The 95,647-nt window shown below is 71.6% G+C and carries 75 protein-coding genes, 2 tRNA genes and 1 pseudogene (1 of these 78 running past the window's edge); 37 read left to right on the top strand and 41 right to left on the bottom strand.

From position 1 onward, the window contains the following. Positions 1 to 146 precede the first annotated feature (146 nt). The 4 genes from HHX40_RS09420 to HHX40_RS09405 form a co-directional block, all read right to left on the bottom strand. Complete coding sequence (locus HHX40_RS09420) at positions 147 to 3,314, bottom strand: LamG-like jellyroll fold domain-containing protein (protein ID WP_310738027.1); 3,168 nt, start codon at positions 3,312 to 3,314, stop codon at positions 147 to 149. A gap of 18 nt (positions 3,315 to 3,332) precedes the next feature. Then, a complete protein-coding gene (locus tag HHX40_RS09415) occupies positions 3,333 to 5,189 on the bottom strand; it encodes a DNRLRE domain-containing protein (protein ID WP_182880210.1) in 1,857 nt (618 codons plus the stop codon). 441 nt (positions 5,190 to 5,630) lie between these two features. Beyond that, entirely contained in the window at positions 5,631 to 5,996 is a 366-nt protein-coding gene (locus tag HHX40_RS38140) for a DJ-1/PfpI family protein (RefSeq protein ID WP_396787740.1), read from the bottom strand. Between the two features lie 509 nt (positions 5,997 to 6,505). Then, positions 6,506 to 7,069, bottom strand: a complete 564-nt coding sequence (locus HHX40_RS09405; RefSeq protein WP_182880209.1) for a DJ-1/PfpI family protein — start codon at positions 7,067 to 7,069, stop codon at positions 6,506 to 6,508. Positions 7,070 to 7,262: 193 nt separating this feature from the next. Here HHX40_RS09405 and HHX40_RS09400 point away from each other — a divergent pair. Both HHX40_RS09400 and HHX40_RS09395 read left to right on the top strand, forming a co-directional pair. After that, a tRNA-Gly gene (locus HHX40_RS09400) sits at positions 7,263 to 7,334 on the top strand. Positions 7,335 to 7,359: 25 nt separating this feature from the next. Continuing rightward, positions 7,360 to 7,434 (top strand) — tRNA-Val (locus tag HHX40_RS09395). Positions 7,435 to 8,050: 616 nt separating this feature from the next. On the opposite strand, the gene HHX40_RS09390 is transcribed toward HHX40_RS09395, so the two are convergent. The 6 genes from HHX40_RS09390 to HHX40_RS09365 all read right to left on the bottom strand — a co-directional run bounded on the left by HHX40_RS09390 (position 8,051) and on the right by HHX40_RS09365 (position 14,741). Beyond that, positions 8,051 to 8,638, bottom strand: a complete 588-nt coding sequence (locus tag HHX40_RS09390) for a hypothetical protein (protein ID WP_182880208.1) — start codon at positions 8,636 to 8,638, stop codon at positions 8,051 to 8,053. Positions 8,639 to 8,728: 90 nt separating this feature from the next. Beyond that, positions 8,729 to 11,143 (bottom strand): molybdopterin oxidoreductase family protein, encoded by a 2,415-nt coding sequence (locus tag HHX40_RS09385; protein ID WP_182880207.1) that lies wholly within the window; start codon positions 11,141 to 11,143, stop codon positions 8,729 to 8,731. A gap of 126 nt (positions 11,144 to 11,269) precedes the next feature. Further along, positions 11,270 to 12,289 (bottom strand): phosphotransferase enzyme family protein, encoded by a 1,020-nt coding sequence (locus tag HHX40_RS09380; RefSeq protein ID WP_182880206.1) that lies wholly within the window; start codon positions 12,287 to 12,289, stop codon positions 11,270 to 11,272. 110 nt (positions 12,290 to 12,399) lie between these two features. Then, positions 12,400 to 12,654, bottom strand: coding sequence for a hypothetical protein (locus HHX40_RS09375; protein WP_133305992.1), 255 nt, complete (start codon positions 12,652 to 12,654; stop codon positions 12,400 to 12,402). Between the two features lie 78 nt (positions 12,655 to 12,732). Continuing rightward, on the bottom strand, positions 12,733 to 13,665 hold the full coding sequence (locus tag HHX40_RS09370) for a ribokinase (RefSeq protein ID WP_182880205.1): 933 nt from the start codon (positions 13,663 to 13,665) through the stop codon (positions 12,733 to 12,735). Further along, positions 13,662 to 14,741 carry a LacI family DNA-binding transcriptional regulator gene (locus HHX40_RS09365; RefSeq protein ID WP_111700681.1) on the bottom strand — a complete coding sequence of 360 codons (1,080 nt, stop codon included), beginning with the start codon at positions 14,739 to 14,741 and terminating at the stop codon, positions 13,662 to 13,664. The genes HHX40_RS09370 and HHX40_RS09365 overlap by 4 nt, the downstream gene beginning before the upstream one ends. 212 nt (positions 14,742 to 14,953) lie before the next feature. Between HHX40_RS09365 and HHX40_RS09360 the strand changes: the two genes are divergently transcribed. Continuing rightward, entirely contained in the window at positions 14,954 to 15,826 is an 873-nt protein-coding gene (locus tag HHX40_RS09360; protein WP_165900667.1) for a sirohydrochlorin chelatase, read from the top strand. 37 nt (positions 15,827 to 15,863) lie between these two features. On the opposite strand, the gene HHX40_RS09355 is transcribed toward HHX40_RS09360, so the two are convergent. Genes HHX40_RS09355 through HHX40_RS09345 form a run of 3 tightly spaced genes read right to left on the bottom strand, consistent with a single transcriptional unit; the run spans position 15,864 to position 17,530 of the window. Next, positions 15,864 to 16,226 carry a DUF2203 domain-containing protein gene (locus HHX40_RS09355; RefSeq protein ID WP_244301765.1) on the bottom strand — a complete coding sequence of 121 codons (363 nt, stop codon included), beginning with the start codon at positions 16,224 to 16,226 and terminating at the stop codon, positions 15,864 to 15,866. Positions 16,227 to 16,260: 34 nt separating this feature from the next. Next, the gene (locus HHX40_RS09350) at positions 16,261 to 16,632 is read right to left on the bottom strand and encodes a VOC family protein (protein ID WP_182880204.1); all 372 of its coding nucleotides are present in this window, start codon (positions 16,630 to 16,632) and stop codon (positions 16,261 to 16,263) included. A gap of 10 nt (positions 16,633 to 16,642) precedes the next feature. Continuing rightward, complete coding sequence (locus tag HHX40_RS09345; RefSeq protein ID WP_182880203.1) at positions 16,643 to 17,530, bottom strand: helix-turn-helix transcriptional regulator; 888 nt, start codon at positions 17,528 to 17,530, stop codon at positions 16,643 to 16,645. A gap of 102 nt (positions 17,531 to 17,632) precedes the next feature. Here HHX40_RS09345 and HHX40_RS09340 point away from each other — a divergent pair, with 102 nt between their 5' ends. Next, a complete protein-coding gene (locus HHX40_RS09340; protein WP_182880202.1) occupies positions 17,633 to 19,030 on the top strand; it encodes an MFS transporter in 1,398 nt (465 codons plus the stop codon). Between the two features lie 15 nt (positions 19,031 to 19,045). Here the strand turns inward: HHX40_RS09340 and gdhA are convergent, their stop codons facing one another. Both gdhA and HHX40_RS09330 read right to left on the bottom strand, forming a co-directional pair. Beyond that, positions 19,046 to 20,389, bottom strand: coding sequence for an NADP-specific glutamate dehydrogenase (gene gdhA / locus HHX40_RS09335; RefSeq protein ID WP_182880201.1), 1,344 nt, complete (start codon positions 20,387 to 20,389; stop codon positions 19,046 to 19,048). Positions 20,390 to 20,462: 73 nt separating this feature from the next. Then, complete coding sequence (locus HHX40_RS09330; protein ID WP_310738007.1) at positions 20,463 to 21,395, bottom strand: GNAT family N-acetyltransferase; 933 nt, start codon at positions 21,393 to 21,395, stop codon at positions 20,463 to 20,465. A gap of 268 nt (positions 21,396 to 21,663) precedes the next feature. On the opposite strand from HHX40_RS09330, the gene HHX40_RS09325 reads away from it, so the two are divergent. Continuing rightward, a complete protein-coding gene (locus HHX40_RS09325) occupies positions 21,664 to 23,196 on the top strand; it encodes a PQQ-dependent sugar dehydrogenase (RefSeq protein ID WP_182880199.1) in 1,533 nt (510 codons plus the stop codon). A gap of 46 nt (positions 23,197 to 23,242) precedes the next feature. Here HHX40_RS09325 and HHX40_RS09320 read toward each other — a convergent pair whose 3' ends face one another. Continuing rightward, complete coding sequence (locus tag HHX40_RS09320; protein WP_182880198.1) at positions 23,243 to 25,108, bottom strand: hypothetical protein; 1,866 nt, start codon at positions 25,106 to 25,108, stop codon at positions 23,243 to 23,245. 312 nt (positions 25,109 to 25,420) lie between these two features. On the opposite strand from HHX40_RS09320, the gene HHX40_RS09315 reads away from it, so the two are divergent. Then, entirely contained in the window at positions 25,421 to 26,197 is a 777-nt protein-coding gene (locus HHX40_RS09315) for a sensor histidine kinase (protein WP_182880197.1), read from the top strand. Between the two features lie 311 nt (positions 26,198 to 26,508). Here HHX40_RS09315 and HHX40_RS36440 read toward each other — a convergent pair whose 3' ends face one another. Beyond that, entirely contained in the window at positions 26,509 to 26,691 is a 183-nt protein-coding gene (locus HHX40_RS36440; protein ID WP_182880196.1) for a hypothetical protein, read from the bottom strand. On the opposite strand from HHX40_RS36440, the gene HHX40_RS09305 reads away from it, so the two are divergent. From HHX40_RS09305 to HHX40_RS09255, 11 genes are all read left to right on the top strand, one after another. Further along, positions 26,684 to 28,198 carry a sensor histidine kinase gene (locus HHX40_RS09305; RefSeq protein ID WP_259403394.1) on the top strand — a complete coding sequence of 505 codons (1,515 nt, stop codon included), beginning with the start codon at positions 26,684 to 26,686 and terminating at the stop codon, positions 28,196 to 28,198. The genes HHX40_RS36440 and HHX40_RS09305 overlap by 8 nt on opposite strands. Before the next feature lie 92 nt (positions 28,199 to 28,290). After that, positions 28,291 to 28,725: a roadblock/LC7 domain-containing protein gene (locus HHX40_RS09300; protein WP_182880195.1), complete on the top strand. Its 435-nt coding sequence runs from the start codon at positions 28,291 to 28,293 to the stop codon at positions 28,723 to 28,725. Beyond that, positions 28,722 to 29,078, top strand: coding sequence for a DUF742 domain-containing protein (locus tag HHX40_RS09295; RefSeq protein ID WP_117409594.1), 357 nt, complete (start codon positions 28,722 to 28,724; stop codon positions 29,076 to 29,078). The genes HHX40_RS09300 and HHX40_RS09295 overlap by 4 nt, the downstream gene beginning before the upstream one ends. A gap of 4 nt (positions 29,079 to 29,082) precedes the next feature. Continuing rightward, positions 29,083 to 29,682: a GTP-binding protein gene (locus tag HHX40_RS09290; protein ID WP_220498882.1), complete on the top strand. Its 600-nt coding sequence runs from the start codon at positions 29,083 to 29,085 to the stop codon at positions 29,680 to 29,682. Beyond that, positions 29,679 to 31,004, top strand: coding sequence for a cytochrome P450 (locus HHX40_RS09285; RefSeq protein ID WP_310738006.1), 1,326 nt, complete (start codon positions 29,679 to 29,681; stop codon positions 31,002 to 31,004). The genes HHX40_RS09290 and HHX40_RS09285 overlap by 4 nt, the downstream gene beginning before the upstream one ends. 9 nt (positions 31,005 to 31,013) lie before the next feature. Next, entirely contained in the window at positions 31,014 to 31,988 is a 975-nt protein-coding gene (locus tag HHX40_RS09280) for an aldo/keto reductase (RefSeq protein ID WP_182880193.1), read from the top strand. A gap of 82 nt (positions 31,989 to 32,070) precedes the next feature. Then, a complete protein-coding gene (locus tag HHX40_RS09275; protein ID WP_182880192.1) occupies positions 32,071 to 32,604 on the top strand; it encodes a GNAT family N-acetyltransferase in 534 nt (177 codons plus the stop codon). Positions 32,605 to 32,679: 75 nt separating this feature from the next. Continuing rightward, entirely contained in the window at positions 32,680 to 34,365 is a 1,686-nt protein-coding gene (gene polX / locus HHX40_RS09270) for a DNA polymerase/3'-5' exonuclease PolX (RefSeq protein WP_182880191.1), read from the top strand. A gap of 141 nt (positions 34,366 to 34,506) precedes the next feature. Beyond that, positions 34,507 to 35,967: a ComEC/Rec2 family competence protein gene (locus HHX40_RS09265; RefSeq protein WP_182880190.1), complete on the top strand. Its 1,461-nt coding sequence runs from the start codon at positions 34,507 to 34,509 to the stop codon at positions 35,965 to 35,967. An 18-nt stretch (positions 35,968 to 35,985) separates the two neighbouring features. Further along, positions 35,986 to 37,347: a hypothetical protein gene (locus HHX40_RS09260; protein WP_182880189.1), complete on the top strand. Its 1,362-nt coding sequence runs from the start codon at positions 35,986 to 35,988 to the stop codon at positions 37,345 to 37,347. A 12-nt stretch (positions 37,348 to 37,359) separates the two neighbouring features. Beyond that, complete coding sequence (locus HHX40_RS09255) at positions 37,360 to 42,810, top strand: hypothetical protein (protein WP_182880188.1); 5,451 nt, start codon at positions 37,360 to 37,362, stop codon at positions 42,808 to 42,810. A gap of 124 nt (positions 42,811 to 42,934) precedes the next feature. Here the strand turns inward: HHX40_RS09255 and HHX40_RS09250 are convergent, their stop codons facing one another. Further along, positions 42,935 to 43,837, bottom strand: coding sequence for a helix-turn-helix domain-containing protein (locus HHX40_RS09250; RefSeq protein ID WP_182880187.1), 903 nt, complete (start codon positions 43,835 to 43,837; stop codon positions 42,935 to 42,937). A 290-nt stretch (positions 43,838 to 44,127) separates the two neighbouring features. Between HHX40_RS09250 and HHX40_RS09245 the strand changes: the two genes are divergently transcribed. Continuing rightward, the gene (locus tag HHX40_RS09245; protein WP_182880186.1) at positions 44,128 to 45,711 is read left to right on the top strand and encodes a wax ester/triacylglycerol synthase family O-acyltransferase; all 1,584 of its coding nucleotides are present in this window, start codon (positions 44,128 to 44,130) and stop codon (positions 45,709 to 45,711) included. Between the two features lie 124 nt (positions 45,712 to 45,835). Here HHX40_RS09245 and HHX40_RS09240 read toward each other — a convergent pair whose 3' ends face one another. The 7 genes from HHX40_RS09240 to HHX40_RS09210 all read right to left on the bottom strand — a co-directional run bounded on the left by HHX40_RS09240 (position 45,836) and on the right by HHX40_RS09210 (position 52,698). After that, positions 45,836 to 46,435 (bottom strand): TetR/AcrR family transcriptional regulator, encoded by a 600-nt coding sequence (locus HHX40_RS09240; RefSeq protein WP_117409587.1) that lies wholly within the window; start codon positions 46,433 to 46,435, stop codon positions 45,836 to 45,838. Between the two features lie 199 nt (positions 46,436 to 46,634). Then, a complete protein-coding gene (locus tag HHX40_RS09235; RefSeq protein ID WP_182880185.1) occupies positions 46,635 to 48,233 on the bottom strand; it encodes a cation acetate symporter in 1,599 nt (532 codons plus the stop codon). Next, complete coding sequence (locus HHX40_RS09230) at positions 48,230 to 48,574, bottom strand: DUF485 domain-containing protein (protein ID WP_138460110.1); 345 nt, start codon at positions 48,572 to 48,574, stop codon at positions 48,230 to 48,232. Before HHX40_RS09230 ends, HHX40_RS09235 begins: the two co-directional genes overlap by 4 nt. 178 nt (positions 48,575 to 48,752) lie before the next feature. Then, complete coding sequence (locus tag HHX40_RS09225; RefSeq protein ID WP_244301762.1) at positions 48,753 to 50,228, bottom strand: cation acetate symporter; 1,476 nt, start codon at positions 50,226 to 50,228, stop codon at positions 48,753 to 48,755. 85 nt (positions 50,229 to 50,313) lie between these two features. Then, a complete protein-coding gene (locus tag HHX40_RS09220; protein WP_182876239.1) occupies positions 50,314 to 50,685 on the bottom strand; it encodes a hypothetical protein in 372 nt (123 codons plus the stop codon). Then, positions 50,682 to 51,431 carry a LytR/AlgR family response regulator transcription factor gene (locus HHX40_RS09215; protein WP_117409605.1) on the bottom strand — a complete coding sequence of 250 codons (750 nt, stop codon included), beginning with the start codon at positions 51,429 to 51,431 and terminating at the stop codon, positions 50,682 to 50,684. The genes HHX40_RS09220 and HHX40_RS09215 overlap by 4 nt, the downstream gene beginning before the upstream one ends. 85 nt (positions 51,432 to 51,516) lie before the next feature. Beyond that, a complete protein-coding gene (locus HHX40_RS09210) occupies positions 51,517 to 52,698 on the bottom strand; it encodes a sensor histidine kinase (RefSeq protein ID WP_117409583.1) in 1,182 nt (393 codons plus the stop codon). A gap of 141 nt (positions 52,699 to 52,839) precedes the next feature. Here HHX40_RS09210 and HHX40_RS09205 point away from each other — a divergent pair, with 141 nt between their 5' ends. Next, positions 52,840 to 53,301 carry a hypothetical protein gene (locus tag HHX40_RS09205; RefSeq protein WP_182880184.1) on the top strand — a complete coding sequence of 154 codons (462 nt, stop codon included), beginning with the start codon at positions 52,840 to 52,842 and terminating at the stop codon, positions 53,299 to 53,301. A 125-nt stretch (positions 53,302 to 53,426) separates the two neighbouring features. Beyond that, positions 53,427 to 53,639 carry a hypothetical protein gene (locus HHX40_RS35630; RefSeq protein ID WP_208758863.1) on the top strand — a complete coding sequence of 71 codons (213 nt, stop codon included), beginning with the start codon at positions 53,427 to 53,429 and terminating at the stop codon, positions 53,637 to 53,639. 121 nt (positions 53,640 to 53,760) lie between these two features. Here the strand turns inward: HHX40_RS35630 and HHX40_RS09195 are convergent, their stop codons facing one another. The 6 genes from HHX40_RS09195 to HHX40_RS09170 all read right to left on the bottom strand — a co-directional run bounded on the left by HHX40_RS09195 (position 53,761) and on the right by HHX40_RS09170 (position 57,973). After that, complete coding sequence (locus HHX40_RS09195) at positions 53,761 to 54,183, bottom strand: HIT family protein (RefSeq protein WP_396774917.1); 423 nt, start codon at positions 54,181 to 54,183, stop codon at positions 53,761 to 53,763. Positions 54,184 to 54,288: 105 nt separating this feature from the next. Then, on the bottom strand, positions 54,289 to 54,810 hold the full coding sequence (locus tag HHX40_RS09190) for a phospholipase (RefSeq protein WP_138460107.1): 522 nt from the start codon (positions 54,808 to 54,810) through the stop codon (positions 54,289 to 54,291). A gap of 245 nt (positions 54,811 to 55,055) precedes the next feature. Beyond that, positions 55,056 to 55,484, bottom strand: coding sequence for a YkvA family protein (locus HHX40_RS09185; protein ID WP_182880182.1), 429 nt, complete (start codon positions 55,482 to 55,484; stop codon positions 55,056 to 55,058). Positions 55,485 to 55,602: 118 nt separating this feature from the next. After that, positions 55,603 to 56,574, bottom strand: coding sequence for a YihY/virulence factor BrkB family protein (locus HHX40_RS09180; protein WP_182880181.1), 972 nt, complete (start codon positions 56,572 to 56,574; stop codon positions 55,603 to 55,605). Further along, complete coding sequence (locus tag HHX40_RS35625; RefSeq protein ID WP_220498880.1) at positions 56,571 to 57,578, bottom strand: DUF3618 domain-containing protein; 1,008 nt, start codon at positions 57,576 to 57,578, stop codon at positions 56,571 to 56,573. Before HHX40_RS35625 ends, HHX40_RS09180 begins: the two co-directional genes overlap by 4 nt. Next, complete coding sequence (locus HHX40_RS09170) at positions 57,575 to 57,973, bottom strand: phage holin family protein (protein ID WP_117409578.1); 399 nt, start codon at positions 57,971 to 57,973, stop codon at positions 57,575 to 57,577. Before HHX40_RS09170 ends, HHX40_RS35625 begins: the two co-directional genes overlap by 4 nt. A gap of 440 nt (positions 57,974 to 58,413) precedes the next feature. Between HHX40_RS09170 and HHX40_RS09165 the strand changes: the two genes are divergently transcribed. The 3 genes from HHX40_RS09165 (at position 58,414) to HHX40_RS09155 (ending at position 63,908) form a co-directional block, all read left to right on the top strand. Then, complete coding sequence (locus tag HHX40_RS09165) at positions 58,414 to 60,810, top strand: glycoside hydrolase family 48 protein (protein WP_310738005.1); 2,397 nt, start codon at positions 58,414 to 58,416, stop codon at positions 60,808 to 60,810. 126 nt (positions 60,811 to 60,936) lie between these two features. Next, a complete protein-coding gene (locus tag HHX40_RS09160; protein WP_182880179.1) occupies positions 60,937 to 63,366 on the top strand; it encodes a glycoside hydrolase family 9 protein in 2,430 nt (809 codons plus the stop codon). A 131-nt stretch (positions 63,367 to 63,497) separates the two neighbouring features. Continuing rightward, positions 63,498 to 63,908 carry a cellulose binding domain-containing protein gene (locus tag HHX40_RS09155; RefSeq protein WP_117409575.1) on the top strand — a complete coding sequence of 137 codons (411 nt, stop codon included), beginning with the start codon at positions 63,498 to 63,500 and terminating at the stop codon, positions 63,906 to 63,908. A gap of 127 nt (positions 63,909 to 64,035) precedes the next feature. Here HHX40_RS09155 and HHX40_RS09150 read toward each other — a convergent pair whose 3' ends face one another. From HHX40_RS09150 to HHX40_RS09140, 3 genes are all read right to left on the bottom strand, one after another. After that, a complete protein-coding gene (locus tag HHX40_RS09150) occupies positions 64,036 to 64,299 on the bottom strand; it encodes a hypothetical protein (RefSeq protein ID WP_117409574.1) in 264 nt (87 codons plus the stop codon). Positions 64,300 to 64,430: 131 nt separating this feature from the next. Further along, the gene (locus HHX40_RS09145; protein WP_182880178.1) at positions 64,431 to 65,939 is read right to left on the bottom strand and encodes a sensor histidine kinase; all 1,509 of its coding nucleotides are present in this window, start codon (positions 65,937 to 65,939) and stop codon (positions 64,431 to 64,433) included. Further along, positions 65,936 to 66,664: a response regulator transcription factor gene (locus HHX40_RS09140; RefSeq protein ID WP_117409572.1), complete on the bottom strand. Its 729-nt coding sequence runs from the start codon at positions 66,662 to 66,664 to the stop codon at positions 65,936 to 65,938. The genes HHX40_RS09145 and HHX40_RS09140 overlap by 4 nt, the downstream gene beginning before the upstream one ends. A 148-nt stretch (positions 66,665 to 66,812) precedes the next feature. Between HHX40_RS09140 and HHX40_RS09135 the strand changes: the two genes are divergently transcribed. Genes HHX40_RS09135 through HHX40_RS09125 form a run of 3 tightly spaced genes read left to right on the top strand, consistent with a single transcriptional unit; the run spans position 66,813 to position 69,561 of the window. Next, positions 66,813 to 68,186, top strand: a complete 1,374-nt coding sequence (locus tag HHX40_RS09135) for a ferric reductase-like transmembrane domain-containing protein (RefSeq protein WP_182880177.1) — start codon at positions 66,813 to 66,815, stop codon at positions 68,184 to 68,186. Positions 68,187 to 68,209: 23 nt separating this feature from the next. Further along, on the top strand, positions 68,210 to 68,782 hold the full coding sequence (locus HHX40_RS09130) for an FMN-binding protein (protein ID WP_182880176.1): 573 nt from the start codon (positions 68,210 to 68,212) through the stop codon (positions 68,780 to 68,782). Further along, positions 68,782 to 69,561 carry an FAD:protein FMN transferase gene (locus HHX40_RS09125; protein WP_220498879.1) on the top strand — a complete coding sequence of 260 codons (780 nt, stop codon included), beginning with the start codon at positions 68,782 to 68,784 and terminating at the stop codon, positions 69,559 to 69,561. Before HHX40_RS09130 ends, HHX40_RS09125 begins: the two co-directional genes overlap by 1 nt. A gap of 68 nt (positions 69,562 to 69,629) precedes the next feature. On the opposite strand, the gene HHX40_RS09120 is transcribed toward HHX40_RS09125, so the two are convergent. Together HHX40_RS09120 and HHX40_RS09115 are read right to left on the bottom strand one after the other, a co-directional pair. Then, complete coding sequence (locus HHX40_RS09120; protein WP_182880175.1) at positions 69,630 to 70,091, bottom strand: hypothetical protein; 462 nt, start codon at positions 70,089 to 70,091, stop codon at positions 69,630 to 69,632. Between the two features lie 583 nt (positions 70,092 to 70,674). Continuing rightward, positions 70,675 to 71,814 carry an FAD-dependent monooxygenase gene (locus tag HHX40_RS09115; RefSeq protein ID WP_182880174.1) on the bottom strand — a complete coding sequence of 380 codons (1,140 nt, stop codon included), beginning with the start codon at positions 71,812 to 71,814 and terminating at the stop codon, positions 70,675 to 70,677. A gap of 81 nt (positions 71,815 to 71,895) precedes the next feature. Here HHX40_RS09115 and HHX40_RS09110 point away from each other — a divergent pair, with 81 nt between their 5' ends. From HHX40_RS09110 to HHX40_RS09100, 3 genes are all read left to right on the top strand, one after another. Further along, entirely contained in the window at positions 71,896 to 72,546 is a 651-nt protein-coding gene (locus HHX40_RS09110; protein WP_182880173.1) for a TetR/AcrR family transcriptional regulator, read from the top strand. Positions 72,547 to 72,694: 148 nt separating this feature from the next. Then, positions 72,695 to 75,910 (top strand): DEAD/DEAH box helicase, encoded by a 3,216-nt coding sequence (locus HHX40_RS09105; protein ID WP_310738004.1) that lies wholly within the window; start codon positions 72,695 to 72,697, stop codon positions 75,908 to 75,910. After that, complete coding sequence (locus HHX40_RS09100) at positions 75,911 to 76,756, top strand: SWIM zinc finger family protein (RefSeq protein ID WP_182880172.1); 846 nt, start codon at positions 75,911 to 75,913, stop codon at positions 76,754 to 76,756. It begins immediately after the preceding gene. Between the two features lie 4 nt (positions 76,757 to 76,760). Here the strand turns inward: HHX40_RS09100 and HHX40_RS37590 are convergent, their stop codons facing one another. Both HHX40_RS37590 and HHX40_RS09090 read right to left on the bottom strand, forming a co-directional pair. Then, entirely contained in the window at positions 76,761 to 77,690 is a 930-nt protein-coding gene (locus tag HHX40_RS37590) for a diacylglycerol/lipid kinase family protein (RefSeq protein ID WP_117409566.1), read from the bottom strand. A gap of 260 nt (positions 77,691 to 77,950) precedes the next feature. After that, positions 77,951 to 80,704, bottom strand: coding sequence for an immune inhibitor A (locus tag HHX40_RS09090; protein WP_259403393.1), 2,754 nt, complete (start codon positions 80,702 to 80,704; stop codon positions 77,951 to 77,953). 196 nt (positions 80,705 to 80,900) lie between these two features. Here HHX40_RS09090 and HHX40_RS09085 point away from each other — a divergent pair, with 196 nt between their 5' ends. The 7 genes and pseudogenes from HHX40_RS09085 to HHX40_RS09055 all read left to right on the top strand — a co-directional run bounded on the left by HHX40_RS09085 (position 80,901) and on the right by HHX40_RS09055 (position 91,766). Then, the gene (locus HHX40_RS09085; protein WP_310738003.1) at positions 80,901 to 82,265 is read left to right on the top strand and encodes an FAD-binding oxidoreductase; all 1,365 of its coding nucleotides are present in this window, start codon (positions 80,901 to 80,903) and stop codon (positions 82,263 to 82,265) included. Positions 82,266 to 82,328: 63 nt separating this feature from the next. Next, positions 82,329 to 84,011, top strand: coding sequence for a serine/threonine protein kinase (locus tag HHX40_RS09080; protein WP_220498878.1), 1,683 nt, complete (start codon positions 82,329 to 82,331; stop codon positions 84,009 to 84,011). Between the two features lie 163 nt (positions 84,012 to 84,174). Further along, the gene (locus tag HHX40_RS09075) at positions 84,175 to 85,773 is read left to right on the top strand and encodes an acyl-CoA carboxylase subunit beta (RefSeq protein ID WP_182880170.1); all 1,599 of its coding nucleotides are present in this window, start codon (positions 84,175 to 84,177) and stop codon (positions 85,771 to 85,773) included. Between the two features lie 40 nt (positions 85,774 to 85,813). Further along, positions 85,814 to 87,760: pseudogene (locus HHX40_RS09070) on the top strand (acetyl/propionyl/methylcrotonyl-CoA carboxylase subunit alpha); the annotation flags it as partial. 518 nt (positions 87,761 to 88,278) lie between these two features. Continuing rightward, the gene (locus HHX40_RS09065; RefSeq protein ID WP_182880169.1) at positions 88,279 to 89,085 is read left to right on the top strand and encodes an enoyl-CoA hydratase-related protein; all 807 of its coding nucleotides are present in this window, start codon (positions 88,279 to 88,281) and stop codon (positions 89,083 to 89,085) included. Continuing rightward, the gene (locus HHX40_RS09060) at positions 89,082 to 90,848 is read left to right on the top strand and encodes an acyclic terpene utilization AtuA family protein (RefSeq protein ID WP_182880168.1); all 1,767 of its coding nucleotides are present in this window, start codon (positions 89,082 to 89,084) and stop codon (positions 90,846 to 90,848) included. Before HHX40_RS09065 ends, HHX40_RS09060 begins: the two co-directional genes overlap by 4 nt. Before the next feature lie 90 nt (positions 90,849 to 90,938). Continuing rightward, positions 90,939 to 91,766 carry a helix-turn-helix domain-containing protein gene (locus tag HHX40_RS09055; RefSeq protein ID WP_220498876.1) on the top strand — a complete coding sequence of 276 codons (828 nt, stop codon included), beginning with the start codon at positions 90,939 to 90,941 and terminating at the stop codon, positions 91,764 to 91,766. 134 nt (positions 91,767 to 91,900) lie between these two features. Here the strand turns inward: HHX40_RS09055 and HHX40_RS09050 are convergent, their stop codons facing one another. Then, positions 91,901 to 92,392, bottom strand: coding sequence for a TetR/AcrR family transcriptional regulator (locus tag HHX40_RS09050; RefSeq protein ID WP_182880166.1), 492 nt, complete (start codon positions 92,390 to 92,392; stop codon positions 91,901 to 91,903). Positions 92,393 to 92,476: 84 nt separating this feature from the next. Here HHX40_RS09050 and HHX40_RS09045 point away from each other — a divergent pair, with 84 nt between their 5' ends. Beyond that, a complete protein-coding gene (locus HHX40_RS09045) occupies positions 92,477 to 93,562 on the top strand; it encodes an FAD-dependent monooxygenase (RefSeq protein ID WP_182880165.1) in 1,086 nt (361 codons plus the stop codon). A gap of 105 nt (positions 93,563 to 93,667) precedes the next feature. On the opposite strand, the gene HHX40_RS09040 is transcribed toward HHX40_RS09045, so the two are convergent. Next, the gene (locus HHX40_RS09040) at positions 93,668 to 94,084 is read right to left on the bottom strand and encodes a ferritin-like domain-containing protein (protein ID WP_182880164.1); all 417 of its coding nucleotides are present in this window, start codon (positions 94,082 to 94,084) and stop codon (positions 93,668 to 93,670) included. Positions 94,085 to 94,191: 107 nt separating this feature from the next. Continuing rightward, a protein-coding gene (locus tag HHX40_RS09035; RefSeq protein WP_182880163.1) for a glycosyltransferase family 39 protein crosses the window boundary here: on the bottom strand, positions 94,192 to 95,647 show its 3' portion. It continues 659 nt past the right edge of the window; 1,456 of the gene's 2,115 nt are visible here — the last part of the coding sequence; the start codon falls outside the window, past its right edge; it ends in the stop codon at positions 94,192 to 94,194.

The raw sequence follows: 95,647 nt of genomic DNA, 5'->3' as shown, positions 1-95,647 counted from the left end.
ACCTCGCATGAGGCTCACAAATCGTTCAAAATTGCGCTTCGGAGTCCTAATCCGGTGCCACCACGACTAGTGACTCACGGGGGCGACACGAGAGAACGGGCCTCGCTCAGACTCCGCCGTGTCGTGGGCCACCGCACCATCCCAAACTATGCAAAACACGTTTTGTACAACGTGTCGCAACGATAGGCGTAATCCAGCCAGGGAGTGGTCGGGGACAGCTTGAGGTGCGCGTCCACCCCCTTGCTTTTTGCGAAGTTGAAGGTTCCTGTGGTGCTCTGGCGATATCGCGTGACGTCACACCACTGGCCTGCAGCTGTAAGACATGTGGCAATCGCAGAATGGTTAGGCCCCCACATGGAGGTACGGAAGGCGACGCTGCTGTTAGAGCCACCTACTCTGCCAAGGGCCTGAGCGGTCGGCTCACAGTCCTTCGTGGCGCTTGCGGCTATCGTCGCACTGACCGCGCCTGAGACGCTCAGGGCGATCACGTCTCCGAACTCTCCACCCACCCCTACTTCTGCACCCGCCTGCACCTGAGTCTGCTTCACTTGGAAGCAGGGGGTGGTGGTTACCTCTACGTTGGACCATTTGCGGATGTAGTCGTTGCTTTTCTTTGCGGCTTTATCCGCGACAAGCTCTCCGTTCTTCTTGACCTTCGGATTACGGAACGAGGAATTAGTGTAGAGAGTAGTGACGGCGCCGATCTGGTCGACATCCCATTCGTGGCTGTCGAGCCGGGGATCGCACACAACCCAGCGGGAACCGCCGACGACCTCGAGTTGCATGCCCTTCGCAAGGCCCTTACTGACCTTGCTACTGATCTTGTACCCTGTCCAACGACGGTAGCAGGGCGCTGCCGCGGCCCAAGAGGTGGACTTCACCCTCGGGGCTGGGGCGGCGGCGGCCAGAGACGCTCCCGACGACACACCGAAGTACTTGCCAAGCACATCAGCCCCATCTCCCACGGAAGAACCAGTGCCGGCATCGATGTAATCACTGGAGTCTTCGTTCTGATCCGACGTCTCGATGAGGACATCCAGACGTTTACATGGATCGAAGGTGTAGGTGACATTCGCGCTGCTGCCGCGCGGTTCGACCTGACCTGGCGTACCGGCGTCATCCTGCGACTTAACGGATGCGGCACCGGACGACGGCACCGAAATCGTTTCCTTCCAGGTTCGTTCCACCGTAGCCGATACGTGAACCTTACCGTCTGGCCAAGGCGACACTACGACGTTTTTCAACGTCACCCCAGAGTCGCTCCGGGTGATTCCTGCGTCGGCAAGCGACTGAAACTCCCGGGTCAGCGGAGTGTTCAGGACCGAGACGGCGCCCGCGACCCTGGAGTTCGGAGTCATCCCCGAAGCGCTCCACACGTCTGGCGCCTGGCCCTCAAGGACCGCATCCTGGGCCTTGTAGTAGTTCTCGATCTCATCGGCATACGTGGCAGCACCACAGCCCGGAGGAGCCTTCGGGGTCACCGTCGTGGTTGACCAAGCGCTTTCACCAAACCGCGTCGAGGCACGCACGCGCACTGTATATGTGGCGTCGTTCGTGAGACCGTCGATCCCGAGAGTTGCGTCCTCAGTCGCCTCGCTGTCCACGACCGTTCCGGCGGCGTCGAGGACTTCCACGTCATAAGCTTCCAGCACCGACATCGACCCGTTCGACTCCGGTAATCCCCAGCTCACGGTGGCGGAACCGTCACCGGGAACGGCAACGAGGTTCAGGACCGGCGTGGGCGGCCCCGAGGGCACATAACTGATCTTGACCGACATCGGTGCGTTCGCACCCGGCGCTCCGAAGGTCATGCGGCCCGCCCTGCTGGTCTCTACCAAGAACCATGCGTAGGCATCGTCCCCGACCTCTAGCTGTGGATTGGCTAGGGTGGCCTGATAGGTCGCCGTAAGAGCCATGCCTGCCAGTTCCGAGGCCTTCGTCTCAGAGGTCACCGAGCCAGAGAGGGGACGGAGCGACACAGTGGCGTCCGCTGGGCAGGCACCCTCCTCACACGTAGCTGATCCCAGGCTCAACAAGGCACCATCGATCATGGATCCGTCTGGGATATCGGAGAGGTTGATAGCAAGTGCCGTCACGGTAGCGTTGCCCACCGTGCCGTCCACCGTGATCGCGCTTGCGTCCGTAAGGGCACACGGCGCGCCGCCGCAGCCGGTCGGATTGCTCTTGCCGGATTTCAGATACAGATGATCCTGCGCAAGGACCACCGATTGCGTGGAGGGCGCCGTGTTGTCTTCGCCCTCAACCGGGTCAACTGTGAAGGTCTCAGGCTCGCTCTTCGACGAGCAGATCTCCTGGATACACGTTTGAGCCTGCCAGGAATACGTCTGTCCGGCCTGCACGACTCCCTCGGGGACTTCGATGGATACGCGCTCCCTGCCAGGAACAGTTCGCTGTACCAGCGGTACGGATCCGACGGGCTGTCCGAGGCTGTTCAGGAGGAAGAACTTGGCGGTGACGGCGCCGCCGGACGGTCGGGCTACCACCGCCGAAAGGCTGGGAACCTGGGGATCGCCCAGGCCTGTTCCGGTGTCGGTCGGGGCATACGGCGCGTCCGTGGTGATGCGGTAGTAAGGGGTCTCGTTGCAGATACGGACCGGGATGCCGCTCAGGCAGGCCTTGATCTTGAATTTGAAGCTGTCGGGGCTGCCCAGCTGGAACTCGTTGCTCACCACCTGACCCGAAGGCGACCCCGTGACAGGCGGGAAGAGTTGCGCGGAGGTCCTTGCCGCGACCTCGTTGGACGCCGGGCCCATTTGGCCGGCGCTGTCAACCGCCACGATCCGGTAGTAGTACTGGCCCTGGACCATGCCGCTGTCGCTGTAGGTCAGGCCGTTCACCGTGGCGACGCGGGTGGCCGCCGACGGGGTGAAGCCGGCGGTCGTCGAGCGGTGCACCTGGTAGGTGACCGTGCCTCGGTCGTCGGTGGCCGCGGCCCAGGACAGGTCGACGGTGTCGGGACCGGCGACCGCGTTAAGCGTCCCCGGAGCGGTCGGCGGATTGTCCACCGTCGCCGTGTTGCCGACGGCGGTGTTCATGTCGGACTGGACCTGCCCTTGGGTGAGAGCGACGTTGTAGACCCTGACCTCGTCGATCAACCCGCTGAAGTACTCACCGTAGATGCTGTTGCCTCCGATGCGCAGAGGCGCGGTGCTGGACGCGAGGTTGCCGCTGACAGTGCTCTGGGCGACCACGGTGCCGTTGACGTAGGTCTTGATGACTGTGCCGTCGTAGGTGCTGGCGATATGGCTCCAGGTATTCGTCGGCAGCGCGGTCGGGCCGGTGACGCTGGCGATGCTTCCGCCGATCTGCAGCTAACTCGTGGGTCCCGACATCCCCATTCCGGGGAAGAAGCCACCGTTGATGCTGGAGTAAAGGGCGTAGGACGCATCGCTCGACGCCTCCTTCATGATGACCGTGCGGTATCCGCTGACGCTGGAGGGCTTGACCCACGCCTCGATGGTCATCTTGTTCGTGAGCTGCAGTGAGGCGGAGTTGTTCACATTCACCCTGCTGGAGGTGCCGTTGAACGACAATGCCTGGCCGAACTTGCCGACCGCCCAGGCCGTGCCGCTCGCCGTGCCCGCGTTGCCGGTGCCGGACTGGTCCGCCACCGCCGTTCCCGTGCCCTCGTTCATCCCGTACGCGGCGACCAGCCCGGGAACGGCGGTGCCCGCCGGGGACGGAGACGGAGTCGGCGACGGACTGGGGCTCGGCGACGGTGTTGTGGTGGGAACCGGGATGGGCGTAGTCGGGTCGGAGATCGAGACCAGGTAGTCCAGCTTCTTGCCGTCTATGGAGGTCGAGGAGTAGTTGACCTTCACGTCGCTGGTGCGGGAGATGGCGTCGGTACCGGCGATCGAGTCGATCGACTCCCCCGTCACCGTGGGAATCTCCGGTGGCAGCAGGTAGTTGACGCTCAGCTTCGGCGGCGACTGGCCGGACTCGACGGAGTAGAACGACCAGTACTGGGCCGAGATCGGGTTCGACTCGTCGGGCCAGCTGGACCGGGTGTCCTCCGTCGACTTGAGTTCCACCCCGTAGAACCCGCCTCCGGCCGACCAGTTCCTGGCCATCTGGGTGACGTTGAGACTGGTGACCGTGTCGGAGCCGCAGCTGGGGGTGATCGTGACCGCCCCCGTGCTCGTGGTGGACGGCCGCAGGTTCCACGACAGCGAGTCCGTGTCCCAGGAGGAAGTGACCGGCGACGCGGTGAGCGTACGACCCACGCATGAGCCGGCGTAGGAGCCGAGCAACTGCAGCGTCGCCGACTCCACGTACTTGCCGGCGACGCCGCCGGCATCGTCGCCGAAGCCCACATAGCCCCGAAGGAAGTTCGGGTAGATCTTGTTGGTGTAGGAGCACACGCTGCCCGAGCAGCGGCGCTCGGACTGGTAGTACGTGCCGGTGCCGACGTTCAGGACCGAGTCGGTCGCGTCCGCGGCACCCGTCCTGGACTGTATCCAGGCATCCATCGTCGCGGTCAGCGAGACGGTCGGATCGACGGTGACGGGGTACGTCGTGTCCTTGTCCGCCAGGAACTTGGGATCCGGTTTGATGACGAGCGTCTGGTCACCGGCCTTGCCGACCACTTGCGTGTCGATCTGGCCGCGCATGTTCGGCGCGGACTTCGCGTCTGTGCTCGGCGCCTCCATCATGAACGGCTCGGCCGCAGAGGCCACGACCTTGCCCTTGGCGTCGGTCAGTTTCAGCCCGCCCGCCTTGGTCTCGCTCAGCTTCAGGCCCTCCGTCCGCACCGGGAGACGGAACTCCACAGGGCCGGTGGGCCGCTCGCGCAGCACCACGTCGTGCCGGAAGCCGGTGGCCAGCGCGGTGACGACCAGATCCGCCTTGAGATCAGATGTGGAGATGTCGTAGATCGCCTTGTTGCCCTCGATCCGCGGCTTGGGCAGTTTCGCAGGCCAGTCCACTGCGAACGACTGGCCCTTCTCGGCACGTTCCAGAGTTGCGAGGTGGGTGTCACCGCCATCGCCGATCCGCACGCCCACCTTCGCGACCTTGGGATAGAGCGCGCCGTCGCGCTCCTCAAGCGTTGTGTCGACCCAGCGGAACGTGCCATCCGGCTGCTTGACGCGAGCGGGTCCCGCCCAGGTCTCCGTGGTGAGATGGGAGTCGGGATATGCCCAGGTCCAGCTCGTCTCGCTGTCCATGGACCGCACCTGCACCGGCTTGCCTTGTTTTTTCGCCTCCGCGATCGCCTGCCGTAAAAGGGCGTCCGCATCCCTTGGTTTCGGAAATTGCGTCAGCGGTGGCGGCACCGGTTGCGGAACCGCGCCGGACGCCTGGGAGGCGTCCTCTGCCATCGCCGGTAAGCCCGTCGCGAGTACCGCCAGGACCAGAGCCGCCACCAGGGTTTTCCTCCTCCCCGACGACCGCATGGAAACTCCCCGTAAAACAGGGAGAACGCGCCGCAACTTTCTCACAAATTCCCCTTCGTAAGAGGTGGGTTGCCACGCGCTTTTGTATCAGCCATGCGGACACATGCACAACATGCGACAAGCGGGGAACTTGGTCAGAAAAAAATATATTTTTTCTGGATGCCACTAAAATGCATATAGAAAATTTCCATTTCCCGCAAAAATCAACAAAGATCATCGTGCTATCACACGGCGGGCGCTTCGCGCACGGCACCGGGTGGGTGATCGCCACCAACAGCAGGGCCGGACGCGGCCGGGAGGTTCTATCTGGCCGACACGGTTCGTACGAGGACGAACCCGGTGTTCAAGGCGGCGCATCCACGCGGGGTGGTCCGGCCAGGCCCTCCCGGTCACGAGGTTCTGGTCGACGTGCACCTCGCTGTCCACCCACGTGCTACCGCCGATCTCGACGTCCAGGGCACAGGCCGGATACGCGCTTCTCTCCCGGCCCTTCAGCACCCCCGCCGCCGCCAGCACCAGCGGGCCGTGGCACAGCGCCGCAATCGGACCTGCCCGCCCAGGCAGAAGCCGACCACGCATACGCGGCCGGCGTGGTCTTCGCCGAAGTGAACCGCGGGGAGTGGTCGCGCTGGTGATCCCCGGCGGCCGTGCGCGAGTATGCCGGGGCGACCGCGACGCCCAGGAGATCGTGCGGCGCGGCCGCGTCATGGGTGCCAGAGGCGACAGGATGAGGCCCAACGACATCAGGGCGGTCGTCTTCTTGAGCTCCTCCATGCCCATGGGCCGTTTCAGTTCGACGACCGTCACGACGACGTTGCTCGGCAGCCGGTCGAGAAGCAGCAAGGCATCATGTGACACCTCGGGCGCGACACCGAAGAGGAGCGGCATCATGTCCGTGTAAGGCAGATCCGGCCGCCCTCTTCACGCGGTCGCTTACGCTCTCAGTAACGGCTGCCGTTTCGCCGCAAGAATCCGGGGTCCGCCACACCCCAGTGCAGCACTCTCGTCTTCTCACAGCCGTTGAACTTTTCGGGTTCACAGGATGACAGCCCCGATAGCGGATCCGTCCCCGAAAGTAGGTGTCGTGATCAGCCCGCCGGGACGGCGGCCCTCAGCACCTTCATGAACGCGCGCATCCAGGCGGGGTGGTCGGGCCAGGCCCGCCCGGTCACCAGGTTCCGGTCGACGTGCGCCTCGCTGTCGACCCAGGTGCCGCCGCCGTTCTCGACGTCCGTGGCGCAGGCGGGGTACGCGCTGCTCTCCCGGCCCTTGAGCACCCCGGCCGCGGCCAGGATCAGCGGACCGTGACAGAGCGCGGCGATCGGCTTGCCCGCGCCGGCGAAGTGCCGCACGATCTCCTGGACGTCGCGGTCGCCGCGGAGGTACTCGGGCGCGCGCCCGCCGGGGATCACCAGCGCATCGTACTCCGCCGGGTCCACGTCGGCGAAGGCCACGTCGGCCGCCCAGGTGTGGCCCGGCTTCTCGGTGTAGGTGTCGAAGCCCTCGACGAAGTCGTGCACGACGAACTGGAGCTTCTTCGCCGAAGGCGCCGCGATGTGCGTCTTGTAGCCCTCCTCCAGAAGCCGCTGGTATGGATACATCACCTCCAGGTCCTCGGCCGCGTCGCCCGTGATGATGAGCACTTTCGCCATGGCGGGTAACTCCCTTCGCGTACGGTTGCGCCTCATCCTGCGCACGTCCTCTCCGGCGGGTCAACGGCTCACCGCGACGCCGAGCCCCCCGGTCGCTCTCGGATCGCTCTCCGGATGGGAACAGTTGGCACCGGCACCCCCGGGGATCCGCTAGAGTTGAGCACGCGTCGCCGGGGAAACCCGAGCGATGGCTGCGGAAGTGGCTCAGTGGTAGAGCATCACCTTGCCAAGGTGAGGGTCGCGGGTTCGAATCCCGTCTTCCGCTCGGAGCCCGGACGACATCCGGGCACGGGCGATTAGCTCAGCGGGAGAGCGCTTCCCTGACACGGAAGAGGTCACTGGTTCAATCCCAGTATCGCCCACCACCCATATCCTGGCACCCCTGCGGCGGTACCGCCGAGGCCTGGCAGGCCGTCCTTCCGCCTCATCGGCAATCGAATCCCAGGTGGCGACGTCTCCGGTGCGGCTACTTCCCGCACCGGCATCACCCAGGACATTCGCGCAGCGACGTCCTCGACGGTGACGCCCGCGCGCATCCGCGCACGCACATGGCGGCGCCAGGCCGTCGACACGGACAGCGGGACGGACATCGGTGGTGCCGACGCCTGCCGCGGCAGGCGTCGGCACCGATATATATGAAACGACCGCGGTGCCGGACGCGCTTTCCCCGGCGTTCCGCACCGCCGGTGCGGCCCCCGCCATGAGCACCGGCGTCGTCTGTGGGCACGCCCATCCGTACCGGCCTGTGCGACGCGCCTCGTCGTAATCATTTTCTACCAATTATCACCATCTGAGCGCAATCTATTTTCTGCAACGATCCCGAGACATGGTCTTGATAATCCCTACATGACGACATTTGTCGGCGAATCAGCCCTGCCTGAGCCCTGTCGTGAATTGCGACAATGGCGACAGACGAGAACGAGACCGCGCCCTCCGGACGATTCTTCTCCGCGTTTGTATGAATCCGCGCGATATGCGGGCTCACCAGGACGCCACGACGAGGGCCTGCGGCGCGGCCCGGCGCATCCGGGTCCGCAGCCAGAGCAATTGAACGGCCGTCTCGGGGGTGCAGCGACCGGCCAGGTCGAGGAGATCGTCGTCCTTGAGCCCGCGGGCGACCAGTGCGACCACGCTCCAGGAAAGCTCGCATTCGGTCGCGAGAAGGTACAACCGGTGCAGCTCGCGCAGCAGGACCAGACCGCCGCCGTCCCCGCCGTTACCGCCTTTTCCTCCGGCCGCGCGTGCGGGCGTCAGCCGCAGGCGTACCGCCGTCACGAGACCCACCCCCTCGGGGCCCGCCCGCTGGAGCTCCGTCCTCGTCGCGTCCAGAATCGCCGGATCCGGCGCCCACGGCTCCATCCGATGCTCCATCTGCTGAGGGCCCCGGTATCGCCGCTGGAACGGCTCGAGCCGCTCGGCGTGCGCCCGGCACTGCGCGGCCAGGCGCTCGCACACGCCGCACAGGTCGGGCTCCCGGGGATGGCCGCGCCACAGCGCGTGGAACCCGCCGGACAGCTCGTGCTCCGTCAGTAGCAGGAGCTCCAGATAGTCCGCCAGGTGGACGGTCACCGATCGGCCCACCCGGAGACGGCCTTCCCGCCGGCCGTACGCGCGGTGTCAGTGCCCATGGCCCCCACCCTTCTCCGGTGATCGCGGACGTCAGACCTCCTCGTAGCGTTCGCGTACGGCGACGCCGTGCCCGAGGGGCGCGGCGGCGGAGCAGACGCCCTCCACGGCCGTGAGCGCTCCGGCGGGCTCCCCCGGCCTGGGGGCGACCCGCACCAGGCGCACCGCCACCGCGGTGCGCAGCGGCTGCCGCGACACCGGGTCCCACGAGGTGAGCGTGAGCTCGGCCGCCGCCCGCGCCACCGCCTCGGACCGGCCATCGAGCCGGAGGACGACGGCTCCCGGCCGCACACCCGACAGCCGGGCGACGGCCTCCAGCGCGCCCCGGGGCGACTCGGCCCGCACGAGGTCGCCCTCCTCCACGCCGTACGCCGCGGCGTCGCCCGGATGGACCTCCAGGTGCGGCGGGGCCGGAGATCGGCGCGGCGCCCGGCAGACGAGGAGAACCAGCGGATGCTCGTCGTCGGCCACCTCCGGAGACGGCTCGTAGTCGGCGGCGTGGAGGAACGCCCGCCCCCGGGGGTCGTCGGCGCGGTACCGCTCCTCGCCGTACTCCGCGCCCGTGGCCAGGTCCGCGCCGAACGCCTGGCAGCGCCCCGGCTCGGTGGCGAACCTCCCCCCGGCGTACAGGCGTTCCGCGCCGTAGGAGCCGGCCGGCGTGCAGGGCCACTGCACGCCGCCGGTCCGCAGCCGGTCGTACGTGATGCCGGTGTGGTCGCAGGGGCGGCCCCCCGAGCAGGCCTTCCACGCCTCGAACGCCGACTCGGCGTCGGTCCAGCCGACGAGCGGCAGGCCGTCGCGGTCGCGCAGGTCCATCCGCCGCGCGTAGTCGAGCAGGACGGCGAGGTCCGCCCTCGCCTCCCCCGGTGGCTCCACCGCCTTCTCGCACAGGTGCACCGTCCGGTCGGCGCCGGTCACCGTCCCGGTCTTCTCTCCCCAGGCGGCTACGGGGAACACGACGTCGGCGAGCCGCGCGGTCTCGGTGAGGTACGGATCCTGGACGACGACGAACAGGTCCTCGCGGGCGAGGACCTGTTCGAGCCCTGGAGTCGCGCTCACGGGGTCGGACGCGGTGATCCACAGCAGCCCGACGGAGCCCTCCTCGGCGTACCCGAGGATCTGGGTCGCGTGGGTGGCCGGCCCCCAGTGCGGAATGACGGCGGGGTCGACGTTCCAGAGCCCGGCCAGTTCGCGGACGTGTCCCGGGTCGGCCCAGTTGCGCAGGCCGGGCAGGTCTCCCGCCGAGCCCGTCTCCAGCGCGTCGCAGCCCGGGCCGCCGAGCTGGAACAGCCCCGCCCCGGGCCGGCCCAGCATGCCCAGCAGCAGGTGGAGGTTGTCGACCTGGCAGGCCGCGGCCGTCGCCTGGTTGGAGCCGAGGAAGGCCGGGCCGACGGTCGACACCAGCCGTTCGGCGGCGCCCAGGATCTCGGCGGCCTGCTCGATCCGGGCGACCGGCACCCCGCAGATCTCGGCCGCCCGCTTGGCCGGGTAGGCCTCGACGGTCCGCCACAGCCGTTCGACGCCGACGGTGTGCGCGGCGACGTAGGCCGCGTCGTGCCAGCCGTTCGCGAGGAGTTCGTGCAGCAGGCCGTTCAGCAGGGCCACGTTGGTGCCGCGGCGCACGGCGAGGTGGACGTCAGCCTCCCTGGCCGCGGGCGTCCGGTCCGGATCGGCCACGATCATCGCGGGCGGCCCGGGGCCGAGCCTCCGGTCGAGCATCCGCTCCCACAGCACGGGGTGGCAGGCCGCGCAGTCGTGGCCCCACAGCGCGAGCGCGTCGCAGTGGTCCACGTCGGTGTACGAACCGGGCTGGCCGTCGGTGCCGAAGCTCGCCGCGAGGGCGGCCGCTGCCGCCGCCGCGCACCCCCGGGTGTCGCCGTCCATGTGCGGGGTGCCGATGCCCGCCTTGCCGATCACGGCGAGCGTGTAGTGCTCCTCCAGGAACAGCCGGGGCCCCGTGTGGAACGCGATCCGGCCCCAGCCGCCGGGCGCGGCGAGCAGCCGCCTCGACCGCGTCACGACGCGGTCCATCGCGGCGTCCCACGTCGACTCGACCAGCCGCCCGCCCTCGCGTACGAGCGGGCGGGTCAGCCGTCCCGGGCGCGGCCGCCAGGCGGGCCACTCGCGCGGATCCAGCCTCCCGTGGTTGACCCGGTCACCGGCCCGGCCGCGTACGCCCACCACCCGCCCGCCGCGCACCGCCAGGTCGACGGCGTCCCCGTGGGAGCCGGCCGCCGACGCCGCGGGTACCCAGCGCTCGACCTCGTCCTCGGTGACGCCGTCCTCCAGGAACACGTCGACCCGCACCGGCCACGGGCTGCCCAGGCGGATGACCGGGGGAAGCGCGTCGCGCATGCGCCCCGGCAGGGCCGCGGCCAGCCGTTCCACCGCGTCGGGAGGTCCGTACGGCGTGCGCCGCCCCCTGGGATCGGCGATCCGGTCCAGCACCTGGCACCTCCGCGGTGACGATGTGTGAACGACGCTCCCCGTACCCGGCGCAATGTCCTTCTGATCCCGGATTCGCCCGAACTGACCGGTTCCTTTTCGAATACTTTCCTCGGCGTGATCGCGGAGTCACCCGGCCGGTGAGCCGCCCAGTGAGCCGTTCAGATAGCGCTCGGCCAGCTCGCAGCTGTCGCGTGTGTAGCCGGCGCCGAGCCGGGCGGCCACCTCGGCGGCCTGGTGGGAGCCGATCCAGGCGACGAGCAGGAGACGGCGGAACATGATGAACGTCCAGATCTCGGCCTCGTCCTCCTTCGGGAGGTCGAGCACGGTGCGGTAGCCGCGCACCCACGACTCCGCCATGTGCGGCACCTCGGGCCGGTGCTCGATGAAGCTGACGGCGGCGGCGAGGTCGTAGAGGTACCAGCCGAGGCCGCAGTCGTCGAAGTCGATGACGCTCGCCTCCGCCTCGCCGTCCACCAGCAGGTTGGCCAGGCGGAGGTCGGCGTGGATGAGCCCGTACCGGTCCGGGCCCCTGCCGTACCGCCCCAGCCTGCGGCGCAGCTCGGCCTCAAGGCGGGCGAGCACGGCGTGCGCCTCCCGGTCCACCCCCACACCGTCCTGCCACCTGCCCCAGCGGGGCGAGGGCCCGAAAGCGGCGTCGAGGTCCCAGTGGAAGCGGGTGAAGGAGGCAGGCCTCGCCCAGCCGCGCGCGTGCCGGTGCATGCGGGCGGTCAGCGCGCCCAGCCGCTCGAACTCCTCCACCAGCCGGTCCTCGGCCGGTTCTGCGCCGGGCAGGAACTCGAACATCACACAGCGGCGGGGCTCGGCGCCCGGATCCTCGACCGTGACGACGCGGGACCCGTCGCGGGCCGGCAGCACTCGCGGCGTGACGACGCCCGCCTCCTCGCGCAGCGCCTCCAGCCAGGCGAGCTCGCTGGCGATGGCGGCCGGGGACTGGTAGCCGAGCCGGTGGACCCGGAGGATCGCCCGTGTCTCCCCGTCGTCCACGGTGAAGGTCGCGTTCTCCGACACGTTCAGCAACGTCACGACGGCGTCCGGGGGCAGCCCGTACCGCTCCAGGGCACGGCGGGCGACCCCCTCGACGCGGGCGAGGACGTCTCCGCCACCGGACAGGTCGTGGACCTGCATGCGCACTCCTAACGAATCAGTCGGCCGGTCGCCCCTCATCCTCCCCTGTGATCTCCGCTCTGGTGATCCGGCCCCGGCGGACGGGTGCCGGGGCCGGGTCGCGTCTCAGCTCAGCGGTTGGTCCACAGATGCCAGAACCAGTCACCCTCGGAGCAGGTGTAGTGCTCCCAGTGGCCGCGGTCGATCCCGCCCTGGCCCGCCGCCACGCACCGCGAGTGGCTCGTGAACCAGGTGCGGTACACGTCGTCCCCGGCCGGTCGTCCGGCGGCGGCGTGGGCGGCGGGCGCCGCGAGAACCAGCGGGGCCGCGAACAGGGCGGCGGTCACGAGCGCCGCGATCCCGGCGCGCTCCAACGATCTGATCAACGGATACCTCTTCTCTGCGAAGCACTGACACATGACAACGCAGAGCTACCCGTCAATCACGCTCCGTATTCGGAGAATTTACGTTCGGTCCCGCACGAGCCGGTCGATCTCGGGCCGGTGCGGCATCGAGGTGCTCGCGCCCTCGCGCCGGACCGACAGCGCCGCCGCCGCCGAGGCGAAGCGCAGCGCCCCCTCGGGGCCGAGCCCCTCGGTCCTGGCCACCGCGAGCGCGCCGGCGAAGGTGTCCCCCGCCGCCGTGGTGTCCACCGCCCGAACCGGTACAGCGGGCTCGTGGAGGCGGACGCCGTCGCGGGAGCCGTACAACGCGCCCCGGGCGCCGAGCGTCACGACCACCTCGGGAACCAGGTCGAGCAGCGCCTCCAGCGCGTCGCGCGGGTCGTCCCGCCCGGTGAGGACCGCCGCCTCGTGCTCGTTCGGCACGATGACGCCGACCGCGTCCAGCAGTTCGGTGGGCAGCGGCACGGCCGGGGCGGGGGTGAGGATCACCTCCGTGCCCGTCACGGCGCCCGCCACGGCGCCCGTCACGGCGCCCGTCACGGCGCCCGCCAGGCACGCGGCGGCGACCACGGCCTCCATCGGCAGTTCCAGTTGCAGGAGCAGGGCGCGGGACCGCCCGATCGTCTCCGCGTCCTCCGCCGAGGGACCGGTGAGGGTGCCGTTCGCCCCCGGCACGACGATGATCGAGTTGTCGCCGCCGTCCTGCACGACGATGTGGGCGACACCGGAGGGGCCGGGGACGGTCCGCACTCCGCGCGTGTCGACGCCCGCCCCGGCGAGCGCCGCGCGCAGCCCCGGCCCGAACGCGTCGTCGCCCACCGCCCCGAGGAACGCGACCCGCCCGCCCGCCCGCGCGGCGGCGATCGCCTGGTTGGCCCCCTTGCCTCCGGGGATCGTGCGGAAGGCGCGGCCCGTGATGGTCTCCCCTGGCTTGGGGGCCTGCGCCACGTACGCCACGAGGTCCATGTTGGCGCTGCCGAACACCGAGATCACGGCCGGTCTCCCCCGGCGAGCGCGAGCGCACGGACACGGGCGCGGGCACGGGTGGCGAACGCGGTCGCCGGCCCGCCTCCGGTCGAGCACCGGACCATCAGGCCCGGCTCCACGGTCACCACGCGCGGCGGCAGCGAGCCGTCCCGCAGACGGTCGAGCAGCAGCCTCGCGGCGGCCCTGCCACGCTCGGCCCAGCCGAGCGAGACGCTGGTCAGCGACGGCCACGCGACCGAGGCGAGGTCGGTGTCGTCCATACCGACCACGGCGACGTCGCGGGGGACGTCCCTGCCCTGCTCCCGCAGCACGTCGAGGGCGCCGAGCGCGATCAGATCGCTGGCGCACATCAGCGCGTCGAGACCGGGAGCGCGCGCCAGCAGCGCCCGCGCGGCCCGGGCGCCGCGGTCGCGCGTGAAGTCGCCCACCTCGACCAGGTTCTCGTCGTACGGCAGGCCCAGCAGTTCCAGCGCCTCCCGGTAGGCGGCGGCGCGGGCCGCGCCGGGCGCGGTGCCGAGCGGGCCGTTGAGCAGGCCGATCCGCCTCCGGCCGAGGCCGTGCAGGTGGTTCATGGCGAGCAGGACGCCGGTCCGCGAGTCGCCCCGCACGTTGTCCACCGGCGTGCCCTCCGGCACCGGGCCGACGACGACCACGGGGACCCGCGCCGTGGTGACGGCCTCGATGTGCTCCGCCCCGACGCCGCGCAGCGGGCTGATGATGAGGCCGTCCACGTAGCGCTCCCGCAGCCCGCGCAGCACGCACACCTCGTCCTCCGGGTCGCCCTCGGTCGAGTGGAGCAGCAGGCGGTATCCGGCCGCCTTCAGCACGGCCTGGATCTCCCGCACCATCGCCACGTAGACGGGGTTGCCGATGTCGGACAGCGCGAAGGCGATCTGGTGGGTGCGGCGGTTGCGCAGCGAACGGGCCACCGAGTTGGGCACGTAGCCGAGTTCGTCGGCCGCGCGCATGACCCGGCGCACCGTGTCCTCGCGGGTGGGCAGCCCGTTGAGCACCCGCGACACCGATGCGATCGACAGGCCGGCGCGTTGCGCGATCGTGGTGATCGTGGGACCCTCGGTCACGGCCACCTCACTCTGGGGAGACTCTCGGGTACTCGTCCACGCGTGGCAGCGCGCGGGGAGCTGTAATCGTTTTCGGCGTGGACGGCCCTTATCAAAGCGACGGCCACCAGCAGCGTCAAGTAACCGAGACGTAAAACGTCTAGATCACCAAGCCGCAACAAGCCGCGCGTTGGTTCTGCTCTTCGACCGGTTTCGCCCTAGAATCCGCCGATGTGAACGAAGGTCACGAGGACCCGCCCAAGCTCCCCACCCGGGAGCGATCCTCCCGGCCCGGGACCGGCCGCCACCGACGGCCGCTGCCGGCCGACCTGCCGGCCGACGCGCCCGCCCTGGTCCTGGCCGTGCCGGGCAGGGCCGGAGATCCGGCGGGCCAGGGCGACGTGGCCGCCGAGGTCGCCTCCATCGTCCGGATCGACAATCCGCAACTCGACCTTCGCATCGTCTCACTGGCCGACGGCGGCACCGATCTCGTCAAGGAGTTCTCCGACATCGCGGCCAAGCGGCCGGCCGGCGGACCGGCGGCGGTGGTGGTGCCGCTCGTCACCGGACCCCATCCCCGCGTCCGGCGCGCCGTGCGGGACGCCGTGACGCAGAGCGGGGCCGCGGTGCGGATCACCGAGCCGCTCGGCCCGCATCCGCTGCTGGCCGAGGCCCTGCACGTACGGCTGTCCGAGGCGGGCCTGGCCCGCGCCGACCGCATGCGGCTGTTCAACGTCTCCTCGCCCGTCGACGGCATCATCGTCGCGACCGCCGGGGGCGACGAGGCCGCGCGCGGGGCCGACGCGACGGCCGTCCTGCTGGCCGCCCGCCTGACGCTTCCCGTCGTCCCCGCCGCGCTGGACGGCGTGCCGACGGTGCGCGACGCCGCCGAGCGGCTGCGCAAGATCGGGGCCAACCGCCTCGCCATGGTGCCGTACGTCATCGGTCCCGAGACCGACAGCGAGCGGATCACGACGGCGGCCGAGGCCATCGGCGCCGGCTGCGCCGAGCCTCTCGGCGCCCACGAGTCGGTGGCCCGCATGGTCTGCGTCCGGTACGGCGCCGCCTTCGGCGGTTTCGACGGCTTCGACGACTTGTCGGACTGAGCCTCCCCGGCCCTCCCCGCCCGCCTCACCCCTGGGGTCAGGGCAGCGGGCGGCGGCCGGGGAAGCCGAGGTCGCTGCGGTGGTACCAGCCGAGGGCGGTCTCCCCCTCCAGCCAGCACAGCCGTACGGACACGCCGCCGAGCACGGCGGGGAAGTCGACGAGCAGCGGGGCGACGCCCTTGATCTCGATCTCCTCGGCGTCGAACCAGCTCAGGATCTCGTCCATCCGCGCCTCCAGGCCCTTGGCCTCGGCGAGGCCGCCCAGAGCGGAGGTCCCGGCCTGCCGCAGGTCGTGGGTGAGCTCCGCGAGGTCGGCGCGGACGGCGACGAACGCGCGGGCGTGCTCCAGCACCTCCGGCATCAGCGACCCGGCCTCGTCCAGCGTGAAGATCCTCGCCACGCTCCGGACGCTACCGCATCGGCCCGCCGGAAGGTCACAGGCGGCGGCGCAGCAGGCAGAACTCGTTGCCCTCGGGGTCGGCGAGCACATGCCACCGCTCCTCGCCGGTCTGGCCCACGTCGGCCCGTACGGCGCCGAGCTTCAGCAGGCGCTCCAGCTCGTCCTCCTGGTCGCGGTCGGTGGGGTTGACGTCGATGTGCAGGCGTAGCTTGCCGCGCTTGCACTCCGGCACGGGCGCGAAGACGAGCGTCGGCTGGAGGCCGCCGAAGCCCACGCCCGGCGGGCCGATCTCGATCCACCCGTCCGTGCGCTGGAGGACCTCGAAGCCGAGCACCTCGCACCAGAACGCGGCGAGCCGCTCGGGGTCGTGACAGTCGACGACGAGTTCGCTGATGCGACAGGCCATGACTGCGGCTTTACCCGCGGACGGGCTCCCCATGCAGCGGGCAGTGGGCGACCTCCGGATGGGCCGCCAGCCATTCGATCCGCTGCCCGCTCTCGTCGTCCATGGGCGTGTAGACCACGATGCGGGTCTCCGGCGGCGCGGCCAGCGCCATGCTGGTGGACGTCAGGCGGATCAGGCCCACCGACGAGTGCTTGAACAGCTTCATCCGGACGCCCGGTCTGGCCACCTCATGCATCGCCCACATTCGGGCGAACTCCGGGCTGGCCACCGACAGCCGGGTGACGAAGCCCGTCCAAGCCGGCTCTCCCACATGCCTGCCGAAGGCCGCCCGCAACGTCGCGACCATCTGCGGGAGTTCCTCGTCCTTGTTCACGAGCGGGCAGCAGCAGTCCGGCATGGTGAACACCCGCCACAGGACGTTACGCTCGAGCCGTGGCCGATCGACCACGGACGCGAAGATCGTGCCGTAGGCGGCGTTCCAGGCGAGCAGGTCGTAACGCCCGCTGTAGACGCACGCGGGCAGCGGGTCGAGCCGGCGCAGGATCGTGTGCACCTCGGCGTCGAGGCCCTCCCCGTCGCCCGCCGGATCGGCGATCTCCGGCAGGTCCGCCAGCCGGTAGAGGTGCTCCCGCTCGGCCGCGTCCAGCCGCAGCGTACGGGCGATGGCGTCGAGCACCTGCACCGACGCGTTGATGGGGCGGCCCTGCTCCAGCCAGGTGTACCAGGTCACGCCCACACCCGCGAGCTGGGCGACCTCCTCCCGCCGCAGGCCCGGTGTACGGCGGCGCAGGCCGGGCGGCAAGCCGACATCCTCGGGCCGGATCCGCTCGCGCCTGCTGCGCAGGAAGGCCGCGAGCTCCTCACGCCTGGTGTTCCTGGTGCGAATCCCCGTCGTCACCTCCCCATCTTGGCGAGTGCGCGACCGCGTTGCCAGGTGGTGTCAGTACCAGTATCGGCAGGCTCTCGTTACCGGTATCGCGACGGCCGCATCGTTGCCGCCATGACCACTGTCACCACCCGCGCGCCGGCCGCGCGGCGAACCTCGCCGAGTCTGCTGCTCACCGTCATCCTGGCGGGGCAGTTCATGGCCGTCCTCGACGCCACCATCGTCAACGTCGCCGCGCCCACGATGCGCGCCGACCTCGGGGCCACCGGCTCCGGACTGCAACTCGTCATCTCCGGCTACACCGTGGCGTACGCGATGCTGCTGATCACCGGGGCACGCCTCGGCGGGCTGCTCGGCTACCGGCGGCTGTTCCTCACCGGGCTCGCGGTGTTCACGGCCGCGTCGCTGATGTGCGGGCTCGCCCCGTCGACCGGCGTGCTGATCGCCTTCCGGCTGGTGCAGGGCGCGGGAGCCGCCCTGATGGTGCCCCAGGTGCTCAGCCTGATCCAGATCACCTTCGACGGCGCCACACGGGGGCGGGCGCTCGGCGTCTACGCCACGGTCATCTCGGTCGGCGCGGTCGTCGGCCAGGTGCTCGGTGGGCTGCTGGTGACCGCCGACCTGTTCGGCACGGCCTGGCGGCCGGTCTTCCTGGTCAACGTGCCGATCGGGCTCGCGCTGCTGGCCGTCGGCGCCCGGACGCTGCCCGCCGCACACGTGCGGCGTGAACAGGGGCTCGACGTGCCCGGCCTGGTCACCCTGTCGCTCGCGGTCTGCCTGCTGGTCGTGCCGCTCGTGCTCGGCCACGAGGAGGACTGGCCGCTGTGGGGGTGGGTCGCGATGGGCCTGTCGGTTCTCGCGTTCTGCGCGTTCCTGCTTGTGGAGCGGCGTGCGGCGCATCCGCTCGTCCCCGGCCGCCTGCTGCGCGCCCCCGGGGTGGCCGTCGCCGCGTCCGGCATCTTCCTCGTCATGGCGGCGTACGGCGGCTGGCTGTTCGCCATGGCCCTCCACCTGCAGGGCGACCTCGGCGACAGCGCCCTGCGGGCGGGCTGCCTGTTCATCCCCGCGGCCGCCGCCTTCGGACTGACCAGCCTCAACTGGAAGCGGCTGCCGGCCGGCCTGCACCGGCCGATGATCGTCGCGTCCGCCGTCGTCACCGCCGCAGGCGAGCTGGCCCTGGCGGCGGCGCTGGCCGGCGGCGGCCACGGCGAGCCGCTGCTGGAGATCAGCTTCGTGGCCATCGGGGCCGGCATGGCGGGCACGTTCAGCCCGCTCATGGCGGTGGCGCTGGCCCGGGTCGCGCCCGCCGACGCGGCCGACGCCAGCGGCCTGCTGGCGATGATGCTCCAGCTCGGCCAGGTCGTCGGCGTGGCCGTCTTCGGCACGCTGTTCCTCAGCCTCGCCCCGTCCACGCACGCCGCCACGGTGACATCGCTGTGGCTGGCCGCGGTGTCGCTGGCTGCGGGCGGGTTCGCGCTTCCCCTCCTGCGCACCCGCCGGGTCAACCGATGAGCACTCGGTGAGTGCTCAGATGAGGCCGAGGGCGAGCATCGCGTCCGCCACTCTCCTGAAGCCGTCGATGTTGGCGCCGGCCACGTAGTCGCCCGGCATGCCGTACGCGTCGGCCGTCTCCAGGCAGCGGGCGTGGATGTCGCTCATGATCTCCTGGAGCCGCCGCTCGGAGAACTCGAACGTCCATGAATCGCGGCTGGCGTTCTGCTGCATCTCCAGGGCGCTGGTGGCCACGCCGCCCGCGTTGGCGGCCTTGCCGGGGCCGAAGGCCACTCCGGCCTCCTGGAACACCCGGATGCCCTCGGGCGTGGTGGGCATGTTGGCGCCCTCGCCGACCGCGACGCACCCGGCCCGCACCAGCGCCTCGGCGTCCTTGCCGGTGATCTCGTTATGCGTGGCCGACGGCAGCGCCACCTCGCAGGGCACCTCCCACACGCTGCGCCCGGCGACGTACGCCGCATCGGCGCCACGACGCTCGGCGTAGTCGCTGAGACGGCGCCGCTCGACCTGCTTGACCTGCTTGAGGAGATCGAGGTCGAGGCCCTTCTCGTCCACCACGTAGCCGGAGGAGTCGGAGCAGGCCACGACGACGCCGCCCATCTCGCGCACCTTCTCGATCGCGTGGACGGCGACGTTGCCCGAGCCCGAGACGACCACGCGCCTGCCCTCGAACGACGTGCCCTTCGCCTTGAGCATCTCCTCGACGAAGAAGGCGCAGCCGTAGCCGGTGGCCTCGGTGCGCACCTGCACGCCGCCGTAACTCAGCCCCTTGCCGGTGATGACGCCGGACTCGTACCGGTTGGTGATGCGCTTGTACTGGCCGAACAGGTAGCCGACCTCCCGCTGCCCGACGCCGATGTCCCCCGCGGGCACATCGGTGTACTCGCCCAGGTGCCGGTACAGCTCGGTCATGAAGCTCTGGCAGAAGCGCATGATCTCCCGGTCGGAGCGGCCCTTCGGGTCGAAGTCCGCGCCTCCCTTGCCCGCGCCGATCGGCAGGCCGGTCAGGCTGTTCTTGAAGATCTGCTCCACCGCGAGGAACTTGACGATGCCGAGGTAGACCGAGGGGTGGAAGCGCAGCCCGCCCTTGTACGGCCCGAGCGCGCTGTTGAACTCGACCCGGAAGCCGCGGTTGATGTGCACCTCACCCCGGTCGTCCTCCCAGGGCACGCGGAAGATGATCTGCCGCTCGGGCTCGAAGATGCGCTCGATGATCTTCTGCTCCGCGTATTCCGGATGCTTGCCCAGCGCGGGACCGATGCTCTCCAGGACCTCGCGCGCGGCCTGGTGGAACTCCGCCTCCCCCGGGTTGCGGCGCAGAATGTTGTCGTAAACGCCCTCGAGCCTTTCGTGCAGCACTCGATCGCTCCTAGCTTCTGCCTGATTTCTCCCAATTCACTGTATCGATGACGAGGTTGTGAGAAGGACCGTCTCACCGGCCGGGACGGACGACGGCCCGCCAGACGTCGATGACCAGGACCGGCCGCATGCCGACCGACTCGTACAGGCCGAGCGCCGGGGTGACGTTGTTGGAGTCGACGTGCAGGATCGTCCCCACCCGCCCCCGCCGCTCGTCGGCGGCGAAGGCTCTGCTGAGCAGCAGCTTCCCGAGGCCGTAGCCGCGGAAACCGGGCCGCACCGCGAGCGTGCGGACATATCCGCAGTTCTCGTCGGACACGAAATGGTCGGTCCCGAGCAGCATCGCCGCCGGCTCCCCGTGGACGCGGGCCAGCAGAAGCTGCCCCCAGTCGTTCGCGCTGGACGACTCCATCTCGGCGGTCCACTCCTCGAACGTCTTCGGCACGAACCCGAAGTGCTCGGCGAAGCCCTCCTGGTGCACCCGATGGGCTGTCCGGAGCACCGCCTCGCACCCGGGGGCGCCGGCCTCGACCCCGACCCCGGGCAGGAACACCGGCCGTACGCCGGAGTGGTCGGCCCGCATGCGGTGGAAGCTGGTGGCGGGGGCGAAGCCGCGCCGCTCGGCGGCCTCGCGCATGGCCTTGTCCTGCTCGTAGAGGCTGATGTCCACCACCGCGTGGTCGTGCCCCGCCTCGCGGGCGAGATCGGCGGCCCGGCCGAGCGCCAGGTCCCACAGGAGGGCGGCCGCACCGGGCTCCCGCGCCTGCACGTCGATGTCGACGTTCTCGCTGGCGCCGTTGCGCCTGGCGTAGCCCCAGCCGAGGAGCCGCCCGTCGGAGCGGACCAGCCAGCTGTCGTGGTCCAGGTCGAGCTCCTTCAGGGTGTCGGCGATGTCATCGAGCGTCCAGTCGGGCCTGCCGGTCACCTCGATGTCGTGCTCAGCGACCAGTTCGTGCACGGTCACCGCGTCGGCGACCACCGGCCGCCGGATTTCGTAGTCGTTCACGTCGCATTTGTACGTTGAGTGACTTGTGAGGGACTTGCCGGAGCCTTGTGCCGCCATGAAAGTTTCCCGCACCCCGGGGCGCCCCGCGTGCGGGCGCCCGTCGTAGGCGCTGATCAGAGGGGGCGATACCGAAAGACATCCGCCTCGCGGTTGATCCGGGCGCGACGGTGTGGATTCCATGGTCCCGCAGTGGCAGGCGGCTGCACGCGATCGAAGGCAGCCGCGGGGTTCACGAGCCGCACGGCGGCCCGCCGTCCCGGGAGCATCGATGTCCAAGCGTCTCACCGAGCGTCTCAGCGCGTGTCTCAGGGCACGTCCCAGCGTGGCGCTCGCGACCGCCGTCACCGCGCTGGCCGCCGGCGCCGCGTTCGTCACGGCCGGCCCGACGGCGGCGGTGGCCGCGACCGGCGGGTTCGACTTCACGCGGGCCCAGGTCGCCGCCACCGGCCTGCAGACGCCCTGGGGACTGACCTTCCTCCCGGACGGCAGCGCCCTCGTCTCCGAACGCGACACGGCGAACATCATGCAGGTGCGTCCCGGTTCGTCGCCCGTACGGGTGGCGACCGTCCCGAACGTGTCGCCCGGCGGAGAGGCGGGCCTGCTCGGCATCGCGGTCTCCCCCACCTACGCCGAGGACCAGTGGGTCTACGCCTACTTCACCGCCGCGTCCGACAACCGGCTGGTCAGGTTCAGTCTGAACGCCCCGCAGACGCAGCAGGTGCTCCTCTCCGGCGTGCCGAAGGCCCAGTTCCACGACGGCGGGCGGATCGCGTTCGGCCCCGACGGCATGCTGTACCTCTCCACGGGCGACGCCGGCACCTCCGCCAACGCGCAGAACCTGAACAGCCTGGGCGGCAAGATCCTGCGGATGCGGCCCGACGGCAGCGTGCCGCCGGACAACCCGTACGGCTCGCGCGTGTACAGCTACGGCCACCGCAACGTCCAGGGGCTCGCCTGGGACGAGGGCGGACGGCTGTACGCCAGCGAGTTCGGCCAGAACACCTGGGACGAGCTCAACTACATCGTCCCCGGCGGCAACTACGGCTGGCCCACCTGTGAGGGCGTCTGCACCGACTCGCGCTTCCGCAACCCCATCGTCACCTGGAGCACGTCCGAGGCGTCGCCCAGCGGCCTGGCGTACGCCAACGGCACGCTCTTCGCCGGGGCCCTGGCCGGGAAGCGGCTGTGGACGGTGCCGGTCAGCGGCGGCAGCAGGACCGGCAACCCGGTGGCCGAGTTCCAGGGCACGTACGGCCGGCTGCGCGCCGTGGCCGTCGGGCCGGACGGGTGGCTCTGGGTCGGCACGAGCAACCGCGACGGCAGGGGGACCCCCGCGGCGAACGACGACCGGATCCTCCGCGTCCCGCCCGCCGGCGGCTCGTCGCCCAGCCCCTCTCCCAGCCCTTCGGCCTCGCCGTCGCGCAGCCCCTCCCCGTCGCGGAGCCCGTCGGTCAGCCCGTCCGTCAGCCCGTCCGCGAGCCCGTCGGCCGGTCCGCGCGCGTGCTCCGCGACGTACCGGATCGTGAACCAGTGGCAGGGCGGGTTCCAGGGCGAGCTCGCGGTGCGCAACTCGGGGACGGCGGCCATCACGTCGTGGACCGTCACCTTCGCCTTCCCCGACGGCCAGCGCGTCACGCAGTCCTGGAGCGGCCGCTTCACCCAGTCGGGCGCCGCGGTGACGGTCGCCAACGAGACGTACAACGGCGCGCTGGCACCGAACGCCTCGACGACAGCCGGCTTCAACGCGAGCTGGTCCGGCGCCAACCGGGTCCCGTCCCCGATCAGCTGCACCGCCGGGTGACCGGCACGCTCATCGGTCTTCCTGACGCACGGCGTTCGGACGGCGATCACTCCTCGTAGTCGTCGTCCCAGTCCGGCCAGGGGAGACCGAGCCTCTCGGCGAACTCCGGGCTGCCGCCGACGATCCTGGCGTGCGGCCTGGGGTCGTTGCCGCGCAGCCAGTCCACCAGACGCGCCGCCTGGTCACCCGCGTCCGTGTCGTCGATGAGGACGGTCCACTGGAGCTGCACCCACGGCTCGTCGTCCGGCCGATCTCCCCCGGCGGACGACGGTTCGCGCGGATGCCAGAAGACGACCTGGATCTCGTCCCGCCGGTCGGCCTCCGCGTAGGTTCCGCCCGCTTCGCACTCCCACGCCGCCAGGAGGCCGGGATCCTCGCGCAGCGAGCGGCGCACCTCACGGGCGACCGTACGGGCGGGCCACTCCCAGCCGTGATCGTCCACGGCCCGGGCGACGACCTCGTCGTAGGAACCGGCGGCGAAGCGGAACGGCTCCAGCTCGACCGCCAGCGAATCGGGGTCGCGCCAGCCGCGCCAGACGACCGTGTCACCGTCACGGACGATCGTGACATAGAGGGCTCCACAGCACCCCTCGGTGCAGTACGCCTCGGCCAGCCGTACCTCCCGGCCCTCCTCGGTCGCCTCAAGCCCGCCCAGCAGGTGCTCCGGCTCGTACGGCCGGCCCTTACGGAACGCCCGCGCGACGACCGGCCGGCCGTTGACCAGCGGCCTCGTCTCCACGCGGCCCGGCAGCGCCGGATCGGGGACGACGACATGCACCGCCAGCCGGTCTCCCCCGTCCCCCGCAGGCCACGAGGGGAATCGTGGCACGACCGGCAGGGCGGCGATCGCCCGGCGCGCCCAGGCCGCCCGCCGGCGGGTCACCGGGTCGGGCGACCGTGCCGCCCCGGCGAGCGCCTCCGCCGCGCGCGCCGAGGTGAGCAGGCGGCGCAGCCGCTCCAGCGTCGCCTCCCGGACGCCGGGCCGCCACGGCAGGCACGCGGCGTGGCCGCTGGTCAGGTCCTCCGCGAGAGCGGCGGCCGAGGCCAGCGAGTCCAGCTCCGGGGGCACGGCCGCCGCGCGTACGGCGAAGGCCGCGAGGGCCCGGCAGGCGTCGTCGTAATCACGCAGCGCGGAGAAGTCCTCCCAGGCCATCGCCTGGAGGAGCCGGCCCGCCACGAGGACCGCCTGGTCGACGGTCTCGCCCTCTTCCAGGACGTCCGCGAGCCGTACGGCCTGGGCCACCCGCAGCGCGTGGCCACCGGCCGTGGGATCCTGGTCCGTGGCGTGCCGGAGCAGCCAGGCGACGGCGACGGGATCCTCCGCCCGGCACATCGCCTCGATGGCACGGCTGAGGGTGAGCAGTGCCGACCGCTCCGCCAGCCACACCAGCGCCGCGGCAGAGCCGGGAATCGGCTCCAGCACGGCCACGGCCACGGGCCCGAGACAGCGCAGCAGGCCGAGCGTACGGACCAGGGGGACGTCCTCCGGGCCTGCCCTGCCCGCCAGCAGGCACAGGCCGGTCAGCGCGGGACGGCGGTCCCTCGCGTGCCGGGCCAGCCAGACGCCCGTCTCGCGGGCAGGCTCGGTGGCTAGCCAGGGCAGGCCGTCCAGGACGTCGGGCCTGATCGCCCACGCGGGGACGTCCAGGGCGCGGAGGTCCTCGTGCAGCTCGTCGAGGGAGCGACCGGGGCCGTCGAAGTGGGCGCGGAGCACCGCGGCCAGCGCGGCTCTGGCCCGCTCGACGGAGAAGGAGCCACCGCCGGGCCGGGGACCTCGGTGGTCGGCGTCGTCGGGGTAGGGGCGCCCGCCATTGGGAAGGGGCGCGTCGGGTGTCAGCGCGTGCAGGCAGGACGCGTGATCGAACAGGGACAGCCTGTGGTCGAGCGCACCGCGCTCGCGGGCCAGGCTCACCGGCCGGAGACGAACTCGATTCTCTCGTTCATGCCACTCACGATGTCATCCCCGCCCGCCGACGGCAAGATCGAATGCGTGGGCGGCCGTACGCGCGACAGAGTCACGGCCCGCGCTCCCCGACCGCCACCGGGGAGCAAGCCGCCGTCCCGGCCACGCGAGGCCGGTCACGTTTCCATGGGTGCCGTCAAGCATGTGGTGGGACAGAACCGCCAATCATCTCGTGGGACCAGACAAGTCCTTAGATAAATTCCTATATACGTCTTAACGGGATGAGAAGGGGGATACGTCCCCTTACGGGAGGCGGTGGACATGGAGTTGCGCGCCCAGCTGCAAGATTGCGTCGGCGAGCTCGATGGCCTCGAACGCAGCCTGGAACGGTCACTGGGCGTCATGCGTGGCAAGCTGGAGGCTGCGATCAACGTGCAGCGCCGGTACGAGGCGGACGCCGCCCATGAGCTGCGCACTCCGGTGGCCGGGCTGCGGGCCCAGCTTGAGGAGGCTCAGCTCAACCGTGCGGAGATCGATCTGGACAGCTTGCTCGAACGCGCCCTGAGCGATGTGAACCGGCTGCAGGCGATAATCGAGGACCTCCATCTGCTCTGCGAGCTCCAGGAGGCCGCGCGACTGGTCGAGCCGGTGCCCGTGGACCTCGCGGAGGTCGCCCGGGCGCAGGTGCCCCGGTGCGCCGGCAGGCACGAGGTCAAGGTGAAGGCGGAGCCCGGGCTGGTCGTCTCCTCGGTGCCCGCGAGGCTCGGCCGCCTGCTCGCGGAACTGCTCGACAACGCCCAGCGTCACGCGCGCTTCCTGGTGCGGGTGGAGATTCGGCGCGCCGGAGACCTGGGCGAACTGGTGGTCAGCGACGACGGGCCGGGAATCCCCGCGCACGAGCGCGAGCGCGTCTTCGGCCGCTTCACGCGGCTCGACGACGCCCGGTGCCGCGACCGCGGCGGCACCGGCCTCGGCTTGGCGATCGTCCGGAACATCGCCGAGATGTACGGCGGCAGCGTACACGCCGAGGAGGCGGCCGGCGGCGGCGCCGCACTGGTCGTACGCCTGCCGCTCGCCCACCCCGCGGCCCCAGGCTGAGCAGTTCGCCAGACGACAACGACAGCGCTGCGCGAGATCTTCGCCGCGACAGGGCCCGCGGCTGGACGATCTTCTTCCAGCCCGTCGGGACGACAAGGCCGCATATCTCGGACCCCCGCGGAAGATCATCACTATATAGCCTTGAATGTCCCAAAAAGTGAGTATTAGTCAAGGGATGTATTGACTCGGGGTTGATTAGAACTGAAACACATGGTTCCAGAGTGACTGTCTGTTCTTAGTCGTGACGTGGTGCTACGGTATGTGCCTGTTCACCGCCCTGCTGTGAAACGGCACCGCATGGCCGTCCCGCCTTACAGGGAGAACAGCAGGTTCGACGCGGCCTTGTCATGCTCTGCCGCCACCCCGAGGACGCCGATGTCAGTAGATGCACCCCACCGGGCGCGGAGAAGGTTTTCACCAAAGGAACTGGTGGTCCTCGCCTTTCTCGGCACCGTGATCATTACGGCCTGCGCGTGGTTGTGGGCGATGTCCATCGCCCCTTATGAGGCCAGAGAGCTTATGGCGCTCGTCGGCGGGGTCTCGGCCGTACTCCTGTCCGGCGCCGTCGCGGCCGCCGTCCACTACGCCGGCACCGGTCGCCGGCTGCGTGAGCGGGCCGAGTGGGCCGGCGCGCGGTTCGCCTGGCTGGAGCGGGAGACGCTGCGGACGGCCGAGGAGTCGCTGCCCTCGCTGGGACGTCAGGTGCGGGACGGCGCCTCGGTCGCCGACGCGCTCTCCCGGATACCGCAGCCCCCGGACGGCCCGCTGCGGCACCTGCTCGAAGCGGCCGGGCACGAGCTCGAACTGCTCGGACGCGAGCGCGCCGCCGCCCAGGTGTCCCGCGATGCGACCGAGAGCGAGATCTCCCGGCTGATCGACGACACGCTGCCGGAGCTGTTCCGGCGGATCCAGACGGACCGGATGTCGGTGAGCGCCGCGCTGGCCGAGATACGCCTGCCGGGGCTGGACCCGCTACGCGACCTGCTGCGCGAGACGGCGCGGCAGCTCTCCGAGAGCGAGCGCAGGGGCACCGCCGTGATGGCGGCGTGCGCCGGGGCCGCGGCCCGGGTGCAGGCACAGGCCACCAGCCTGCTCGCCCGGCTGCGTGAGCTGGAGGAGCAGTACGGCGAGCATGAGGAGGTGTTCGCCGACCTGCTGGACCTGGACCACCGCGTCTCCCAGATGAGCCGGCTGGCGGACAACATCGCGCTGCTGAGCGGCGGCCGCTCCGGGCGGCGATGGACCCGGCCGATCGTCATGGAGAGCGTCCTGCGCGGCGCGATGGGCCGCATCAGCGCCTACCGGCGCATCCGGCTGCACTCCACCAGCACCGTCGCCGTCGCCGGGTACGCGGCCGAGGGCGTGATGCACGCGCTGGCCGAGTTGATGGACAACGCCGCCACGTTCTCGGCGCACGGCACCGAGGTCCACGTGTACGTGGACGAGGAGGACGCCGGCGTCGTGATCACGATCGAGGACAGTGGCCTGGGGATGCGCCCGCGCGAGCGGCAGCACGCCACCAGGCTCGTGTCCGAGCCGCTCGACCTGCGGACGCTGTCCGGTACCCGGCTGGGCCTGGCGGTCGTGGGACGCCTGGTCGACAAGTACGGCCTGACGGTCAGCTTCCGGTCGTCCGCCCGCGGTGGCATGGGGGTCGTGATGCTGATCCCGCGCCTGCTGATCACGCAGCCCCTGTCGGCCACCGTGCCGCCCGACGCCGAGGCGTCGGTCCGCCACCCCGTGCGGGCCGCCGTACATGCCGCCGTGCAGGCACCGGCCGTACCCGCGCAGGAGGGGCCGGCCGACGCGTCCGAAGACCTGCTGCCCAGGCGGCGCCGGGGACAGACGCTGGCCGAGGCGACCAGGGCGCGGCAGGCGTCGCCGGCCAAGCCCGCGCGCGAGGGGCCTGACTCGGCTGCGAGGTTCGCCGCGTTCCGCCAGGCCGGCGGCCGCGGACGTACTTCCCCTTCAGCCCCTCCCCCGGCCCCGGGCGACTCTTGACACACGTCCGCCGACCACCGGACGTCTTTGGATTCACAGATGAGGAGGCAGGGGGCGTCCCTCCCGCGCCGAAGGGGCACCCCGTCGTTTCTATGAGCACAACCGACGCTTCGCACACCACCGATCGTGACTTCGACTGGCTACTGGAGAACCTCAAGAACAAGACCCCGGGGATCAGGCATGTGCTGGTGCTGACCAGGGACGGCCTGAAGATGAGCTTCACCGCCGGCCTCGGCCGGGACGGGGCCGACCAGCTCTCCGCCCTGGCCGCCGGGATCCAGAGCCTCTCGCTGAGCGCCTCCGCCGAGTTCGGGGACGGCATCGGAGCGGGGCAGGCGATGGTGGAGTTCGCCGGCGGACTGCTGCTCATCGTGCCGGCCGGGGACGGCGCGCACCTGGCCGTGGTGGCCGAGGAGGACGGCGAGGTGGGGCTCATCGCGCACAACATGAACGAACTGGTGGAGCAGATCGGGGTGTACCTCACCGCGGCACCGCGGCAAGCGGAGAACAGCGACGACCGCGGATGACACGGCGAGCCATCGACCAAGAAGACCCTGACCGGCTCTACACGGTCACCGGTGGGCGTACCAGCGCCGATGAGAAGACCTTCGACTCCGTCTCCCTCATCGTCAGCGAGTGCGCCCCGACCCCCGGTATGCAGTCCGAGCACATCAAGATCCTGCGGATGGCCCAGCGGCCGACGGCGGTGGTGGAGATCTCGGCGGAACTGCGGCTGCCGGTCAGCGTGGTGAAGATCCTGCTGTGCGACCTGCTGGACACCGGTCGCATCACCGTCCGTCATCCGTCGATCGCCGCACAGGCCGGACGACCGGATCCCGAAATCCTCAGGCAGGTGCTCGTTGCACTCCACAACCTCTGACCAGATGGCGGCCACCACGCGAACGCCGCTGCGCACGACCGCCGCGGACGCCCTGAAGATCGTGATCGTCGGCGGGTTCGGGGCGGGAAAGACGACCATGGTCGGCTCGGTGAGCGAGATCCGCCCGCTGAGCACCGAGGAGCTCATGACCCAGGCGAGCGTGGGCATCGACGACGCCAGCCGGGTACGGACCAAGTCGACCACCACGGTTGCCTTCGACTTCGGCCGGATCACGCTGAACGAGAGCAGGGTGCTCTACCTGTTCGGCGCGCCCGGTCAGCAGCGGTTCTGGTTCGTGTGGGACCAGTTGTTCGCCGGCAGCCTGGGCGCGGTCGTCCTGGTGGACGCCCGCCGCCTGGAGGATTCCTGGTACTCCATCGACCGGCTGGAGCACCACCGGACCCCGTTCGTCGTCGCGGTCAACCGCTTCACCGACGGGCCCACCCTGGATTCGGTGCGCGAGGCGCTGGCACTGTCGCCCGAGGTCCCGCTCATCGAATGCGACGCGAGAGAGCGGTCCTCGTCCAAGCACGTGCTGATCACGCTCATCGAGCACCTCACCCGCACCTACGACCAGTTGCCCGCCCGAGAGAGCATGCCGTGACGAACTCCCCTCCCCTGCCCGAACCCCCAGACCCGTACGCCGCCTCGCCCGCATCGCGGCATGCCGAGCGGAGACGGGAGCCGCTGGAGGGATACGCCGACCACGCCGATGCCGTACCACTGCACGCGTCACTGATCGGCGACGACCCGACCGCGCTGTTCCAGGAGATGCGCCGCGAGCACGGCCCCGTCGTCCCCGTTCTCCTCGACGGCATGCCCGTCTGGTACGTGATCGGTTATCGCGAGCTGCACCATGTCACCAGCCAGCCGCAGTTGTTCAGCCGCGACCCCAGGCGCTGGAACCTGCAGGACCTCCTCCCCCCTGACTGGCCGGCGCGCCCGTATGTGACGTGGCAACCGTCCGTGATGTACACGGAGGGGGCCGAGCACCAACGGCGGATCGGCGCCATCAGCGACGCGCTGGACAGCGTCGACCGCACCGAGCTCGCCCTGATCTGCGAGCAGATCGCCGACCACGCGATCGACGAGTTCTCCGGGGACGGCCAGACCGACCTGATCTCCCAGTACGCCGACCGGATTCCGGCTCAGGTCATCACCCGGCTGTTCGGGCTGGCGGAGACCGACCTGCCGGAGCTGGTCAAGGACGTCAACCACGTGCTGAGCGGGGGCGAGGAGGCCCTCCCGGCGGTCACCCGGATTCTGGACAAGCTAAGCCGGCTCATCGCCGACAAGCGCGCCCTGCCGGGCCACGACCTCACCTCGCACATGCTGGCACACCACGCGCGGCTCGCCGACGAGGAGATCGTCCAGGACCTGATCATGACGATGATCTCCTCCCATGACAACTGCTCCAACTGGATCGGCAGCACCCTGCGGCTGATGTTGATGGACGACCACTTCTCGATGAGCCTGCAGGGCGGCCGCAGCAGCGTCGGCGAGGCGCTGAACGATGTGCTGTGGAAGGACCCGCCCACGCCGAACATGCCCAATCGCTGGGCCGTGCAGGACTGCGAGCTGGCCGGGCGGCGCATCCGCCGTGGCGACATGCTGGTGCTCGGTGTCGCCGCGGCCAATGCCGATCCGCAGGTGCAACCGGCCGCGCATGCCGGCTCCGGCGCCAACCGGGCGCACCTGGCCTTTGGCCACGGTGAGTACGGTTGTCCCTTCCCCGCGCCCGAGCTCGGCGGGATCATCGCCAAGACGGCCGTGGAGGTCCTCCTCGACCGGCTGCCCGACGTCTACCTCACCGTGAAACCGGACGCGCTGCGATGGCGCCCTTCGCTGTGGGTTCGCAGCCTGGAGGCCCTGCCCGTACGGTTCAGCCCGGCCGTGCCGACCGGCCGGGGCCCGTGGGGTGAATAGGGTGCTCACATGGAATACGGACGACTTGGCACCACTGGTTTGAAGGTCAGCAGGCTCTGCCTCGGCATGATGAGCTACGGGGAGCCCTCCAAGTGGGGCGGCTGGGCCCTGGAGGAGGATCTCGCCGAGCCCATCGTCCGCAGGGCCGCCGAAGGCGGGGTGACGTTCTTCGACACCGCCGACATGTACTCGGCCGGCGTCAGCGAGGAGGTCACCGGGCGGCTGCTGCGCAAGATCTTCGCCCGGCGCGACGACTACGTGCTCGCCACCAAGGTCTACTTCCCGATGGGCGAGGGCCAGAACGACGGGGGCCTGTCCCGCAAGCACATCATGTCGGCCGTCGACGCCTCCCTCACCCGCCTGGGCACCGACCACGTCGACCTGTACCAGATCCACCGGTGGGACGACGAGACGCCGATCGAGGAGACGATGGAGGCGCTGCACGACGTCGTCAAGGCCGGCAAGGCCCGCTACATCGGCGCCTCCAGCATGCGGGCCTGGCAGTTCGCCAAGGCCCAGCACACCGCCGACAGGCGCGGCTGGACCCGGTTCGTCTCGATGCAGAACCACTACAACCTCCTGGACCGCGAGGAGGAGCGGGAGATGATCCCGCAGTGCCTCGACCAGGGCGTGGGACTCATCCCGTGGAGCCCGCTCGCCCGCGGCCTGCTCGCCCGCGCCGGCCAGACGGCCGACACCGCGCGGCAGACCGGCGACGGCGCCCGGCAGCGGCAGCTGTACGGCGGACCGGCCGTCGAGGAGATCCTGGACCGGGTGGCGCGGACCGCCGCCGACAGGGGCGTCTCGCCCGCCACCGTCGCCCTCGCGTGGCTGCTCGGCCGTCCGGGCGTGACCGCCCCCATCATCGGCGCGACCAAGGAGCACCACGTGGACGACGCGCTCGCCGCGGTGGACCTCACGCTGACCGAGGAGGAGATCGCCTTCCTGCAGGAGCCGTACCAGGCCAGGTCGCCGCAGTACTAGCGGGCCGCCCCGCCGCGGAGCGGCAGGCGGGTCACGACCGAAATGCGTTGCCGGGGCCGATGACGGGCGGCAGGCTGTACGGGTGCTGATCCGACGTGAGAACCCCGGCGACGCCGAGGCCGTGCGCGAGGTGGTCGCCGCCGCCTTCGCTCCGCACCAGGAGGCCCGCCACCCGGGCCGGCCGCACGTGCCGCCGGTAGAGGCGGTCCTGCTCGACGAGCTGCGTACGGACCCGGGCTGGCTGCCGGAGCTGTCGCTCGTCGCGCCGGCGCGGGACGGCGGGATCGCGGGTCACGTCCTCTGCACCAGGGCCCACGTGGGGACCGTGCCCGTGGTCGGCCTCGGCCCGCTGTCCGTGCATCCCGCCCACCAGCGGCGGGGAGTCGGATCGGCGCTGGTGCACGCCGTGCTCGGGGCGGCCGAGGCGCTCGGCGAGCCGCTGGTGGGGCTCCTCGGCGACCCCGCCTACTACAGGCGGTTCGGCTTCGAGCCCGCCTCGGCGCACGGCGTCGCGGCGCCGGACCCGTCCTGGGGCGAGTTCTTCCAGGTGCGCGTCTTCGGGCGGTCCGCGCCGCGCGGACCGTTCACGTACGCCGAGCCGTTCTCCCGCGTGTGACCGGCCTCTGACCATGCCCTCTGACCATGCGCCTGGCCCCGGTTCCTGTCGTACGGCTGCCGTACGCTGGCGGACATGGGACGGGCCAATGACGAGGCGGCCGCGGCGCTGCAGGAGTACGCCGAGCTTTTCGCGCTGAACGGCGGGGACGCGTTCCGGGTGCGCAGCTACCAGAAGGCGGCCAAGTCGATCGCGGGGTTCCCCGGAGACCTCGGCGAGACCGACGTCCGGTCGATCCCCGGGGTGGGCGAGGCCATCGCCAAGAAGGTCGAGGAGTTCCTCGCGCGGGGCAGCTTCCGGCAGCTCGACGACCTGCGCGCGCGGGTGCCCGAGGGGGTGCGCAGGCTGACCCGGATCCCCTCGCTCGGCCCGAAGAAGGCGCTGTTCCTGTTCCAGGAGCTGGGCATCGACTCCCCCGCCGCCCTGGCCGAGGCCATCCGGGCCGGCCGCCTCGGCGGCGTGCGCGGCTTCGGCGCCAGGACCGAGGAGAACCTGCTCAAGGGCATCGAGCACATGGAGCGGTCGGGCGACCGGGTCCACCTCGGGATCGCGACGGACCTCGCCGAGCGGGTCGTCGCCTCGCTGCCCGCCGAGAGGATCGCCGTCGCGGGGTCGCTGCGGCGGATGCGCGAGACGATCGGCGACATCGACGTCCTCGCCGTCGGCGATCCCGGCCTGATGGACCTGTTCGCCCGGCAGCCGTACGTCACCGAGGTCATCGCGAAGGGCGAGCGGAAGACCTCGGTGCGGACCGACCGCGGCCTGCAGATTGATCTGCGGCTGGTCCCGGCCGAGTCGTGGGGCGCCGCGCTGGTCTACTTCACCGGCAGCAAGGAGCACAACGTCCGCATCCGGGAGATGGCGGTCAGGAAGGGCTGGAAGCTCTCGGAGTACGGCCTGTTCGACGGGGAGCGGCTGATCGCGTCGGAGACCGAGGAGGAGATCTACCAGGCGCTCGGCATGCGGTGGGTGCCTCCCACGCTGCGTGAGGACGGCGGGGAGGTGGAGGCCGCGCTGCGCGGCGAGCTGCCGCGTCTGGTGGAGCTGGGCGACCTGCGGGGCGACCTGCACACCCACACCGACCTCACCGACGGGATCGCCTCGCTGGAGGACATGGTCGCCGCCGCGGCCGCCCGGGGCTACTCCTACTACGCGGTGACCGACCACGCGCCCGACCTGGTCATGCAGCGGATGACGCTCGACAAGGCCCTCGCCCAGCGGGCCCGCATCGCCGACCTTCAGGCGAAATATCCGGACATGCGGTTGCTGCACGGCAGCGAGCTGAACATCGCTCCCGACGGCTCGGTGGACTGGCCGGCCGAGGTGCTGGCCGGGTTCGACGTCTGCGTGGCCTCGGTGCACTCGCACTTCACCCAGTCGCGGGAGGAGATGACCCGCCGTTTCGTCACGGCCTGCGAGAACCCGCACGTCCACGTCATCGGTCACCCCACGACCCGGAAGATCGGCAAGCGGCCTCCGGTGGACGCCGACTGGGACGCCGTGTTCCGCGCCGCCGCCCGGACCGGCACGATCATGGAGATCGACTCCTATCCCGACCGGGCCGATCTGCCCTCCGATCTCGTGCGGCTCGCGCGCCACCACGGCGTGACGTTCTCCATCGACAGCGACTCCCACGCCATCCCGCATCTGGCCCACCAGAGGTACGGCGTGGGCATCGCCCAGCGGGCCTGGCTCACGCCGGACGACGTCGTCAACACCTGGCCGCTCGACCGGCTGCTGGCCCGTCTGGGCGGCCGGTGACCACCCCTTCGCTCTCGGGTCCCACGATCTCCCGGCCTCCCCACAGCGCGTCGTCGGCGGGCGCCGACGGCTTCACCTATGGTCATCGGGAGAAGACGGACGTACCGTGAGCCGAGCGATCACCTAGCGAAGAGGTGGCCGGTGGCCGTCAGCGCACGACTGGAGATCCATCAGATCAACGTGGGGCAGGGCGACTCCACCCTGATCGTCAACCGCGATCTCGGCAAGGTGGCCGACGCGATCCAGGCCACGTCGGGCCTCGTACTGCCTTCCGAAAAGATCGACTATGTTCCCTACGCGATCCAGCACGGCGTTTCCCTCGACGGCACCGTCGCCAAGGCTCTGCTCATCGACGGCGGCGACGACGAGTACGGCGGTGACGTGATCGACTACCTGCGCGCACACGGCGTCCTGGAGGGCCGGCGCACGGGTTACCTCGGAAATCTGACGGTCCTGGTCAGCCACCATCACGACGACCACATGGCCGGGCTGCGCAGCCTGTTCAAGCAGCAGGAGCCCGCGTCGTCCAAGGCGAAGGGCGGGAAGGCGCCCGGCCTGACGGCGAGGTACCAGCCCGGCGCGGTCTTCCATGCGGGTCATTTCGGTGTGCGGGCCCCCGCGTCCGCCCGCTACGACGCCTTTCTCAAGGACCTCGACCAGGCCCAGACGATCCGCACGAGGAACCGCACCGTGGTCCACACGCTCACCACCGGAGGGCTGGAGAACGGCGTCCCCGCTGTGATCGATCTGGGGGCCGGTGCGGACGACATCCCCATCAGGGTCCGCGTACTGGCCGCGGCGCAGGGCGTCTACGACCCGGCCATCAAGCAGGTCACCGAGATCCGTTCCGTCGGCTCGGCCGTGGACCAGAACGACCGGTCGGTCGTCGTCATGGTGGAGTACGGATCCTTCCGGTACTTCGCGGGCGGCGACATCGCGGGCAACGGCGGCCCTCAGGGAGGCAACATCGGCCAGAACGCGATGCAGAAGTCGGGCAAGCGGTACTACTCGGTTCACGCGGACGTGGAAAGCGTTCTCGGACCCGTCCTGGAGTCGGCGTTCCCCATGACCCAGACGTACACCGCCGGGGTCGCCAAGTACCCGTGGCCCGGCTACTGCACCGTCATGAAGGCCAACCACCACGGCAGCTCCTCCAGCATGGACGTTCACCTGCTCGCGACGTTGCGTCCGCTGATCGTGCTGATCAGCTCGGGAGTGAAGGCGCGCTTCCACCGTCACCCGACACCCGAGGTGATGCGCCGCCTGGCCGGCGCGTGGACCGACCGGAAGGGGAAGTCCGTGCCCAACTCGGTGGCGCAGGTGTACCTGACCGAGGTGGCGTCGCGGGTCCGCAGCAAGGCGTTCGCCACCCAGCTCGGCACCGCGCGGGTCCTGGGCGACATCGTCGTACGGCCTGTGGACGAGACCGTCACCGCGCTGCAGAAGGCCACCGCGTCCGGCGGGGAGCTGAAGGTCCAGGTGTACGGCACGGGGGTCAGCACCACGATCTACGACCGTCAGACGTCCCTGTGGCCGACCGAGACCGTCAAATCGCAGGACAGGTATCCGATCGGGCCCTGGATGCACACCGACACCCACTGACCGGGACGGAGGCGGGGCGTGGCGCTGGACGCGGAACTCATCGACGGCCGATGGCACCTGCGGGGTGTCACCCCGACCAGCGGGCCGGTGCTCCTGGGGCGGTGGCACTTCCGCGTCGGAGACCACTGGGTCGGCTTCGACGACGACTTCAGCGAGCCGTTCGTCATGCGCGCCTTCTTCGACCCTCCCGCCGGCACGACCAGGCGGGAGGGGTACGGCCACGTGGGCTACATCCAGTTCATGCGCATGACCCACCACGGCAGGCCCATCCCGCCGCAGGTGTTCGGTGGGCGGCTGGCCGACCGCGAACCGTACGCGCGCGAGAAGGACAACTATCGGTTCGTGGACATCATGGGCCCGAAGGATCTGAAAGCGTCCGGCCTCAGCTCGCCGTTCTACGCGTTCAACGCCTGGCTGAGCGACCCGTCGCTGGGCAACGTCCCGGCCTCCTACGCGGTCCACCCGCTGCCGAACGGCTCGCTGTACGTGCCCGGGGCCCCCGACCCCCGCGCGTCCACCTGCGCCTCGATCGTGGCGCCGGTCACGCCCGGGCTGCTCACCAGAGGCCGCATCACGAAGGTCCTCGAAGGCCGCGATCCCGCCAGGGTCGTCGAGGTCGACAGGGCCGACGTCCGCGGGCGTGAGCCGTACCGGATCGCCCTGGACGAGCTCACGGGCGGGGGCGGGCCGCTCGCCGGGCTGGACGAGAGGGGCCTTTCGGCGCGCGCGATCGGCGAGTACGTGCTGCTCGCGCTCCCCGACGACGAGGATCTCGGCGAGACGCTGGTGGTGCGCGGGGAGCAGTGGCGGGGCACGGGGACCAGGGTCAGCGTCCACGTACTCAGCGCGTACGAGATGCGGGATCTTGAAGGCTGCCTCGGCAGGGCCGCCATGCGGCGGATCAGCGACCATCTGGCGTCCCACCAGTGGGACCGGATCCGTGCCGCGACGGGCCGCGGCACCAACGGCCTGCTCCGCGACTCCTTCGACGTCACCTCCGGCGACAGCGGGCCCTTCGACCCAGCGGACGTCGACGACGTCACCTTCGTGTACACCACGATCGTCTACGGCGTGTTCCCGCACCAGCAGACCCTCTCGCGACAGCACAGGGCGATCAGCGGCATCGTCTGGCGGGCGGGCTACCGCTGGGACGAGGACACGGGACGCCTGTCGCTCACGACCGTGGTCGCGCCGGAACCCGCGACGGTCGGCCAGAAAGACGTGCTGCTGTTCAACGTCCGCAACGCCTCGACGAAGGCCACGGCCGCCGCCGTCGTGGACCCCTACGAGTTCACCACCGCGACGATGCGGCGGCAGCCGTTCGGCGGCGGCGACCCCGTCGCCTTCGTGACGCCGAACGGCGAGGCGATCACCCCCTGAGGAGCTGTTGCGATGCCCGGCCCCGTGCCCGACCTCGTCCTGGCGGCGTTGCGCGACCGGCTGGTCGCGGCGCGGACCCCGCTCCCGGCCCCGGACACGGGTTTCTCCTACCCGCTGAACGCCACGACGCTGCCCACCGGCAGCGACGGTGACCCGGGCGCCGTGCTGAGCGTCCTGACGGGCGCACTCGGCCCGGCGCCGGTCATCCAGGCGGGCGAGCCCGCCCTCGCGGCGGGCGTGCTCGTCCTGGACGGCCGGTCGGCGGTGCTCGGCGGCGGGCGCCCGCAGCCCACCACGCTGACCTTCGACGTCATCGCCGACGGGAGCCTGCGCGCCACCTGGGCGGTGACACCGGACGCCGGCTGGGCGCTGCCCGACGCGTTCCCCGCGCTCGGGGACGGCCCCTGGGAGACGGTGCCCCTGACCGAGGTGGTGCTGCTGTGCACCACGTACGCGCACGCGGACGACCGCGCCGCGGCGCAGCTCCGGCCGGGCCTGAACCTGTGGGCGACGCTGACGGTCGACCCGGCCCTGCGGCACGCCGGTGCCCGCGATCCCCTCACCGTCCGGGTCGGCGGCCCGATCACGGTCGGGGCGGCGGGATCGGCGTCGTTCACCTTCACCGGAGACCGCCCGCTCGGCGCGCTGCGGATCACGCGGATCGGGCAGGCGCCTCTCACACTCACCGAAGGCGTGGTGGCCCTGACCGCGGAGCCGGTCATGACGATCAGCGGCCGTGTCCGGCTGGGCGAGCAGGTCCTGGACGCCGTCGTGGACGTGCCGTCGGGCTGGGAGACGATGCTCCGGCTGGTCCTCACGCCGCCGGACGACGCCACGCTCGGCGCCCGCGCCGCGCTGAGCCTGCTCGCCGAGGCGGACGTGCCTGCGGCCTGGCTGCCCGCCGCGCTGCTCGACCTCGCGGGCGCGCGGGTCAGCCGCTACGAGCTGCTGTTCGACCCGTCCGGCGAGGAGCCGTCGCAGGCGGCGTTCACCCTGAACTTCGCCACGGCGGCGCGGTGGACGCCGGTGCGCGGCCTCGACCTGGCCGTCACCGCGCCCGTCCTCACGGTCACGGTCAACAGGGCGGCGTGGCGCGGGCGTGACCCGATCACGGGTTATGGGGCGAGCCTGCAAGGCACCCTGCTGGTCCGCGACCGGCCGTACACCGTGCTGGCGGAGGCCGGCGAGGACGGCCTGTGGTGGCTGACGGCGTCCGGCGACGTGCCGGGGGTGGACGTGCTGGCACGCCTGGCGGGCGTGGGTCAGGCCGAGGCGCTGGAGGTCCTGCCCCCCTCGCTGCGCGAGCTCGGCGACCTGCGCACCCCCGCGCGGATCGCGATCGCGGTCGACCCCGGGAACCAGGCGCTCGCCGAGGTGTGGTTCCGGCTCGCGCAGACCCGCCCCTGGCCCCTCGCCGGGGGCGCGATCACGGTGTCGGGCTGGACGGCGGACGTGGAGATACACCGGGACGACGGCTCACGGGCCGTCCGGGGCCTGCTGTCCGGCACGGTCGGCCTGGGCTCCACGCGGCTGGAGGTGACGCTGCCGCTGCCCGCCGAGGAGGGCACGCTCACCCTGGAGCTGGCCGAACCCGTGACGCTGCCGACGCTGGGGCAGGCGCTGGCCGTGCTCGGCGTGCGCCCCGCGGGGCTTCCCACGGCGCTGGACACGCTCGGCGGGCTGTCGGTGACGGCGTTCACGGTCTCCGCCGACCTCGCGGCGACCACGATCGTGGGCCTGTCGGTCATGGCGGAGCAGGCGGCCGACTGGGAGATCCTGCCGGGGCTGACGGTCACGGGGGTGCGCCTGGCGCTGGCGACGTCGGCCACGGAGGCGGTCGCGGGCGCGGTCTCCGGCGTGGTCGTGCTGGCCGGGCGGCGGGTGGACGCGGCGATGCGCCGCAACCCGGGCGAGGGGCCGTGGACGTTGTGGATCGCCCAGGCCGACCGTGTGCACGTGCGCGGTTTCGCCGAGCTGGACACCTGGCTGGGACCGGCGGCGCTGCCCTCCGGTGTTCCCGCGAGGCTGCCGTTCGCAGGCGGTCTCGACGTCGGGGAGGCGCATGTGCGGTTCGGCGGGCCGGGCGGCACGGTCGACGAGGTGGGGGTGGTCGTCCGTACGTCGGACCCCTGGCCCGTGGGACCGGTTCCGCTGACCCGGATACGGGTCGCGCTGACCGTTCCCTACCCGATCTCGCCCTCGACCGTCCACGGCGAGATCTCGGCCGTGGTGACCATCGGCGGGGTGCCGATCGGAGTCGGCGCCGCCAGGCCGGCGGACGGCGACTGGGTGTTCACCGGCACGCTGCTCGACGGCCTGTCCGTCGACGTCGTCGCGGCGGCCAACACCGCGGGCTCCGGATTCGCGCTGCCCGCCGGCGCGGTGGCGCGCGGCCTGCCGGCGACACTGACCGTCCGGCGCGCCACCGTGACCGCCGTCCCCGCCATGGGCCGGTTCGCCTTCACCGGCGACATCGCCCTGAAAGCGTGGCCGGTGACCGTCGGCGGGGCGAACCTGCTGCTGGCCGCGCTGACGGTGGCCGTGGAGGTGCCGGACCGGGACGCCCCCGCCGAAGCCCACATCGGCGCGGCGTTCGCCTATGCCGGCATCAACGCGGCGGTACGCCTCAAGCTGGGCGGTCCCGATCGTGCGCTGGTCCTCGACGGCGTGGTCGCCGACGCCCGGACGGTGGACCTGCCGGCGGTGACCGGTGGACTGGCCTCGGCCGCCACGGCGTGGACGCAGAGCGCGCCACCCGGCGCTCCCTCGCTCGTCTTCGGCGGCTCCGCCGTCCTCCGTCTCGACGTGCCGGGATCCCGTCTCCTGCTGTCCGGCTCCGTGCACTACGGCACGGCGACGACGGCCGGCGCTCTCGTCTACACCGAGGGCACCGGCGTGTACGCCGTCGCGCTGTCGATCGGGCCGGGGTTCAGGTTCGGCGACCTGGTTCCCGCGCTGGCGGCCGTCGACGACGTCCTGCACGTCACCGAGGCGCGGCTGATCGTCTGCGACGCGGGCGGCCGGTCGCTCGGCGACCTCGCGACGGCCACGAACGCCGTGCTCGGCGAGCTCGCCCCCACCGGCCCGCGCCCGCTGGACGGACTCGACGAGTCCACCCTCTCGCTGCACGCCGGGGCGTACTTCACGGCCTCGGTCGATTTCACCCGGCCGGGCGTCTTCACCCGTCTGCTGCAGATCGGCGACTCCGGGAGCACGCCCGTGGTCCACGTCACGGCCCAGGTCGACCGCCTCACCCCGGCCGCCACGGCCTTCACCGCCGGCCTGCCCACGATCACGCTGCTCGGGCGAGTCGCGTTCGCGGGGCTCACCCTGACCTACCGCGGCACGGACGCGCACCGGCTCACCCTCGTCGGGCAGGTCAGGCTGCTCGCCCTGTCCTCCGCCGCGTACGCCTTCGACGTGCGGCTGACCGTGGACGACACGGGAATGACCGGCATCGCCACGAGCGGCCAGCAGATCGCCGAGCCGCTCGGGCTTCCCGGGATCACCCTGAGCGCGCTGTCGCTGGAGGTCGGCTACAGATGGGCGACCGCGGACACCCCGCGCTCCACCCGGCTCGTCCTGCGTGGCGGGCTCCGGCTGGGACCGGCGCCCGCGCCGGGAGGGCAGGACACGCGGCCCGCGCTCACCGGCACGCTGGTCCTGCGCGACGGCGCCCCCGTCCTGTTCCACGTGACGCTGGCCGCCGACCTGTCCATCGGCGACTTCCTCACCCAGTGCCTGACGGGCGCGGGGGCGTCCTGGCCCGGCGCCTACGTGGACGTGACACTGCTGGCGGGCACCCGGCTCTCCTACTACGTGGCGGCGGCGGACCCGGGCGGCGCGTACGCCGGGGCCGCGACCCCGCCCTTCGAGGACGGCTTCACGGTCGCGGCCACCATCCGCGTGACGCTCGTCGACCCGGTGACCGTGCGCGGACTGATCAGGGTCGTCAAGGAACAGGCGGGCGACGCGTCCTACTCCGCCGTCGAGGCCACCCTGGCCCTGCCGTCCGCCGTCGACCTGGGGCCCGTCTCGCTGGCCGGCGGCGGCCCGCCGCCGGTCGCAGGGCCGTACACGGGAGGACCGTCACTGGAGCTGCGGACCGGGCGCACGCCCAGCCTGAGCCTGATCACCGGGGTGAACTTCCTGGGCGCGCCGTTCGTGAGCGCCGCGGTGACGGTGCGGCGCGACGACGGCCGGACCAGGTTCTCCGGGACGGTCACCGCGGCGCGCGGCCCGGCCCCGTTCCGCGACGCCCAGTTCAGGCTGACCTGTGCCAGTGGTCCGGGCCGGGCGACGCAGCTCACCGTGGACAACTGGCCGAGTTTTCCCTGGCCGCGCGCTCTCGTGGACGTCGTCCAGACCATCAAGGACATCTGCGGAACGGGCGGATCGCCATGCGGGCGGATCAGCGAGGCCGTACAGGCTGCGTTCGACACGACGTTCCACCTGGCGCCGAGCGCCGCGCTGGAAGGGACGTCGCTGGTGTTCACGCTGACCGGCACGTATGACCTGACCGTGCGCGGCGCCGCCGGGCCGTTCCTGGCCGTGACCCTGCCCGCGCTGACCGTCGGCGTCCCCGTGACGACCCGCTGGGAGGACCTGCCGGAGGTGCTGGCGTCCGGGGTCGCGTCCTCGTCGGCGACCGTCGTACGCGACCTGCTCCGCCGGTCGGACCAGGCGGCGCTGCTGCTCGCGATGGCGTTCGGCCCCCAGGCGCTCGCGGTGGGCCTGAAGCTGGCGTGCGACGAGCTGGTGGACGCCGGGGTGGCAGCCGCGGCCGACGCCGCCGCGGCGGCCATCGCGGCGGCCGGCGGAGTCATCGCCGCCGGGGCCGTCACGGCCGCCTCCGCCGCCGTGGCCGCCTCGCTGGCCGACTCGCGCTCCCGCGCCCCGGCCCGCGACAACGGGCCCCTGCCCGGCCACGTTGCGGTGAAGCACCTGTCGTACGGGGCGGGGAACTTCGCCCTCGCCTGGGACGCGGCCAGGGGCGCCACCGGCTACGAGGTCGAGGTGCACGCCCCCGGCGGGGGGCTGCTCGCCCCTGCCCTACAGGTGACCGGGCGATTGACGGCGGCCGTGCCGGTACGCGTCGAGGAGATCACCCCGGGCGTGCACACGGGACGCGTGCGCGCCCTGCGCGGCACGACCACGGGCGATTGGGCGGCCATCGGCGTCTCCCTGCTCGACCCGCCCCGGGGCGTGGTGGCGTACTGGGGTGCAGCGTCGGTCCTGGTGTTCTGGCAGGCGTCGCAGGGCGCGGCGGCGTACGAGGTGCTGATCAGCGACGAGAGGGGTGAGGAGGTGGCCCGGGTGCGGAAGACGTCCGGGCTGAAGGAGGCACCCGCGCTGACCCGCCGGGACGGCTGGCCCTTGTGGGTGCAGGTGCGCGCCATCGCAGGCGAGGTGGGCCCCTGGTCAGAGCTCGTCCCGGTGGCCGACCAACCCCCCGGGCGCTGACCGGTCAGTCGGCCGCGGCATCCTCATCGAGACCGAGCCCCGCCTGCCCACCCGGCCGCGTCCCTGAGCCGGCAGCCATCACGCACGGACCAGCGCAATCGGCGTCGACGCACCAACCGCCCTCTCAGAGTTCCCGGAGGATCGCCTGGAGCAGGGACTCGGTGTTCCTGGCGGGCTCGGCCTGCACGCTGAGCTCGCTCATCACGACGGTGTAGTCGTCGACGTCCTCCTGCTTGTCGAGGTAGAGAGCGCCGCTCAGCTGCTCCAGGTAGACGACGTCGGAGAGATCGGGCTCGGCGAACCGCAGGATCGTGAAGGAACCCCCGGCGGCGGCGTGACCACCGGCGCGGAACGGCAGGATCTGCAGGGTCACGTCCGGTCGCGCGGAGACCTCGATCAGGCGCTCGATCTGGCCGCGCTGCACAGCGCGGCCGCCGACGGGACGGCGGAGCGCCGCCTCGTCCATGACGGACCACAGCCGGGGCCCGTCGGGGTGGTCGAGCAGCCGCTGACGCCGCAGGCGGAGGCTGACCCGGCGGTCGATGTCGGACATCGACGCCCTTCTGTGGCGCACGCGGAAGACCGCGCGGGCGTACTCCTCGGTCTGCAACAGGTCGTTGACGAACTGCGCCTCGAAGGTGCGGATGGTGGAGGCGGCCTCCTCCAGCCCGACGTACGGCCCGAACCAGCTGGGCAGCAGGTCGTTGTACTGGTGCCACCAGCCGGGCACGGCGGCCTGCCGCGCCAGTTCCAGCATCGTCTCCCGCTCGGCGCTGTCGGTGACGCCGTAGAGGGTGAGCAGTTCGGCCAGGTCGTGCTGCTTGAAGGGAATGCGGCCGAGCTCCAACCGGCAGATCTTGGAGTTGGAGGCGCGGATCGCCCGCCCCGCCTCGTCCCGGCTGATGTTCCTGCTCTCACGGAGGCGGCGTAACTGCCCGCCGAGCATCATGCGCAGGACCGTCGGTCCGCCCCGCGGCTGAGCCGGTCGTCCGTCCGTGAAGGTCGTCCCCGCTCCAGCCGAGATCATCTCTGTCCTCTCCTCGCTCCGCACGTGGCGCATGGCCAAGTGATGCGCCTGTACCGGCGCTTTCGAACAACCATGTCATATCGGATCACCATTCGTGGGGCGGCGGCTGTAACCGGTTGCAAGGGAATCCTGACCGGCCGCGATCGTCTGGCCCGGGTCACGGCCACACCTCGACATCCCCCGGCGGCACCCGGGAGAAATGCGGCGGTAACGCGCCACTGCCATGATGGTCACGGTACGCAGGCGAGTGATCGCCGAGCGCCGGGGAGGAGTGCCAGGAGGATGACGAGATGCGCCAGCTGACGGCACTCGACGCGCAGTTCCTGTCCGTGGAGTCGGCGACGACCGCGGCCCACGTGGCCGGTGTGGCCGTCTTCGACCCGTCGTCCTCGCCCTCGGGGGACCTGACCCGCGAGGCCCTGCTCGCCCTGCTGCGCGAGCGGCTGCACCTCGCCGCGCCGTTGCGGATGCGGCTGGCCGACGTGCCCTTCGGCCTGGACCGGCCGTACTGGATCGACGACCCGGACGTGGACCTCGGCGCGCACGTGCGCGAGACCACCCTGCCCGCGCCGGGCGGCGAAGGGGAGCTCGCGGCGTACGTGGCGGACGTCCACGCGCGGCGGCTCGACCGGAGCCGCCCGCTGTGGGAGGCGCACCTCATCCACGGCCTGGCCGACGGGCGGGTCGCCCTCTACATGAAGGTGCACCACTGCGCGATCGACGGCGTGACGGGGTCGGAGATCCTGACGACGCTGCTCGACCCCTCACCGCAGCCGCGCCTCGTGGAGGCGCCCGCGCCCGCGTCCCCGAGCCCCGCGCCGCCGCAGCCGCCCGGGCTGCTCACGATGCTCGCCGGGGCGATCACCCGGACGATCGTGCAGCCGGTGGAGGCGCTCTGCTCGCTCGCCCGCGCCGCCGCCGACCTGGACGCGATCCCGGTGCTGTCGGCGCTGCCCGACGCGCGGCTGGTGGCCCAGGCGGCCCGCGCGCTCGCGGGAGACCCGCGCCGGCTGCCGGAGACGCCGCCGCTGGCCGCGCCGCGCACGCCGTTCAACGGCCCTATCTCGGCGGCGCGCGCGGTCGCGTTCGGGTCGGTGCCGCTCGCGGAGGTCAGAAGGGTGGCCAGGGCCTTCGGCATGGGCCCGAACGACGTGGTCATGACGCTGTGCGCCTCGGCGCTACGACGCTGGCTCCTCGCGCACGACGCGCTGCCCGACCGGCCGCTGGTCGCCGCCGTGCCGGTCGCGCTGCGCGCCACGGCGGCATCGCCCGGCACGGCGGACGGCACGGCGGACGGGCGGGTCGGCAACCGCATCTCGGCGATGATCACGCCGCTCGCGACCGACGTCGCCCGTCCCGGGGAGCGCCTGGCGGCCGTACGCGCCGCGCTGGGCGCCGCCAAGCGGCGTTTCGCCGTCTCCCACCGCAGCTGGCTGGACGACGTGTGCGCGATGGTGCCGAACGCGTTCGCCGCGCTGGCCACGCCGCTCGTGTTCCGGCTCGCGGGAGTGGCGGGGGCGGGCGTGAACCTCGTCGTGTCGAACGTGCCCGGCCCGCGCCGGCCTCTCTACCTGTGCGGCGCGCGGATGCTCTCCTATCACCCGCTGTCGGTGGTCACCGACGCCACCGGCGGGATCAGCATCACCTGCGCGTCGTACGACGACCGGCTGGACTTCGGCGTCGTCGTGTGCCCCACCCGGGTGCCGGACGTGTGGAGCGTGACCGGCCACCTGCGCGAGGCGATGGACGAGCTCGTCGCGCTGCTCGACGAGGCGCCGCAGCATGGGAACCCCGGGCGGGAGTCGCCCGAGGAGCGCCAGGAGCCGGAGGAGCGCGAGGAGCCGGAGGGGCGCCAGGAGAAGGTGCCGGCCTGAGGACGTCCGGCGAGCCGGCGCCGCCGAGCGGCGCGGCTCATTCGGTGCGGCTCATGAGTGCGGCTCATGAGTGCGGTTCACCGGTCGCCGGACGGTGGCGGATCGGCGGCAGATCAGTGGCGGATCAGTGCAGCGCGTTGGCGATCAGCTCCGCCACCGCGTCGGGGTCGATGTGGTGGCCGGTGAGCAGGCAGATGCTCTCCTGGTAGAGCAGGACCGCGGCGAAGGTGGCGGCGGCGGCCTCCACCCGGGCGGCGTCGCCGCGCCCGCCCGGCAGGGCGAGCTCCAGGGCGAACCTGGCCCTGCGGATGATCTCGCTGTTGAGACGGCCCAGCCGCTCCCGTACGGACAGGTGGGTGTCGGCCTCCCGGAACAGGATGCGCCGCATCGCGGGGGACGCCCGCAGCGGCAGCCCGCGGGCGAGACGCGACAGCGTGCCCGCCGCGTCGCCGGGCAGGGCCTCGACCTCCTCCTCCGTGACGACCGTGCGCTCGTCCACCAGCGAGACCAGCACGTCGATCTTGCGCGGGAAGTAGTGGAAGACCAGTCCCTTGGGCACCCCGGCGAGCTCGGCGATCCGCGCGGTCGGCGTCGCCTCGTAGCCGCCGCCCGCGAACAGTTCCTCGGCGGCGTCGAGGATGCGGGTGCGGGCGTCGCCGTCCTGCGGGCGTGCCCTTCTCCGGGAACGGGACCAGGCCTTGGCGGTCTGGAGGGGGTGGTCCACGGACCGAACCCTAACCAGAGCGGGTGCTCCAGCACCATGACGCGAGGGACAGGGCAGTCATACGCCCGGCCGCGGGCGGGTGGCTCGCGGCCGGGCGTACGGGGGCGCCGGCGGGGTGCGGCCGGCGTCCCATGTCAGTGCGTCACCTCGGCGGCTCGACTCAGCGGCTCACCTCGGTGACCCGCGTCAGTGGCTCGCGTCAGTGACCGGTGGCCTGCTCGGCGCCGATGCCGGTGAGCGACCGGACCTCGATCTCGGCGTACTTCGACGCGCTGTACTCCTTGCTCAGGACCGTGCCGAGGTATCCGCACAGGAAGCCGATCGGGATCGAGAAGATGCCGGGGTTCGACAGCGCGATCAGGTGGAAGTCCACGTCGGGGAACATCGCCGTCTTCGCGCCGGAGACGACCGGCGAGAAGATCACCATCACCACGGCGCTGATCAGGCCGCCGTAGATGGCCGCAACCGCACCCGCGGTGTTGAACCTCTTCCAGAACAGGCTGTAGAGGATCGCGGGCAGGTTGCCCGACGCGGCGACCGCGAAGGCCAGCGAGACGAGGAAGGCCACGTTGAGCGACTGGGCGAAGATGCTCAGCGCGATCGCGACCGCGCCGATCACGAAGGCGGCGATCCGGGCGACCACGACCTCCTGCCGGTCGGTCACCTGGCCGCGCTTGAACACGTGGGCGTACAGGTCGTGGGCGAAGCTGGAGGACGAGGCGAGCGTGAGCCCGGCGACGACCGCGAGGATCGTGGCGAACGCGACCGCCGCGATGACCGCGAGCAGCACCGTGCCGCCGACGTCGCCGAAGACCTGCGTCCCGATCTCCTGCGCGAGCAGCGGCGCCGCCGTGTTGCCCGACTTGTCGATCTTGCCGTGGACCAGGGCCGCCGCGCCGAAGCCGAGGACCAGCGTCAGCAGGTAGAAGACGCCGATGATGCCGATGCCCCACAGGACCGACTTGCGGGCGTCCCTGGCGGTCGGCACCGTGTAGAAGCGGATGAGGACGTGCGGCAGACCGGCGGTGCCGAGAACCAGGGCCAGGCCGAGGCTGATCAGGTCGATCTTGCCCCAGATGCCCTGTGCCTCGGTGCCGTACTTGAGGCCGGGCTTGAGGAACGCCTCACCCTTGCCGCTCGCACCGGCGGCGTCGCCGAGCAGGCCGGACAGGTTGAAGCCGAACTTGCCCAGCACGAGCAGGGTGATGAGCGCGGCACCGACCATCAGCATGACGGCCTTGACGATCTGCACCCAGGTGGTGCCCTTCATGCCGCCGAAGACGACGTAGACGATCATCAGCAGGCCGACCGCGATGATCGTCCAGACCTTGCCGGTCTGCGAGGTGACGCCCAGCAGCAGCCCGACCAGGGAGCCCGCGCCGACCATCTGCGCGAGCAGGTAGAAGATGCTGACGACGATCGTGGACACGCCGGCCGCCGTGCGGACAGGGCGCGGCGACATCCGGAACGCCAGCACGTCGGCCATCGTGTACTTGCCGGAGTTGCGCATGAGCTCGGCGACGAGCAGCAGCGCGACCAGCCAGGCGACGAGGAAGCCGATCGAGTAGAGGAAGCCGTCGTAGCCCGACAGCGCGATGATGCCGGCGATGCCGAGGAACGACGCGGCCGACATGTAGTCGCCGCCGATCGCCAGGCCGTTCTGCAGGCCGCTGAACGAGCGGCCGCCCGCGTAGAAGTCGGACGCGCTCTTGGTGTTGCGGCTCGCCCAGAACGTGATGCCGAGCGTGCCGGCGACGAAGACCACGAAGAGGATCGTGGACAGGGTCTCGTGACTCACTTGGCGCCCTCTCCGACCTCGTCACGGCTCTCGGCCCCGGCGCGCAGCTCGTCGGCGATCGGGTCGAGCTTGGCCGCCGCGTGCCGCGAGTACGCCCAGGCGATCAGGAACGTCGAGACGAACTGCAGCACGCCGAAGACGAGGGCGACGTTGATGTTGCCGAACAGCTTGGTGCCCATGAAGTCCCGGGCGAAGCCGGACAGAAGCACATAGAGCAGGTACCACACCAGGAAGGCGATGGTCATGGGGAAGGCCCAGGACCGGTAGCGGCGACGCAGCTCCTGGAACTGCTCACCCGCCTGTATACGTTCATAGACCGATGGATCGTGCTGGACGGTCACAAGATCTCCTTGGGCAAGTGATCTGAATCACCACAACGTAGGAGCGTGGTGCGCCCGCCGACGAGCCCCGGGGGCCGCCGCGTCGCCCAGCCGTACCGCCCGATCGTTCACATGGCGCGACGATGCGACGAATGGTCGGTTGCGCGCGCCGAACGGCCGGCCGGCGCGGGGAAACCGGTCACATGTGACGAGGACGCCAGTCGCCGCGGTCGACGTTCAGCGTCTCCGGCGTGTGCAGGCGGACCATCGTGCGCGCCACGCCGCGCGGCACCCGTGAGGGCGTCAGCAGCGACACCGTGACCATGACCGTGAACGACACGGGCACCGTCCAGGCGGCCGGCTCGGCCAGCAGCGAGCCCGCCCAGCCGGTGTGCGGGCCGCCGCTGATCGTCACCACCACGGCGGCGCAGGCGAGCCCTCCCCCGGCCAGCAGTCCGGCGAACGCCCCCGTCGTGGTCAGCCTGCGCCACCAGATGCCGAGCACGAGCAGCGGGCAGAACGACGAGGCGGCCACGGCGAACGCGAGCCCCACCACGGTCGCCACCGGAAGCGATCTGGCCGCGCCCGCCAGCGCGAACGGCACGACCACCGCGAGCACGGTCGCGTAGCGGAACGAGCGCACCCCGCCGCGCAGGATGTCCTGCGCGATCACCCCGGCGACCGACACCGTCAGCCCCGACGAGGTGGACAGGAACGCCGCGAACGCGCCCGCCGTCACCAGCGCCGTGAGGAACTCGCCCACCGGGCCGCCGACCAGCCGCCCGGGCAGGGTGAGGACCACGGTGTCGCCCGCCGGCATGCCGTAGACGTGGCCGAGGTATCCGTACACGGCGGGCATCACGTAGAAGGCGCCGAGCAGGGTGAGCACGACGAGCGTGGTGCGGCGCGCGGCCCTGCCGTCGGGGTTGGTGTAGAAGCGGACGAGCACGTGCGGCAGTCCCATGGTCCCGAGGAACGTCGCCAGGATCATCGAGTACGTCTCGTACACCGGGTGGTCGCGGCCGTGCAGCGGCAGCGCCCACTCGTCTCCGGCGGCGAGCCCCGGCGCGCCGCCGGACCACCAGGCCATCAGCATGAACACCAGCGGCAGGGCCAGCGCGGTGAGCTTCAGCCAGTACTGGAACGCCTGCACGAAGGTGATCGACCGCATGCCGCCCGACAGCACGTTCGCCGCCACCACCGCCGCCACCAGCAGGCTGCCCGCCCACGGCGGCGCCCCCGTGATCGTACGGAAGACCAGCCCGGCGCTCTGGAACTGCGGCATGAGGTAGAGCCAGCCGATCAGCACGACGAGGACGCTCGACAGCCGCCGCACGGCCATCGACTCCAGCCGCGCCTCGGCGAAGTCGGGCAGCGTGTAGGCCCCCGAACGGCGGAGCGGCGCCGACACCAGCACCAGCAGCACGAGGTAGCCGCCGGTCCAGCCGACCGGCAGCCACAGCATGTCGGCGCCGAACGTGAGGATGAGCCCCGCGACGCCGAGGAACGAGGCCGCCGACAGGTACTCCCCGCCGATCGCCGAGGCGTTCCACAGCGGCGACACGGTGCGGGACGCGACGTAGAAGTCCGAGGTGGTGCGGGACATGCGGATGCCGAACGCGCCGATGAGGACGGTCGCCAGCAGCACCACGCCGACGGCGGCGATCTGGCCCACCTACGCTCCGTTCTCTCTCACCGGCGCACCGTGCTCACCGGCACGGTCCTCACCCGGCGCACGGTTCCTACCCGGCGCACGGTCCTCACCGGCGCTCCACGAGGTCGGCGAAGTCGCGTTCGTTGCGCTCGGCCTGCCGGACGTACAGCCAGGCCCCGACGACGAGCGCGGGATAGATCAGCCCGGCGAGGACCACCCACGGCAGCGGCAGCCCGAACAGGTCGGCCGCGCGCAGTTCCGGGGCCAGCAGGAACAGCAGCGGCAGCCCGCCCACCACGCACGCCAGCACCGTGCATACGAAGAGGGCCAGCCGGAACTGCGTGCGCACCAGCGAGCGCATGTAGACCTCACCCAGGTGGGTCTGCTCGTCGATCTCCCGGGTGAGCGGATGGCGGCGCCGGCGGGCCGCCGCCGTGCGCGGGCTGGTCACCGTCACCCGGCGCGGTCTGCCCGTCACCGGGCCTGGCCCTTGCGCGCCCGGCGGACGAGCAGGTCGCGTAACTCCCGGGTGTGCCGCCGGCTCACCGGGATCTCGGTGTCCCCCACGCGCACCACGCACTTGCCCGAGTCGATGTGCAGTTCGTCGATGTGCCTGACCGCGACGAGATGGCTGCGGTGTACCCGCAGGAACCCGGCCGACGCCCAGCGCTCCTCAAGCGTCGCCAGCGGGATGCGGACCAGATGGCTGCCGGTCGCGGTGTGCAGCCGCGCGTAGTCGCCCTGCGCCTCGACGTACCGCACCTCGGTGCTGGCCACGAACCGGGTCACTCCGCCCAGTTCGACCGGGATGGTGTCGGCCTGCGGCCCCTCCCCCGGTTCGCCGCGGCTGCCGCAGACCCGGCGGATCGCCTCCGCGAGCCGCTCCGGCCGTACGGGTTTGAGCAGGTAGTCCTCGGCCTTGAGCTCGAAGGCGTCCACGGCGTGGTCGTCGTACGCCGTGACGAACACGATCTTCGGCGGGCGGGTGAACTGGGTCAGCAGCCGGCCCAGCACCACTCCGTCCAGCCCGCGCATCCGGATGTCGAGGAACACCGCGTCGACTGGCCTGCCGTCCGCGATGGCGCGGTCGAGCAGCTTGAGCGCCGCGGCGCCGTCGCGGGCGGTCAGCACCTCGCCGATGCGGGGGTCCGCTCTGAGCAGGTAGGCGACGTCCTCCAGCGCGGGCTGCTCGTCGTCCACCGCCAGGACCCGCAGGCCGCTCACGATCACCCCTTTCACCGGCCGATGCTCTAGAGGGTGATGACCAGGACGACCGGAAGTCAACGTTTGCGCGTGTCACGAGACGGTGTCAGAGCACCGACACCCCGGGGTGGTATTTGGGGATCCGCACGGTGACCTTGGTGCCCGCTCCGGGGCCGGTCTCGACCACCAGCCCGTACTCGTCGCCGTAGACCTGGCGCAGCCGCTCGTCCACGTTGGCCACCCCGATGCCGCCCGCCCCCGAGCGGTCCTCCCCGGCCAGCGCGCGCCGCAGCCGTTCGGGGTCCATGCCGACACCGTCGTCCTCGACCGTGATGCCGCACTCGGCGCCGTCGTCCTCGGCGATGATCGTGATCCGCCCGGCGCCGGGCTTCGCCTCCAGGCCGTGCCGTACGGCGTTCTCCACCAGCGGTTGCAGGCACAGGAACGGCACCGCCACCGGCAGGACCTCAGGAGCGATGCGCAACGTCACCAGAAGCTGGTCGCCGAACCGGGCCCGCTCCAGGGTGAGGTAGCGGTCGATGGACCGCAGCTCCTCGGCCAGCGTCGTGAAGTCGCCGTGCCGCCGGAAGGAGTATCGGGTGAAGTCGGCGAACTCCAGCAGCAGCTCCCTGGCCTGCTCGGGGTCGCTGCGGACGAACGACGCGATCGTGGTCAGCGAGTTGTAGATGAAGTGCGGGGATATCTGCGCCCGCAGCGCCCGCACCTCGGCCTCCATCAGCATCGTCCGGGACCGGTCGAGCTCGGCCAGCTCAAGCTGGGAGTCGACCCACCGCGCGACCTCCTGCGCCGCCCGCACCAGCCCGGCCGAGGCGTGGTCGCCGTACGCCGCGAGCGAGCCGACCACCCGGTCGTCGGTGGTGAGCGGGACGACCACGGCGTGCCTGACGGGACACTCGGGCAGCGCGCAGGCGAGCGCCCGCACCTGGGTGCGACCGTCCTTCAGCGTCTCCGCCGCGTGCTCGAACGCGTCGGCGGCATGGTGGTCGCCCGCGCCGTCGTACACGAGCAGTTCCTCGCCGTTGGTGATTGCGATGGCCGGGGAGCCGAGCAGCTCACGAAGATGCCGCGACGCCTTGAGCGCGCCGGCCTGGGTGAGCCCGGCCCGCAGCGGCGGCGCGGCCAGCGACGCGGTGTGCAGCGTCTCGAAGGTCGCCCGCTCCGCGGGGCTGCTGCCGAGGTCGCGGCGCCCGCGCAGAACCCGCCAGAGCACGACGGCCGGCACACTGACGAGTACGGCGACGACGAGCGCCGTGACGACCGGTTCCACGCCGCCGCAGCCTACCCCCCGCCGCCCGCACGGCTTGAGCGTCGGCCCCGGCGCTACAGGTCCTGCGGATCCAGCTGTGCGGTATCAGCGGGAGCCGGGCGGGGACCAGCATATCTGAACTACTTCAGATACGCTGGTCACATGAGTACGAGAACGGTTTCCTACAGCGCCTTCCTTCGCGGTCCTTCGCAGGTGCTTCCCTCACTCGACAGCGCCGACGTCATCCTTGAGCGACGCGACGACGAAGACCTCGTACTGATGCGCGCGGAGCGTTTCGAGGCGGGTGCGGCCAGCCTGCGCATCGCTGCCCGCGCTCTGGCGATCGTCGCGCGCCGGAACAACAGCCTCGCCGAAGATGTCCTGGCCGAGGAACTCCCCTGGCTCACCTGGCTTCCGGACACTGAGCGTCCTGCCTGTGTGAGCGAGCTGCTCAACCACCTCATCGCCGGGGCGGACACGGGAGAGCTGCTCCCGTTCGCGCGTGCGTTGACGGCCTGGCGATCGACTGCCGTGGTGTGGAGCGATCCGGAACTGGCCCGGGAATTGCAGGGTCCCTTCCCTGGTGACGGTCCCGAGGTCCCTCGTCCATCCGAGAGTTCGTGATGCCGGGGCGCGGTGACGACGTCCCGCGGCCGATTCCCTGGACAGTACGGTTCGCTGATCGTCGCGCGGCTGAAGGCTGGACACATCTCCTTCGCCACGCCGCTGAGAATCTCGACCGAGCGTGGGTGGCCATCACTGCCAATCCGCGTCGTGTGGACAGCCGTCAGCACCGGCTCAAGGGCTCCCTCGGTACCGTGAAAATGGTCGGCGTGGTGCTGGAGCAGTGGCAGTACGAAGCAACCTCGGGTGGACGTATCTGGTACGCGATCGATGACGGCGAGCGCACGATCTGGATCACCCGGGCTGGGGCGGGACACCCCAGGCAGACCGATGCGTGATGCGGACCGGCCGGGAGCTCACAGCCGCCGCACGTCCAGGGCGAAGTCGACGGTACGACGACGGCCGGCAGGATGAGGCGGGCGAGGGCGCGCACGGACACCGTCCGGTCCGGCATCTCACTCAGTCGCCGGCGTCCAGCGCGGCGCGGATGCGGGCGGCGTAGTCCGCGATCTCGGCGTCGCCGTCGTACTTCACGCGGGGCCAGAAGAAGCCGCGCAGACCGTCCTTGCGGTTGCGCGGCACGACGTGGACGTGCAGGTGGGGGACGCTCTGGCTGATCCGGTTGTTCATCGCGACGAACGTGCCGGCCGCGCCGGTGCCCGCCTCGACCGCCCGCGTGACGGCCTGGACCCGGGCGAAGAACGGCCCGACCTCCTCCGGCGGAAGGTCCGGGAGGGTCTCGACGTGGCCGCGCGGGACGACGAGCACGTGCCCCTTGAACACCGGGCGGGTGTCGAGGAAGGCGGCGGCGACCTCGTCGTCCAGCACCACCCGCGCGGGCCGCTCCCCCGCCACGATCTCACAGAACACGCAGCCGTCCACGAGACCCATTCTGGATCACGCACGGGGTCGTGGACGTGCCACGCGGAGGCCGGGCACCGCCGCCGCCTTCCCGCGGCCGGCGTACGGCGGATGCCCGGCCGGGGATCACTCCTGGGCGTTCTTCGCGGCCTGCTGAGCGTCCTTCTGGACCCGTTCGATCTGGTCCTGCGTGACGTTCAGCGCGCCGAACTGCTTGACCGCCTGATAGTAGGTCCAGGCGAGGCCGTCACAGGTGCTCTTGCTGACGCCGGAGTATCCCGCGCAGACCTGCCGCATGTCGAAGTAGAACCCGTCGTCCACATGCGACTTGTTGCCGGAGAACTGGTTCACGGCCTTGTAGTTGCGGTAACCGAAGTCGTGCCGGCGGCAGGGCATCCTGAAGTCGAACCCGAGCGGCTGGTCGGGACTGCTGGAGCACAGGTCCGTCGACCAGTCGAAGGCGTAGGCGGCCCAGGCCGCCTGGTCCTGCCAGGCCGAGCGCCAGCTGGCGGCGCTGGAGGCGGTGGGCTGGGTGAAGGTCGACAGTGCCGCGAGCTTCTGTTCGAGGGTCACGGCGTGTGCGGGGAGAGGCGACGCGAGTAACGCGGCGAAGGACAGGGCGGCGGCGGTGAGGGCGCGTTTGACCATGGGCTCTGCCTTTGGGTGGGGGGTGCTCTCACGGCAGGAATCTGCCACCGCCCAAGAATGAGCCCATATATCCGGAAATTCTCGCGCCAGACCAAATCGAGATCACGGCGGACGTTCGTGCACAATGGCTGTTTACATCGATGACTCGCTCTTGTAAGTGAAGCCTGATCAGCCGGCGGTTCTCCCGGGCCGTCATGGCGGCGACGACACGCGATCCTCGGCGCGGACCGTACGCCGGTGACGGGTCATGGGGCGGCGGGCGGCCGGTCCAGTCCGGTCAGCCTGGCCAGGGTGGCGAAGCCGTCGTCGGTGCCGGGCCAGTGGCGGCGTACGGCGGGCAGACCGGCGCGACGCACGACCGAGCGCAGGACCGCGGTGACCACGATGGCGTCGTCGGCGTATCCGAGGACGGGGATGAAGTCGGGCACCAGGTCGATGGGGAAGGCCAGGTAGGCCAGCAGCAGGCCGAGCCGCACGCGCACACCGCGGGGCAGATCGGGGTCGGCGGCCAGACGGCGCACCAGACGCAGCACGTCGGGCAGCAGCCGCAGCGCCTCACGCAACAGTCCCCCGCGCGGCCGGACGACCGCCAGCATGCCGATCAGAGCGATCCAGGTGACCAGCAGCGCGACTACGACGCCGATGAGCAGATCCCATGCCCACGATCCGGTCACGCCCACTCCCCCAGGTCACGGCCGGGCGGCCCGGCGGCCATCAGCGGTGGCAGGACGCGGCAGGCGGCGCGGCCCATGCCGCCACGGCCGTAACCATACGCGGCATGGGCATGCGCCGTCAGCCGGTGCGGGACTCGCTCAGGCCCTCTTCGGGGGCCGGCTCCTTCGGGGGGTCCCGGGGGTCGACGTACGGCTCCGCGGGGGACTCGCCGTCGGCGATCCTGCGCCCGCGCTGGAGCTCGGCGTCGAGCTGGGCCCCGGTCAGGATGACGATGTTCGACAGCCACAGCCAGATGAGGAAGACGACCACCGCCGCGAGCGTGCCGTACGTCTTGTTGTAGGAGCCGAACCGCGCGACGTACAGCCCGAAGCCCGCGGAGACCACGACCCAGGCCACGACGGCCAGCAGGCTGCCCGGGCTGAGCCAGCGCACGCCGGGCTGGCGCACGTTGGGCGCGGCGTAGTAGAGCAGCGTGATCATGCCGGCCGCGAGCAGCACCAGGACCGGCCACTTCACGATGCTCCAGACCGTGACCGCGGCGGGACCGAGGCCGAGCATCCCCCCGGCGATCTCGGCGAGGCGGCCGGTGAAGGTCACGGCGAGCACGGAGGCCGCCATCAGGATCACCAGCAGGAGCGTCAGGCCGACCCGGAGCGGGGTGACCTTCCAGAACGGACGGCCCTCCCGGATGTCGAAGATGGCGTTGGTCGCCCGGATGAAGGCGCCCATGTAGCCGCTGGCGGCCCACAGCGCGAGCAGCAGACCGGTGATCGCGAACACCCCGGCGGTGCCCTGGTGCTGCTGAACGTTGGCGAGGCCGGTCTGCAGCAGTTCCTGGACCGGCCCCGGCGTCAGCGACTTGACGTTGTCGAGCAGCGGACCGATGGCGTCCTGGCCCAGCAGGCCGAGGATCGACACCAGCACGATCAGACCGGGAAAGATCGACAGGACGGCGTAGTAGGTCAGCGACGCCGCCCAGTCCTGGACGTTGTCCTCCTTGAACTCCTTGGCCGTGCGCTTGGCGACTCCGATCCAGTCGCGGCGCGACAGCCTTTCCAGCGGCCCCTGCTCGTCCTCGGGGTCGGTCATCGGTGGGCGAACCTCCGGGTGAACGTGTTGTGCTTCGCGGCCGCGAACACCCGGCCTCCGCGCATCGCACGGGTCCCGCCGAACATGCCCTTGCCGAACGCGCTCTTTCCCGCCATGCCCTTGCCCGGCATGCTCTTCCCGAACATGCTCGCGCCGCCGAACTTGCCCTTCCCGCCGAACATGCCCTTGCCGAACGCGCTCCGGCCGGACATGGCCTTTCCGCCGAAGACACCCCCGCGGCCGAACATGCCCTTCCCGCCGAACATGCCCTTGCCGAACATGCTCCTGCCGGGCATCCCCATGCGGGACATCGCCGGGCGGCCGCGCATGCCGGTCCTGCCGTACAGGCGGATCCGCGCGGGCAGGCCGGCCTTCGCGGAGAGGCTCCGCCTGCCCGTCACGCCCCGCTTGCCCAGCAGACCCGGCCCGCTCAGGAAGATCGGCACGCCGAGCCCGGCGGTCTTCGCCGTACGGCCCCTGCCCCCGGTCATCCGGCGCAGCAGCAGCACCGCACCCCCGGCGGCGGCGACCGCGCCGGCGGCGGCCACGAGGCCTGGACCGGTTCTGACCTGCTCACCGGCCCGGCCGGCCGCCTCACGCATGTGCGCCGGGGCGGCCTCACGCACCCGCCCGGCCACTCCGGTGGCCCTGGCCCGCGCCGCCGTCATGGTCGCGTGCATGCGCTCCTGCGCCCGGCCCTTGATGTCCGCCTTCGCGGCCAGGGCCTCGATCGTGTCCCCGAGATCGTCGCGGGTGCGCTCGATGTCCCGGCGCACCTCCGAGATCTCGTCGTGGCCCTTGTCGTGCTCGCCGCCTTTCCTCCCGGTCTCGGTCTCGGTGCCCCCCGTCGTGTCCCGTGCCGCGGCGACGGGCTCCGGGCCGGGCCTGGCCTGCCGTACGGCGTTGAGCGACTCGGTGTCGGTGACCGGCTCTGACACGTCCTGTCTGTGCACTCCCACGGTCCCGGCGTTGGGCCGGGCCGCACCGGGGTCGGTCTCGGTCATCTGCGCGCACTCTCCTTCATGACGTCGATGTCTGCCTTGAGGCTGCGCATCGCCTCGTCGGGAGTGGGCGGCGCCGCCCGGGACATCTGCTCCTTGCCCACCAGGGCGAGCAGCCCGGCGATCGCCAGCAGCGCGGCGCCCACGATCAACGCGGCGGCCCAGGCCGGCAGGATCAACGCGAGCGCCAGGATCGCCGTGGCCACGAGGGCACCCCCGCCGAGCAACGCGACGACGCCGGCGGCGCCGAGCAGGCCGGCGCCCATGCCGGCGCGCTTGCCCTTGCGAGTCATCTCCAGCCGCGCCAGTCGCAGTTCGTCGCGGATCAGCCGGGAGACGTCCTCGGACAGCCGGCGGACGAGATCGCCCGTGGACGGCGACTCCTTCTGGATGGTCATGGCCTGCCTCCCTTCCAGGTTGGGAAGCGCCTACCCGCAGCCAAGAGCCCTAACCACCACCGTCCCCGGGGTGAACGGAGAGACCGGAACAGATGAAAGTTTCAGTTCGGTACGCACACGTTTTTTGTCACAGGCGGGCAAAAGGCCAGCAAGGGGCCTCGGCTCACGGCACCGTACGGCCACGGGGTGAGGCTCCGGCAACGCGTGATTGACATACCGGGGGCCCAATCCACAATCCTGATGTGGGAGCGCTCCCATCGTATCGGTTCAGATCCACCCCTGCCCGCATCGGCTGTCGAATCCGCTACCTGGCACTTCTTCAGCCGATGCTTCCCACCCCTATTCTTTTTGGAGACCCCCCGCAAATGCGAACGAGAGCTCTTAGCACGGGAGCGCTCCCACGATCGCGGAGACGGATCGCCCTGCTGGCGGCCGCCACCGTGTCCGGTGGCCTCCTCGTCGGGCTGACGCAGACGCCTGCGTCCGCCGCCGTGGCCTGTGATGTCCAATACGCACTCAACTCCTGGGGTTCGGGCTCCGGCGGTTTCACCGCCAGCCTGGACATCAAGAACCTTGGCGACCCGATCAGCAGCTGGACGCTGAAGTTCAACTTCCCGAACGGGCAGAAGCTGTCGAACGGCTGGTCGGCCAACTGGAGCCAGAGCGGCGCCACCGTCACGGCCACGAACATGTCGTGGAACGGCAACCTCGGATCCGGCGCGACGACCAACGTCGGGTTCCAGGGAACGTGGACCGGCAGCAACAACAAGCCCGCCTCGTTCTCCGTCAACGGGGTGACCTGCGGGGCCGTCGTGAGCCCGTCCCAGTCTCCGTCCCAGTCGCCCTCGCAGTCGCCGTCCCAGTCCCCGTCGCAGTCGCCTTCGCAGTCGCCCTCGCAGTCGCCGTCGCAGAGCCCTTCCGCGTCGCCGTCGACGAGCCCCAGCACGGACAACCAGTACGTCAAGAACTTCCTGACGATGTACAACAAGATCCACGACCCGGCCAACGGGTACTTCTCGCCGCAGGGCGTGCCGTACCACTCGGTCGAGACGCTGCTCGTGGAGGCGCCGGACCAGGGCCACGAGACGACGTCCGAGGCCTACAGCTACTACCTGTGGCTGGAGGCGATGTACGGCAAGGTCACCGGCGACTGGTCGAAGTTCAACACCGCGTGGCAGTCGATGGAGAAGTACATCATCCCGGCGCGCGCCGACCAGCCGACGAACGACAAGTACGACCCCAGCAAGCCGGCGACGTACGCGGGTGAGTGGAACGACATCTCGGGGTACCCGTCCAAGCTCGACAGCGGCGTCAGCGTCGGCACCGACCCGATCGCGAACGAGCTGAAGAGCGCGTACGGCACCTCCGACATCTACGGCATGCACTGGCTGCTGGACGTCGACAACACCTACGGCTTCGGCCGCTGCGGCGACGGCACCACCAAGCCGGCGTACATCAACACCTACCAGCGCGGCCCCGAGGAGTCGGTCTTCGAGACCATCCCGCAGCCGTCCTGCGACACCTTCAAGTTCGGCGGCCCCAACGGGTTCCTCGACCTGTTCACCGGTGACGCGTCGTACGCGAAGCAGTGGAAGTACACCAACGCGCCGGACGCCGACGCCCGCGCCGTCCAGGCCGCCTACTGGGCGCTGACCTGGGCGACCGAGCAGGGCAAGCAGTCGCAGATCTCCACCTCCGTGGCCAACGCCGCGAAGATGGGCGACTACCTGCGCTACTCGATGTACGACAAGTACTTCAAGCAGCCCAACTGCACCAGCACCTCCTGCCCGGCGGGCACCGGCAAGAACGCGTCGAACTACCTGCTGTCCTGGTACTACGCCTGGGGCGGCGCGACCGACACGTCGGCCGGCTGGGCGTGGCGCATCGGCTCCAGCCACAACCACTCGGGTTACCAGAACCCGTTGGCGGCCTGGGCGCTGTCGAACGTCAGCGCGCTGAAGCCCAAGGGCTCGACCGCGGTCACCGACTGGTCGACCAGCCTCACCCGCCAGCTGCAGTTCTACAAGTGGCTGCAGTCGGCCGAGGGCGGCATCGCCGGCGGCGCGACCAACAGCTGGGAGGGCCACTACGCCGCCCCGCCGTCGAGCCTGCCGAAGTTCTTCGGCATGGCCTACGACTGGCAGCCGGTCTACCACGACCCGCCGTCCAACCAGTGGTTCGGCTTCCAGGCCTGGACGATGGAGCGCGTGGCGGAGCTCTACTACGCCAGCGGCAACGCCGACGCCAAGACCATCCTCGACAAGTGGGTCGCCTGGGCGCTGGCGGGCACCACGGTGAACTCCGACGGCACCTTCCAGATCCCCTCGACGCTGGTGTGGACCGGTCAGCCGGACGCCAGCTTCAGCGGCACCGGGATGCCGCCGGCCAACACCGGCCTGCACGTGACCATCCGGGACTACACCGACGACATCGGCGTGGCCGGTTCGTACGCCAAGGCCCTGATGTTCTACGCGGCCAAGTCGGGCAACGCGCAGGCCAAGGCCACGGCCAAGGCTCTCCTGGACGGCATCTGGAAGAACAACCAGGACGCCAAGGGCGTGTCGGTCAACGAGACCAAGACCGACTACAACCGCCTCGACGACCCGATCTACGTCCCGTCCGGCTGGAGCGGCAAGATGCCGAACGGTGACCCGATCAACAGCAACTCGACCTTCATCTCCATCCGGTCCTGGTACAAGAACGACCCGGACTGGCCGAAGGTCCAGTCGTACCTGAACGGCGGCTCCGCGCCGGTCTTCCGCTACCACCGCTTCTGGGCGCAGACCGACGTGGCCACCGCGCTCGGACAGTACGGCCTGCTCTTCCCGAATGGCTGAGCACGCCGTGTAGGCCGGGGTGCGGTGTCGCCTGACCCTTCACCGCACCCCCAGTAAGCCGGGGCGCGGCGGCGCCTGACCCGCCGCCGCGCCCCCGACCCCCCCACCTATGCGAGGCACACCTTCATGCGGCGTACGTTCCCGGCTCTGGCGGCGCTGATCATCTCCTCGGCGGTCGTCCCGGCCGCCGTCCCCTCCACCGCCGCGGCGGCCCCGGCGTACAACTACGCGGAGGCCCTGCAGAAGTCGCTCTTCTTCTACGAGGCCCAGCAGTCCGGCAAGCTGCCGTCCACGAACCGCGTCTCCTGGCGCGGCGACTCGGCCCTGAACGACGGCAAGGACGTCGGCCTCGACCTGACCGGCGGCTGGTTCGACGCGGGCGACCACGTCAAGTTCGGCCTGCCGATGGCGGCGAGCACGACGATGCTGGCGTGGGGCGCGGTCGAGTACCGCGACGCCTACACCTCGTCCGGGCAGATCTCCTACCTGCTCAACAACCTGCGCTTCGTCAACGACTACTTCGTCAAGGCCCACCCCTCCCCGAACGTCCTGTACGGGCAGGTCGGCAACGGCGGCGACGACCACAAGTGGTGGGGACCGGCCGAGGTGCTGCCGATGGCCCGGCCCGCCTACAAGATCGACTCCTCCTGTGGCGGCTCCGACCTGGCCGGCGAGACCGCCGCCGCGATGGCCGCCTCCTCGATGGTCTTCCGGCCCACCGACGCGACGTACGCCGACAAGCTGCTGACGCACGCCAAGCAGCTGTACACCTTCGCCGACACAGTGCGGGGCAAGTACAGCGACTGCATCACCGACGCGGCCGGCTACTACAAGTCCTGGAGCGGGTACAACGACGAGCTGGTCTGGGGCGCCATCTGGCTCTACCGCGCCACCGGCGACTCCTCCTACCTCGCGAAGGCCGAGTCGTACTACGCCAACCTCGGCACCGAGCCGCAGTCGACGACCAAGTCGTACAAGTGGACGATCGCCTGGGACGACAAGTCGTACGGCTGCTACGCGCTGCTCGCGAAGCTGACCGGCAAGCAGCAGTACGCCGACGACGCCAACCGCTGGCTCGACTGGTGGACGGTCGGCGTCAACGGGCAGAAGGTCGCCTACTCCCCCGGCGGCCAGGCCGTGCTCGACCAGTGGGGGTCGCTGCGTTACGCGGCCAACACCGCCTTCGTCGCCCTCGTCTACAGCGACTGGCTGACCGACGCCACCCGCAAGGCGCGTTACCACGACTTCGCCGTCCGCCAGATCAACTACGCGCTCGGCGACAACCCACGCAAGTCATCGTTCGTGGTGGGCTTCGGCGCGAATCCGCCGCGCAACCCGCACCATCGGACCGCGCACGGCTCCTGGTCCGACAACCTCAGCGAGCCTGCGCAGAGCCGCCACATCCTGTACGGCGCGCTCGTCGGCGGCCCGACGTCGGCCAACGACGCCTACACCGACAGCCGCAGCGACTACACGATGAACGAGGTCGCCACCGACTACAACGCCGGTTTCACCAGCGCGCTGGTCCGGCTGGTCAAGGAGTACGGCGGCACTCCGCTGGCCGGCTTCCCCGGCACGGAGACCCCGGACGGACCGGAGATCTACCTCCAGGCGTCGGTCAACGCCACGGGCTCGACCTTCACCGAGATCAAGGCGCTCGTCGTCAACCACTCGGCCTGGCCGGCGCGGGCGCTGAGCGACGGGTCGTTCCGCTACTACTTCACCCTCGACGGCGACACCACGCCCGGCCAGATCACGCTGAGCTCGGCGTACACGCAGTGCAAGCCGCCGACCGGCCCGACGCAGTTCTCCGGGAAGATCTACTACGTCACGATCGACTGCTCGGGTCAGGTCGTCGCGCCGCAGGGGCAGTCGCAGTCGCGGCGCGAGGTCCAGTTCCGGATCGCCAGCTCGGGCTCGTGGGACCCGTCGAACGACTGGTCGTACAAGGGCGTCGCGACGACGCCGGGGTCCACGCCGGTGACCGTGGAGAACATCACGCTCTACTCGGGCTCCAACAAGATCTGGGGCAACGCGCCCGGCACGGAGCAGTCCCCGTCGCCGAGCCCGTCCGCCAGCCCGTCCGGCAGCCCCTCCCCCTCGCCGAGCCCGTCGGTCTCCCCGTCCCCGTCCCCGTCCCCGTCCCCGTCCCCGTCGCCGTCGCCCAGCCCGACGCCGACCTGCCCGCCGTCGAACACCGGTGACTGCGAGCCGCCGTTGTCGCCGTCGCCGTCGGTCAGCCCGACGCAGTACGGCAAGGCCTGCACCGCCACGTACAAGATCACGAGCTCGTGGCAGGGCGGCTTCCAGGCGGACGTCACCGTGCGCAGCTCCGGCACCACGGCCATCACCGGCTGGACGGTGGGCTGGACGCTGCCGAGCGGCCAGAGCATCTCCCAGCTGTGGAGCGGCACGCTCAGCCAGAGCGGGTCGAACGTCACGGTGAAGAACCTGTCCTGGAACGGAAACCTGGCCCCCGGCGCCACCACGAGCTTCGGCTTCACCGGTAGCGGCACCGGCTCCATCCCGTCCCCCGTCACCTGCACACCCGCGTAGCCCCCGTCCCGGGCTCGCCCCAGTCGCCCGCCTTCCCCAGTCGGACCCCTCTCTGGGGAAGGCGGGCATCCACCTTTCTCCTGGCAAGTCGGCACCATCCATACGGACATGACCGAGGGAAGGAAAGCACGATGATCAGGACGACAATCGCCGCGGCGGCGCTGGCCCTGGCGTCCGTGGGGACCGCGGCGGCCACGGCCGCTCCGGCCGCCGCCGACTCGCTCGGCTGCACCGCGACCTACGTGATCAGCAGCGTGTGGGGTGGCTCGCAGAGCTACGGCGCGCTCGCGCAGGTGACCGTGCGCAACAGCGGATCGTCGGCCATGAAGGGCTGGCGCGTGTCGGTGCGTTACACCGACGGCACCGTCGTCAACCGGGTCGGAGGAGCCGTGTCACTCCCGGTGATCGGCCTGCCGGGCATCTACGCGTTCGGCAACGAGAGCTACAACGGCGCCCTCCCGGTGGGCGGCTCGACCGTCTTCAGCCTCCTGACCAGCGGGGGCGGAGGCGGCGCTCCCGCCGTGACCTGCACGCCCTCATGACCGGCTCCTGACGGCGGCAACCACACGACGATCCCCCCGGGAGGCCTCCTCCCGGGGGGATCGTCGTCATGCGCTGTGTCGTGTGACACGTCGGAAACGGTTCACCAAGCCACGTCCGCCGGCCTCGTCACCAGGCCTCCGGCGGCAGGTTCACGTCGCCGACACGATCGTAGATCACGGTCTCGTCCGCAAGCCTGACGACCACCACACGGCGGGCCAGCCCCGCTCTCTCCAGCGCCTTCGCGGACTCCACCGCGTTCTTCGCGTAGTGGTAGCGGTCACGGCTACCGGTGTACGGGCTCTCCCTGTCGCACCTGACCTCGTAACGGTCGTCAGGCCACGGATGGGCGAGCCCGTCCAGGTTGCGGCGCTCGATAGCGGTCGCGGTCATTGCACACCTCTCTTATCGCGGGGACCCCCGCTCAGAAAGACCCCCCTGCCCCCCATTCATCCAAGTATTCCTCATATGCAACATATGTTTCATGCGACCCCCTCGAATGGGGGTTCGAGGTCAGCAGGGTGTCACGCGGAGGGCAGGCTCACCCGGAAGACGGTGCGTCCGGGGCGGCTCTCGACGTCGACCGTCCCGCCATGGGCGGCCACGACCGCCCGGACGATCGCGAGCCCGAGGCCGCTGCCGCCGGAGGCGCGCGAGCGTCCCTTGTCCGCGCGGACGAACCGTTCGAAGACCTCGCCCTGGAGGTCCGCCGGGATGCCCGGGCCGTCGTCGGTCACGGTCAGCTCGACCCGTCCGGAACCCGGGCCGGACCCGCCCGGCACCCCTTCACGTACCGCCCCTTCACGTACCGCCCGCTCACGCAGCGCCACGGTGACGGTCGTGCCGGGCGGGGTGTGCGCGCGGGCGTTGCCCAGGAGGTTGACGACCACCTGGTGCAGCCGGTCGGGGTCGCCGGGGACCGTCACGGGTTCCTCGGGCAGGTCCAGCCGCCAGTGGTGGCCGGGAGCGTAGACGCGGGCGTCGCCGGTGGCGTCGATCACCATCCGGGTCAGGTCCACCTCCTCGCGGGCGAGCGGCCGGCCCGCGTCAAGCCGGGTCAGCAGCAGCAGGTCGTCGACCAGCTTGCCCATGCGGGACGACTCCGCGTCGGCGCGCTCCAGGGCGTGGCGCACGCTCCCGGGCACCTCCGCGGGATCGCGCCGGGCGAGCTGGACATGGGCGCGGACGGTCGCGAGCGGGGTGCGCAACTCGTGGCTGGCGTCGGCGGCGAAGGTGCGCATGCGTTCCTCGCTGGCGTGGCGGTGGGCCAGCGCCTGCCCGACGTGGCCGAGCATGCGATTGAAGGCCAGCCCCACCTGGCCGATCTCCGTACGGGGATCCTCGTCGGGGACCCGGTCGGGCAGCGCCACCTCGCCGTCCGACAGCGGCAGGCGGGCGACGCGCCGGGCGGTGGCCGCGACCCGGTCCAGCGGGCGCAGCGAGAGCCGCACCCACACGGCCCCGGCGACGCCGGTCACGAGCACGACGACGGCGAACACCGCGATCTCGGCCAGTTGCAGGCGCCGGACCGTGTCGTGCACGTCCGCCAGCGGCAGGCCGGTGAGGAGGATGTCCCCGCCGGAGCTCCGCACGGCCATCAGGCGATACCGCCCGAGCCGCGACAGGTCCAGGGTGTGCCCGGCGCCGTCGGGCGGCACGGAGGCCAGCGCCCTCTCGTCGGCCGCCGGCAGGGACGGGTCGGCCCGGCCCACCACGGCGGGCGTGCCCACCTGGCCGTTCACGACCCGGACGCCGAGCGTGCCGGGCGCCTGCCCCCGGGTGTCCCCGCGCTCGGCGAACGGGTTCCGCCCGTCGTACCCGTGGGGGTGCTCCTCGCGCTCCTCGTGCTCCAGGCTGGCCGCGTACCGGCCGGCCTGCATGCCGAGCTGCTGGTCCACCCGGTCCACCATGAACCGTTCGAGCAGCAGGGAGGACGCGGTGCCCGCCGCCGCGCAGGCCAGCACGAGCAGCACGAGCGTCCCGGCGACCAGCCGGGCCCGCAGCGTGCGCGGCGGCCTCAGCCGTACCCTCACGGCTTGAGGACGTATCCGACGCCCCGCACGGTGTGGATCAGTGCGGGGCGGCCCGCGTCGATCTTCTTGCGCAGATAGCTGATGTACAGCTCGACCACGTGCGCCTGCCCGCCGAAGTCGTACGACCAGACCCGGTCGAGGATCTGCGCCTTGCTGAGCACCCGCCGGGGGTTGCGCATGAGGAAGCGCAGCAGCTCGAACTCGGTCGGGGTGAGCTCGACGAGCTCTCCGCCCCGGGTCACCTCGCGGGCGTCCTCGTCCATCACGAGGTCGCCGACCGTGAGCCGGTCGCCCTCGGCCGTACGCGCCATCCCGGCGCGGCGCAGCAGCCCGCGCAGCCGGGCGAGCACCTCCTCCAGGCTGAACGGCTTGGTCACGTAGTCGTCCCCGCCCGCGGTGATCCCCGCGATGCGGTCCTCGACGGAGTCACGGGCGGTGAGGAACAGCACGCAGACGTCCGGGGCCTCCGTCCGGAGGCGGCGCAGGACCTCCAGCCCGTCGAAGTCGGGCAGCATCACGTCCAGCAGCACCGCGTCCGGCTGGAACTCCCGGGCGGTGCGCACCGCCGACGCGCCGTCGCCGGCGGTGCGCACGTCCCACCCCTCGTATTTCAGGACAGCGCCCAGGACCTCGACGAGGTCGGGCTCGTCGTCGACCACGAGGACGCGCACGGGCGTCCCGTCGGGGCGGACCAGATCAGGCAGGCCGTTCGATGTCGTACGCATGATGATGCCAGGGTCCTCCCCACTGCTCCGGCGCTTCCTCTGAGAACGTTCTGCGAATCCTATGAAGGCTCCCGGCGTGCCCCTGTTCATAGGAAAACAAGAGGTTCGGTTGGCAGCGTGAGTCGCGCACGAGGAAAGGGAGGCACCTTTGACCACGACCTTCGCCGGCCGGGCGGCGGCCACGGGCCACGCGCAGCCGCCGCCACGAGGGGTGCTCGCCCGCCCGGAGGCGGTTCTGGCGGTCATCGCCGCGGGGACGGTCGCCGTGGCCGGCCTGTGGTGGGCGCACACGCCCGCGGTCGCCGGCCTCGACGGCTGGCTGACCAACGCGGGCCGGATCACCGGGCTGCTCGCGGGGTACGCGATCGCCGTCCTGCTGGCGTTGATGGCCCGCGTCCCGGCGCTGGAGCGCGGGGTCGGCGCCGACCGGCTCGCCCGCTGGCACTCGATGGGCGGCCGCTACGTGGTCGGCCTGTCGGTCGCCCACCTGCTCCTGATCACCTGGGGTTACGCGGTGGCCGAGCACACCGACGTGGTGCGCGAGACGGTCACGCTCAACCTGACCTATCCGGACGTGCTCAAGGCCACGGTGGCGCTGCTGCTCCTGGTCGGCGTCGGCGTTGTCTCCGCCCGCCGGATCCGTCCGAAACTGCGCTACGAGACGTGGTTCCACCTGCACTTCTACACCTATCTGGCCACCTGGCTGGCCTTCGGCCACCAACTGGCCACCGGCGAGGAGTTCATCGGCGACCGGCCCGCGCAGGTCGCGTGGTACGCCCTCTATCTGGGCGTCGCCGCGCTGCTGGTCTGGTACCGCTTCCTCACGCCCGCACGACTGGCCCTGCGCCACCGGCTCAGGGTCGCGCGGGTGGTGCGGGAGGCGCCCGGCGTCGTCAGCGTCCACGTCACGGGACGGCGGCTCGACCGGCTGCGGGCCGAGCCGGGCCAGTTCTTCCGCTGGCGGTTCCTGACCCGGGACCTGTGGTGGTCCGCCAACCCCTACTCGCTGTCGGCCCCGCCGCGGAACGGCGAACTGCGGATCACCGTGAAGGACCTGGGCGACCAGAGCCGGTCTCTCGCCGGGCTGCGGCCGGGCACCCGCGTGCTCGCCGAGGGGCCGTACGGCGCCCTCACCGGGCGGGCACGCCGCGCGCGCAAGGTCCTGCTCGTCGCGGGCGGCATCGGCATCACCCCGCTGCGCGCGCTGTTCGAGGCCCTGCCCGCCGCCCCCGGCGACCTGACCCTCCTCTACCGGGCCCGTGACGCGGGAGACCTGGTCCTCCGCGCCGAACTGGAGGAGATCGCCGCGACGCGGGGCGCGACCCTGCACTACTGCGTCGGCCCCCGCGCCCTCGTCGGCGACCCCTTCAGGCCCGAGACGCTGGCCGCGCTCGTGCCCGGCCTGCGCGACCACGAGGCGTACGTCTGCGGGCCCGACGGAATGACCACCGCCGTCGTCGCCGCGCTGCGCGCCGCCGGAGTCCCCCGCCGCCGCGTCCACCACGAATCGTTCGAGTTCTGAACCATCCCCGGATTGGAAGTTCCATGCGCAGAGCCATTCTGGCCGTGCTCGCGACCGCCGTCGGCCTCGTGCTGCTGCTGTCGTTCAAGCCCCATGAGGTGACCTCGCCCGCCGCGCGCCCCGCCGCCGTGGCCGAAGGGACCGGCTCCGGTCTGGGGGACGGCGACGGCGACGGGGACAGGGGCGAGGACGGGGGCCGCTTCGGCCGGGGATTCCCGGACTCCTCCGGGCCCCGGGATGCGCAGACCCAGGAGACCCAGTCCCAGGAGACACTGGGCGGCTGGAGCGGGGCGGGAGCCACCGCCGGCGCCACCAGCGGGGAGAAGACCGTCACCGGTGACGCCGCCGACACCCGGTGGGGGCCGGTGCAGGTGGAGATCGTGATCGCCGGCGGGAGGATGGCCGGGATCAGGGTGCTGGTGGCCCCGCAGAACAACCACCGGGACATCGAGATCAACAACGAGGCGCTGCCGATCCTCGACGAGGAGGCGCTGTCGGCCCGGTCGGCCCAGATCGACGTGGTCTCCGGCGCCACCTACACCAGCGACGGCTACATCCGCTCGCTGCAGAGCGCCCTCGACAAGGCCGGCCTCTGATGCGTCACATCGAGCACGTCATGGGCACCGTCTTCTCCTTCGACATCCGCGACTCCGACGGGCCCGACTCCGACGGGCGCCACTCCGACCCCGGGCCGTACGTCGCGGAGGCGGTGGCCTGGCTGCACCACGTGGACGAGGTCTTCTCGACGTACAAGCCGGACAGCGCGGTGAGCCGCCTGAGCCGGGGCGAGATCACCCTGGCCGGCTGCCCGGCGGAGGTGGCGGACGTCCTGCGCCTCTGCGAGTCGGTCGCGCTGGTCTCCCACGGCTACTTCACCCTCCATCCCCGGGGCCGCCTCGATCCCTCCGCCCTCGTCAAGGGCTGGGCGGTCGAGCGCGCCTCGGCCATCCTTCGCGCGGCGGGCGCCGCCGACCACTGCGTGAACGGCGGCGGGGACGTCCGGCTGTCCGGCTCGCCCGCGCCCGGCCGGTCCTGGCGCGTCGGCGTCGCCCACCCCCTCCGGCCGGGCGAACTCGCCGCCGTGGTGTCGGGGACCGACCTCGCCGTGGCGACCTCGGGCACCGCCGAACGCGGCGCGCACGTCGTCGACCCGCACACGGGCCGACCGGCGACCGGGCTGGCCTCGGTGACGGTGGTCGGGCCCGATCTCACCCTGGCCGACGCGTACGCCACGAGCGCCTTCGCCATGGGCGCCGCGGCCAGAGACTGGGTGGAGGGCCTGCACGGCTACGAGGCCTTCGCCGTCACCTCCTCCGGCGCCACCTGGCGCACCTCCGGCCTCCGCCCCCGAAGCCCTGGCCTGACCATGACCTGACCTCGGTGCGCCGTCACCGCACGCCCGCCGTCATCGACGGCGAGAGCGGCACCGAGGCGATCGCTCGATCAGCAGGCGGCGGCCAAGGTCCCGGCGCTCTGTACACGGTCCACCTTGATGTGGATCGCCTGACTGGCCGCCGCCTTGGGGGCCTGCACCGGCTGCGCCGCTGCGGCCGGGGCCGCCTTGGGCTGCACCGCCCGGACCTCCGCGCTGATCTCGACGCTGTGATCGATCGCCAGAGCCGCAGTGAAGGTACGCGAACTCAGGATGTGGTCGAAGAGCTTCTGCAGATCGTCACCCTTGGACTTCCGGATCGCCTTCCGCTCGGCACGGTCTATCTTGGCGTACGCCCAGATGTTCGTGTCCTTGGTGTGGCCTTCCAGGCATTCGAAGATGAAGTAGCTGCCGTGCTGGCGAAGGATCCCCGCGAGTGGGATGTCGTAGTGGTTGAGCACCTTGTCGATCTTGGCTGAGTCGGCCGGCCGCCAGGGCTCGGCACCGATCCTCAGATGGATCTGACCACTCATCGTCACCCTCCCTCCACTCCGGATCTCCAAAGCAGGCGTTGAAGCGATCCCTGTCATCATCTGTCCACGGACGCTTCGAGTCTAGATTCTCAACCGAAACGTGAACCGGGTTCCACGCGTTCGGGGTGAACCTGACGCGAAATAATGCCTCACGGAATGTTCCCGCCGTCGTGTACCTGGCACCATCGCCGGTGGCGGGCGACCTCCTGTTCGGGAAGCAACGTACGGCCTCGTCGACTGTCAGCTTGCCGCGCATCAAGGAGACGGCGTCGGCAACGTGCGGTTTTACCGGCTCGTCCTTAAATGGCCGACCCTTGACGGGGCGGTCCCTGCTGCCGTACTGAGTGAGAATCTCTTCGTCTCCGCTCCTCTCTCTACGCCTGAACAGTCGCATGAGGAACGATGGTAAAGCCTGGGCAATAGCACTGTGATCAGGACGGCACTTTCCGCGAATAAGTGCAGGTCGCAGCAGCCAAAATAGTGAAAAATCGCTACATCTGAACACTCCGGCGCATTCTTGCGTATACAAGGAACGGCCCTTACCTGTATTCACGCCATATCAGCATGAACTTCACGCGGCGTGTCATCGGGCGAGGGCCTGCTTGAGGCGGGTGGCGGCGACCACGGCGGGCCACAGGCGGGTGGCGAGGTTGCGGGCGAGGATGCCGCCTCGCGTGGCGGGGGCCAGGAGCGCCGACGCCTGGCCGACGGCGCGCTGCCTGGGCTCGACCAGGCGCCGGTGGACGGCCTCGTACCGGCCGAAGGCCGCGCCGGGGTCGCCGGGATGGGCGGCCAGCGCCTCGGCGAGGGTGAACGCCCCCGTCATCGCCAGCGTGGAGCCGTCGCCGAACAGCGACACGCACGAGGCCGCGTCGCCGAGGAGCGCGACCCTGCCCTTCCACCAGCGGGGCAGGCGCACCTGGCTGACGGAGTCGAAGTAGAGGTCGTCGGCCGTACGCACCCGTTCGAGCAGTTCCGGCGCCCGCCAGGACACGTCCGCGAATGCGGCGGTCAGCATCCGCTTGTGCTGCCCGGTGTCGCGGTGGTCGAACCCGGGCTCCGCCGGGCTCCGGTAGAGGAAGAACGCGCCCGCGGACATGGGGCTGACGGCGACCGCCTTGCCGGGGGCGTTGTGCATGAGGATGTCCCGGCCGTTCCCGGCCACCGCCTCGACGCCGAGCGGTGTCGTCGCGACGTACAGGCCCATGTGGCGCACGAGGCCGTTCTCCTGGCCGAACGTCAGGCGCCGCGTCACCGAGTGCAGGCCGTCGGCGCCGATCACCAGGTCGAAGCGGCGGGAGCCGGCGCGCTCGAAGGTGACGTCCACGCCGTGCTCGTCCTGGGCGAGCCCCGTGACGGAGTCGTCGAAGAGGAACTCGGCGTCGTCGCGGCTCGCCTCGTACAGGATCGACGCGAGGTCGCCGCGTGGCACCTCGACCTCGCCCGGCCGCTGTACGGCGCGCATGTCCATCCGGGCGACCCGCCTGCCCGCCGCGTCGACGAAGCTGACCCCGGTCGTGCCGGTGGCGGCCTGGTGCAGCCGGGGCAGGACGCCCATCCGTTCGGCGACCGCGACGGCGGCTCCCCTGACGTCCACCGGGTTGCCGCTGGACCGCACCTCTCCCGCGCGTTCCACGACCGTGACCTCGAAACCGTGCCTGGTCAGCCAGTAGGCCAGCGTCGGCCCCGCGATCCCGGCCCCCGAGATGAGCACCGCGCTCATGGCACACCCCCTAACCGGAGGAATTTCCTCCGCATGATGACGGTATCCTAACCGGAGGAAAATCGTCCAGATCCTCTTGAGGTGACCGTGGAGAAAGGGCTGCGCGCCGACGCGCGCCGCAACCGGGATCTGATCGTCGCCGCGGCCCGTGAGCTGTTCCTGGAGCAGAACGTCGACGTGCCGCTGGAGGAGGTCGCCCGCCGGGCTGGCGTGGGCGTCGGCACGCTCTACCGCCGCTTCCCCGACCGGGACGCGCTGCTGCGCGCCGTCGGCGAGGAGAGCCTCCGCCGCCTGGCGGACCTGGTGGAGACCGCCGGGCGGGAGGAGCCGGACGCGTGGCACGCGCTGTGCCGCTTCCTGCGCGGCGCGGTCGCCCTGCGGCTGGGCGTGCTCGCCGCGAAGCTCGATCCCCTCCTGCACCAGCGGTTGCGCGTCGGCGCCGACCTGCGGGAGATCCGGCAGGGGGTCGTCGCCGCGGTCCTGCGGCTGACCGAGCGGGCGCAGGCGGACGGCGCGCTGCGCCCCGACATCGGTCCCGGCGACATCGCCCTTCTGATGACCCTGCACGTCTACACGCCACCGGCCGTCCCCGGCGAGGAGGCCATGGCGCGGATGGTGGAGATCATGCTGGACGGCCTGCGCGCCGACCGGAGATCGCCCCTTCCCGGGGCTCCGCTCGACGCCGACGCCCTGCGCCGCTACACCACGGTCGACGGCACTCCCCCCGGTTGACGGCCGGCCCCAGCAGTACGACAAACCGTCCCAGATCATCAGTAATCACGGAATTTCCGGTCGCCGGTCGTCGCTGGAGGCTCCGGTTGCGGCGAACATACGGCGCCGGAGGCGCTGCTAGCGTTCCGGGGTGGCGGGAGGAGACGGTGTGCTCGTGCTACACGCGGCCTGGGACGGCGGGCGGCTTGTGCTCTGGGCGGAGGAGACGGCCGGCGTGGAGCCGGTGACCTCCAGGGCCAAGGTCCGGCCCCATCCCTTCGCCGCCCCGGCGAGCGCCCTCGTCGCCGCGCTGCCGGGCTGGGGGGAGGCGGCGGCCGAGGCGGCAGGAAAGGCCGTGCCGGGTGAGGTGGTGCTCCTCCTGCCCGGTTCGGCGTCCGGTCCCCTGCCCTCACCGGAGACCGGGTTGCAGGTCCGCGCGCGCCGAGCCGGGATCAGGCCGTGGCGGGTGCCCGCCCTGCTGGTCGACGCCGGCGCGGCGATGCGCCTGCTCACCACGCTCGGCGAGGCGGCCCACACACCGGTGGAGTCGCCGGAACCGGACGACCGCCTCGCCGACATGCTCCCCGGGCCGTCCCTGCGCTATCTCGCGGTCGTCGCGGCCCACGCCCGGGAGCTGGTGCGGCGGGGCAGGGTGCTGCCCCAGCTCGTCACCGAGGACGGCGGCTACGCGGCCCGCTGGCGGCCGGTGCTGACCGGCCCGCACGCCGACCGCTTCCGCGAGCTCGCCGCCGCGATGCCGCCGGTCTGCCGGGCCGTGGATGAGGAGCGCCCGTCCGCCCACGTGCTGATGGAGGCGCTGGCGGGCCTGGCCGACGCCGCCGTACGGCAGGCGCTGCCGGAGCGCCTGCTGGGCGGGCACCGTCCGGGACGGCGCGCTCCCCTGGCCGACCGGTGGACGGTGGCCCTCACCGGCGAGGAGGCGGACCTGCCCGGAGCCGGCCAGGAGGAGGCGGAGGCGCTGGCCCGGCCGCTGCAGGAGTGGTTCCGGGCGGCCCACCAGCTCGACGGCCCGGTCAGGGTGTGCTTCCGCCTCGTCGAGCCCGAACCTGAGCCCGAGCCCGAGTTCGAGTTCGAGCCCGAGTTCGAGCCGGGGCCCGTGTCCGGTCCCCGGCCCGGCTCCGCACCGGTCGCGGGCCCGGCCGTCGCCGCCGGGTACGCCGCGGCCCACGCGGGCGCTGCGACCGGAACGGACGCGGCGGCCCACGCGGGCGGCGGCAGGTGGCGGGTGGAGTTCGCGCTCCAGTCGGCCGAGGACCCCAGCCTCTACCTGCCCGCTTCCCTCGTCTGGACGGGCGAGACCCTGCCCGGTCTGCCGGGCCTTCCCGGGCGGCCGGACGAGACGCTGCTCGCCGGTCTGGGCCGGGCGGCCCGCCTCTATCCGAGGATCGACGACGCCCTCCGGGAGGCCCGGCCGGCGCACGTCGACCTCGACGTCGAGGGCGCCTTCCACTTCCTGCGCCACGCCGCGCCGCTCCTCCAGTCGGCCGGGTTCGGCGTGCAGCTTCCCGCGTGGGCGGGCCGCGCCCGGCTGGGCCTGAAGCTGACGGCCCGGTCGCGCTCCGGGCCGGGCGCCGCCGCCGACCAGGGGTTCGGGCTGGCGCAGCTCGTCGACTTCCGGGCCGAGCTGGCCGTCGGCGACGAGACGATCAGCGAGGCGGAGCTGGCCGAGCTGGCCCGGCTCAAGGTGCCGCTGGTCCGGCTGCGGGGGCAGTGGGTCGAGCTGGACGCCCGGCAGCTCGGGGCCGCGCTGAAGGCGGTGGAGCGGCGCGGATCGGGCCAGATGACGGTCGGCGAGGTCGTCCGCGAGGTGGTGCACGGCGGGGACGACGACCTTCCCCTGGTCCGGGTGGACGCCGACGGCCTGCTCGGCGACCTGCTCTCCGGCGAGGCCGACCGCCGTCTCGAACCCGTGGCGACCCCCGCCGCCTTCCACGGCACGCTCCGGCCGTACCAGGAGCGGGGTCTGGCCTGGCTCACCTTCATGTCCCAAATCGGACTTGGAGGCATTCTCGCGGACGATATGGGACTCGGTAAGACTCTTCAGACATTGTCCCTTCTTCTGCGCGAACGCGAGGAAGAAGGGCGGGCGGGGGCGACGCTGCTGGTGTGCCCGATGTCGTTGCTCAGCAACTGGCAGAAGGAGGCCGCCCGGTTCGCACCGTCGCTGGAGGTCTACCTCCACCACGGCTCGGGCCGCCTGCGCGGCGCGGAGCTGGCCGAGCGGGTCGCCGCGGCCGACATCGTCCTCACCACCTACGGCACGGCGTTGCGCGACCGCGACGTCCTCGCCGGGTTCACCTGGGCCCGGGTCGTCTGCGACGAGGCGCAGGCCGTCAAGAACTCGGCCGCCCGGCAGGCGCAGGCCGTACGCTCGCTCCCGGCGCGGACGAGGCTGGCGCTGACCGGCACGCCGGTCGAGAACCATCTGGCCGAGCTCTGGTCGATCATGGAGTTCTGCAACCCCGGCCTGCTCGGACCGGCGAGGGCCTTCCGCGACCGCTACCAGGAGCCGATAGAACGGCACGGCGACGAGACGGCGACCGCCGCGCTCAAGCGGGCCACGGGCCCGTTCGTGCTCCGGCGCCTCAAGACCGACAAGACGATCATCTCCGATCTGCCGGACAAGATGGAGATGAAGGTCTGGTGCACGCTGACCCCGGAGCAGGCGAGCCTCTACCAGGCGGTGGTCGAGGACATGATGGGCCGGATCGCCGGCAGCGAGGGCATCGAACGGCGCGGGAACGTGCTGGCCGCGATGACCCGGCTCAAGCAGGTCTGCAACCACCCCGCCCACCTGCTCAAGGACGGCTCGCGGCTGGCCGGGCGGTCGGGGAAGCTCGCCCGGCTGGAGGAACTGGCCGAGGAGATCGTGAGCGAGGGCGACAAGGCGCTGGTCTTCACGCAGTACGCCGAGTTCGGCTCGATGCTGCAGCCCTACCTTGCGGCTCGGCTCGACCGCCCGGTGCTGTGGCTGCACGGCGGGCTGCCGAAGAAGACGCGTGACGCGCTGGTGGAGCGGTTCCAGACCGGCGACGAGCCGATGATCTTCCTGCTGTCGCTCAAAGCGGCGGGCACCGGGCTCAATCTGACCGCCGCCAACCACGTCGTGCACGTGGACCGGTGGTGGAACCCGGCCGTGGAGAACCAGGCGACCGACCGGGCGTTCCGCATCGGGCAGACCCGGAACGTGCAGGTCAGGAAGTTCATCTGCGTAGGCACCCTGGAGGAGCGGATCGACGAGATGATCGAGCGCAAGCAGGCCCTGGCGGAGAGCGTGGTCGGGACGGGCGAGGACTGGATCGCCGGGCTGTCCACGGCGGAGCTGCGCGAGCTGTTCCGCCTGTCCCCCGAGGCGGTGAGCTGAGTGCCCGCCGGACGGGACGGCTGGTTCGAGGCCGCACGGCCCATCAGGGTCGACGGCGGCATCAGGGCGCGCTCGAAGCGGGGATCCATCGGCGAGCAGTGGTGGTCGCGGCGTTTCGTCGACGTCCTGGAGCTCATCTGCGACGCGGGCAGGCTGAGCCGGGGGCGCGCGTACGCGCGGCGGGGCCAGGTGCTCGACCTCGACCTCGGTCCCGGCCTGGTGAAGGCCAGGGTGCAGGGCTCCCGCCCGGAGCCGTACGACGTGCGCGTGCGGATCACGGCGTACGGCGCGGACGAGTGGGCGGCGCTGACCGGGGCGCTGGGCGCGCGGGCGGTGCACCGCGCCAAGCTGCTCGCCGGGGAGATGCCGCCGGAGATCGAGGACGTCTTCGAGCAGTGCGGGCTGCCGCTCTTCCCGGGCGAGCGCGGGCTGGACATGGAGTGCTCCTGCCCCGACTGGGGGTTCCCCTGCAAGCACCTGTCCGCGGTGCTCTACCTGCTGGCCGAGGCGTTCGACGCGGACCCGTTCCTGGTGCTGGCCTGGCGGGGCATGGCCAGGGACACGCTGCTCGACGCCCTCCGCCACACCGGCGGGCGGACCGGCGGGACGGGCGGCGTGACGCCGGCGCCTCTCGACGTGACCGACGTCCCCTTCGCGGAGCGCGTCGGCGACTTCTACGATTCGGGCGTCTCGCCGGCCCGCCTCGGCCCGCCGGCCGATCCCGGCTCGCCCTCCGACCTGCTGCTGCGCGCGCTGGACCCGCCGCCGGTCAAGGCCAGGCACATCCCGCTGCTCGACCTGCTGCGGCCCGCCTACCGGGCCTTCGCCGCCGAGGAGGACGCGTAGCGGATCACGTGTCCACGAAGTCCTGCGGGACCATTACCCGCAGTCCGTTGGGGATGCTCTTCAGCACCAGCGGGGTACGCAGCCGCACCTCGCCGTCGATGTCGGCGGCCAGCGGCGGGTCGGTCTCCAGCAGCATCTCCTGGCCGGTGACGAACGGGCCGCCCGCGAGGCTGGTCCATTTGCCGGTGGTCGCCCGTACGAGCGTCTCCCCGAGCAGCCGCAGCCGCTTGCCCGAGCCGAGCTGGTAGGCCACCAGCCTGCGGTTGTCGATACTGACGTCCCTGGCGATCTGCCAGCCGCCGTGGAACCGCCCGTTGGCGATGTTGAGCTGGTGGGTCAGCAGCTCGTGGCGTTTGCCGTCCACGGTGATGTACGCGCGGAACGGCCGGTGCCCCGGCAGGATCGTGAGCGCGGTCAGCGGGTAGGCGGCCCGGCCGAGCATACGCTTGACCCACGGCCTGACGGTGCCGGCCACCTCGACCGACACGCCGAAGCTCGCGAGGTTGGCGAACGGCCGGTCGCCGCACATCCCGAGGTCGATGTCGGCCACCTTGCCTCCGCTGAACACGCCGATCGCCCCGGCGAGGTCGAGCGGCAGCCCGAGGCTGCGGGCGAAGTTGTTGGTGGTGCCGAGGGGCAGCACGCCGAGGGCGACGTCGCGGCCGGCCACGTGCCTGACCGAGCTGCTCAGCGTGCCGTCTCCGCCGCCGACCACGAGGAGGTCGGGCCCGGCGTCGAGCGCGCGGGTGAGCACGTCGCGCAGCCGGGAGGGGTCGGTCACCGGATGGACGCCGGTGAGCCGGAAGTCCCCGTCCTTCAGCAGCCGCAGCACCTCCGCGTAACGGCGGCGGCCCCGCCTGGACCTGGTGTTCACGACGACGGCGGCCTTCCGGTCCCGGTGGATGGCCGCGGTGTGATCCGCCTTGCTCCGCACGCTGACATGCTAGGGGCCGCCGGGCGCGGGCGCGCATCGCCGCCGGCCGTTCCCGGCCCCGGATCGGGACGCCGGGACGCCCCCGGCATGGACGTGCCCGGCACGCCGTCCATGAGCGGACGGCGGCCGGGCACCGTGACCATGCACCGTGGCAGGGCTCGTGACCATGCACCGTGACCATGCACCGTGACCATGCACCGTGACCATGCACTGTGGCCACACCACGGGCTGCCGGGTGGCGTCACGCCACCCGGTGGCCGTTACTTCTTGGCGGGAGTGATCTGGACGACCGCACCCAGGTTGAGCGGAAGCGGGCTGACCAGCTTGATCTGCACACCGAGCTGCTTGCCCTCGTCACCGGGGTTGCCGCTGCCGAGGATCGCGCCGCCGATGTCGGTGCCGTAGAGGTCGGTCGCCGGCGTGCCGTCGGGGTTGACGATCCTGGTCGAGTACGGCTGGTTGTCCTTGGACGGGATGACCACGGAGGCGTCGCGGTGACGGTAGTACAGGCTGCCGTCGCGAAGCTCCAGGCCGGGGTACCAGCCCTTGGCGTCCGTGAACTCCTTCACCGCGGACTGCTTGCCGAACGAGGTGCAGTACTCGGTGAACGGCTCGCCCTCGACGCACTCCTTGAACGGGTACGTCCCGGCGAAGTTGAACGCGGCGTTCGACGACTGCGGGCGCGACGGGAGGTTCTTCAGCGTGCTCGGGTCGTGCGCCGCCGCCTCGCCCGTACGGCGCAGCGGCTCGTAGTGCGAGTCGACGAGGAGCAGCTGGCCCTTCGGGCCCACCGACGGCAGGTCGAACGTCGTGTCGGACACGTTGTTGTTGCCCTGCGAGGTGTCGCGGTACCAGACGAGCAGGCCCGGGGCGTTGTAGGCGATCTTCTCGACCTTCCACGCGCCGTCGCGCAGCCAGGTCGTGTCGTACGCGTACTTCAGGCCCTGGTCGAACCCGTCGAAGTTGCGCCACTCGGCGAGGTAGTACTGCGCCGCCTGCACCCGGCCGGGGTGGATGGTCCAGCCGCCGCCGGTGGTGTCGGTGAACGTGCCCTTGACGGTCGTCCAGCCGTTGGCGCCGCCCTCGACGTCGTCGGTCCAGACCGCCGTGGCGCCGTTGGTGACCGAGAAGTCGTCGTTGAACCAGCCACGCTCCACGGAGGCCGCGTCCGTGTTGTACCGGAAGCGGATCTGCACGGTCTTGCCGGCGAACGGCGCGAGGTCGGCGTACAGGTGGTGCCAGCCGCCGCTCTCGCCGGTCAGGCCGTACTTCTTGCCGCCGTAGTCCTTCATGCGGCCGTTGGGGTCGGTGTAGTCGTCACCGGTGCTGACGAGCGTGCCGTCCTCGTCGAAGATCTTCTGCTCGGCCCAGGTGGCGCCGCCGTCGGCGGAGACCTCGAAGAAGCCGTAGTCCCAGTCGGCCTCGATGCCCCAGTCGCTCCACCAGCGGAACTTCACGTCCGTGCCGGCCGGCACGGCGACGGTGCGGACGAGCTTCTGGTCGGCCCAGTTCTGGTCGCTGTTGGACCACCACATGTTCGACCCGCTGTGCGGGGTGGACATGATGTTCAGCTTGTCCGGCAGGTTGATCCGTACGCCGTCCTCGGTGCCCTTCGGCGTCCGGGAGGCCTGCCCGATCACGGCGAGCTGCTTGGCCGCGCCCGGCTCGATGATCTTCGGGTTGGCCCAGCCGAGCACCCACTTGTCCCAGATGCTCATGTGCGTCGGCAGGGACTGGAAGATCGGCCCGGAGTGCGAGCCGCTCGACATCAGGTCCCAGAAGTCGACGTCGGAGTCGCCCGCGCCGGTGGTGTCGTACAGGTCCGGCAGACCGAGGTCGTGGCCGTACTCGTGGGCGAACACGCCCACGCCGGAGTCCTCGGGCTGGAGGATGTAGTTGGAGATCTTCTTGCTCGTGCCGGGGATCGTGTAGCCGCCCGCCACGTCGCTGGAGTGGGCCCACAGGGCGAACGTGCCCTCGTTGCCGCCGCCGCCGGACTTGTCCTCGCCCGCGTGGATCAGCACAAGGTGGTCGATGACGCCGTCGGGCTCGTCGAAGTTCCCGTCGCCGTCGGCGTCGGAGACGTCCTCGACGTCGTAGTCGGCCCAGGGGAACGAGGGGTTCGTCTTCACCAGGGTGTCGACCGCGTCGACCGCGAGCTGGGCGGCGCCGCGCGGGTTGTCCGGGTGGCCGGTCATGTCCTGCGGGTAGGTGCCGCACTTGCCGGCGCCGTACCACGCCTCGGAGTGCGGGACCTTCAGCCAGCCGACGGCCTCGCCGGTGACGGTGTAGGCGCCCTTCGACAGCTCCTCGTACATGTTCTTCATGGTGGAGCCGGAGATGTCGATGCCCTTCTTGCCGTCCCGGGGGTCCTTCAGGTCCGGCCGGACCCGGGTCGTGATCCCCTTGGAGGTGTAGAGCATGTTGTTGTAGTGGGCGGTGTTGAAGTCCGCCACCCACATGGAGTTGTTGTCCTTGCCCCCGCCGCCGGCCGTCGCCGGGTTGGGGATGTGGTTGTGGAGCGGGCCGTTCAGCTTGGTGCCGGCCGGCTCGGTCACGCAGTCGTTGACGTCGTCGGTCGTCTTCGGGTGCGACCAGCCGGAGAAGTCGTCGTTGGCCTGGTCGTTGAACTCGACCAGCAGCGTGAGCAGCTTGGCGGTGCGGGTCGTCTTCGCCTTCTTGTAGATGAAGTCGAAGGGGTTCTTGCCGGTCCTGATCGCCTGCTTCTCGTGCTGCGCCAGCACGCGCGCCGCGACGGGGTTGCCGGCCGCGAACTTGTGGTCGATCGCCGCGGCGAGGGCGGCGGTGCGCTTGGCCCCCTTCGGCGGGACCTTCTCCTCGGTGGTGGTGAAGTCGCCCTGCACACGCGGCGGTGCGTAGTTGATGTAATGGTCGGTGGCCGACGGCTGGTAGCCCGCCGTAGGCGCCGCCGCCGCACCGGCCGCGGCCAGACCTCCTGCCGCCAGCCCGAGCGCGGGCACGATCGCGGCGAGACGCCGGATTCTCTTGGACAACGAGATCCCTTCCCGTCCGGGTTCCCCGGACACCATGCACAGCGCGCCGGGATGAGCGCGCATGCGGGACCTTAGACGAGGGGGTAAAGGGATCGTAAAGAGCCGCCATGCATGGTTGTCAAAATGTGATGTGTACCAATATCCGTTAGTAATTCCGGTTGCGACCCGATATCGGGTCATGTCGTACAGTCCAGACGTGACCGAAGCGACCTCCGCGCCGGCCTCCGGGCTGGCCTCCGCGCTGCCGGACGGGCGAGTCCTCACCGACCCCGACGTCATGGACGCGTACGCGCGGGACCGCACGTTCGCACCGCCGGGCAAGCCGCTCGGCGTGGTGCTCGCGCAGTCGCGCGACGACGTCGTGGCCACGCTGCGCTGGGCGAGCGCGCACCGGGTGCCGGTGGTCCCGCGCGGCGCCGGCACCGGCCTGGCGGGCGGGGCGACGGCCGTGGACGGCTGCGTGGTCCTCTCCCTCGCGCGGATGACCGCGATCCGGGAGCTGTCGCCGCAGGACGAGATCGCGGTCGTGGAGCCCGGGGTCATCACCGCCGACCTCGACCGGGCGGCCCGCGCGCACGGGCTGATGTACGCCCCCGACCCCTCGTCGTACGAGATCTCCACGATCGGCGGCAACCTGGCGACCAACGCGGGCGGCCTGCGCTGCGTCAAGTACGGCGTGACCCGCGACTCGACGCTCGGGCTGGAGGTGGTGCTGGCCGACGGGCGGGTGCTGAACACCGGCCGCCGCACCATGAAGGGGGTCACCGGTTACGACCTGACCGGCCTGTTCGTCGGCTCGGAGGGCACGCTCGGCGTGATCACCGCCGCGACGCTGCGGCTGCGGCGGGCGCCGCGCGAGCTGTCCACCGTCGCGGCCGAGTTCACCTCGCTGCGCGACGCCGCCGCGGCCGTCGCCGCGATCATCGCCGAGGGCTGCCAGCCGTCGATGCTCGAACTGCTCGACCGTACGACCCTGCGAGCCATCGACGACTGGAAGAACATCGGGCTGGAGCCGTCCACCAGGGCCATGCTCATCGCGCAGGCGGAGGGCCCGGCCGACGAGTCCGCCGCCCGGATGGCGGAGCTGTGCGCCGCGGCGTCGTTCGTCGCGGTGTCGTCCACGCCGGAGGAGGCCGCCGAGCTCGTCGGCGTCCGGCGCCTCGCCTACCCGGCCAAGGAGCGCCTGGGCCAGTGCCTGGTCGAGGACGTGTGCGTGCCCCGGTCGGCGCTCCCCGAGATGATCGCCGCGATCGAGGAGACCGCCGCCCGGCACGGCGTCCTGATCTCGACGGTCGCCCACGCGGGGGACGGCAACGTGCACCCGGTGTTCGTGTTCGACCGCGGCCTGGCCGAGCCGCCGCCCGAGGTCTGGGCCGCGGCCGACGAGGTGTTCCGCGCCGCGCTCGCCCTCGGGGGGACGCTGACCGGCGAGCACGGCGTCGGGCTGCTGAAGAAGCGCTGGCTCGGCCTGGAGACCGGCCCGGTGGCCGCCGAACTGCACCAGGGCATCAAGCAGGTCTTCGACCCGCTGAACATCCTCAACCCCGGCAAGGCCATCTGACCGCCGTTCCCGATCCGGTAGCGTTTGGCACCGTTGGTGGGGTTACCGGGGTAATCGGGGGCGATGGTGGCGTTGGAGGCTGGGGACCCGGCCCGCCTGGGCCCGTTCACGCTCGTCGACCGGCTCGGGGAGGGCGGCCAGGGGGTCGTCTTCCTGGGCCACGGCCCGCAGGGCGAACAGGTCGCGGTGAAGCTGCTGCACACGCGGCTGACGGCGGATCCCGAGGCGCGGGAGCGCTTCCTGCGCGAGGTGGCGCTGGCGCAGCGGGTCGCGCCGTTCTGCACCGCCCCCGTGCTGCACGCCGACCTCGCCGGCAACCAGCCGTACATCGTCAGCGAGTTCGTGCCGGGCCCGTCGCTCCGGCAACTGGTGGATCGGGAGGGCCCGCGCCGGGGAGCGGCGCTGGAACGGCTCGCCATCAGCACGGCGACGGCGCTGGCCGCCATCCACCGCGCGGGCATCACCCACCGCGACTTCAAGCCGGCCAACGTGCTGATGGGCCCGGAGGGGCCGGTCGTGATCGACTTCGGGGTGGCCAGGGCGTTCGACTCGCCGCAGGCCACCGCGACCGGCGCGTCGATCGGCACTCCCGCCTACCTGGCTCCCGAGGTGCTGTCGGGCGGCACGGCGGGCGCCCCGGCCGACATGTTCGCCTGGGGCGTCACGATGGTGTTCGCCGCCACCGGCAGGCCCGCCTTCGGCGCGGACTCGATCCCCTCGGTCATCACCCGCATCCTGCGCGACGAGCCCGACCTCGGCGACCTCGCGGCGCCCCTGCGGGACATCGTCGCCGCCTGCCTGTCGAAGGACCCCGCGCCGCGGCCCTCCGCCCAGGACATCGTCGCGCGCCTCACCGGGCAGGCCCACCTCACTCCCCCGCCACCCCCGCCGCCCCCTGCGCAGGCCGCGGCTCCCCCCGGGCACGTCACCGTGCCCGCGGCGGCGAGGAGACCCCGGCGTACGGTGCTGACCTGGACGGCGGCCGGGATCGGCGTGCCCGCTCTGGTGGCCGCGGCCTTCCTGGTGCCGTCCTGGGTCTCGGTGCGGGCGGCCGGGAGCGAGACCGCAGCGACGGAGGCGCCCGGCCAGGCGGCGTCCGCGCCCGCCGAACCGCCGATCCCGCCGCCGTCCGGCCTGACCACTCCCTCGGGACACCGGACCGGGAGTCCCTCGCCGGGTTCCGCGACCCGGAGGCCCGGTTCGAGACCCGATGCGAGACCCGGTGCGACCGCGAAGCCCGCCGCCTCGCCCGCGCACGGCCGCCGGGCGCGGCCGTCCCCCACGGCGACCGGACCGGCGGCGGAGCCCACGGAGGCCCCTCCGACGGCGAAGGCCAGCCCGGCCCCGACGAAGGCCACCGCGACGCCCAGACCCAGCCCGACGGCGAAGGCGACTCCCACGAAGACCGCCGCGCCCAAACCCAACCCGTACACGGCCAAGGGCGTGTGCGGGACCGGCTTCGCCGTCGTCGACTCCCACTCCTACGGCGGGCAGGCGACGACGTACCTGCTCTACAACGCCTCCACCGGCCGCAACTGTGTGATCACGCTCTCTCGCTACACGATGCCCGCTAAGATCAGAATGAGCGTGGTGCTGAAGGTGAAGGGGGGCGCGTCGGCCGCCGACGCCGGCGCCTACACCGTGTACGCGGGGCCGCTCCGGCTGCCCGCCAAGGGCAGGTGCGTCATCTGGGGCGGCGGGTATGGGGGCGCCTCCTGGAGCAGCGCGTGGTCCCACTGCGGCTGACCCCGCGGAACCACGGCTGAACCAGGGCCGAACCACGGCCTGACCACGGCCGGCCAGGAGTGTGCGGCACGAATGTCACCGCCCGGTGGCAGACTCGGCTCGTTGACGTGATCGCGGACCAACCGGAGGTTCTCACCGTGACACAAGTCGGTTCGGTGGCGCCATGACCGTGCTCGTGAGCCGGCTGGACCCCTCCGGCGCCGAGTACGGCGCGAGGCGCGAGGCCATGCTGGCGAAGCTCGCCGAACTGGAGGCCGAGCAGGCGAAGGCCGTCGCGGGCGGCGGGCCGAAGTACGTCGAGCGGCACCGCGAGCGCGGCGGGCTGCTCCCCCGGGAGCGGATCGAGTTGCTGGTCGACCCCGACGCGCCCTTCCTCGAACTGTCCCCGCTGGCCGCTTGGGGCACCGAGTTCCCCGTCGGCGCGAGCGTGGTGACCGGGATCGGGGTCGTCGAGGGCGTCGAGTGCGTGATCACGGCCAGCGACCCGACCGTGCGCGGCGGCGCGTCCAACCCCTGGACGCTGCGCAAGACGCTGCGGGCCACCGAGATCGCGCTGCGCAACCGCATGCCGTACGTGAACCTGGTGGAGTCGGGCGGCGCGGACCTGCCGACGCAGAAGGAGATCTTCATCCCCGGCGGGCAGGTGTTCCGCGACCTGACCCGGCTGTCGGCCGCGGGGATCCCGACGATCGCGCTCGTCTTCGGCAACGCGACCGCCGGCGGGGCCTACGTCCCCGGCCTGAGCGACCACGTCGTGATGGTGCGGGAGCGGGCCAAGGTGTTCCTCGGCGGCCCGCCGCTGGTAAAGATGGCGACCGGCGAGGAGTCCGACGACGAGTCGCTGGGCGGGGCGGAGATGCACGCCCGCGCCTCCGGCCTGGCCGACCACCTCGCGGCCGACGAGCACGACGCGCTCCGTATCGGCCGGCGGATCGTGCGGCGGATCGGCCGGCGCGGGGCCGGCCACGCCGCCGCCCGCGACTACCCGGCTCCCCTGTTCGACGAGGACGAACTGCTGGGCATCGTGCCGGAGGACCTGAAGGTCCCCTTCGACCCCCGCGAGGTCCTGGCCCGGGTGGTGGACGGCAGCGACTTCGACGAGTTCAAGCCGCTCTACGGGCCGAGCCTGGTCACCGGCTGGGCGAGCGTCCACGGCCACCCGGTCGGGATCCTCGCCAACGCCCAGGGGGTGCTGTTCGGCGCCGAGTCGCAGAAGGCCGCGCAGTTCATCCAGCTCGCGAACGCCACCCGCACGCCGCTCGTCTTCCTGCAGAACACGACGGGCTACATGGTCGGCAGGGAGTACGAGCAGAGCGGCATCGTCAAGCACGGCTCGCTGATGATCAACGCGGTGGCCAACTCGACCGTGCCCCACATCACGATCGTGATGGGCGCCTCCTACGGCGCGGGCAACTACGGCATGTGCGGGCGGGCCTACGACCCCCGTTTCCTGTTCAGCTGGCCGAGCGCGAAGTCGGCCGTGATGGGCCCGGCCCAGCTCGCCGGGGTGATGTCGATCGTCGGCCGGGCCGCGGCCGAGGCGCGCGGGCAGGTCTACGACGAGGAGGCCGACGCGGCGATGCGCGCGGCGGTCGAGACGCAGATCGAGGCGGAGTCGGCGGCCTTCTTCCTGTCCGGCCGCCTCTACGACGACGGGGTCATCGACCCGCGCGACACCCGCACGGTGCTCGGGATGTGCCTGTCGGCGGTCGCGGGGGCTCCCGACCCCGGGCGGGCCGGCTACGGCGTCTTCCGGATGTGACGGGCATGCTCTTCGGCTTCCATATTCGCGGGGGTGGGTCATGATCGGGCGGCTGCTGGTGGCGAACCGCGGGGAGATCGCCCGCAGGGTGTTCCGCACCTGCCGTGAGCTGGGCGTGGAGACCGTCGCGGTCTTCTCCGACGCCGACGCGGACGCGCCGCACGTGGCCGAGGCCGACCAGGCCGTACGGCTCGGCGCCCCGCTGGCGTACCTCGACCCGGACCGCGTGATCGAGGCGGCCCGCCGCTCCGGAGCCGACGCGGTGCATCCCGGGTACGGCTTCCTGTCCGAGCACGCCGGCTTCGCCCGCGCCGTGCTCGACGCCGGCCTGACCTGGATCGGCCCCTCCCCCGAGGCCGTCGCCGCGATGGGCACGAAGATCGAGGCCAAGGCGCTGATGGCCGAGGCCGGGGTGCCGGTCCTGCCGACCATCCCGCTGTCCCCGGACGCCCCGCCCCAGCTCACGTTTCCCGTGCTGGTCAAGGCGTCGGCGGGCGGCGGCGGACGGGGCATGCGGGTGGTGCGCGACCAGGCCGGGCTCGCCGAGGCGGTCGCGTCGGCCCGCCGCGAGGCCCTGTCGGCCTTCGGTGACGGCACGCTGTTCGCCGAGCCGCTGCAGGAGGGCGCCCGCCACATCGAGGTGCAGATCCTCGCCGACGAGCACGGCACGGTCTGGGCCCTCGGCGAGCGGGAGTGCTCCATCCAGCGCCGCCACCAGAAGGTGATCGAGGAGGCCCCCTCCCCCGCCGTCACCCCCGAACTGCGCCGTGAGCTGAGCGACGCCGCGATCCGGGCCGCCCGCGCGATCGGCTACACCGGCGCGGGCACCGTCGAGTTCCTCGTGTCGGACGAGGGCTTCTTCTTCCTGGAGATGAACACCCGCCTGCAGGTGGAGCACCCGGTGACCGAGTGCGTCTACGGGGTCGACCTGGTCCGGCTGCAGATCGAGGTGGCCGAGGGCGCGCGGCTCGCCGCGCTGCCGCCGAGCCCGGTGGGCCACGCGATCGAGGCCCGCCTGTACGCGGAGGACGCCGAGGGACGCCCCCAGAGCGGCGTGCTGCACCGCTTCGAGATCCCCGGCGTGGACGGGGAGTTCGGCCTCGGCGCCCGGCTGCGGCTCGACTCCGGCGTGGTCTCAGGCGGCGAGGTGGGCGTCCACTACGACCCGATGCTCGCCAAGGTCGTCTCGTACGGCGGGGACCGGGCGGAGGCGGCCCGGCGGCTGGCGCACGCGCTCGCGCGGGCCCGCATCCACGGGCTGACGACCAACCGCGACATCCTCGTGGGCGTGCTGCGGCATCCGGACTTCCTGTCCGGCGCGCTCGACACCGGGTTCCTCGACCGGCGGCCCGTTCCGGCGTCGCTCGCCGGGCCCGGGGCCGTACGGCTGTCGGCCCTCGCGGCGGCGCTCGCCGGGGCGGCGGCGAACCGGGCGGAGGCGCGGCGCGACGGGGTGCTCGGCGGGTTGCCGAGCGGCTGGCGCAACGTGCCCTCACAGCCCCGGCGCACGGCGTACGACACGGAGGACGGCGGCCGCCTGGAGATCGCCTACCGGCTGAGCAGGGACGGGTTGCGGGCCGAGGGCTTCGAGGACGTCGCCCTGGTGTCCGCCGAGCCCGGCCGGGTGGTGCTGGAGACGGGAGGCCTGCGGCACGCGTTCGACGTGGCGGTCTATCCGGGCCCCGGTGATCGGCGGCTCGTGCACGTCGACTCGTCTCTCGGGCCGGTCCGGCTCACCCCGGTGGAGCGGCTGCCCGAGCCCGCGGCGCGGGTGTCGCCGGGGGCACTGCCCGCCCCGATGCCGGGTACGGTCCTGCGTGTCGAGGTGAAGCCCGGCGACGTGGTCGAGGCCGGGCAGCCGGTGGTCGTGCTGGAGGCGATGAAGATGGAGCACCTGATCGTGGCCCCCGCCTCCGGCACCGTGGCCGCCCTGCACGTGGTGCCCGGCGCGCGGGTCGAGGCGGGCGTGCCCCTCGCCGACATCGAACCCGCGCCCGAGACCAAGCCCGATATCAGGCCCGAGACCAGGCCCGATGTCGAGGCCCGCGAGGGAGCCCCCGCCGAGACCCGCAATGAGGATCACGAGTCGGCCGGTGTCCAGCCGTGGGATCCGTTCGCGGACACTACGGGCGCCCCGGCCCCCGGCCAGGCACCCGTGGCCGCCGACCCGGCGGGCGGCCTGGCGGCGGGCCGCGACGGCACCGGGCAGAACGCCCAGACGGACACGCGGGGCGGCCTCCCCACGGACGCCGGCGGCCCGGAGCCGGGCGCGGGCACGGCTCTGAGCGGCGGGGCTCCGGGCGGCACGGCTCCGGTCGCGGACCCAAGCGCGAACCCAGGCGCGAACTCGGGCGCGAACTCGGGCGCGAACTCGGGCACGGTTCCGGGCGGCGCGGTTCCGGGCGTGGACCCGGGCACGGCCGCGGGTGGTGGTGCGGTCGTGGCTCCCGGCCCGGACTCGGGCTCCGATCCGGGCGCGGCTCCGCGGGGGGAGGCGGAGCAGAGATGAACACGACCGGCGAGCCGGGGGATCTCGTGCGGTGGGAGCAGGCGGGTGGCGTGGCCACGATCACGCTCGACTCGCCGCACAACCGCAACGCCCTGTCGTCCCGGCTGCTCGCGCAACTCGACGAGGCCCTGTCGCGGGCGCTGGACGAGCCCGCCGTACGGGTGATCGTGCTGACCGGCGCCGGGCCCGTGTTCTGCGCCGGGGCGGACCTGAAGGAGCAGCGCGCGGGCGGGGCGCCGGTGACCGCGTCGTTCCCCGGCGTCATGCTGCGGATCTGGGAGAGCCCGAAGCCGGTCGTGTGCCGCCTCAACGGCACGGCCAGGGCGGGCGGCCTCGGCCTGGTGGCGGCGTGCGACTTCGCGATCGCCCCGGCGAGCGCGTCATTCGCGTTCACCGAGGTGCGGCTCGGGGTGGTCCCCGCGATGATCGCGGCCACCTGCCTGCGCCGCTTGGAGCCCCGGGCCGCGGCCGAGTACCTCCTCACCGGCGAGGTCTTCACCGCCGCACGCGCGGTGGAGATCGGGCTGCTCACCCGGGCCGTACCCGAGGAGGACCTCGACGCGACGGTGGCGCACTACACGGGCATGCTGCTGCGCGGCGGCCCCGAGGCGCTGGCGATCACCAAGCGGCTCGTCCGCGAGGTGCCGCTGATGCCGATCGAGGAGGGCCTGCGGGAGATGGCCGCGCTGTCGGCCGAGCGGTTCACCTCGGAGGAGGGGCGGGAGGGCATCCGGGCCTTCGCCGAGAAACGCCCCGCCGCCTGGGTCCCCTCCGAGATCTCGGGCGCGGAAGCCGCGCGATGACGGCCGGGGCCGGGCGACCGGGACCGCTGCGGATCGCGAACTGCGGCGGCTTCTACGGCGACCGGCTCTCGGCGGCGCGGGAGATGGTCGAGGGCGGGCCGATCGACGTCCTGACCGGCGACTGGCTCGCCGAGCTCACCATGTCGATCCTCGCCGGCAACCGGCTCAAGGGCCGCCCCGGCTACGCCCGCACCTTCCTCACCCAGATGGAGCAGGTCCTCGGCACCTGCCTCGACCGGGGCATCAGGGTGGTGTCCAACGCGGGCGGCCTCGATCCGGCCGGCTGCGCGGAGGCGGTGTCCGCCCTGGCCGACCGGCTGGGGCTGCGCGCGAGCGTCGCCCACGTCACCGGTGACGATCTCATGCCGCTCGCCGGGCCGCCGGTCAACGCCGGCACCGGCGAGATCCTGCGGGAGACTCCGCTGACCGCGAACGCCTACCTGGGCGGGCGGCCGATCGCGGTGGCGCTGGAGCACGGCGCCGACGTCGTCGTCACCGGGCGGGTCACCGACGCGGCGCTGGTCACCGGGCCCGGCATGTGGTGGTTCGGCTGGGGGCCCGGCGACCTCGGCCCGCTGGCCGGTTCCGTCGTCGCCGGGCACGTCATCGAGTGCGGCTGCCAGGCGACCGGCGGCAACTACGCCTTCTTCGAGGAGGTGCCCGGCCTCCCCGACTGCGGCTTCCCCATCGCCGAGCTGTACGCGGACGGGTCGAGCGTCATCACCAAGCACCCGGGCACCGGCGGGCTGGTCTCGACCGGCACCGTGACCGCGCAACTGCTCTACGAGATCGCCTCGCCCCGCTATCTCGGCCCCGACGTGACGGCCCGGTTCGACACCGTCCACCTGGAGCAGGAGGGGCCCGACCGGGTCAGGATCACGGGCGTACGCGGTGAGGCCCCGCCGGAGACGCTGAAGGTGGCGGTCACCTACGTCGGCGGCTACCGCAACACGATGACGCTGGTGCTGACCGGCCTGGACATCGCCGCGAAGGCCCGGGTCGCGCAGGAGGCGATCTGGGCCCGCGTGCCCCGGGACTCCTTCGACCAGGTCCACGTGGAGCTGACCCCCCTCGGCCCGCACGCGTACGAGCCGGGGACGGCCGCGGACACAGGCGGGACCGCGTTGCTGCGGATCACGGTCATGGACTCCGACGCCCGCAAGGCGGGACGGGCGTTCTCCTCGGCGGTGGTGGAGACCGGCCTGGCGAGCTACCCCGGCTTCTTCGGGCTGACGCCGCCCGCCGACGCCTCCCCCTACGGCGTCTACTGGCCCTCCTCGGTCGACGCCCGTGCCGTGCTCCCGGTCGTGACCGTCGGCGGGGTCCGCATCGAGGTGCCGTACGCGCCGCCAGGGCCGCTGGTCTCCCCTGACGCGTACGGCCCGACCGGCGGCGTCACGGATCACCAGGCGGCACCGCCGTACGCGGGTGATCTCACGGCCGGGCCGGTCCGGCCGCTGGGCCGGGTCGTGGGCGCGCGGTCGGGCGACAAGGGCGGCGACGCCAATCTCGGCGTCTGGGTGCGCGACCCCGCCCGCTACCCGTGGCTCGCGGCGTTCCTGACCGTGGAGCGGCTCGGGGAACTGCTGCCGGAGATCGGCGGGCTGCCGGTGGAGCGGTTCGCGCTGCCCAACCTGCACGCGCTCAACTTCGTGATCCACGGTCTGCTGGGAAGGGGCGTGGCCGCGAGCCCGCTCCTCGACGCGCAGGCCAAGGCGCTCGGGGAACGCCTGCGCGCGGTCCGCGTGCCGGTCCCGCCCTGAACTGCCTCGTGCCGCTCCCGCACTAGGATTGCGCAATCGCAGGACCGCCCGCATGCGGAGGTGGAAGTGAGCGGTTTCCATCAAGCCCGCATGGACCTGGGGGTCCGGCTACGCCGGCTGCGGGAGAACGCCCGCCTGTCCGGGAAGGACCTCGCCGAGCGGCTCCACTGGCAGCCGTCGAAGGTCTCGCGCATCGAGAACGCCCGCCAGACCGCCTCCGAGGACGACGTGGCCGCGTGGGGGAAGGCCGTGGAGGCCGACCCGCAGACGATCGACGCGCTGGTCAGGCAGGTGGCCGGGCTCCAGGAGCGGCAGGACTCCTGGCGGCAGCGGCACCGGAACGGCCTGGCCGCCCTGCAGGAGGACATCCGCGACCTGGAGACGCGCACCCTCCTGTTCCGGGCCTTCGAGCCCGGGGCGGTGATCGGGCTGCTGCAGACCACCGAGTACGCCCGGCACGTCTTCGGGAAGCTCAGGCGGCTGTACAGGTCGACCGCCGACGTGGACGACGCGATCCGGGTGCGCATGCGGCGCCAGGAGATCCTGTACGACCCCGCGCGGCGGTTCCGGTTCGTCATGCCCGAGTCGGTGCTGCGCTACCGGCTGGCGCCACCCGACGTGATGCGCGGCCAGCTCGACCGGCTGATCGCGGTGACGACGCTGCCGAACGTGGAGTTCGGCCTGCTGCCGTTCGAGGCACCGCTGCCGTCCGCGCTGACGAACTCGTTCTGGATCTACGACAACGCCCTGGTGGGGGTGGCCACCGGCACCAGGGACCTGCTGCTGCGCGACGCCGGCGAGGTGGATTTCTACGCCCGGGCGTTCGAGGAGTTCTGGGAGGCGGCGGCCTTCAGGGACGACGCGAGGGCGCTGATCGTCCGCGCCCTCGACGACTACACCCTCCACCAGCCGCGCTGACCCACACTCCGCGCCGCCCGCCCGCCGCGCTGACCCACGCACCAGGCCACCCGCCTGCCGCATGGACCCGCGCACCGCGTTCCCGCCCGCCGGGCCGCGCGCCCCGTGGCGCCGCGTCGGGCGCCTGGAGCCCTTCAGAGCCGAGTGGCTAGCGAGCGAAGCCCGGCGATCACCTCCGCGCCGCCGGGCGCGTGGTCCGGATCCACCAGCCACTGCAGCATCAGACCGCTCAACAGGGCGAGCGGCACCGAGCCGCCGAGCCCTTCGCGTCCTTCCCGCTGCCCCCTGGCGAGGTGTTCGCGTACCTCCGGTGACCGCTCGGCCCGCACCGCGGCCTCGAGTTGGGCCACCCACAGCGCCCGGTGCGTGGTGAAGCTGTCGATCAGCACCTGCCAGCGCTGTTCGGGCCTGTCGGACGGAGTGCGAGAGGCCAGCTCCTCGGAGAGCTCGTCGACCGCCTCCACGAGGGCCTGCGTGAGCAGGGCGTCCTTGGAGCCGAAGTGGTAGCCGATGGCGGCGTGACTGACTCCGGCGGCCGAGGCGATGTCACGGACGGTCGTGTGCGCCCAGCCGCGTTCGACAAGGCACCGCTTGGCGCCGGCCAGCAGGTCCTCTCGGTTTCCCATGCCGAGCAGCATACGGGATCGATTGACCATTTGGCTTATCCATATGGTTTGACCAAATGGACAAGACCCGGCTACGGTCGTGCCATGACAGCAACAAAGGTTCTGATCTCCGGAGCGAGCGTGGCCGGACCCGCCCTCGCCTATTTCCTGCGGCGCGACGGCTACGAGGTGACCGTGGTCGAGCGCGCACCGGACCTCCGCGACAGCGGGTACGCCGTGGACTTCCGGGGCGCGGCGTTCGAGGTCCTCGACGAGATGGGCATCCTGTCCGAGCTCCGCGAACACGACACCAGGATGAGCGGCACCCTCCTCGTCGACGAGGAGGGCACCGAGATCGGGCGGCTGCCCGCCGAGGCCTTCGCCGGCGAGCTGGAGGTGCCCAAGAGGGAGCTGACCCGGATCCTGCACCGCATCACGGCGGGCGACGTGACGTACGTGTTCGACGACTCGATCAGCGCGCTGACCGAGCGCGAGTCCGGGATCACGGCCGAGTTCGAACGCGGTGCCACCCGCGAGTTCGACCTCGTGTTCGGCGCCGACGGCGTGCACTCGAAGGTCAGACGGCTGGCCTTCGGCTCGCCCGCCGGCGCCCTGCGGCACCTGGGCCTTTCCGGCGCCGGTTTCAGCACCGTCAACCACCTCGGACTCCGCCGGAGCGGAATACTGCAGCACGGCGCGGACCGGGCGATCTTCCTGCTGAGCACGGGCGACGCCGACCGGCTCACGGTCAGCCTCTCCTTCTCCACCGCCTCCCCCGCGCTCGACCGGCGGCCCCGGCACGAGCAGGAGCAGGCGGTGCGCGCCGCCTTCGCCGGGCGCGGCTGGGAGGTGCCCCGGCTGCTGGAGGCGATGAGCGAGGCCGACGACTTCTATTTCTCCTCGTCCTGCCAGGTCCACCTGGACCGCTGGTCGGCGGGCCGGGTCGCGCTGGTCGGCGACGCGGGGTACTGCGCCGCGCCGACCAGCGGCATGGGCACCTCACAAGCACTGGTCGGTGCCCGGGCCCTGGCACGCGCCCTCGCCTCGGCGGGCGGCGATCACACGACCGCGTTCGCCGCGTACGAGGAGGAACTGCGGCCCTACGTCTTGGAGAACCAGGCGACAGGGCGGGAGACCGCGGTCACGATGTTCGGCGGAGGGGCCGCCCCTACGGATGCGCACACCTCGTGACCCCTCGCCGAGGCACCGCCGCCCTGGCGGACGCGCCGGACGCGCGGGCGACGCGACCCGTCCCGGCCGCGAGCCCGCGCGCCTCATCCGCCGGTAGGCGGTCCGTCACTCGCCCAGCACGGTCTGCAGGTCCATGACGTGGTCCTGCGTCTGCTGGAGCAGCGGGCGCAGCGCCTCGGCGACGTCGCTCAGGCCGAGCTGCTGGGCCTGCTCCACCCGCTCGCGGTAGCGGCGCAGCTGCTCCTGCTCCAGTTCGAGGTCGAGCCGCAACGCCTGCGCGCTGTCGGTCGCGACCGGGATCTCGGGAACGTGGACGCTCGGCACGCCGCCGAGGAAGTCGATCTGCTCGGCCAGCGTGCTCGCGTGGTTGAGCTCCTGGCCGAGGTGCTGCTTGAGCTCCTCGATGATCGACAGGTACTGCGCACCCTTGATCGTCGCCGCGTGCTGGACGTACTGCACGATCGAGCGGTACTCGCTCTCCAGATCCTCGTTCAGGAGGGCGATGAAGGCCTCCGTGTCCATGGGTGATCGTCCTTTCGTCATCGAGAGGCCCTTCCCGTACCCGCGAAGGTGGCGGCCGAACACGTCCGGTCCCGATATCGGCGCTGGGTATCGGTGCTCGTACGCGCTCAGCTCAGGCGGTAAAGGGTGCTTGTCCCGGTTCCGCCGTATTCGGACGCCGGGACGAGGGTCGCGTTGGCCTTGACCCAGGTGGTGACGGACGAGTCGGCCCCGCCGCCGGGTCCGCGTCCCTCGCCGAGCAGGACGTACCGCAGGCTGCCGTCCGCGGCGTACCTCTTCAGCAGGTCCACGGTCATCGCGGGATCGGAGCCGGTGAAGCCGCCCATCGCGATGACCGGCTCTCCGGTCGACAGGATGAGCGAGGAGGCGCTCTGCGCGCTTCCCACGGCGACCAGCCAGGTGGCACCGCCCTTGTTCCGCTTCAGGTAGGCGGCCATCTCGGCGTCCACGGCCCCGCCCATCCCTCCAGGTCCGCCCAGCCGTCCGCCCAGCCGTCCGCCCGTCCCGTCCTCCGGCCGCCCGGGCGGTGTGCCCTGGCCGGGAAGACCACCGGGGAGGCCACCAGGGAGGCCACCGCGCCCGCCGAAGAGGGCGCCGCCGCTCCCGGTCATGGGGCCTGCGGTGGGGTTGGTGCCGTTCACCGCCGCGCCGAGCGGCGTCACGGCGTACGCCGCCGGTCCGGCGAGCCCGGACACGACCGCCGCGGCCGATGCGAGCGCCGTGACCCGTGCCACCGCCGTGACCCGCGTGGCCGCACGGCGTCCGCGCCCGGCGGCGGGGTCCGCGTCTGGCCTCACGGGGACGAACGCCGAGGCCACCAGGGCGAGCACGGCCACCGCCGTCACGCCCGCGATCGTCCAGGCGAGCCAGGGCACGAACTCCGGCGTACGGCGCAGCACGGCGAACGACCAGGCACCCGTCGCGGCGACGGCCGCCGCCAGGACCGGTCGCCAGGCCCGGGACGTACGGGCCGCCCGCCACATCAGCACGCCGCCGGCGCCGGTCAGCGCGGCGATCGCGGGAGCCATCGCGGTCGTGTAGTAGGGGTGGAACGTGCCGCTGGAGAAGCTGAACACGACGTAGTGGACCAGCAGCCAGCCGCCCCAGAGCAGCAGCGCGGCGCGGACGGGCCGGGTCGCGGGCCCGTACCTGTGCCGGGCGGCCAGGAGCAGACCGCAGACGAGCGCCACCGCGGCGAACGGGAGCAGCCAGGAGATCTGCCCGGCCATGACGTCGTTGAACAGCCGCCCGGCGCCCGCCGTGCCGCCGAACCCGCCTCCCGGGCCACCTCCCGGGCCGCCGCCGAATGCCCGGGTGAGGCCCTCGGGCAGGTCGCCGGACGCCGCTGCGGGGAGCCGGGCCGGCCCGCCGTTGCCCGCGCCGCCGAAGACGCGGCCGAGGCCGTTGTAGCCGATCACCAGGTCCCACACGCTGTTGTCGGTGCTGCCCCCGATGTACGGCCGGGAGGAGGCCGGGGTCAGGTCGACCAGGACCATCCACCATCCGCTGGAGACGACGAGCACCGCTCCGGCGGCGAGCAGGCGCCCGATCCGCCGTACGAGC

It is taken from the genome of Microbispora sp. H10949 (genome assembly GCF_014161435.1).
GTDB lineage: Bacteria > Actinomycetota > Actinomycetes > Streptosporangiales > Streptosporangiaceae > Microbispora > Microbispora triticiradicis.
Note: the sequence above shows the minus strand (reverse complement) of the source record. Positions and strands in the feature narration are given on the sequence as shown.

What these genes read in the sequence shown, in the direction of transcription:
- HHX40_RS09290 (WP_220498882.1), top strand. Translation starts at nt 29,083, where the DNA reads ATGGCGGCCACCACGCGAACGCCGCTGCGCACGACCGCCGCGGACGCC.
- HHX40_RS09050 (WP_182880166.1), bottom strand. Translation starts at nt 92,392, where the DNA reads ATGGGAAACCGAGAGGACCTGCTGGCCGGCGCCAAGCGGTGCCTTGTC.
- HHX40_RS09350 (WP_182880204.1), bottom strand. Translation starts at nt 16,632, where the DNA reads ATGGCCTGTCGCATCAGCGAACTCGTCGTCGACTGTCACGACCCCGAG.
- HHX40_RS09340 (WP_182880202.1), top strand. Translation starts at nt 17,633, where the DNA reads ATGACCACTGTCACCACCCGCGCGCCGGCCGCGCGGCGAACCTCGCCG.
- HHX40_RS09170 (WP_117409578.1), bottom strand. Translation starts at nt 57,973, where the DNA reads ATGACCATCCAGAAGGAGTCGCCGTCCACGGGCGATCTCGTCCGCCGG.
- HHX40_RS09315 (WP_182880197.1), top strand. Translation starts at nt 25,421, where the DNA reads ATGGAGTTGCGCGCCCAGCTGCAAGATTGCGTCGGCGAGCTCGATGGC.
- HHX40_RS09380 (WP_182880206.1), bottom strand. Translation starts at nt 12,289, where the DNA reads ATGCAGGTCCACGACCTGTCCGGTGGCGGAGACGTCCTCGCCCGCGTC.
- HHX40_RS09160 (WP_182880179.1), top strand. Translation starts at nt 60,937, where the DNA reads ATGCGGCGTACGTTCCCGGCTCTGGCGGCGCTGATCATCTCCTCGGCG.
- HHX40_RS09300 (WP_182880195.1), top strand. Translation starts at nt 28,291, where the DNA reads ATGAGCACAACCGACGCTTCGCACACCACCGATCGTGACTTCGACTGG.
- HHX40_RS09250 (WP_182880187.1), bottom strand. Translation starts at nt 43,837, where the DNA reads ATGATCTCGGCTGGAGCGGGGACGACCTTCACGGACGGACGACCGGCT.
- HHX40_RS09305 (WP_259403394.1), top strand. Translation starts at nt 26,684, where the DNA reads ATGTCCATCGCCCCTTATGAGGCCAGAGAGCTTATGGCGCTCGTCGGC.
- HHX40_RS09180 (WP_182880181.1), bottom strand. Translation starts at nt 56,574, where the DNA reads ATGACCGACCCCGAGGACGAGCAGGGGCCGCTGGAAAGGCTGTCGCGC.
- HHX40_RS09080 (WP_220498878.1), top strand. Translation starts at nt 82,329, where the DNA reads ATGGTGGCGTTGGAGGCTGGGGACCCGGCCCGCCTGGGCCCGTTCACG.
- HHX40_RS09065 (WP_182880169.1), top strand. Translation starts at nt 88,279, where the DNA reads ATGAACACGACCGGCGAGCCGGGGGATCTCGTGCGGTGGGAGCAGGCG.
- HHX40_RS09245 (WP_182880186.1), top strand. Translation starts at nt 44,128, where the DNA reads ATGCGCCAGCTGACGGCACTCGACGCGCAGTTCCTGTCCGTGGAGTCG.
- HHX40_RS09150 (WP_117409574.1), bottom strand. Translation starts at nt 64,299, where the DNA reads ATGACCGCGACCGCTATCGAGCGCCGCAACCTGGACGGGCTCGCCCAT.
- HHX40_RS09040 (WP_182880164.1), bottom strand. Translation starts at nt 94,084, where the DNA reads ATGGACACGGAGGCCTTCATCGCCCTCCTGAACGAGGATCTGGAGAGC.
- HHX40_RS09190 (WP_138460107.1), bottom strand. Translation starts at nt 54,810, where the DNA reads ATGGTCAAACGCGCCCTCACCGCCGCCGCCCTGTCCTTCGCCGCGTTA.
- HHX40_RS09325 (WP_182880199.1), top strand. Translation starts at nt 21,664, where the DNA reads ATGTCCAAGCGTCTCACCGAGCGTCTCAGCGCGTGTCTCAGGGCACGT.
- HHX40_RS09115 (WP_182880174.1), bottom strand. Translation starts at nt 71,814, where the DNA reads ATGAGCGCGGTGCTCATCTCGGGGGCCGGGATCGCGGGGCCGACGCTG.
- HHX40_RS09130 (WP_182880176.1), top strand. Translation starts at nt 68,210, where the DNA reads ATGCGCAGAGCCATTCTGGCCGTGCTCGCGACCGCCGTCGGCCTCGTG.
- HHX40_RS35625 (WP_220498880.1), bottom strand. Translation starts at nt 57,578, where the DNA reads ATGACCGAGACCGACCCCGGTGCGGCCCGGCCCAACGCCGGGACCGTG.
- HHX40_RS09405 (WP_182880209.1), bottom strand. Translation starts at nt 7,069, where the DNA reads ATGGCGAAAGTGCTCATCATCACGGGCGACGCGGCCGAGGACCTGGAG.
- HHX40_RS09205 (WP_182880184.1), top strand. Translation starts at nt 52,840, where the DNA reads ATGAGTACGAGAACGGTTTCCTACAGCGCCTTCCTTCGCGGTCCTTCG.
- HHX40_RS38140 (WP_396787740.1), bottom strand. Translation starts at nt 5,996, where the DNA reads ATGCGTGGTCGGCTTCTGCCTGGGCGGGCAGGTCCGATTGCGGCGCTG.
- HHX40_RS09060 (WP_182880168.1), top strand. Translation starts at nt 89,082, where the DNA reads ATGACGGCCGGGGCCGGGCGACCGGGACCGCTGCGGATCGCGAACTGC.
- HHX40_RS36440 (WP_182880196.1), bottom strand. Translation starts at nt 26,691, where the DNA reads ATGGACATCGCCCACAACCACGCGCAGGCCGTAATGATCACGGTGCCG.
- HHX40_RS09255 (WP_182880188.1), top strand. Translation starts at nt 37,360, where the DNA reads ATGCCCGGCCCCGTGCCCGACCTCGTCCTGGCGGCGTTGCGCGACCGG.
- polX (WP_182880191.1), top strand. Translation starts at nt 32,680, where the DNA reads ATGGGACGGGCCAATGACGAGGCGGCCGCGGCGCTGCAGGAGTACGCC.
- HHX40_RS09120 (WP_182880175.1), bottom strand. Translation starts at nt 70,091, where the DNA reads ATGAGTGGTCAGATCCATCTGAGGATCGGTGCCGAGCCCTGGCGGCCG.
- HHX40_RS09125 (WP_220498879.1), top strand. Translation starts at nt 68,782, where the DNA reads ATGCGTCACATCGAGCACGTCATGGGCACCGTCTTCTCCTTCGACATC.
- HHX40_RS09045 (WP_182880165.1), top strand. Translation starts at nt 92,477, where the DNA reads ATGACAGCAACAAAGGTTCTGATCTCCGGAGCGAGCGTGGCCGGACCC.
- HHX40_RS09415 (WP_182880210.1), bottom strand. Translation starts at nt 5,189, where the DNA reads ATGGACAGCGAGACGAGCTGGACCTGGGCATATCCCGACTCCCATCTC.
- HHX40_RS09055 (WP_220498876.1), top strand. Translation starts at nt 90,939, where the DNA reads ATGGACCTGGGGGTCCGGCTACGCCGGCTGCGGGAGAACGCCCGCCTG.
- HHX40_RS09280 (WP_182880193.1), top strand. Translation starts at nt 31,014, where the DNA reads ATGGAATACGGACGACTTGGCACCACTGGTTTGAAGGTCAGCAGGCTC.
- HHX40_RS09075 (WP_182880170.1), top strand. Translation starts at nt 84,175, where the DNA reads ATGACCGTGCTCGTGAGCCGGCTGGACCCCTCCGGCGCCGAGTACGGC.
- HHX40_RS09295 (WP_117409594.1), top strand. Translation starts at nt 28,722, where the DNA reads ATGACACGGCGAGCCATCGACCAAGAAGACCCTGACCGGCTCTACACG.
- HHX40_RS09155 (WP_117409575.1), top strand. Translation starts at nt 63,498, where the DNA reads ATGATCAGGACGACAATCGCCGCGGCGGCGCTGGCCCTGGCGTCCGTG.
- HHX40_RS09140 (WP_117409572.1), bottom strand. Translation starts at nt 66,664, where the DNA reads ATGCGTACGACATCGAACGGCCTGCCTGATCTGGTCCGCCCCGACGGG.